Consider the following 115,343-nt stretch of genomic DNA (forward strand, 5'->3'; position numbering starts at 1 on the left):
TAAGTTGGCAGTCAGCAATGACTAATGACCCAGTGACGCAATGACTAATAAGCGACTCGAACAATAAAAAACGTATCATGCCGAGCAAAAGCGGCGTAGATATTAGAAGAAAGTAAGAAAGGGTACACGGGGGATGCCTTGGCTCTCAGAGGCGATGAAGGACGTGATAAGCTGCGATAAGCTCCGGGGATCAGCAAATATGAATCGATCCGGAGATTTCCGAATGGGGAAACCTAACTATTTGAAGAATAGTTGCAAAAAGCGCGAACCTGCTGAACTGAAACATCTAAGTAAGCAGAGGAAGAGAAAACAACAGTGATTTCCAGAGTAGTGGCGAGCGAAATGGAAGCAGCCCAAACCCATTATGTTACGGCATAATGGGGGTTATAGGACCACGATATGACTATTGAAATGAACCGGAATGGGGTGGGAAACCCAGCCATAGAGCATGAAAGCTGCGTACGGGTAAGTAACAGTAAGATAGTGGTATCCTGAGTACCGCGAGGTCGGAGACGCCTTGTGGGAATTTGCCGGCACCATCCGGTAAGGCTAAATACTCCTGAGAGACCGATAGTGAACCAGTACCGTGAGGGAAAGGTGAAAAGAACCCCGAACAGGGGAGTGAAATAGAACCTGAAACCGTGTACTTACAAGCGGTCGGAGCGGACATGTTCCGTGACGGCGTGCCTTTTGCATAATGAGCCTACGAGTTACTCCTCTCTGGCAAGGTTAAGTGGTTCAGCCACGCAGCCGAAGCGAAAGCGAGTCTGAAAAGGGCGTATAGTCAGAGGGGGTAGACGCGAAACCTTGTGATCTACCCATGGACAGGTTGAAGGTGCCGTAACAGGTACTGGAGGACCGAACCGATAAACGTTGAAAAGTTTCCGGATGATCTGTGGGTAGGGGTGAAAGGCTAATCAAACTGGGAAATAGCTCGTACTCCCCGAAATGTTTTTAGGAACAGCGTGGTGGTAAAGTTAACTAGAGGTAGAGCTACTGATTGGGTGCGGGGGAGTCAAATCCTACCAAATCCAGACAAACTCCGAATGCTAGTTAATATACACTGCAGTGAGGCTATGGGTGCTAAGGTCCATGGCCGAGAGGGAAAGAACCCAGACCATCAGCTAAGGTCCCCAAATTAACGCTAAGTTGAACTAACGAGGTCCGATTGCACAGACAGCTAGGATGTTGGCTTGGAAGCAGCCATTCATTTAAAGAGTGCGTAACAGCTCACTAGTCGAGCGATCGGGCATGGATAATAAACGGGCATTAAGCGTTATACCGAAGCTATGGATTACACTATTAGTGTACTGGTAGGGGAGCATTCTATATGCCGGCGAAGCAGGAAGGACGACTGACTGTGGAGGTTATAGAAAAGCAAATGTAGGCATAAGTAACGATAAGGCGGGAGAGAAACCCGCCCACCGAAAGACTAAGGTTTCCTGATCAACGCTAATCGGATCAGGGTTAGTCGGGGCCTAAGGTGAAGCCGAAGGGCGTAGCCGATGGACAACTGGTTAATATTCCAGTACTTTTTATAACTGCGATGCGGTGACGGAGTAGTGACACTGACGCGAACTGACGGAATAGTTCGTTAAAGGCTGTAGGTATAGGTTTGGTAGTTAAGTACGCCAGATTTGCTGAAAGCTGATAGTACCTCGAGCCTTCGGGTAAGGGGATAGTTCAGGTAATCAGACTTCCAAGAAAACCCGCTAAGCTTCAGGTTATAAAAACCCGTACCGTAAACCGACACAGGTAGTCGAGGAGAGAATCCTAAGGTGCTCGAGTGAATCATGGCTAAGGAACTCGGCAAAATGGCCCTGTAACTTCGGGAGAAGGGGCGCTGGCAGCAATGTCAGCCGCAGTGAAAAGGCCCAGGCGACTGTTTAACAAAAACACATGGCTTTGCAAAATCGAAAGATGACGTATAAGGCCTGACACCTGCCCGGTGCTGGAAGGTTAAGAGGGGATGTTAGTCGCAAGGCGAAGCATTGAATCGAAGCCCCAGTAAACGGCGGCCGTAACTATAACGGTCCTAAGGTAGCGAAATTCCTTGTCGGGTAAGTTCCGACCTGCACGAATGGTGTAACGATCTGGGCGCTGTCTCAGCCATGAGCTCGGTGAAATTGTGGTATCGGTGAAGACGCCGGTTACCCGCAACGGGACGGAAAGACCCCATGCACCTTCACTACAACTTAACATTGATATCGGATACAGGATGTGTAGGATAGGTGGGAGGCTGTGATCTGGCTTCGCTAGGAGTCAGTTAGCCAACGTTGAAATACCACCCTTTCTGTATTTGGTGTCTAACCCCTTAATGAGGGGGACATTGTTTGGCGGGTAGTTTGACTGGGGTGGTCGCCTCCAAAAAGGTAACGGAGGCTTTCAAAGGTAAGCTCAGTACGCTTGGTAACCGTACGCGGAGTGCAATAGCATAAGCTTGCTTGACAGTGAGACAGACAAGTCGAGCTGGGTCGAAAGACGGATATAGTGATCCGGTGGTTCTGCATGGAAGGGCCATCGCTCAAAGGATAAAAGGTACGCTGGGGATAACAGGCTGATCTCCCCCAAGAGCTCATATCGACGGGGAGGTTTGGCACCTCGATGTCGGCTCGTCACATCCTGGGGCTGGAGAAGGTCCCAAGGGTTGAGCTGTTCGCTCATTAAAGTGGCACGCGAGCTGGGTTCAGAACGTCGCGAGACAGTTCGGTCCCTATCTGTTGTGGGCGTTGGAAGTTTGAGTGGGGCTGACCTTAGTACGAGAGGACCGGGTTGGACTAACCTCTGGTGAATCTGTTATGCCGCCAGGTGTACTGCAGAGTAGCTACGTTGGGAATAGATAAGCGCTGAAAGCATCTAAGTGCGAAACTAGCCACGAGATGAGACTTCCTTACAGGATCGTAGCAGACGACTACGTTGATAGGTTACAGATATAAAGGTGGTGACATCAAAGTCGAGTAATACTAATCATCCGAAGCTTTCTCTAACAGAAGAAATTGCTGTTGTTTTCTCCGAAAATTACTTCTTTCAATAATTGTCTTAGATATGAGAGGTGAGATATGAGATGTGAGACGTGGTCTCCATCTAAAAAGATCTGCTTCTTAATATCAATAAAATATTGGTTTGTTATGTAAAAGATGATGAGTCTCAGCTCTCAAATCTAACATCTCAGATCTAAAAGCCTTCAGGTGCCTATATCGGCGGTGTCCACCTCTTCCCATTCCGAACAGAGAAGTTAAGCCCGCCAGAGCCGATGGTACTGCAGTAAAATGTGGGAGAGTAGGTCGGTGCCACCCTTTATCAGTAACCCTTCATCCAAAAGATGAGGGGTTTTCTGCGTTTAAAGCGGTTGCCTGTTACGGGTAGCGGGTTGCCTGTTGCCGGATTGCCGGATTGCCGGATTGCCCAATCCCCATAACCTGCACCCGACCCCCTGTTCACGAACACACAGGTGAACAACGTGAACACGCTTAATCTACTCTGCATCAGATCTATCAAAATATTGGTGACACAACCGCGTCAGCGCTGTCGAATGGTTCGACAGGCTCACCATGACAAAGGACTGCTTTAACCTATCGTCCTGCTTAAGAAAAAAGCAGGTGAACGCATCTCTTACAAACCCCATGAGACATGCACTACCTGTTATTGTTAGCGTAACAATCATTGTGCGCGTTTTCTTTCTTCCTCGCTCGCCGTTGTTCTGCTGCGTGAAGCAGTTACATTCCTGCCCAAACGCCAGGTTATACTAAGCGTAGCATTACGGCTTTCTACATGATGAATGAACCTGCTTTGCTGATCCTGAAAATTAATATTTACCTTGTCAACATTAGTATTAAAAATGTCGTTTACCGCAAGGCGCAAAGTTCCCTTCCCACCAAAAATATTGGTTTTTATACCCGCGTCAATTTCCGAATTATGACCACTCCTGTAAATGGCCTGCAAACCCGGGCCGTTATAAACGCTGTTAATTTCTGCTTTTAAACCATTTTTCGAGTTAATAGTAAACGCCTGGTTGAGCACCCCTGCAAAAGAGAATAAGTGGTAATCATAACTGCCCGACAGGTAAGCCGATTTTTCGTGCTGCCTGAATGCATCTGCAACTACATTAACTTCCCACCATGTAGTTGGATGGAAAGGTGCCGATATACGCAAACCCGCTATAACACTCAGCCCCAGGTTGGCATGTGTGCCATAGTAAACCTTTGTTTGGTTATCCTGTATGTTGATGTTGGTAAACAGATCATGCGTTGCCGTATAATAAGCCGTTACGTTATATAGTTGTTTATAAGTGTAACCAAATTCTATATTATGCACAAAGGCGGGCTGCAAAGCCGGGTTGCCAACGTAAATATTATATGGAGATGAATAACGCTTTGCCGGATTCAGTCGGTTATACTCAGGGCGATCTATCCGGTACGCGTAATTGAGTTGCAGTTCATGGTCGTCACTAAGCTTGTATTGGGCAAACAGCGTTGGAAACAACTTCAGGTAATTTCGCCGGTTAAGCGAATCTAACGTTACTGAATATCCTCGTGTGCGGGTGTATTCGCCTCGTAAACCTGCTTGTAGCGTCCATTGGCCAATAACTCCCGAAAAACTGGTATAGGCTGCCGCGGTATTTTCATTATAAGTAAAATGGTTACTGTTTTGAGGGATGGCCGTTAAAGTACTGCCATCCCGGTTATAGTAATCAAAATCATTATAGCTCTGCGTGCTGCTGTACTTAAGGCCCGATGTAACCTCCCAGCGTCCGGCTAATTTATAATTATAATCTATCTTACCTGAATAGATGTCGATGTGTTGACGGCTGGGCGTATAAATATGGAACATGTTAGGTGTACGGCTGCCATCCGGAAGGAAAGACAGATTATCTGCATATGCATCAGAACTTGTTTGATAGGGCGAGTAGTCAGCATCAATATTCAAACTTCGCTTGCCCGAGTCAAGCTTTAAGTTATAATTCAAGTTGTAAGTATACTGGTTGCCACTATTCTCCGAAAAGTTATCTGTTTGTAATGTTGAATCTAAAACCAGTTGCTTATTAGTGATACGTGTCAGCGTATGTCCCTCCGTGTTACCCTTGCGGTTACTGCCGGTCACCAGTAAACCTAATACTTGATTATCTTTTAGCTGATAATCTAAACCAACCCTGTAGTTATGATTATCGGACTGATAAATATTCCTGTTCGGGCTGCCCCAAAGTGAATTGCCAAAATCGATGTAGGTATCATGATCCTGAAAGTTATGGCGATGTGCAAATCCATACGAGCCGTAAACATTAAGCTTATCTTTCCTGTAATTGAACGATGTACTTGCGTTATACCCGCTGTAAGTGGCTTGGGTGAACCCGCCATTCAACGTTACGTTAAAGCCTTGTTTCTTTGCTTTTTTAGTAACGATGTTGATTACTGAGGCTCCTTCGGCTTCAAATTGTGCTGGCGGATTGGAAAACACTTCTATGCGGGCTACCTGGTCTGATGGCAGGCCTTGTAAATAAGCGGGCAGGTCATCTCCCGAAAGCTGTAATGGTTTTCCGTCAAGGTAGATCTTTACAGTTTTACGGTTAGCTGTTATATCGTTACTGGTATTTACCTGTAATCCAGGGGTTTTAATTAGCGCTTCCCAGGCGCTGCTACCCGAAGCCAGTATGCTGTTCTCTACGTTAAAGCTAACGCGGTCTATCTTACGTTCAATAAGCGGGCGGCGGTAAGCTATGGTAACTTCGTTCAGGTGCTTGCTATCAGGCTGCATTACCAGCAAAATACTGTCTTTTGGCAATTGCAACTGCATTTGCACGGGTTGATAACCAACTAAAGTTGCTGATAAAATATAAATTCCGTTAGCCGGGTAAACCACATTAAAGTTTCCGAGGTCCGCAAAGGCAGATGCTATGTGCTTATGATCTTTGGTTAAGGTAATGGTTGCCGCATCTAACGGATGGCCTGCGGCATCAGTTACTTTGCCTTTTAACCTCAACTGTGAAAAGGCAAGGCCTGGCAATATCATCAGGAAGAACAATAAAATCTTTTTCATGATGCAAACCTACCCTAAGCCTATGTTATGGCTTGTTAAGCAATGTTAAACAAGGTTAAATCTTATAAGGCCCTTATCATCATCAGCTAATTATTAGCAAATTCGTATTATGAAATGGTTTTCAAACCGGTATGCTTATCCGCTTGTTGGCCTGGCCATGCTGGCCAGTATAGTATTGCAGGTGGCCTGGCTCACTCAGTTATTCCGGGCGCAGCAAGTACAGGTTGCGCGCGATCTGGAACACGCCATAAGCGATGCTACACGTATGAGTGATTATTTGAGCGTTGCCCCGGGACACGAAAAGAGCGAGAATTTCCGCACGTTCTTTTTATCAGCAGAATGGCTGCAGTTAAAGCAAGCTTTCACAAGCATGCGTAAACGAAAAGTAAGCAGCCGGTTCAGTTCTGAAATTGAAAATGACAGCACCATTATAGATATCAGTTTACGATTTCCTAATAACAAACTGCGGCAAAAAAAAAATCATGTTGTGCGCAGCTTTAATAAAGGTGAAACTTTGGAATCCGTTATGGCGGCAGACCACAGGGACCTGATCAGGATGGATAGCCTTGTGAAGAAGGAACTTCTGAAAAACGGGCTTGATGTAAATGGCTACCATTTACTCCATAACTATGATACCGGTAAGCCGGAAGATCCGCAGATGTGGAAGCGGGCGCAGCAGGCCGACTACCGCAGTCAGTTGTACGCTTACAATATCAACTTTTTTTTTCATAGTTATCAGTATGTGGTGCCCTCGCTTAATAATGTGGTCATCTACCGGATGCGCTATTACCTTATTTCCTCTTTCCTTATGTTGCTGCTTACTGGTTTGGCTTTCTACTTCCTGTTCAGGGTAATGCGGAGTCAGCGCCTTTACACCCAGGCCAGACTGGCTTTCACAGGCAACATGACACATGAGCTAAAGACACCGGTAGCCATAATTGATGCCGCATTGGATGCTATTACCCGCTATCAACTAACGCATGATCCGGTTAAGCTGGAGAATTATATAGATATCAGCAAGACCGAATTACAGCGCCTGAACCAGATGATAGACAAAGTGTTAAACCTTGAGCAGCTGGATAACGGAGGTATAAGGCTCCAACCGGAGTTGTATGATGTGCAACAGGGATTGGAAAGCGTTGTCAACGCTATGCGCCTGCGTAATGAAAAGCAAGGGGCTATTATTAACTATCTGCCATCAGCGGAGCCTTGTTTTGTAGATGGCGACCCGGTACACCTGACCAATGTGTTTTATAATATCATAGATAATGCGTTAAAGTATAGTGGAGATAACGCAATTATCACTATAACCTGTAACTGCAGCCACCAGGATGTAAGGATCTCTATAGCTGATAACGGACCTGGTATTCAAAAGATACATCAGGAGCGTATATTCGAGCGCTTTTTTAGGGTAACTGATAATCCGGATATTCATAATGTCAAAGGTTCGGGCCTTGGGCTTTACTATGTCCGCCAGATTGTTAACCTGCATAAAGGTACGATAAGCGTACATAGCAGCGGCCAGGGCAGCACATTTATTATTGATTTACCAGCCTATAATGAAGTATAAAGTTCTATACGCCGAAGATGAACAAACACTGGCGCAAATTATTAGTGATGGACTTAAGAACAGTGGTTATGATGTTGAACTGGCGGCTGACGGAGAGGAAGCACTTCGGAAGTTTGAAATGGCTCCGCCTGATATCTGCGTGCTGGATATCATGATGCCGCTGAAAGACGGTTATTCGCTGGCAGAAGATATCCGCAAGCAGGATAGTGGCATCCCGATTATTTTTTTAAGCGCTAAATCCCTTGCCGAAGATGTAATTAAGGGTTTTAAAAGCGGCGGTAACGATTATTTACGTAAGCCGTTTAATATGGGTGAGTTGCTGGTGCGAATGGAAGCCTTGCTCCATCGTTCACAGACAAGTGATACAAAGAACAACTCAGATGCAGGGCATCTGTCATTCGGTGCATCTGTACTTGATCCGGTAAGTCAACAGCTTACTACGCCTGTTAGTACTTACAAACTTTCTTTTAAGGAAACAGCCCTGCTGAATCTATTGCTTAAACACCGTAATGTATTGCTGGCCAGGCAAGTGCCTTTATTGGAGATATGGGGGGATGATAATTTTTACAACGCGCGCAGTATGGATGTTTTTATGTCGCATTTGCGAAAGATGCTCAAAGACGATGACAGTGTGGAACTGATGAGCATCAGAGGCGCGGGGTATAAACTGATCTATTAAATTAAACTCCATAACTGACATTTGAAGCGAAAACGTTCTGTTGATTATCGGCCGCCTGCAGTAAACGTATGCTGTAACTAATCTTACAGATCCCTCTGTTTCTGATGGCGTTAATATGGATTTAACGGAGTTTATAATAAAAATAACCTGTAACCTTAATATTTAAAAACTATGATGAAGCTGCTACTCTATGCGAGCAGCGGTTAATGCTACAACAATACCTGCGCGCATGATTATTTTAAGTACTGATAAATATATACAATGTGTATTTTGCATTGCATTTACAAAAGAGTTTTATCTATGCTTATGAAATTTTATATGTGCGTAATATTCGCGCTGCTTGCATCATCCGTATCCGCACAGTCGCCTGTAGTGATAACGCCACGTGCACCTTTGAAACAGGATGTTTACCAGGAATTGCCATTGGGAGCAATTACACCAAAAGGTTGGTTACGCGAAATGCTTATAAAGCAAAAGAACGGTGCTACCGGCCGTTTAGATGAGTTATATCCTTTAGTAATGGGAAAGCGTAACGGTTGGCTTGGCGGTGATGGCGACCAGTGGGAGCGAGGCCCATACTGGATAGATGGCTTACTACCACTTGCTTACATCTTGAAAGATAAAGAGCTAATAGCCAAAGTTAAACCATGGATAGAATGGACCATAAACAGCCAGCAGTCAGACGGATATTTTGGCCCCTCAAGAGATTACGGGCCTGAACCTGGCGTTCAGCGCGACAACAGCCGCGATTGGTGGCCCAAAATGGTGATGCTGAAGGTGCTTAAACAATATTATATGGCCACCGGCGATAAGCGCGTGGTTAATTTGCTCACTAACTACTTTCATTACCAATTAAAAGAGCTGCCATCAAAACCGCTAAACCACTGGACGTTTTGGGCACAACAGCGTGGCGCCGACAATTTAATGGTTGTATACTGGCTGTACAACATAACCGGCGACAAATCATTACTGCAACTTGCCGAATTATTGCACCGGCAGACATACGATTTTACAAACGCCTTTTTACATACCAATGTGTTAAGTACTATGGGCAGCTTGCATGGTGTAAACCTTGCGCAGGGCATGAAAGAGCCTATTATTTACTACCAGCAACATACTGAGCCACAATATGCCGACGCATTTAAAAGAGGCTTGGCTGACCTTACCCGTTTTGATGGGATGGCTCATGGGCTTTTTGGCGGCGACGAAATGCTGCATGGTAATAACCCCACTCAAGGCTCGGAGTTGTGTACAGCAGTTGAAATGATGTTTACGCTGGAAAGTGCACTGGCAATAACCGGAGACGTAAATTACGCCGACAGGCTGGAAAAAATAGCGTTCAATGCATTGCCATCACAAACCACTGAGGATTACATGGCAAGGCAATATTTTCAGCAGGCTAACCAGGTGATGTTAACCAGGAACAATGGACATAATTTTGACGTTAACCACAACGGTACCGACCTGTGCTACGGCCTGCTTACCGGTTACCCGTGCTGTACATCAAATATGCATCAGGGCTGGCCCAAATTTACCCAAAACCTTTGGTATGCCACCGCCGATAAGGGTTTGGCAGCATTACTTTACTCGGCCAGTGAAGTGAATGCTATGGTTGCTGATGGTAAGAAAATAACGATCAAAGAAGAAACAAATTATCCTTTCGAAGAAGCTGTAAGGTTTACAATTTCGTTTGAGCAAAAGAATGCCCAGGCGATATTTCCGTTTCATTTAAGGGTACCCAACTGGTGTAATATGGCAACTATAAAAGTAAACGGTGAACCGTTGCAGCAAGGTAAAGGTGGTGAGATTGTAAAATTGAACAGAAAATGGAAGAACGGTGATAAGGTAGAGCTGATTTTGCCAATGCACATCTTTAAAAACACCTGGTACGAAAATTCTGTATCGGTGGAGCGAGGCCCAATTGTGTACGCTTTGAAGATAGGTGAGCGGGAAAAGCAAGTGCAAAATACTAAAGACCCGATAGCTTATGGCAGTAATTATATAGAAGTACTGCCTACTACACCATGGAATTACGGGCTGCCAGAATTGCCTTCAAAAAACCTTGACGAGCGTTTTGTTATAGCGAAAACCGCAAACTTAGCTACATATCCCTGGAATCAGGAAAATGCCCCGGTTAGATTAAAAACCCAGGCGGTGCGCATTGCAAGCTGGCAGTTATACAATGACATGGCCGGGCCGCTACCGTATAGTGTAATTTATAACGAAGGGGTGGCAAAGCAGAAAGAAGAAGAAATTTTATTGATACCTTATGGTTGTACTAAGTTAAGGATTTCTCAGTTCCCGGTTGTCGGCAGATAAATGGAATTATGCATCCTGAACAAGGATGGATTCTGTCTTTAACTGTTGCAATATATAATAGACAGGAATTTTTTTATCTAAAACAGGTAGCTAATGTCTTGCCCGTATAACGCTATACTGATCTATTGTGGTTATAGAGGGGTTGGTTATTTCTGTAAAGTTTTCGTTAGAGTATCCGCATTTACTAATAATTGGGGCAGTCCAAAATTCATGGCAGTTATGCAAAATAACATTTCGCAATCGATCGCGTTCTTTTAAAAGATGTTAATTTAGCGATATATAAATCTAAAAATTCAATCATGTTATTGCTGGGTATTGATATAGGCACATCATCAACAAAAGTGTCGGTGATTGATGCGCTGACACAAAACATTTTGTCAAGCGCACAATTTCCTGAAACCGAAGCGCCTATAAAGGTTTTAAAACCCGGCTGGGCAGAGCAGTCACCGGATATGTGGTGGGATCAGGCCGTAAACGCCATCAAAATATGCAATGGTAGTAAAACATACAATCCGCAGGATATTACTGCAATTGGTATTGCCTATCAGATGCACGGTTTGGTAATGGTTGATAAAGATGGAAATGCACTGCGCGATAGTATCATCTGGTGCGATAGCCGGGCCGTTGATATCGGCAATGAGGCTTTTTTAGCCATTGGCGAGGAGCGTTCCTTATCACACCTGCTTAATTCTCCCGGGAATTTTACGGCATCAAAATTAGCTTGGGTCAAGCAAAATGAACCTCTCTTGTTTGAGAGGATTTACAAAATAATGCTGCCCGGTGATTACATCGCCATGAAACTTACTGGTGATGTTACCTGCTCGGTATCTTCTTTATCCGAGGGGATATTTTACGATTTTATAGCGGATACATTCTCTGAAAATGTCATTAATTACTACGGCTTTGATAAAGGGATGTTCCCGCAGGTTAAACCAGTATTTTCCGAACATGGGTTACTATCAACGGCCATTGCGGCCGAACTTGGCCTTAAACCAGGCATACCCATAACTTATAAAGCGGGCGACCAGCCTAATAACGCATTATCCCTGAATGTTTTGCAGCCGGGTGAAGTAGCGGCTACTGCAGGTACTTCTGGCGTTATATATGGGGTAAGCGATGAATTGACCTTTGACAGCCAATCAAGGGTAAACACGTTTGCACACGTTAACTACCAGAATAATCAAAAGCGCCTTGGTGTATTGCTTTGCATAAATGGCACAGGCAGCCTTTACCGTTGGATAAAAAGCACCTACGGTTCTGGCTTGAGCTATAACCAAATGAATCTTGAGGCTGCAACCGCACCTGCTGGTAGTGAAGGCTTGCAGATATTACCGTTTGGGAACGGCGCGGAGCGGATGTTAAATAACAAACAGCCCGGCGCCCATATTTTGGGCATCGATTTGAATTTGCATACCCGCGCTCATATTTTAAGAGCGGCGCAAGAGGGTATTGCCTGTGCGTTCAGATATGGGTTGGATATTATGCGGGAAAACGGCATGTCGCCGTCTGTTATACGTGCCGGGCAGGCAAATCTCTTTTTAAGCGACCTTTTTACCCAAAGCTTTGCCGACTATACCGGCGTACCTGTAGAACTTTACCAGAATGACGGGAGTGTGGGTGCTGCCATAGGTGCAGGTATTGGCGCTGGTGTGTATGCAAACAGTGCCGATGCATTCCTGAATATTAAACCTTTAAGATACGTTGAACCCTCGGGCAGCGGTATCGAACCATTTTATCAGCGTTGGAAACAGTTGCTGGAAAGCATATTGCAAGAAACCACTAAATAAACTTAAAAAATACTAATCAAAAAATCATGGCAAACATTTGTATAGGCGAGCAAGAGTTTTTTAAAGGTATAGGCCAGGTCAAATATGAAGGTACTGAAACAGACAATCGTTTTGCATACCGCTGGTATGATGCCGACAAAGTAGTAGCGGGGAAGGCTATGAAAGATCATCTGCGCTTTGCGGTTGCTTATTGGCACTCGTTCTGCGGCAACGGTGCAGATCCGTTTGGTGCGCCAACGCATGTTTTTCCTTGGGATAAAAGGGCTGATGCGGTTGAGCGTGCTAAAGATAAAATGGATGCCGCTTTTGAATTTATTACAAAAATGGATTTGCCATTTTATTGTTTCCACGATGTGGATGTGGTAGATTATACCAATGACGTTACAGAAAATGACCGCCGTTTACAAATAATGGTTGATTATGCAAAGCAAAAGCAGCAAGCCAGCGGTGTTAAACTGCTGTGGGGCACTGCAAACCTGTTCAGTAATCCGCGTTACATGAATGGTGCCGCAACCAATCCGGATTTTCATGTTTTGGCACATGCCGGTGCACAGGTCAAAGCGGCCTTAGATGCTACTATTGCCCTTGGAGGCGAAAACTATGTGTTTTGGGGCGGCCGTGAAGGTTATATGAGCTTGCTTAACACTAACATGAAACGTGAGCAGGAACACCTGGCCAAATTTTTACATACAGCGAAAGATTACGCGCGCCGCAATGGCTTTAAAGGGACATTTTTTATCGAACCAAAACCTTGCGAACCAACCAAGCATCAATATGATTATGATGCTGCAACGGTGCTTGGTTTTCTGCAGAAATATGATCTTATTAACGATTTTAAATTAAACCTGGAAGTGAATCACGCTACATTGGCCGGACACACTTTTCAGCATGAGTTGCAGGTAGCTGCTGATGCAGGTTTATTAGGTTCCATAGATGCCAACCGGGGGGACTTGCAAAACGGCTGGGACACAGACCAGTTCCCGAATGATATAAATGAAGTTACCGAGTATATGCTGATCATCTTAAAAGCAGGTGGTTTTCAGGGTGGGGGTATTAACTTTGATGCCAAGATACGCCGTAACTCAACCGACCGCGAAGACCTGTTTGATGCGCACATCGGCGGAGTTGATGTATTTGCGCGTGCACTAATCACTGCTGACAATATCCTCCAAAAATCCGACTACAACAAGGTGCGCCAGGACCGTTATGCTTCATTTGATAGTGGTAGCGGTAAAGACTTTGAACAAGGTAAATTATCATTGGAGGACCTTCGCCAATATGCCATAGACAATGGTGAACCGGCAACTACAAGTGGCAGGCAGGAATATCTGGAAAACGTTATTAACAGATACATATAATAAAAACCAGGCTCTGCCAATTGGTTAGTTTTGTTGCATGGCGTGTAACGCTTTACAGATATTTTATTACTGGTATTTTTAAACGTGCGTTTGCGCAAGGCGATACTCCGGTCATATTCGTGATCAGATACAATGATATGTACAGCATCAGGTTAAAGTAAAGTGGGTATTGGAGGCAGTGATAAGTGCAGATGGAAAATTTGTTGCCTGATAAAAACCATGATAAGGTGAAAAATTTGTAAAAACTTACCAATCGCAGGAAGTTGACGATGCCGCGCCTAAAATCTTTGATGGTGGCGCAATAAAGGGCTGGTAAATAATATATACTAACCATTAAAAATACAAAGAGCCGCTTAATTGTATGATCAGCGGCTCTTTTAACGTTGGTTGATAACATTGTATTATTGGACATCAGTATCACCTTTAACGGTTTTGGATAAACGGAATGCGGTAAGCAGGTAATAAAACGCGCCAAAGGCTGCATAACCTGCCAGGCTTGTAATCCCTTTAGTAGGATCGTGCGCCAGGATGATAAAAGAAGTACCACCGATCATGGATTGCCCTCCACTAATAATCATTGGCCATTGTCCGCCTAATGATTTTCTACGGCGCAGGCCAAGGATCAGCTGGATCAATCCTGTACCTATTGCCCAGACCCCGAAAACGATTAATGTTTCCGGTACACCACGTTGCAGTGCAACGCCTACAGCTATAGTAGTGAGCGAACTGATAACCAAGTTAACATACTGTGGCGTTTTAGAGATGGGGCCACTGTTAGCGCGGATATCAAGTAAGGTACCTACTACATCCCAGGCTGGGTAAATAATCAACAATATGCCGGCAACTGAGGGTGATGCCTTAGCAAAAACAGAAACGAGTATAACCCATAATATAGAAAAGCCTGCGCGTGTAAAATATAAATTGCGTAAAGCTTTTGCAGTTTCAACGGCCTTGCCGTTTACTGTAGCATCCCGGGAAGAATTTGTTGTCATGATAAATTTTTAAGTGCTTTCTGTGACAAATTTGTAGTGAATAGTTTTTAGAAATTTTCACTTAAGTGAAAACAAGCCAGAAGGTTACAGTATAATTACAATTAGGTTTCAGCCGTATTTTCACTTAGGTGAAAAAAAGAGCTTGACTTTAACTATATATTTGATTAATAAAACTTGAGGCTTGATCAAATGACTGATAGAAGCGATCTGCTTTTCCGGCACCTGCGGGATTTTGCCCCGCTTAATGATAAAGATATTAACGATAGCAGACTGTTGTGGAAAGCGCGAAAAATTAACAAAGGCGACTTTTTTAATATGCAGAGCATGGTATGCAATGACCTTGGATTGGTTGTTAAAGGAATATTCAGGATATATTATCGTCACCCCAATAATGAGGGAGATAAAAACGTGTTTTTCTTTTCAGAAAACCAGTTTGTTGTTTCCTTCAGAAGCTTTGTGTCACGCAACCCCTGCTGGTATTATATCGAGGCGATGGAAGATTCAGAGATCTACTTTATCTCTCATAAGGATCTTAACATGCTTTATGAAAGTCATTCAAACTGGGCAACCTTTGGCAGGCTCCTGGCCGAATCGTTTTTTACTATTGCACAAACCCGTACAGAGGAGTTTATCTTTTTTTCGCACGAGCAGCGGTATCTCAGACTGCTCGAACAACATCCGGATATCATCAATCGTATTCCAGCTTATCATATATCATCTTATCTTGGTATCACTAACCCTTCGCTTAGCCGTATCAGGAAAAGAATTGAAAGTAAGAATGGCTAAACCTGCTACTTTCAAAAAAAACATGCACAATTCTTTTTTAAAGCTAATTTCAACGAAATTTATGTGAATGGAAACTTTAGCTGAATTTAAAACATCGTTAAGTTTAGAGCAACCGGATAGCCAACTCCCGGTTCAATTGAAAAGCCTTTGGTATGATGGTAAGGGCGATTGGCATAAAGCACATGCACAGGTTGATCATTTAACAGATCAGGCATCGGCCTGGGTACATGCTTACTTACACCGCAAAGAGGGCGACATTTGGAATGCCGATTACTGGTACAGCCGTGCGCGCCAAACCCGCCCAAACATACCTTTAGAAGAAGAGTGGGAACAATTGGTATCCTATTTTATTTAATGACATAACCCATCATGAATGGCCCTTAATCATCTATCACAACAAAATGCATCACAGGCTGTTCATTAAAGATATGAGGATAGTTGCTATTGAAGAACACGTTTCTTTTCCTGAATTGTCTTATTTATTGCCTGATAAAGTTAGAGCAGGCAAAGCGCCATCTGGCCCGGCCATGCAAATGATGCCTAAGCTTGAAGACATCAGCGGCGAAAGATTGCGATCCATGAACGAGTCGGGAATAAGTATGCAGGTATTATCGGTTGAGAATACTGATGTCAACCTGCTCGACGCCGGCTCGGCACCGGCGTTTGCGACAGCATACAATAACCTGCTGGCAGCTAAGATAAAAGACCACCCGGAACGCTTTACAGCTTTTGCACATCTGCCAATGACCGCACCTGATGCGGCAGCAGATGAACTGGAACGTGTGGTTAAAACTTACGGCTTTCGCGGCGCCATGATTCGCGGGCATACCAATGGCGAGTTTCTCGACGCGCCGAAATTTGCCCCAATATTTGAAAGGGCCGAGCGACTGGGCGTACCCATATACATTCATCCGGGCTTGCCACCAAAAGCGGTGATGGATGCCTATTACTCAAATGTAGGTGATATGCAAGGCCCATATGATGCTATAGCGTGCTGGGGGTGGGGGTGGCATTCAGAAACGGCCATACATGTATTACGGCTTTTGGCAGCAGGTATATTTGACCGCTATCCTAAACTTAAAATTATTATTGGGCACATGGGCGAAATGTTGCCAATGATGTGGGCAAGGGCTGAGAGAGCCTTTCAGCCGGGCAGCGGCGGCAAAAACCAGCGAGCCCTGAGCGAAACATTCCGAGAGCAGCTTTTTATAACAACGAGCGGTTTTTTTACGCAACCGCCTTTGCAGATAGCGTTAGATACCATAGGTATCGATAATATACTGTTCTCGGTAGATTATCCGTTCAGCGCTAATCAAATGGGTGTGGACTTCCTGAACAACATTCACCTGCCTGCCGAACAATTTGAAAAGATTGCGCATGGTAATGCCGATAGGATACTTCAATTGGATAATTTTCAGGTAGATAAAATTGATTAGTTTGATGCAATAAATGGCGCAACGAAATCAAAACAATAGCACTGTTACTCTAAAAGACAGGTTGCGAGCGCTGCGCAACCTGCCGGCTTTTTTTAAGCTGGTATGGCAGGCAGGCCCCGGCATGATGCTTACAAACATTTTGCTGCGCTTTGCCAAAGCGTCTATCCCTTTCTTATTGCTTTATATCGGCAAACTCATTATTGATAGGGTGGTTCAGCTAAGTACCGGGAATGCATTATTTGCCGCAACCGAAGTATGGAAATTAGTAGGCGTGGAGTTTGCCCTTGCTATTCTTTCCGACGGTCTTACACGCGCTATTACACTTATCGACAGCCTGCTTGGCGACTTGTTTGCCAACCACACATCGGTGCGTATTATGCAGCACGCAGCACAGCTTGATCTTGACCAATTTGAAGATGCTGTATTTTATGATAAACTTGAACGCGCCCGGCAACAAACCGTAGGCAGAACAATTTTGCTTTCGCAGGTAATGAGCCAGGTGCAGGACCTGATAACTATTGCCTTCCTGGCGGCGGGTTTGATCGTGTTTAACCCATGGCTTATCCTCTTACTTATTGTTACCATATTGCCGGCGTTTTTGGGCGAATCTTACTTTAACGATCAAACCTATGCGTTAAGCCGCAGGCAAACCCCGCAGCGCCGCGAACTGGATTACCTGCGTTACATTGGCGCAAGTGATGAGACGGCCAAAGAAATTAAAATGTTTAGCCTGGCCGGGTTTATTACCGATCGTTTCAAAGTGCTTTCAGATAAATTTTACGTTGATAATAAACGGATATCTATTAATCGCTCTTTGTGGGGCACTTTTTTTGCCTTGCTGGGAAGCATAGGATATTATGGTGCTTACATATTCATCATCCGGCAAACCGTAGCAGGAGCGCTGAGCATTGGCGAACTAACTTTTCTGGCCGGATCATTCCGGCAGTTGCGTACCTTGCTGGAGAGTATTTTAAGCCGTTTTACGGCCGTGTCTCAAGGCGCTATATACCTCACAGACTTTTTTGATTTTTTTGAGATAAAGCCTAAAATACACAATGCGGATAAACCCCGTCCTTTTCCAGATCCAATAATTACAGGATTTACGTTTGATAATGTCGGATTTAAGTACCTGCATACCGAGCGTTGGGCGAACCGAAACTTAAACTTTACCCTGCACCCAAATGAAAAGCTGGCATTGGTTGGTGAAAATGGCGCTGGAAAAAGTACACTTGTAAAACTATTGGCACGGTTGTATGACCCCACCGAAGGCCGCATCCTTCTTGATGGATATGACTTGCGTGAATATGACCTGAACGACCTGCGGAAACATATTGGTATTATCTTTCAGGACTTTTTGCGCTACCAGATGACGTTTTCTCAGAATATCGCAGCCGGTAATATTGATGAGCAGACAAACGAAGAGTTGATAAAACGTTCGGCCACCCAGAGCCTGGCGGATGAGCTGGCTAAAAAGCTGCCAGGCGGCTACGAGCAAATGCTGGGCAGGCGTTTTGCTGAAGGTGTAGAGTTATCCGGCGGCGAATGGCAGAAGGTTGCTATTGCCAGGGCTTATATGCGCGATGCACAGCTGATTATACTGGATGAGCCAACTTCAGCGCTTGATGCCCGCGCAGAGTTTCAAGTATTTGAAAGATTTACTGAACTGACCCGTGGTAAAATGGCTGTACTCATCTCACACCGTTTCTCCACCGTGCGCATGGCCGACCGTATTATTGTACTGGATAAAGGAGAAATTGTTGAGATTGGTTCGCATCAGGAGTTACTGAAAAAGGCTGGCCGTTATGCGGAGTTATTCGAGCTGCAGGCCATTGGCTATCAGTAAATATTTTACTTGCTGCCTGGTAACTCAAAACTAAATGTGCTGCCCTCACCAATGGCGCTTTGCACCCAAATATGGCCGCTTTGCGCTTCTATGAAATCTTTGGATATAGCAAGGCCGAGCCCCGATCCGGTTTTGTTCTGTCCGTCTGTAGGTACTTGAAAATAGCGGTCAAATAAACGTTTTTGATATTGCTCATCAATTCCCTTACCTGTATCCCTTACAGAAAATATTACCTTATTATCCTGAGCAACTATACTGATCACAATTTTTGATTTCTCGGCGCTGTATCGTAAAGCGTTTGATAAGAGGTTGACCAGCACCCAGGCGGTTTTTTCTACATCTACCATTATCATTGGCAGGTTTTCATCCTTAATTACCTGCAGGGTCACTTCTTTTTGTTGTGCCTGAAAACTTACCGATGATAGGGCATAATCTACTATCTGCTCGGGTTTAACGCTTAAAAAATTTAACTGAAGGTTGCCGGTTTCTATTTGTGAAAGTTCTAAAAGTTCGCTCGTGATTTTCAGTAAGCGGTCGCTGTCATCTTTAATATGTTCCAGCAGTTGTTGCTGCTCTGTATTGATGTGACCTATCCGTTTATCCTTCATTAGTTTTAAACTCATTTTGATAGATGAGATCGGCGTTTTTAGTTCGTGTGATATGGTAGCTATAAAATTGGTCTTTGCTTCATCCCGCTCTTTAAACTCTGTTATATTTTTAAGTATATACACATTGCCTGCACGTGTTTTTGCAATATTCAGGGTCTGTATACCATTAGCTGATAGGTTAGGCACCCAAATTTCTCTGACTTGTAGCTGAAAATGAGCGTCTTTGCCATCTATAACCACTTTGAATGGTTTGCCCTCTTTATCCTGACCGATGATTGATTTAAACAGGTCGTTCCTTTGTGCAACATCAGTAACAGATCGTTCTATCGTCTGCTCTGCACCTAAATTGAGGATTTTTTTTGCTGCCGTATTAATAAATAGTATCTCCTGGTTTTCATTAACTCCGATAATTGCATCTTCCATTTGCTCGATAATAGTTTCGATGCGTAGTTTCTCAGACATTAATTTAGACAGATTGCTGTTCTCCCACTCATTCAGCCTGATCACCATATCATTGAATGCATTAGCTACTTCAGCAAACTCATCATTTTTTGCAAAGTGTATACGCTGGCTATAGTTTTTTTGACCGATAGCCCTTATACCTGTAAGCAAAGTATTTAAAGGGTTAAGTATTATACCTGGAAAATTAAAGCTGAAGCTAAATAATATAAGGAATGTAAACGTAACAGCCAGGCCTAAAAACATGGCCCCCTGATCAATTGACGTATGCGCGGCCTCATTTTTATTCACAATGGCCTTCATGTTTATCGTTTCTATCTGCCTTATATATCTGCGGGCAGCTTTTTGTGCCTGTAAAATGTCAGTTATAGAAGTTTGCTTACTTTTATCCTGCAATTGCCTGAAGGATTTCATCAAGCCCTTCACGTTTTCTTTTTCACCGGGTTCGGTCAGGTTGCGCGCCTCTTTGGTTAGCTGGGTATTAAAATTTTTTATCGCAACACTATTCAGCGGGAGCGTGTTCTCATCTAATATATTCCGCATCTCGCGGCAATAGCTCAGGCTCTCATAGTTATCCTTTAAAATAATTTTAGCGCTGTTTGATATCCGGTTGATATAATACATGCATACAGCCCCAAAAAGCAGCACAACAATAAATAAAAAGCCAAAACCTAACCGGAGTTTATTTTTTACTTTCATGATAGTATCACTAAATCAGTTTCAGTAGCTGCTATTTTTTTCAGCAACTGATTAAATACGGTTGTTCTTAAAATTATCTGAAATAAGCTTAAATGCGGCTTGCCAATACAAATAGTAGTAATATCCCGTTCTTCTGCAATTTTCATAATGGAAGCTGTAGCCTCGTTACTTTTTAGCTTAATAACTTCTGCGCCCAATTCGGTAGCAAGTTTAAAGTTATTAATTAAATGCCGTTGCTTATCAAGCTTAATTCTATCTACACTTTCGCTGCTGCTTTGTACATACAGCACTATCCACGGCGAGCGGTAGTAGGAGGCAAGCCTTGCCGTTTTACGTATCACTATTCTGGCAGTTTCCGCGTTAGATGATATACAGGCTAAAAATCTTTCGGGCCTTAATTTTATTTGTTTAGGGACCTCAATATCAATTTTCCTTTCCAGGTGATGGGCTACCTCTTTCAGCGCTATCTCGCGCAATTGAAGTATTTTTTCATTCTGGAAAAAATTGTTCAACGCACGCTCTATCTTGCTTTTATCGTAAATCTTGCCTTCTTTTAAACGGTCTATCAGCTCATCTGCGGTAAGGTCGATATTTACTATTTCGTCGGCCATCTCCAAAACCTTATCAGGGATACGCTCGGTTATAGGCACGCCGGTAATCTCTTCAATCTCCTGGTTTAAGCTTTCCAGGTGCTGTATATTTACTGCTGTAATAACACTTATCCCTGCTTCAACTATGTCCAGCACATCCTGCCAGCGCTTATTATTTTTACTGCCCTCAATATTGCTATGGGCAAGTTCGTCCACAATTACTACTTCAGGGTGGCGGTTAAGGATAGTTTGCAGGTCCATCTCCTCCAGCTCTTTCCCTTTGTAAAATATTTTGCGCCTCTCAATGATGTGTAAACCATTTAGTAATGCCTCGGTTTCGGTACGCTTATGTGTTTCTATGTAACCTATTTGAATATCGATTCCATTACGTTGCAATGCATGTGCCTCTTGCAGCATCCGGTAACTTTTGCCAACACCGGCACTCATGCCGATATATATTTTTAGCTTACCCCGCCTTGATTTTTTAATCAGGTCGATAAACTCTTTAACCGAATTAGCGTTGTTTACATCCTGCGGCATTGTAGCTTATGCTTAATACTGTTTAAAATTTAAAACGGATGGCGCAGCCACCCGTTTATTGATAAATCATTATCAAAAGGAAACTGCAAAACTTGCAGTAACCAATGAGTTATGATTAGTTAGATTTTGCTGTTTTACAAATAGCTCATCCTTGCTATCATAAATTTTCCCTTCAAGGCGTATGAGGGCGTTTGCAACTGGCGCATAATCAATGTTTACGGAGTAACCTTTTGTATCAAAGCCGTGTGTTGTCCCCGTAGCGATCAACATTCCGTCCTTGTCCTGATAGTACTCAAAGCGTCCGGCCAGGGCCCATTTGTTTGCAAACTGGTACCGCGCAATGGCTACCGGCGAAATAATATGATGATGATCATTACTTCCTTTTGACTTTTGCTGCGTTCCGTAATCAAATCCTGCTGTCAGGCCCAAACTGCTTGTAACCTGAAAGATAGCATAAAAGTTGTTATAGAAACGACGCACCCTAACCGAGTCAGCGCCTTCAGTGCCTAAATAATTGCTATAATTAAGCGTAAGCATATTGGTAGGTTTATAATTTAACTGTATACCACCCGCCGGTTTGCTATTGCCATCCTGCCTGTTGATGCGCTGCCATCCGTTAAGATACAAACCTGTAAGTGTTAACTTGCCATTGTTTGTTATATAAGTGAGTTTAGCACCCGATTCATAGTAAGGTGTATTCTCTGAAGCAATATTTCTGGTAAGCACCCAGCAATCTTTAGATGTAGCGCTTTCAAAGCCGATGTGTGATGCAAAGATACCGCCATCCAGCCAAAGATTTGCTGTTTTTGAAAGTCTGATACCGGCGTTAGCCTCAAACACATTTTTTAAAACACCCTGCTCGGCAGCGAGATTGGCATTGGCATAGGTGCCTGCCATTAATGCCAGATTAGCACGAATATTCCCGTTATCATAATTTGCCTTGATAAAGCCAAGATTAAGGTTGACCTCGTTATGACGGTTATGCGAGTACACAAAACCAGGTCGTGTGTTATTTGCAGGGCGATTAAAATCGAACCCGTAATACAACTCGGCATAACCGCTGATAGTTAAGTTGCTTGCTTTCTTTACAGTATCCTGTGCAGTTGCAGTAATGGTGCAGCCTAAGATGGCAGCAGCCAATAAAATTTTTTTCATTTGATAAGTTATTTAATGCGGCAGCGAAGCTGCGAATAAGGCATATAGCGCACACGGCGCCTGATGATTTTATTTCTTTAGCGCATCTAACGCTATATTGAGTTTAAGTACATTTACAGTTTGTGGCCCAAATAGCGGTTTTTCTGTATGCTGCTTTACTAATCTGGCAACTTGCTCTTCAGCAAGCCCTCGATTTTGAGCTACCCGACGTACCTGAATAGTTGCTCCGGCAGGTGATATATCGGGGTCCAGGCCACTGCCTGATGCCGTTACCATGTCGGCAGGTATATCCTTCCGTTTAAGATATGGGTGATATTTTAATAAGGTATCCACCCTGTTACTTACCTGTTTCAGATAATCGGGATTTGTTGGCCCTTTATTTGAACCGGCTGAGCCTGCCGCATTATAATCAACCGCCGATGGTCTTCCCCAAAAATATTGTGGTTGATCAAATTTCTGACCTATGTTGGCATAACCAACCATTTTGCCGTTTATGATAATAGTTTCTCCGTCGCCTTTTCCGGGTGACAATTTACCGGCAAGGGCGATGAATACAGGGTATAATACACATAGTAAAACGGTTAATACCAGTGTAAGGCGTAAAGATTTTATGATATTTGATTTCATGATTTCAGAACATTAAAGAGATCAACAGGTCAATTAATTTGATACCGATAAAAGGCGCTATTACACCACCCAACCCATAAATAAGCAAGTTGCGGCGCAACAAAGCGCTTGCCCCGATAGGTTTATATTCCACACCTTTTAATGCCAATGGTATTAACATGGGGATGATAATGGCGTTAAATATCACTGCCGATAATATGGCGCTTTCCGGGCTATGCAGCCGCATAATATTGATGCTTTGCAATGCCGGTATGGATGCGATGAACAATGCCGGTACTATGGCAAAGTATTTGGCCACGTCATTAGCAATAGAGAATGTAGTGAGCGTACCACGGGTTATGAGCAATTGTTTGCCAATTTCAACCACCTCGATCAGTTTAGTCGGGTCGTTGTCCAGATCAACCATGTTACCGGCCTCTTTAGCGGCCTGTGTGCCGCTGTTCATGGCCACACCTACATCTGCCTGTGCCAGTGCCGGGGCATCATTGGTACCGTCGCCCATCATGGCTACAAGGCGGCCGTTTTGCTGCTCATGTTTAATATAGTTCATTTTATCCTCAGGCTTGGCTTCGGCAATAAAATCGTCCACACCGGCTTTCTCGGCAATAAACTTTGCGGTGAGCGGGTTGTCCCCGGTAACCATCACGGTTTTGATACCCATTTTGCGCAGCCGTTCAAAACGCTCGGCAATACCTGGTTTAATGATGTCCTGTAATTCAATTGTGCCCAATACCCGGCCATTTTGTGCAACTACCAGCGGCGTGCCACCGTTTGATGAAATAGCCTTTACCCGTTCTTCCACTTCAGCGGAAACTGTATTACCTGCTTTTAAAGTTAGGTTACGTATAGAGTCGAATGCACCTTTGCGGATCTCTGTACCGTCGGGCGTATTGATGCCGCTCGAACGGGTTTCTGCAGTGAATTTAATGAACTCAGAGCCCTCTGGCGCTTTAAGGCTAAACCGGGCCTGTTTATCCTGGGCAAGCTCAATAATTGATTTACCCTCGGGGGTTTCATCAGCCAGTGATGATAAAACCGCCGCTTTTACCAGGTCATTATCTGAAATGCCAGGCGCTGGCCAAAATTGTGTTGCTTTACGGTTGCCGATAGTAATAGTTCCTGTTTTATCCAGTAACAGTACGTCAATATCCCCGGCAGTTTCAACCGCGCGGCCAGATTTGGTTATAACATTTGCGCGCAACGCCCGGTCCATACCCGCTATACCTATGGCCGATAGCAAACCCCCGATGGTTGTAGGAATCAAGCAAACAAAAAGTGATATCAACGCGGCTATAGTGATGGGCGTATTGGCATAGTCGGCAAAGGGTTTAAGGGTTACACAAACTATAACAAATATGAGTGTAAAGCTGGCTAACAGGATAGTCAGAGCTATTTCATTAGGTGTTTTCTGCCTCGACGCGCCCTCAACCAGGGCGATCATTTTATCCAGAAAGCTTTCGCCGGGCTGAGTGGTTACTTCAACCTTGATACGGTCGCTCAATACTTTTGTGCCGCCGGTTACGGATGATTTATCACCCCCGGCTTCACGGATAACAGGGGCAGATTCACCTGTAATTGCCGATTCATCTATCGTGGCCAATCCTTCAATAATTTCACCGTCTGTGGGGATAGTATCCCCCGCTTCGCAAATAAATATTTCGCCTTTACGAAGCTCGTTAGATGATTTTTTTGCCACACTACCATCAGGCATTAAAACATTTGCGGGTGTTTCTTCACGCGTTTTGCGCAGGCTATCTGCCTGGGCTTTACCACGGGCTTCGGCAATTGCCTCTGCAAAATTGGCAAACAGCAATGTAAGCAGCAGGATAATGAATATGACAAGGTTATAAGTAAATGACCCCTGACCCGTATGGGTAAAGCTGTAAAACGTCATATACAGCATTATCAGTGTGCCTATCTCTACCGTGAACATTACCGGGTTGCGCAGCATTATTTTGGGGTTAAGCTTCACAATGCTTTCCCTTAATGCACTTTGCACAAGCGCCGGTTCAAATAATTTATTCTGGGTTTTCATTTCGTCAGGATTATTTTGTCATTGAAAAAAACTCTGCAATGGGGCCTAAAGCCAGTGCAGGGAAATAAGATAATGCGTTAAGCACCAGTATTACAGCCAGTGTCATGATACCAAAGGTGGTTGTATCAACTTTTAAAGTACCGGCAGATTCAGGCACATATTTCTTTTGTGCCAGCAAACCCGCAATGGCTACCGGCCCAATTATTGGCAGGAACCTGCCCAAGATAAGTACAAAGCCTGTAGTTACATTCCAGAAAATATTATTATCACCTAAACCTTCAAAACCTGATCCGTTGTTGGCGTTTGCTGAAGTAAACTCATATAACATTTCTGAAAACCCATGATAGCCCGGATTATTTAACCATGCCGACGGTTTAACCGCCCAATTGGCATTACCGTTATGCATAAACACATAACTTGAAAGCGCTGTGCCAGCCATTATCAGCAATGGGCTTAACAGCGTTATCAATGCCGCGATCTTTACTTCACGCGCCTCAACTTTGTGTCCTAAAAACTCTGGTGTACGGCCAACCATCAAGCCTGAAATAAATACCGCTATTATCAGATACACAAAGTAGTTAAGTATACCAACGCCGCAACCACCAAAAAAGCCGTTGATCATCATGCCCAGCAACTGCCAAACTCCTGTTAGCGGCATTGTACTATCGTGCATGCCGTTTACCGAGCCGGTTGATACAATGGTGGTAAGCGTGCTCCAAAAACCGGTAGCCATTGGGCCAATGCGTACCTCTTTACCTTCCATTGCCCCGGTTGCCTGGCTAATGCCCATTTTGGCAATATTAGGGTTGCCGCCAAGCTCACTGCTTATAGTAGGTATAATTAACATTAATGCACCAACCAGCATTACGCTAAATATTACCCACCCTAATTTTTTTCGGCGAATGAAATAGCCAAATGCCAGTATCATAGCCATAGGGATAATCATCTGCGACACTATCTCAACCATATTGGTTATGTAGTTAGGGTTTTCTAAGGGATGTGCCGAGTTGGCGCCAAACCATCCGCCGCCATTAGTACCTAAATGTTTTATAGCAATCATTTGTGCGGCTGGTCCGCGCGATACATTCACCGTATCACCCTGCATAGATATAAACCGGTCTTTACCCGAATAACTGCTTGGGGTGCCGTTAAATGCCAGTATTGTTGCTACTATTATTGATAGCGGAAGCAATAAACGGGTTATTGAGCGTACAAAAAATTTCCAGAAATTTCCCAGGTCGGTAGTTGTCTTATCACGAAAAGCTTTAAATAACGCAACTGCGCACGCGATGCCCGTTGCTGCACTTACAAAGTGTAAAAACATTATTATAAAGTGTTGTGTAAGATAGGTTAAGCCACTTTCACCACTGTAATGCTGAAGGTTACAGTTTACAACAAAGCTAATGATAGTGTTAAAGGCAAGGTCGGCACTCATGCCTGGGTTGCCATCAGGGTTGAGAGGCAGCTTATCCTGATACATCAAAACAAAAAAACCATACACCAGCCAAAGCAGATTAATGGTCATCATGGCTTTCAGAAACTGTTTCCAGTTCATGGGTTCGTCGGGGTTTATGCCAGATAATTTATAGATAGCCTTTTCTACAGGCTTCAAAAAATCTGTCCATACTTTTTCTCCGGCAAACATTTTGGCCAGATATTTTCCAAGCGGAATAGCAATAACCAGCATCAGTATAAACGAGGCTATTATTCCATATAGTTCTGTGTTCATTTTAAGAGCGGTTAAAATTTTTCGGGTTTAAGCAGTACATACACCATGTATATAAAAACTGCTACTGAGATGATAAATAATATAAGCATGGTAATCAGATTTTTTCGAACCAGTCGATAGATTTGAAGATGAACCACCAGCTGATAAGGATGGCGATAAATAGAAGTATTGTGATCATTTTTTAAATGTTTTTGACCACTATAGGCAAAGGAGGTACCAGTAAGATGTTATTTTTATAACCTGCTGATAATAAGTGGTTTTAAATGAATTTTATTAAGAGGGATTTATACATAAACAAAAAACCCTACCAAAATGGAAGGGTTCTTTTTCATTATAGAATAGATTAACCGAGTTTATACTCGTCTATTTTGCGATAAAGTGTCGTAACTCCAATACCCAGTAAACGGGCTGTTTCAGCTTTATTGCCGTAGGTATGCGCAAGCACTTTCTGAATATGCTGCTTTTCTATATTGGCCAGGTCAAGTGAGTTGCTGCTGGCATTGTCATAGTTAAAGTCGGGGGGTAATAGGGTGGGTGTTAAGGTGTCTTCATCTGCTAATATTACAACACGTTCTATTACATTTTTAAGCTCCCGTATATTGCCCTTCCAATGATGCTTGTTAAGCAGGCTCAAGAAGTCTTCGTTCATTTTTAACGGTCTTTTCCCTGTTTTAGCAGCAAATTGCTTTAAATAATACGCTGCCAATAATTCAATATCGCCTTTACGGTCATTTAGGGATGGTAGCCAAATAGTGAATACGGATAGACGATAATAAAGGTCTAACCGGAAACGTCCTTCATCAGCCTCCTTTTTAAGATCGCGATTAGTGGCTGCAAGTATGCGGACATTAACACGGGTAGTTTGCGTATCGCCAACTTTTATAAAAGTTTTGCTTTCGAGCACCCGCAACAATTTAGCTTGTAATTCGGGGCTCATTTCGCCTATTTCGTCTAAAAATATGGTGCCGTGCTGGGCTTCTTCAAATAAGCCCTTTTTATCTTTAAGGGCGCCGGTAAATGCGCCGGCTTTGTGGCCAAATAATTCGCTTTCCAGCAACTCTGCCGTAAAGCTGCTGCAATTAATAGCTACAAAAGGCATTAACCTGCGTTCGCTTTCATGATGTATAGCCGATGCAAATACCTCTTTGCCGGTCCCTGTTTCTCCTAAAAGTAATACGGTAGTGTCGGTAGCTGCTACTTTACGTGCCAGCGAAACAGCCTCAGAAACGGCCTTGGAGTTGCCGATGATACTATTGAAGTTTTGTCTTGCAGTTGCCTTTACCTCTTCTTTAAATTTTTCTGATTGCCGTAAGGCTTTTTCAATCGCCTGGTTAACCAAGGGTATTATCCTGTCGTTATCATCGCCTTTTGTTATGTAATTAAAGGCGCCATTTTGCATAGCTTTTACACCATCAGCAATAGTTCCGTACGCGGTGAGGTTGATTACTTCTACGTAAGGTTTCTTTTCTTTAATTGTTTTTACCAGTTCAATGCCGTTTACATCAGGCAGCTTTACATCACTTATCACCAGCAAAACGTCCTCCTGCTGTAATAGCTTTATGCCGTCTTTACCGTTGAATGCCTGTAACACCCTAAAGCCTTCCAGACTTATAATTCGGGAAAGGAGATCGTTCAGCTTTTTTTCGTCGTCTATGATCAGGATGGTGTTTTGCATACTTACAGTATCTGCCACAAAGCAATAATATTATACAATAGTATAGCTTTATTCTTACACCAGGCAACTGCTTCAAATTTTTATTTCCTTAAGTTTATGGCTGGCGTATATTTGCGCGTGCCTGCCGCTAAAAAGAAAACAACAAGTGCCCCCCGAAAGAGAGCCGTCAAGAAAAAGAAGAAAAATAATTACCCTTACATAAAGTGGTACTTAATTATACTTGCCTTTGCTATTCTGCTATCGCCCTTTTATTATGGTTATATATTTAAAACCTTCTCTGCCTCGTGGCGATGGATAAAAGATATTGGCACACCGCCATCAGGGCGTGTATACAAAAGCTTCGGGATTAGTATCCCTGAGGGTTACAGCATACACGGTATTGATGTATCGTACGCGCAAGGTAAAATAAACTGGCAAAAGGTGAGCAGAATGCATGAAGATAGCGTAGCGATTAAATTTGCCTTTATAAAAGCTACTGAAGGGTTGCTGACTGTTGACCCTTATTTTAAACGTAACTGGCGCGAAGCCGCTAAAACGGGAATTTACTGCGGGGCATATCATTTTTTCAGGGCTAATAAAAATGGTTTGTGGCAGGCGAGATTCTTTTTGCAAAATGTACAGATTGAAAATGGCGACCTGCCCCCGGTTGTTGATGTTGAACGGTTAGACGGCAAGTCTGCTTCCGCTATGCGAAAAGAACTGAAAGATTTTTTAAGGTATGTAGAGTCAAGAACAAACGTACAACCTGTTATTTATACAGGCCTTAGTTTTTATAATGATTATCTGCGTGGCTTTTTCGATGATTATCCGCTATGGATAGCACATTATAACAAGCCAAAACTTAAGGTGCGCTCAAATACCAACTGGAAGTTTTGGCAGCATTCAGAAACCGGGCACATCAACGGTATTGGCCACACTGTTGATTTTGATGTTTTTAAAGGCGATAGCCTTGCACTTAAAAAGATGCTTATCAATAGTAAATGATCAAAGTTGCAGGCCGATAATTATATCGCACCCACAACCTTAGCTGCCGGGAAGTTTTTGCTGGCGAGCTTGGCAATTATCTCGTTGCGAGTTTTACCTTCAATAGCCATCATAAATTCTATTGGCCCGCCTTCGGCGCCGCAACCAAAGCATTTAAAAACGTTACTTGCCGGTATCACCATCAGCGATGTGGTTTCATCCTTGTGGAAGGGGCAGCGGCCTTTAAGTGCTTTACGGCTCTGTTGTAAAAGCACATGTCTGGAGACTATTTCAACCAGGTTTAACTGTTCTGTCATTAGTGAAAATTCGGGCTGCAAACATAATAAAGGCCGTTTTTACTTGCAACGTAAATATGGAAAAGTTGCAAAATTTACAAACCGGTTAAAGTCTTAAAATCAATCAGACATCGTAGAAATATTTATATAATATAATTTTCAATCAATTATGGTAGCGTTTGGCTTTTCAGCAGCACTCGGCCTGCTGTTGATTGCAAGAATTAGTAGACCGCTCAAAGAAGCAGTACATTAGGCTTAAAGTGATGTGTATTTGAAATATCAAAGTTTAACTTACAGAAGTTGGGTGAATATAGCATCTTACAACATAAAGTTTTAAGATCAATTAAATTTATTTTTTGGTACGATACTGGCTTTTAATAGGTATGCTGCACGAAAAGAATATTGACCATCTGTTAACCATCCACGAAATCTATCATGAACCCAACATACATGAGTATGCCCGCGGCAGGGAAATTTTGGCAAGGTATCCGGATGCTAAACTGATTGAGGTGAAAACTCACAACCAGATACCCGAGTTGTTTGGTTTTGCCGGTGCGGTTGAAGACTGGCTATGGAATAAAAAAAATGTACTGATCCTCGGCGCTAAGCACAGCCTTAGTGCCCGGCCAAATACACGCAGTTCGCATTGGGTGGCGCCATCTCAATCTAACGGGTGCGCTATGTCCTGCTCGTATTGTTATGTTCCGCGCCGAAAGGGTTATGCAAACCCCATAACCATTTTTGTAAATATTGAAAAGATAATGGGCTATCTTGAGCGCCACGCCGGCAGGCAGGGAAAGAAGCTTATTCCGGACCATATAGACCCTGAGTACTGGGTATATGAAATAGGAGAGAACGGAGATTGTTCTGCAGATGTCGCGATATGCGATAACGTAAAGGATCTTATACATTTGTTCAGTGGGTTACCTAATGCAAAACTCACTTTTGCTACTAAATTTGTCAACCGCGACTTATTAACTTACGACCCTCAGCACAAAACCCGTATCCGCTTTAGCCTGATGCCGCATCAAATGTCAAAGCTTGTAGATGTCCGTACTACGCCGATAAGCGACCGCATAGCTGTGATGAACGAGTTCCGGCAGGCTGGTTATGAGGTAAATGCTTCATTTGCGCCGGTTATTTTTTATGAGGGATGGCTGGAAGACTGGCGTAAGCTTTTTGATGAAATGAACAATGTTTTGGATGAGGAGACAAAACGCCAGTTGGCCACCGAAATTATTTTCCTGACTCACAATCAGCAATTGCACGAAGTGAATATGGACTGGCACCCTAAAGCAGAAGAAGTACTCTGGCGGCCGGATATACAGCAGGTAAAATATAGCCAAACAGGGCAGCGTAACGTTCGGTATAAGAACAATTTAAAACGGGAACTGGTTAACGAATTACTGAACCTGTGTACCGAAATGATCCCTTACTGCTCAATACGTTATGCTTTTTAACCACAGGTGCAGGCATTGGCTGTAATTTAGTAACTTATTACGCAAACCTTAGTTCTGATTAAAGGATGCGTTTTTTTTAGCACATACAAGACAGTTGGGCACAGCTGTATGGTCTTGATTGGTTATTTTAGCAATCCATTATATACTTAATTATAGATGTTTCTTTCTACCAATCGCATTTTTTTTAATTTAAGTTTAGCCATAAGTTTATTGTTCGCAGGTTTTCATGTCAATGCTGCATCCGGTGGGGCGGTCAATTTGAAGTGCGAGCACCTTGTTTCTCCCATAGGTGTGGATGAAAAGCACCCAAGGCTTTCATGGCAAATAAACGATAGCAGGCAAGGTGCGCTTCAAAGCGCTTATACAGTGTTGTTGTCAACAGATTCAGTACAACTTGCTTCGGGCAAAAACCTGGCATGGAACTCCGGTAAAGTTAAATCTTCAGCTATTTTAATAGCTTACCATGGGTCCGCACTACAACCATTTACACGTTACTATTGGAAAGTGCGTACCTGGGACAAAAACGGTGCTTTGCAGAATGATAGTAAGATCACTTTTTTTGAGACGGGTATGATGGGAATAAACAACTGGACAGGCAGTTGGATAAGCGATGGTGGCAGTATTAATACACTTAAAGCGCCATATTTCCGTAAAACGTTTAACGCAATAAAAAAAGTACATTCGGCACGGGCATATATAGCTGTTGGCGGTTTGTATGAGCTTTACATTAATGGCGAAAAAATTGGCAATCATCGCCTTGACCCAATGTATACCCGTTTTGACAGGAGGAACCTTTACGTAACTTACGATGTTACCAAACAGCTTCAGGATGGTAAAAACGCGATTGGGGTAATACTTGGTAATGGTTGGTATAATCATCAGTCGCTTGCGGTTTGGAATTTCGACCGAGCACCCTGGCGTCAACGGCCAACCTTTTGCCTCGACTTAAAAATAACTTATGAGGATGGCACTACACAAACCATATTTACCGATGAAAGCTGGAAAACGCACAGTGGCCCTATCGTGTTCAATAGCATTTATACCGGCGAACATTATGACAGCCGCCAGGAAATACCCGGATGGAACACCGTAAATTTTGACGATAGCAAGTGGCTTGAAACTTCTTATCGCGCAGCACCTTCTAAAAATATCGTAAGCCAGGTAATGGTCCCAATCAGGAATGTAGAGGAGATAGTGACAAAGTCAATAATGAAATTCAGCGATACTAATTATGTAGTTGATTTTGGCCGTAATTTTTCAGGCGTTAGCCGTTTAAAACTGCGGGGAGACAGTGGTACTGTAGTGCGTATTGCCCATGGCGAAAGGCTTTACAAAGATGCCGTAAAGAAAGGGCATGTAGATCTTTCAAACATTGATGTTTACTACCGCCCTAAAGATAATACCGACCCATATCAAACAGATATAGTAACGCTTAATGGCAAAGGCACCGTTGATTTTATGCCTCGATTTAATTATAAAGGTTTTCAATACGTTGAGGTGCATAGCAATAAGCCGATACAACTACAAAAAGAAGATGTGACCGCCTACTTTATGCATAGTGATGTGGAGCCGGCCGGGCGCTTAAGTTCGTCTAACCCGCTTATTGATAAGCTTTGGGCGGCTACTAATGCCTCGTACCTCTCAAACTTGTTTGGTTACCCAACAGATTGCCCGCAACGCGAAAAGAATGGCTGGACAGGTGACGGACATTTTGCTGTGGAAACCGGCTTGTTTAACTTTGATGGCATTTCGGTTTATGAAAAATGGCTCGGCGATCATCGTGATGAGCAGCAGCCCAACGGTGTGCTGCCTGATATTATCCCCACAGGCGGCTGGGGATATGGTACTGCCAACGGTACCGACTGGACCAGCACCATTGCCATCATTCCATGGAACCTGTACCTGTTTTACGGTGACAGCAAACCGCTGGCTGATAATTACAACAACATCAAAGCTTATGTTAATTATGTAAACAAAATCAGCCCGACCGGCTTAACCACTTTTGGCAGGGGCGACTGGGTGCCAGTAAAATCATCTTCATCTTTAGAGTATACGTCATCTATCTATTTTTATGTAGATGCAACCATATTATCAAAAGCTGCAGCCCTGTTAGGCAATATCAAAGATCAACAATATTATAGTCAGCTTGCGGCCAGGATCAGGAAAGCTATTAACGATAAGTATTTCGATAAAACCAGTTGTACTTATGGAAGTGGCGTACAAACTGAGCTGAGCATGGCCCTGCAATGGAATGTAGTGCCTGATGAGTATCGCACTAAACTGGCCGAAAATCTTGCGAAAAGAGTAGCAAAAGATCGCATGCATATAGATGTTGGTGTATTGGGCGCAAAAGCCATTCTTAATGCCTTAAGTGCTAATGGACAAGCGGAAACCGCTTACAAATTAGCCTCGCAGGATACTTACCCGTCATGGGGGTGGTGGATAGTGAACGGTGCTACCACATTGTACGAAAACTGGGATATCAATGCTTCAAGAGACATCTCCTTAAACCACATGATGTTTGGCGAAATAGGAGGATGGTTCTTTAAAGGCCTGGGCGGTATCAATGTAGATGAAAAGCATCCGGGCTTTAAAAATATATTGCTAAAACCAAATTTTGTAGCAGGCTTAAATTACTTTACAGTTAGCCATAACGGGCCATACGGTAATATTATATCATCATGGAAAAGAGAAGGGAAAAATGTTGTGTACGATGTGACAGTACCGGCTAATTCATCAGCGGATATCACATTTCCTGACGCTGATAATTCAAAGGTAAATTTAAATGGGGCAACTATTAATAGTAAACTGCCTTATCACGTTGTTGCGGGTGTATACCGCTTTAATGTGCAGTACTAATTCTGTTATATAATATATAGTAGTGTTTTATAAGCCACATAAGTTAGTATTGATGTGGCTTATAAGACAGTTAAATAGACTGTATATACCCGCTGATTGCGGCACCTATTTTTTCAACCAGCTCATCTTCCAGGCTGCCATCCTGCTGCTCCCAGCATTCCGGCGCATCACATGTTTTTGTCAATGTGCATAAATGTTCGTTGCCGCTTACTATAATGTAATTGTCGTTACAGGGTACAACCAGCAAATTACTGTAATCGCCTGTCTCGTAAAGGTCTAATTCTATATGAAAGGCCTCTTGCAGTGTTGTATGTTCTGAAAATTCAAAGTCGTCTTCTTCAGTCATTTCTCAGGTTTTAACTTATAAAGTTTGCTATGGTAGCGAAAATTATTAAGCTAACAATGCAATGTTTTATATAGTTTTTCTTAAAAGTTAAATTTATTAAACATTGGTGGCATTTATTTGTTGAAAAATAATACTGCCGATATTTTACAATTACCTACCGGTACAGAACGCAAACTGATTGTTTAACCATAAGTATTGAATCACTGTTATGTTAGCTATGGATTATAGGGGCCCTTACAGGGTCAGAACGGTACAAAAACCAATGCCCGAAATATTGCACCCCGAGGATGCAATCGTGCGGGTGATACGTACCTGCATTTGTGGATCAGATCTTCATTTATACCACGGAATGGTACCTGACACGCGGGTAGGATCAACCTTCGGTCATGAATTTACTGGCATTGTTGAAGAAGTTGGCCCAATGGTAAGAAACCTCAAGGTAGGGGATCAAGTACTGGTACCTTTTAATATTGCCTGCGGAAAATGTAATTTCTGCAAACAGGGTTTGTATGGCAACTGCCATGAATCTAATCCAATGGCAACTGCAGTAGGCGGTATTTTCGGATACTCGCATACGGCGGGCGGGTTTGACGGAGGGCAAGCCGAATATGTCCGTGTGCCTTATGCCGATGTTGGCCCTACAGTTATCCCTGCGGATATGGACCCTGATGATGCTGTTTTACTGACCGACGTTGTGCCAACCGGCTATCAGGCAGCAGAAATGGGCGGCATAAAACAAGGCGATACTGTGGTTGTTTTTGGTGCCGGGCCTATAGGGATAATGGCAGCGCGTTGCGCCTGGTTTTTCGGTCCGTCACGCGTAATCGTTATCGACCATATTGATTACCGGTTGGAGTTTGCGAAGAACTATGCAAAATGCGAAGTATATAATTTTAAATCTCTGGAAGACCCGGTAGTATTTCTTAAAAAAACAACCGACTGGTATGGCGCCGATGTTTGTATAGATTGTGTAGGTTGCGAGGCTGAGGGAAACACGCTGCAAACCTTTAGCGGCAGGGTAGCCTTAGCCCAGGCCGGTGCAGCTACCGCCCTGCAATGGGCCATAAATTCGGTGAAAAAGGGCGGTATTGTATCTGTTGTAGGCGTTTACGGGCCTCCATTCAATTTAGTACCTATCGGTAATATTTTAAATAAGGGCATTACACTACGGGCCAACCAGGCGTCAGTTAAACGTTTGCTGCCTAAGCTGATAGATCATGTACAAGCAGGAAGGCTTAAGCCAAGCGAACTGATAACACACCGTATACCGTTAGAAGAGATCTCTGATGCTTATAATATTTTTTCATCAAAGCTTGATAATTGTATAAAAACGGTATTAATTCCATCACAAAAATCTTAAGTCATGACAACTGCAGAAGAACAATATAAAAGTATACCAGGGTGGGGCATGGATGCCGACCCTGAAAATGAACCAACGTACCCTATGAAAAACTACACCGGCGACGACCATAAGCGCCTACGGTACGATCGTTCTGCGCAACAACCGGCTGAAGTAGAGATTTTAAAATCCAACGAACGGCCAACTTTATCTGCCGTATTTGGTACCTCAGTGCCGCCAAGCGGGTTGAGCGGCGCTATACGCCGTTATGCTTTTAAGCATAGCGAAGACCGGTACCGTCATTGGATACCATTGATACTGGCCGACAGGATAAATGTTTATGAAGGTATTATTGATGATATCAAGAAAGGGCATTTCCCCAACATATTAGCCGAGCGCGGCATAAAGGCGGAATGGAAGTACAATAAAGCAGGCTTACTGAAGAAAGTGCTGATAGGTACTTTTGTTACAGCTGCCGTTTTTGCTTCCTTAAGCCGGAAGCGGAAATAATATTTGATAGTTAAGCATAAAATCAATTTAGCTCGCTTTTAAAGCGGGCTTTTTTACTTTACAGACCTTGATTTTAAGGTCGCGGAAAGTTATCTTGCCTGCGTCTATTGCTTATGATGTCCGATATCAATTATTACCTATGAAAATTGTTACACTTATACTGATCATTACATGTTTTCATACTTCTTTCGCACAAACATCTGGTATCAATCAGGCTATTGATAAAAATGGCACGCAAATATGGATGCTTACTTACTTCAGGCAACGATATCCAACTCGTATCGAGATAGACCCACAAGGTAAAACAGTTGAAGTACCATTACCAAACCCAATGCTGAATGCCAGATTACACATAGCCCTGTCTACTGATGGAAGGCACTGGACTTCTTTAAATAATAACAAGCCGATATGGGATCAGCAAATGCGCGATCAGTTTATACACCGGGGCACAGACGGTCTGTGGCGTTTAATAGCTACCGGCGGCGGTGGCTCAAAAGAGGACAGGCAAAAATATGGGCCAACTTGTTTATACGCAACTTCTACAGATCTGGTACATTGGAAAGCGGAAAGCTATCTGCACCTGATGAAAGACATACGTGATGAAAATAGTAATATGGTGCGTAATATATGGGCACCCGAGTTTTACTATGATGAAGCTACCAAGGAATATACGCTTTTCTGGTCATCAACCTTTGAAGATGCTGGATGGAAAAAAAGCAGGTTGTGGTATTGTAAAACCCGCGATTGGAAAACTTTTACACCAGCTAAAGTTCTTTTTGCTCCGCCTTACTCGGTTATCGATGGTACGCTTCTTAAGCATGAAGGAACCTATTACCTGTTTCACAAAGAAGAAATGTTTGGCGCCCAGACAGGTGAGCGCAGAGCTATAAGATTAGCTACCTCCAAGAACCTGGAAGGCCCGTATAAGGTTTATGAAGGGCCACTGAACAATGGACAGATAGTGCCTGCTATTACTGAAGGCCCGAGTATTATGCCTGATCCTGTGAACCCTAAAGGGTGGTTATTGTTGTATGATTACCCTATGGCGGATAAATATGGTATCTCATCATCGCCCGACTTGATGCATTGGACTATCGAAAATAACATATCGCTGCCGCCGGATGCAAGGCATGGTAGTGTTTCGCAAATAACCAAACAAGAAGCCCAAAGCTTGTTAAAAGCTTTTCCAAATTCAATTAAATAATCATCTATCCCAAATAATCATTATCCATGTTAAAAATTAAAAGGCGCTTTTATATCTGCATAGTTGTATTAAGTTACTGTACAGCTTTATTTGGGCAGAGTAAACAGGTAACAGAACTTGCACCGGGAGTCAAAAAGATCACTGTCGGTTCAATTGATAAGTTTACCCCTTACAGCTTTTGTGATGAAAAACCGCAAACAGCGGCTATGGAAAAGTTAAAAGCTGGCAAGCTGCCATTTGATATCAACAACATAGCTGTCCAGATTACAGATAGGGGCGTTTTAGTTGATGTGCCTTTGGATGCAGATGAGCAATTGTATGGCTTTGGTTTGCAGATAGGATCTTTTAACCAGCGTGGCTTGCGCAAAAAGCCTATTGTAAATGATAATCCGTCAAATGATTTAGGTTACACTCATGGCCCCACTACATTTTACATTTCAAATAAAGGGTACGGTATATTAATAAACACAACGCGTTATACTACTTTTTACTGCGGCACCACAGAAAAAAATTTGGCAACGAACAACATTGCTAAGGCTACGGGTGGAGGTAATTCTGTAGAGGAGCTTTACAGTAATAAAAATAACGCCGAGGGCTACGTGGAAGCAGATATACCCGGTGCAAAAGGTATTGAGGTATTTGTATTTGAAGGGCCTGATATGATAAGCGTTATGCAGCGTTATAATCTTTTTTCGGGTGGTGGCGCCATGCCAGCTATATGGGGCTTAGGTGTTAAATACCGGGTTAAGGCTGATTTTAAGCAGGACCAGGTAAAGAATATCGCTAATTATTTTCGTAATAATCACATCCCGTGCGATGTGTTGGGTTTGGAGCCTAAGTGGCAAACAACTGCCTACTCCTGCTCTTATGTTTGGAATCCTGCTTACTTCCCGGCGCCAAAACGGTTGATTGACAGCATGAAGTTGCAGGGTTTTAAGTTAAACTTATGGGAGCATGCTTTTGTTAATCCGGCTTCTCCGTTGTATACACCACTCAAAAAGCGTTCTGGCGACTACCTGGTATGGGGTGGCCTGGTTCCTGATTTTGCTGATACTTCTTCCGCAAACATATTTGCCGCATATCATGATAAAACGTTTGTTAAAGAGGGCATCTCAGGCTTTAAAATGGACGAGTGTGATAATTCAAATATTTCTTTCGGCAATGCAACCTGGAGCTTTCCGGAGCATAGCCGCTTTCCGTCTGGTATTGATGGTGAGCAAATGCACCAGGTTTTCGGTTTGCTATATCAAAAAAGCATTTACAATATATATAAACATGCAAATATCAGGACTTATCTCGACGTAAGGGCCTCAAACGCATTCGCATCATCTTATCCGGCTGTTTTATATAGTGATACTTACGATCATGATGAATACATCAGGATGGTAGTTAACTCTGGTTTTTCGGGTATGTTATGGTCGCCGGAAGTGCGTGAGTCAAGCACTATTGCTGATCTTATGCGACGCAGCCAAACGGCGGTTTTGTCGGCCCAAACGCTTTATAACTCCTGGTACCTTAAAAATCCACCATGGCTGCAGATCAAAATAGACGAAAATAATAAAAATCAGCTGATGGATAACTCAAAGCAAATTGAAGCTGATGTTCGTAAACTGCTGGAGTTTAGGATGAGCCTGATACCTTACCTGTACGACGCATTTGCAGATTACCATTACAAGGGCATTCCGCCTTTCAGGGCCTTAGTAGTAGATTATCCTAATGATAAAAGAACATACAATGTGTCCAATGAGTACATGATAGGGCAAAGCATATTAGCGGCGCCACTTACCGAAAAGCAAAACGAACGCAAAGTATACCTGCCTGCCGGTAACTGGTATAATTTTAATACAGGTGAAAAGCTGGCCGGCGACAGTACTTATACCATAGCTACATCATTTACCGAGTTACCCATATTTATTAAAGAAGGTACGATATTACCACTTGCCAAACCGGTTGAACACGTGTCTGCTGATACAAAGTTTGAAATAACCTGCCGTGTTTATGGGAATGAGGCAACCGGCAGCTTATTTGAGGATGATGGCGTTACGTTTGACTATAATAAAGGCGGCTATAACACTATATCACTAAATTACAAGAGCCGGAAAGGCACTGCAAACCGTAAAGGAAAGTATAAGTTTAACAGATACTTTATAAAAAGCTGGCAAGTGATCCGTTAAAAGTTAAAGGGAATTATATATACACATCTTTTAAAGTATGTATTATTCCCTTCTGCTTTCAATGGTATAAACAAAGCTGTCTGCCTTATAGTAACCCAGGTTAAACTCTATCGGCCGGTCGCCCTGGTCGTAAACAAACCTTTTGCGAAAAAGTATAGGAGTGTTCAGGTCAACTTCAAGCTTGCCTGCAATGAATTTATCGGCCGCTTTGGCACTTATTTCTTCTTTGGAGAGGTTTGCAATAACCGAATGATCGGTTTCTAAAATCTCGTAAAGTGGGCGTTTGAAGTCCTCATCTCCGGTTAACCCAACACGCGGATGAAAGTAAGATACAAAGTATACAAAAGGGCCTTCTGCCCGGCCGCGCAGCCTTTCTAATTTTAATATTTTCTTTGATGCGCTTATTTCAAAAAAGTTGGCTATTTGTTCATCAGGGTTAACCCAACTTATATGAAGCTCAAAGTTACGGATAGGTATGCCTCGGGCATTCATTTCCTGCGAAAAACTTAGCCAGTTGTTTGATTTTGAGCTAACCTGCGCACCCGCTACTTTGGTGCCTATTCCTTTTTTCCTAATGAGTAAACCTTCATATACCAATTTGTTAAGCGCCTGCCGCAATGTAGTACGGGATATGGCCAGTTGCTTTGCGAGGTCTACTTCATTAGGCAATAGCTTGCCATTGGCATATTGGGGGTCGGTAATGATTTTACGTAAAAGCTCTTCTGCCTGTACATGTAACGGCACAGGGCTTTTATGATTGATGTATAATTTCATTGTGATAAAAATTCATACCGTTAGGGGCTCAAATATAACTGATAAAAGCTACTATGCTATAATGCCTTGCAGCCATTCATATAACCTGAACAAAAATAAAAAAATGTTTGGCTAATCATAACCATGTTTATATGTTTGAACATATTGTGATTTTTTATCTTTAAAATTAATCTGATAAACATCACTTTTATAAAAATTACTTTTTTATATAATTAATAAATAACATAAGCCCGATGAATGATATTGCAGATACAAACTGGAGAATGAGTAAACAACCTTTAATGCCCCAGAGGTTGGCTGGAAAAACGCTTAATACTTATGACTTGTATCCAACTCATAAAATCGGCTCAGGTAAAATTTATAGTGGGTACAGTACTTTGGCGTCATGGATTCATAAGCAAGGTTTTGTTGCCATTGATGGTTATGCAGGTGTATTTTGGAATGATGTTAAAAACCAACTCGCACAAGAGTTTAACAATGCAAATCTTTCTGTTAGATGGATCAGTACTGACGATTTTATCAAGTCACAAGTAGAGATTGAAAAAATTGTAGCGCCATATATTGGCACTCCTAACTCGGTATGGGGCACACGTGCTCAACTTACTTTAAGTGATTTTTACAATTTTGAAAGCATAATCTACCCTGATGACAATTATGATTTGACCATTATATTGGGTGTAGGCGCAGCCGAACTTGCACCTAAAGCACATCTCGTTTATCTTGATCTGCCTAAAAATGAATTGCAGTTAAGGATGCGCGCTGGCGTGATTAATAATTTAGGAGCCGTGTCAGCAAACAATAGTAGTGAAATGTATAAGCGCTTTTATTTCGTTGACTGGGTAGTGCTTAATAATCACAAAAAGCAAATACTTAATAATATCGAAATAATTGGTGACGCGCAATGGAAGGATACGCTTAACTGGATGCAAGGCAGTGATCTGAAAAACGCGTTACATCATATTGGAACAACCGTTTTTAGGGTAAGGCCATGGTTTGAACCAGGAGCGTGGGGCGGACAATGGATGAAACAACACATTGCAGGGCTTAACCCCGATGAAGTGAATTACGCATGGTCTTTTGAGCTGATAGTGCCTGAAAACGGAGTGGTTTTTGAAAGTGACAGTAACCTGCTTGAAGTTTCGTTCGATTTTTTGATGTTCCAGGAACGGGATGCCGTTTTGGGCGATTTTGCTGAGCGATTTGGAGATGAGTTCCCGATAAGGTTCGACTTTTTAGATACCTGGGACGGGGGGAACCTGTCTATTCAATGCCATCCTACCTTAAAATATATTCAGGAGCATTTTGGCGAAACAATAACACAGGATGAAACCTATTACATTCTTGATTGCCAGCCTGAGGCTAATGTGTACCTGGGCTTTCAGGAAAATATTGATGCTGCGGATTTTAAAAAAGTACTGGAAGATAGCCGCGATAACGGTAAGGAAATACAAATTACCGAATACGTACAATTACACCAGGCAAACAAGCATGATCTGTTCCTGATACCTAATGGCACTGTACATAGTGCCGGTGCGGGTAACCTGGTACTTGAAATAAGCGCTACGCCTTATATTTTTACCTTTAAAATGTACGATTGGCTAAGGCTTGATCTTAATGGTAAACCCCGGGCGATTAACATTGACCATGCTTTTAATAACCTCAATTTTGAGCGCAAAGGAGGCAGGGTAAACCAGGAGCTGATCTCCAAACAACAATCCATACAAAAAGGGGAGGATTGGGAGATTGTCCATGTACCTACGCATGCCGATCATTTTTATGATGTACACCGCCTGGAGTTTGATTCAGAAGTAAAGGTTGAAACAGCGGGCTCATGCCATGTATTGATGCTGGTTGAGGGCACTTCTGTAATCATACAAACTGCAAATGGCACCGAAAATACGTATCATTATGCTGAAACATTTGTAGTGCCGGCTGCAGCGCAATCATATACACTGATTAACAAGGGGGCCGGTAAAGCTAAAGTGGTTAAGGCCTTCTTGAAACCATAAAACCTGATAGAGATGATGTCATGTATTAAAAAGCTAACCTTACCTATGCTGTTGTGCTTTACGTTAGTAACAAAGGCGCAGGAGAAGCAACCGGTTGACTACGCCGACCCGCTTATAGGCAGTTCAGAGTCGCGCTGGATGTTAGGGCCCTATGCTACTATGCCATTCGGTATGGTGCAACTGGGGCCAGACAACCAGGGGAGTGTCTGGAAGTCTGGCTATGAATATACATTGAACAATGTAGGTGGCTTTAGCCATATACACTCCTGGACTATGGCCGGCTTATCCATAATGCCAACTGTAGGCGTTTTAAATACCCGCCGTGGCCCGGCTGATGGCCCTACCACGGGATGGACAACCGGATACCGTTCACGTGTCTACAAGGAAACTGAAAAGGCCAGCCCGGGTTATTATGCCGTCAAGCTGATGAATGGCGATATCACTACTGAAATTACTACAAGCACCCGCGCCGGTTTTTTCAAGTTTACATATCCACAAGAAGAGAAAGCCCATATCCTGTTAGACCTTGACGTACCATTCGAAAATACAGCCGAAGTTTTAGATGGGAAGTTTAAATGGGTAAATGATCATGAGATTGAGGGATACTCCAAACAAAAGTGGAGCTGGCAGGAATATACAGTTCATTTTGTGGTAAGGTTTGACAAACCCATTGAAGCTTTTGGTGGCTGGATAGGAGCTAAGGCTATAAAAGATGTAAAACAGATTGCCGGAAAAGGCAAAATGGGCGCTTACGCCGACTTTAAAACAAAAAAAGGTGAAGTAATTCAAATGCAGTCGGCAATATCTTTGGTAAGTATTGATCAGGCCAGGCTCAACCTGCAAACGGAGATGGACCCATACAACTGGAATTTTGAAGCAGTGCATCAAAATGCCCGTAATACATGGAATACATTACTGAGCAAAATAAAAGTGGAGGGTAGCAGTGAGGAAAACAAAAAGAAATTTTACACTAATTTATATCGTTCCTATGTAGCTCGTACTACCTGGAGTGATGTAAATGGTAAGTATATCGATCCTAACGAAAAAGAGCGGCAGGTAGATCCTAACTCGCCTGTATTAGGCTCAGATGCGTTCTGGAACACATTCTGGAACCTCAATCAGCTTTGGACGCTGGTTAATCCGGATATTGCAAGCAAATGGAGTCGTTCATTTCTTGAAATGTATAAAACCGGCGGATGGTTGCCAAAAGGCCCCGCAGGTATCGAGTACTCTGGTATAATGGAGGCCTCGCATGAAATATCACTGATTGTAAGTGCGTACCAAAAGGGCATTCGTGATTTTGATTCAAACCTGGCATTTGAAGCAATGATACATCAGCAAACCACCCCTGGCGTAAAAACACCTGAAAATGGTTTTGCAGGAAATAAATATTATCAATCTTACTTAAAGCTGGGCTATGTTCCTAACGAGGAGGGCCAGGTTTCAAATACTTTGGAATACGCTTATGATGACTGGTGCGTTGCTCAGTTTTGCAAGGCTTTGGGTAAGGCAAAGGAGTATCAAATATTTATAAAACGTGCCGACAACTATAAAAATGTATTTGATCCTGCCGTTAAATATGTCCACATGAAAAACCGTGATGGTAGCTGGGTGAAAGATTGGTCGCCTTATTGCTGTACCGCCTTTGATGGGCCGGGCTATCTGGAAGGAAACGCGTGGCAATATACTTTCTTTAACCCGCATGATGTGCAGGGTGTCATCAACAGGGTTGGTAAGGATGAATTCAACAACCGCTTAAATGAGGGGTTCGAAAAATCTGCCAGGTTCAATTTTAATGCCGATGGCGACTTGTATGATCTGGTACCTATTAACCACGGCAATCAGCCAAATATGCAGGCAGCATGGTTGTTCAATTATTCGGGTAAACCATGGTTGACACAAAAATGGACACGGGAGATCATGAGCAGGTACTATGGCTCCACACCCTATCACGGCTGGTTAGGCGACGAAGACGAAGGTCAGATGGGCGCCTGGTATGTTATGTCGGCAATGGGCCTGTTCGAAACCGATGGCGGCGCTTCTATCAAACCCTTCTATGAAATTGGCAGCCCGTTGTTTGAGAAAGTAACAATAAACCTCGACCCCCAATATTACAAGGGCAAAACGTTTACTATAGAAGCCAAAAACACGTCCGACGAGAACCAATACATCCAATCGGCAACGTTTAATGACAAGCCGCTTACAAAGCCATGGATATATCACCAGGATGTGGTAAATGGCGGTAAACTGGTGTTGCTGATGGGGCCAAAACCTAACGAAAGCTGGGGCAGCAAACAAGGAGACGCACCGCCATCCATGTCGAAACCTAAATAATTGTAAAGTTAAATTATGAGAGAAACAAAAGGTTTAAAATTAAGCACCATCACCCTTGTGGCATCCCTTGGTGGTTTCCTTTTCGGGTTTGATATTGCTGTGATATCAGGCGTACTGCCGTTGATTGAAAAGCAATTTCATCTTACCGCAGCCCAGGAAGGGTGGTTTGTAACATCAGGTCTGGTTGGCTGTATTATAGGCGTAGCCTTTTCCGGCGAATTGAGTGATAGAATGGGCAGGAAAGTACCACTGCTATTATCGGCTGTCTTATTTCTGCTCTCTGCCTTGGGTTGTGCGTTTATGCCGTCATTATTCTGGGTAATAGCAGCCCGTTTGTTAGGTGGCGTAGGCATAGGGGTCGCATCCAACGTAGTTCCCCTGTACATCTCTGAAATAGCCCCTGCAAATATCAGGGGAAGGTTGGTGACATACTATCAACTGGCAGTCACACTGGGCATATTGGTAGCCTATCTTTCCAATGCAACATTGGTGAGTTACGTAGAAACTTCAGGCGGTTCGGGTTATTTTCAAAAAGAAATATGGCGCGCTATGCTCGGACTGGGCGCAATACCTGCATTTTTGTTTTTGCTTGGTTTGTTCGCGGTGCCCGAAAGCCCCCGATGGCTTATGCAAAAAGGACGCAAATCCCAGGCGGCAAATATCAGGTCACAATTATATGGTAATGAAGAAAATCAGGGGATGGTTGAAAAAGTTGCCGATGCACCTCAAGGGTCATACAAAGAACTTTTTGCCCCCGGAATGCGCAAAGCTTTGCTCATAGGTATTTTACTACCTCTCTTTTCACAGTTTAGCGGAATTAACGCGATTATTTATTATGGTCCAAGTATCTTAAGCAATGCCGGCATATCGTTAAGTAACTCGCTGATGAGCCAGATTATATTCGGATTGGCCAATATGCTGTTTACACTGATTGCCATCTGGAAGGTGGATAGTTGGGGGCGCAGGCCTTTGTATCTTTACGGGACTGCCGGAGCGGCAATAACGTTAATAGCTACGGGCGTTTGTTTTTATACAGGCGCAACTACAAGTATATGGTTATTGATCTGCGTACTGGCTTTTTTAGCTTGTTTCGCCTTTTCAATAGGCCCGTTAAAGTTTGTTGTCGCTTCAGAAATATTTCCGAATGCAATTCGTGGGCGAGCATTAGCCATAAGCATTATGGTAATGTGGATAGCGGACGCCATAGTGGGCCAGTTAACGCCTATATTATTACACAGTATAGGCAGTTCGGGTACATTCTGGTTTTTCTCCTTTTTCTGTATCATAGCCTATTTTGTAGTTTACAAGCTACTCCCGGAAACCAAGGGCAAATCACTTGAACATATTGAAAACTACTGGAAAGAAAAAGGCATTGATGCCGGTCAGCAACAAAATGACGATCATATAATTATTCACTGATGTGTGGTAAAGCTGCCCGCTTATGTGCTTGTACACTCAAAAAAGCATTGACTTTACATGATTGTGTACTCAATTGCAACAATAGTGGATTAGCCGCTTTGAACCGTATACTTAATATTGTCCTCATAAACCAATTAAAAATTTATGAGGACAATTTTTTACGCAACTTTTCTTTGTGTAATTTTCTTTTGCTTTGGCGCACCTGATGCGTTTGCACAGCAGAGGCAGGTTACAGGCGTTGTGGCCGATCAGGCTGGTATCACCCTGCCCGGGGTAACCGTAGCCGTAAAAGGTGGCACAACCCGTGCGGTTACTGATGCAAAGGGCAATTATTCTATAGCGGTGAGCGCCCCGCAAGCTACCTTGGTTTTTACATACATAGGTATGCAAACCCGCGAGATAGCGTTAAGCGCATCGCAAACCAAATTGGATGTAACGCTTGATAACGCTACACGCGATTTGAACGACGTAGTGGTCGTAGGTTACGGTATCACAAAAAAACGTGATGTTACAGGCTCGGTAGGGCAGATAAAGGGCAGCGACCTTAACCGTACGCCTGCCGGTAACGTTGATCAGCTTTTACAGGGTAAAATTGCCGGCGTGCAGGTGATAGCACCTTCAGGCCAGCCTGGTGCCAGCGCAACTATACGTGTGCGTGGCTATGGCTCGCGCAGTGATGCCAACGCTTTAGTTGTTATTGATGGTATACCTTTAGGTGATGCGGGAGATATCAAACAGGTAAACCCGGATGATATCGAATCTATCGAAGTTTTAAAAGATGCATCTTCGGCAGCCATTTATGGTTCCAGAGGTGCTAACGGTGTCTTGCTGATCACAACACGCAAAGGTAAAAGCGGGCAGGCACGCATCTCGCTAAGTACGCTTACCACTTTATCTACCCTTGGCAATAAACTTGATCTTTTCCATGATCCGGTTGATGTAGCCATCTTAAGTAACGAATCGCGGATCAATGGGGGCGAAGCGCCGCAGTACGTAGGGCAAACAATTGGCGGTACTTACTACCCTTCTGTTGCAGAATTGCGTGGTATTGACACTAATAAACAGCCATGGCCATACAATACCGACTGGGCTAAGCTGGTTTACCGCAACCCAATTTCGCAAAGCTATACTTTAAGCGCTGATGGGGGTAACGATAAAACTATCTATTCTATATCAGGTAACTATTACAACGAGCAGGGCCTTGCCATTAAAAACGGTTATGAGAAATACATTGGCCGCGTTAACATCGAGCAAAAACTAAAGTCAAACTTAACTGCAGGAGTAAATGTAATCACAACCTGGACAAAAAATTACGGACAGGGATTATCCGTCGACCGCAATATCATATTCCCGGCTTATAATGAAGATGGCAGTTACTTTCATATTGGCAGTAATGATTATAGTAACCCATTACAGATCGCTAACGAGGTTACTAATAAAAGCAAAACGCTCGACCTGCTGACCTCGGCCTTCGTAAGCTGGGATATTATAAAGGGTTTAAACCTGCGCAGCCGCATTAGCAATGCCTATGGTGAATCTATCAGTGATAATTACCAACCCCGCGATGCGACAGGTACAGGCTACCAGTTCCAGGGTTTCGGCCAGGTAAGCAATTACAACTCAAACCACCTCATAGTTGAAAACTTTTTGACCTATGACCGCGATCTGGCCCGGGGCCATCACATCAACTTTGTGGCCGGTACAAGTTATGAGAATACAACTGTTCGTACCTCATTTATTCAAGGGCAGGGTTTTGTTAATGATATTTTAGCCAACGAAAACCTGGCAGGCGCTACTACTTACGTGGTAGGTAATAACCTTACCCGTACGGTGCTTGAGTCGTACTATGGCCGTTTTAACTACTCGTTACTCAACCGCTACCTGTTTACTTTCACCGCACGTACCGATGGTTCATCCAAATTTGGTGAAAATAACAAATACGCTTTCTTCCCAACCGGCGCGGTTGCCTGGAAGGTAAATGAGGAAGCATTTATGAAGAACATACCACAAATATCTGAACTGAAGCTGCGCGGTAGCTATGGTTTGGTAGGTAACCAGGGGATATCTCCGTACCAGTCATTATCGTTGTTAGGTAGTTATAAGTATTTTACCGATGGAGGTTTTCAAACAGGTTATGGCCCACCGTTCTTTAATGATGGTTCTAACGTAAATGGTAAAGTTTTTAACGGATTAGGTAACAAGAGCTTAAAGTGGGAAACTACCCGACAGCTGGATATAGGTTTGGATCTGGGCTTGTTTGATCAACGCTTTACAGTATCCGCAGACTATTACTTTAAGCATACAACAGATCTGCTTCGTTTGAACCAGATTGCATTATCTTCCGGATACAGTGTCATACAAATAAACGATGGTGTTATTGATAATAAAGGTTTTGAGTTAGGTGTAAACGCGCAGATTTTACAAGGCAAACTTAGTTGGAATGTTGGTGGTAACTTAAGCATTAACCGCAACAAAGTGCTAAAGATTGGCGGTGGCAACAGCATCGAGGCAGCACAAGGAGATATTGAAGCTATACGTGCACCTTTAAATTACTACATTAACGGCCAGCCGGCGCAGGTTTTTGTTGGCTACTTGTTTGATGGCATTGTTCAGGAAAACGGCGGTGTTTCGCCGGTGGATGGTACCACCCAAAAAGCAGGTGATATCAGGTACATTGCAGGCGGTCCGCTGCCGGTAGGGCAAAATGGCAAATACATTATTGGTAACCCTAATCCTAAATTTACCTATAGCTTCAATACTTCGGTTAAGTATGCCCGGTTTGATCTTTCGGCACAGTTTTATGGAGTGCAGGGTAATGATATCTTCAATTTTTCAAAGTTCACGCCAAGTGCCCAATTAAAACGCTGGACACCTGACAACCCAACTAACGAGTACCCAAGTGTAAACTCAACAAGGGTAAATTATGCCTCTGACTGGTACGTGCAGGATGGTTCGTTCCTGCGTATCCAAAACGTGAATATCGGTTACAATTTCAAGCCAAATTTTGTGAAAGGTATATCAAACTTAAGGATTTACTTTTCTGGTAACAACCTGTACACTTTTACCAAGTTCAATCCAAGTTTCGATCCGGAAGTTGGAGAGAACGGGCAGTTTGGGGGTAACTACCGCAAACCGCGCGCGTATTCACTTGGTGTAAATGTGAGTTTCTGATCTATAAAAAGACTATAACATGAAAAAGATAAAATATATAGCGCTTATTGTTGCTGCAACCTCTTTTACAGCATGTCGTAAGCAACTGGAGGAAAAGCCATACGGCTTTCTTTCAACAGCCAATTTCTATAAAACCGAAGCAGATGCAAACTCGGCTTTAATATACGCTTATTCCATTTTGCCCGACCTTGATTATTATTCACGTAACTTCATTACACTAACTGAAGCACCTACTGAGGATATTGAAATTGCTGCGGGTAAAAGTGCCGATAACGTATTGCTTGACAAACTTTCTGCAACACCTGTCAATGCAACTTTACGCCCGGGTTTTCAGTTACCTTATGTAGGGGCAAACCGTGCCAATCTTGTTATTACTTACGTGCCTCAGATCACATCAATGCCGGAAGCGGCACGCAATGAAATAGTAGGCGAGGCGTATACTTTGCGGGCATTACATTATTTTAACCTTGTACGGTTATTCGGCGCGGTACCTATGCACCTGGAACCCGTGGACGACCCGAGTAAAACCAATTTGCCAAAATCATCCATACAGGCTATTTATAACCAGATTATTGATGACCTGACAAAGGCCTCTGGTATGATGGACCAGGTACGCAGGCTTGGCCGTGTAAACCAGGTTGGCGCATGGGGTTTACTTTCAAAAGTATATTTAACGCTTGCATCAGCTAAGGCGAGCAACTCTCCAGGATATGATTTTGTGACCAATGCCGACGAGATGTATGCCAGGGCAAAAGAGTATGCAGGCAAAGTAGTGAACGAACAGACCGTTTATGGCCTTGATCCGGTTTTGGTTGATATTTATGACGTTAATAAAAAGAACGGTCCCGAGCATATCTTAGATGCTTCTGCCGACCGCACAGGCACAAACGAAGGGCTTTATTCAAAGCTGCCAAAAATGTTTATGCCCAATCTTAACTTCAAATTACCAAATGGTGTTTTTGTGCCAGGAGGCTTTAACGAGTTTTTAACCGAGCCCGCTTTATACAATAGCTTTGATAATAACGATAAGCGCAAAACAGAGCTCATTATATCGACTATTTACGACGTTGGCAGCGGAAACTCTGGTACGGGCCCTACCCAAAACCTGAGTATTACCGATTCTTATACAAGACCATTCAGCAATAAGTTTAATGATAGTGGATGGCAGGCGGGTGACCAGACAAGTTGTAGTACACCTATAATTCGCTACTCGGATATATTGCTGGTATATGCAGAAGCTTGCGGCCCAACAACAGAAGGCTATAATGCGGTAAATGCTATCAGGAAAAGAGCGGGACTTGGCAACCTGCCGCCGTCGCTATCGGTACAGCAATTCAGAGACGCTGTTTTGCAGGAACGCTCATGGGAGCTTTGTTTTGAAGGACAGCGACTGTTTGACCTTAGGCGTACGCACAATATGGAAAATATATTGGTTGATAAGTACGGTAAAACCATCACCGGCGATGCCTATTTCTTTTCTATACCACAATCTGAGGTGGATAGAAATCCCAATTTAAACGATAATAACTAAGATTTAACAATATGAAACGCATAATATATATATTCATATTTGCCGTCATTTTTCTATCGGCATGTAAAAAAGATCCCTCAGGAGGTATTAAGAGCCATGAACGTGCTATTGAAGCGGTTACTTTAGGCGAAGGCCTTGTACAGGTAGGGCCTGCTGTCGTAGACAGGGCAAACGCTAAAGTTACCGTAAGGGTTTTAATGCAGGATGGCACCAGCTTTGAAAACGTAAAACCAAACATCCAGACATCTTATAAATCAACCGTTTCACCTGCATCCGGCGAAGCCGTAAATTTTGTTGCAGGTAATAACCAGGCAACTTATACGGTAAAATCTGAAACTGGTGAAACCCGCGAGTGGACGGTTGAACTTGTACCGTTTACTGAGCCTCTGTTAGGAACGTTCTCTGTAAATGCCCTTATCGTATATGGTGGTACCGGCCCCGAATATGGTGGTGGTGGTGTAGTAAATATGGTGGATAAGCCTTGGGTATGGCCGGCTACAGGTGGCCCTGCTGCCGAGCTGGATAATACCTTAACTTTTACCTACACAGGCGTTACAGCCGAAGGTAATACAACCGGTACGGTAATGAACAATTCGGGTGCAGATGGTTTATATGCTGACTTTCAGTATATACTTAATCCGGCTACTGATGTAAATAATTTCTATCGTAAAATACCTAAAGGCCAGGGTACATGGGTGCATGATTACAATGCCAACAAGATCATCTTTACGTTTGCTGATGGCAAAACTTCCACCGCATCGTTTTTAAGTGCCGGTACGGTTGATCTGGGTAACGGTAAATCTAAAACTATTACTGATAACTCTTTTTCCTTTCAGCTGAACGGTACCGACGATTGGAATAATATCTATTCAGACTACGATAAGTTTGTTAAACGCCCAAGGGTGTACTTTATAGATGTAAAAAAACAATAAATAATTACCGCGGCCATATTGTGCCGCGGTACTAACCTTTAAAGTAAAGTATACCAAGTGTTGAAGTTAACAATTGAACAAATGAAGAAAAAATATTTTCCGCTGATAAGCTTCGCGGCGGGCTTAGTGCTATTGCTTATGGTACGATGCGGAAAGGATGGAGGCAATTCAATACCTGACAGGCCTGCTAAACCCGATGAGCAGGAAGAAGAGGTAGTAATACCTAATACGCCTTTTAAAACGCTTAGGTATTTATACGGCATAAGCGGCAAACAAACCCTGTCTGGCATACACAATCGCGAGCCAAATGCTACTCCGGCAGCATGGACTAATAAAGTGTTCAGCGTAACCGGAAAGTATCCCGCATTATGGAGTGGTGATTTTCTATTCCAGGCTGATAATATCAATAACCGCCAATTAATGATTGATGAGGCGGTTAATCAATACAAAAAAGGTGCATTAGTTAATATTATGTGGCACTCCTGCAACCCGGCTTTGGCTGAACCTTGCGGCTTTGATGAAAATGGTGTAAAAAGCAAGCTTTCTGATGCTCAATGGACAGACTTGTTGACCGACGGGACGGAAATCAATACCAAGTGGAAAAATCTTGTAGATGAAGTTTGCGTGTACCTGCAACAGTTAAAGGATAAGAATGTTGAGGTGCTGTGGCGCCCTTACCATGAGATGAACCAGGGTGCATTTTGGTGGGGTGGCAGGCCGGGAGCAAACGGCACGCGCAAGCTATATCAGCAACTGCATGATTATATGGTAAAGACAAAAGGGCTTACCAACCTGGTATGGATTTGGGATATCCAGGATTTTGGAAGCCTTGAAAGCGATGCAACAACTTATAACCCCGGTGGTGATTATTGGGATATAGCCGCGTTGGATGTATACGATGGCAGCGGCTATACAACAGCTAAATACAACACTATGCTTGCCGCGGCTAAAGGCAAACCTATTGCCATAGGAGAATGCGATAAGCTGCCAACAGCCTCGCAATTATCTGCACAACCAAAATGGACTTTCTTTATGAGCTGGTCAGAGCTTACTTTTTCGGCCAATACAGATGCGCAGGTAAAAGCGCTTTACAGTGCCTCAAACGTATTGAATTTAGATAAAATGCCTGGTTGGTAATTTGTAAAAATTAATGAAGAGCGTGTTTAATAAAATTGGTTTCCTGGTTGTATTATCGCTGTTGTGTGCAGGTATAGCCTGCGCACAACAAGGCGATATTAAATTTAAGCTGCGCAATAGCAAAGTAATGGAATTTGAAAAGGCCGAGTGGGATATCAATCTTTCGGTACCTTTTGATAACCCTTATGATCAGCAGGAGATCAGCCTGGATATGATATTAACCAGTCCGTCAGGTAAGCCGCTGGTGCTGCCTTGTTTCTTTGAAAGCGGTAATAATAACAATTCTGTATGGAAAGCACGTTTTGCTGCACAGGAAACGGGCGAGTATACTTATCATTTTTTGCTGAAGCAAAAAGGAAAGGAAACAGAAAGCAACGGTTCCGCATTTATGGCTCATCCATCTTCTAAAAGCGGCTTCCTGCATAAAAATGATCTTTGGACCTTTAAATTCGATAATGGTCAACTTTTCAGGGGTATAGGAGAAAACGTCGCATGGGAATCACGCTCATTTGAAAATGATAAATGGACGTATGATTATCTGCTGCCAACCTTATCAAAAAATGGAGCGAATTTTTTCCGTACGTGGATGTGTTACTGGAACCTGCCATTAGAGTGGAAAAACGTACGCTCTACCAAGCGTTATCAAAACACAAATGATTATTTTAATCCGGGAGCTGTTAAGCGTATGGATGAACTGGTAAAACTTACAGATTCGCTCGGCCTGTATTTTATGTTAACTTTAGACTGGCATGGCCATCTGATGAAGGACGGTGGCTGGAAAAACAGCCCCTATAATAAAGTAAATGGCGGGCCCGCAAATACACCTACTGAATTTTTTAGTTTGCCAGCATCTAAGTTAAAATGCAAGAACAAACTTAGATATGTGATAGCGCGGTGGGGATATAGCACTAATATTGCCGCCATTGAGTTTTTTAACGAGGTAGATAACGCTGTTTTTACCCAGCAGGACAGCATACTCATCCCACATAAGGATGTTACCCAATGGCACGATGATATGAGCCGTTACCTGAAAGATATCGACCCCTATCATCATTTGGTTACCACCAGTATATCGCACCGTGACATTGCCGGTATGAATTCAATAGCATATATTGATTTTAACCAGAAGCATATTTACAAGCATACGGAAAAAATCCCGGCTATTTATCCGGATTATATCCAGACTTACGGTAAGCCCTATGTAGTTGGCGAATTTGGTTACAGGTGGGAAGACGCAGACCCTAAGTATGCCAAAGAAGCTGATTTTGATTATAAACGCGGTTTGTGGTACGGTATGTTCAGCCCTACGCCTATATTGCCTATGAGCTGGTGGTGGGAGTTATTTGACGATGAGCAAATGGCCCCATATTTTAAAGGTGTAAGATATATCAGTGATATGATGCTTGATGCAGGAAAGGGGAAATTTGAACATGTAAGTATAAATGCAGGTAATTTGCATGCACAGGCTGTAAAATGTGGTGATATATACTTTGTTTATTTGCTTAATAACACTTTGAGGCCGCAGGCGGGCAATGTGGTCCTGCCAGTAGCATATAAAAGGGGTATACTTGTTAGCTCATTTGATCCGGCAACTCGTTCAACGGTTCCCGTATCTACAGTCAAAACCACAAATAGCGCGATAAATATTACAACAATCACGCTTAACCCGAAGCAGGAAAAGATATTGATTATAAAGTTACAGAAGTAATTACTTTTTACTTTGCTTATTTTATATTTGAGTAACCAGTTATAACGCTTTTCTGCATTCATCACTACCCGGCAACTGCTGTTCGGTGCAGGTTTATACTGTAAATATTTGCTTATGAAATATTTATACACATTTTTATTTTGTTTAACAATGGCTTTGCAGATTACGCCCTGTAAGGCACAGTACACCCTTCAGCAAATAGATAACAGTACGGGTTTATCTAATAGTTGCATAAATACAATTTACCAGGATTCTGATAATATCATCTGGTTTGGTAGTTGGGACGGTTTGAATTACTTTGACGGTAATACCATTCATGTATTTAATTATGAAAAGGGAAACAACAAAAACACCATAGCCAGCAATGTTATTTATCAGATAACTGGCGATAAAAGCCGTAACATCTGGATTGGCACTGTTGAAGGGCTGTCAAAATTTGATAAAAATACGGGTGATTTTATGAATTACTTTTATAACCCATCAAAAGCAAACTCCAGCGGGTTTACAGTATCAATAAATAATGAAGGCAAAGTTTATGCTGCTTGTAAAAACAGTTCAGATCTTTACAGCTATAATGCTGACGCAGATAATTTTACAAAAGTTAAGATCAAGGGGTTAAGCAATTTTATGCTTCTCAGGATGTTGTTTGACGATAAGGGAGTATTATGGCTGCTAAAAGATGAAGGTACTTTAGAAGCATTCAGATCTACTGATTATGGTTTTGAATCTGTTAAGCAGTTTCAAGCCGCTACTGATGTTGACAACGTGTTTACGGCTAATCATCAAATATTTTATACAACAAAAAACGGCCAGTTATATCGCATAGACCAGGGTTATAAAGCCCGTTTCGTAGCGCAATTACCACATGAAGTGCGTTCTATGAGTTTTTTTAAACAGCATTATGTATTTGCATGGGCATCAAAAGGTATAGGCGAGTATGACGAGCAGTTTAAGCCCGTTACCAATGTAGCTACTCAGATACCGGTTTTGCAAAATGTAAGGGTAACCTCCATTTTAAACGACGCGACAGGTTTGTTATGGGCAGGGACAGATGGGAACGGTGTTTTAAAGATCGCAAAAAAAGAAAACTATTTTGGCATTGTACAAAAGCAGCCCAACGGACAATCTTTCCATATACCTGTAAGGGCCTTTGCCCAAATTGATGGCGAATTATGGATAGGTACAAAGGGTAATGGCATAACCACCATAAAAAATTGGGGTAGTAAAAATCCTACCTTCTCCGCTATACGGTCATTTCATACCAATGTAGATCTGCTGGATAACTGCGTTTACGCTATAGAAAAGGGCAAGGATGGATTGGTTTACATCGGCTCGGACGCGCCGGGAATAACGTTATATGATCTGTATACAAAAAACTTTGTCAAATGGCAAAGTATCGGCAATAGCAACAAATATCCTGCATTTGGTTCTGTGCATTGTGTTTTATATGATACTGATGGGTCTGTTTGGCTTGGTCTTAATGAGAGCGGGCTGGTACATCTAAAGCTGCAAAGAAATGCAAACAGCGGCGTAGAGATAGCCTATTTACAACAATATCGTGCAACCGGCAATTCTAATGGGCCCGGTAATGATGTAATTTATACGCTTGCACAAGGAAGCAATAAACACCTTTGGATAGGATGCAGATATGGTGGCCTGAGCTTATTTAACAAAAGCACTGGAAAATTCAGTACCCTGAAAGCTTTTTCCTACAATGGCAGCATTTCAAACAATGATGTATTGTCGTTATATGTTGATAAGGCCAAACGGTTATGGGTTGGTACGAGTTTCGGCCTTAACTGGATAAACGAGGCAGATGCTATTAAAAGCGAAAAACCGGTTTTTAATAAGTTACATGCCGATAATGGTTTACCCAATAATACCATACATGCTATCAGCGAGGATAATGCCGGTAACATCTGGATAAGTACTAATAAAGGTTTAGCGAAGATCAATCCTAAAAGTTCAAAAATAGTTCATTATAAAGAGTCGGACGGGTTACAAAGCGATGAATTTAGCGACAATGCTGTTTGGAAGGATGATGCCGGCCTTATGTATTTTGGCGGTATTTACGGCTTTAACTACTTCCTGCCAGAAGATATCCATGTAAGTAATGAACAACCTCATCTGCTGATATCTGATATGCAATTCGCAGGTAAGGATCAGCCCGAACGCGGCCTGAAGGTTTTAACCCGTAATGGGGCAGTTTTAAGCCGTCATTACGTTTTACAGCCCCAGGAAAACTATTTTGAGCTTAATCTGCAGCCTATAACCTATACTAATTCGCAAAAATGCAGGTATGCCTATTTCTTGGAAGGCAGCGACAAAGACTGGCACTATATTGCCCGTAACGAGAAAATAATTTACAATAACCTGCCGCCGGGAAATTATACACTAAAAATAAAATGGTCTAACGGAGAGGGTGTCTGGACCCCGGGCGTAACTGCTTTTACAGTAAAAGTTAAACAGTACTGGTGGTTAACTCCATTTGCCTTCATAGTGTATGCAGCTATAGCTATAATTTGCACTTACTTGCTCATCAGGTATCGCAAGAACAAATTTTTGATGGAGCATGAGTTAAAAATGGAACACATGCTGCGCGAAAAGGATGAACACCTTCATCAGGAACAGATAAATTTTTTCACGAACATTGCTCATGAACTGCAAACACCATTAACCCTGATATTAGGGTCGCTCGAGCGTTATTTTTTCAAATCTAAAGGTAACCGGCAACAGGATAACGGTGTTGATTTTTTGTCGATTGTGAGCCAGGAAGCATCCCGGCTTCATTATCTTGTTCACCAGCTTTTAGAGTTCAGGAAAGCAGAATCGGGTCAGCTAAATAATCATTACAGTTACTTTAATGTTTCTGAGCTTTTGGCAAAGCGTGCGGATCTGTTTAATGTACTCAGAGATCAGAAAGAGCTTGATTTTTCATTGCATATCGAGCCCGGTATACAAATGTGGATGGATAAAGATAAGCTTGAAAAAATAGTATATAATTTACTGTCTAACGCTTTTAAGCATTGCGGTAAAAATGAGTACATTATTTTTTCGGCAGATACCTGTAAAGAAACCGGCCAGCTTAAAATTATAGTAGCCAACTCGGGCTGCAATTTAAGCGAGACGGAAGTGAGCCGGCTGTTCGACAGATTTTTTGTTGCCGATGGCACTCAGCAAACTAAAATAAGCTCGGGTATTGGCCTGGCCTTTACCAGGCAGTTAATGCAGCTACTTGGTGGAAGTATCACTGCAAATTGCGAAAATAACTGGATAGCCTTTAAGGTAATGCTGCCTTTAAACTATGTTCCGGCCCCTCATGAGCAAATTACGGATGTTGACAGGACTGAAGGCGCCTCATACATATTCAGTTCGCTTATTAAGGGTGCTAAAGTGGTAGCAGGCAGCTCTGTGGCTGATAACAATAAAAAATCCCTGGTAAAAAGCTTTGAACAAGATGAAAAGAAAGCTATACTGATTGTTGATGATGAGCAGTTGATAAGGTATTTACTTAAAGATATCCTGGGAGAAAATTACATTATCTATGAAGCTTCTACAGGTAAGCAAGCGCTGGAAGTGATACACCGATCCACCCCGGATCTGATCATAAGTGATATCATGATGCCGGATATGAATGGCCTTCAGCTTTGTGATCTGATAAAAAATACATCAGAAACCTGCCATATTCCATTTATACTGCTATCTGCCCGTACGGCTATACAGCAAATGACAGAAGGATACAGTTGCGGGGCTGATGCCTACATACCTAAGCCATTTCAAACAGAGTACCTGCTGGTAAGGGTGCAAAAGCTGCTTGAATATCGTGACAGGCTGCATAGAATGTTTATCAGCGGTAGCCTTGCCGCACAGCTGGATAATCGCGATATAAGCGATACCGACAAACGTTTTATTGAAAAGGTTACAAGGGTGATTGAAGACAACATAGATGCCGATCTGGATGGCGCTTTCCTGGAAGATGCCCTTAACCTTAGCAAAATTCAGCTTTATCGAAAGATAAAGACACTATCTGATATGACACCTACAGAGCTGATACGCAGCATTCGCATACAAAAGGCAGCAGGGTTATTAACCGGATCAGACCTTACCGTTTCAGAGATATTTTACCGGACAGGGTTTAACAATAAAACCTATTTTTTCAGAGAGTTTAAAAGGATATACAACTGCTCGCCCAATGAGTACAGGGCACAAAACAGGTTACCAGGTGTAAAGGTTTCATAGCGCTACTGATTGTAGATGAAAAAGCTTTTTACCATCTGTTTTTTGCTGCTGAGATATACAGGACTTGTATATGCGCAAACAGATTCTTCCAGGCTGCAAATAACTGCTTCAGGTGGTTATGAGCAGTTAAACCTAAAATGGTCAATAGCTGGAAACATCAATGGTGAAAAGCCCAATATATTATCTGAATTGCGGTGGAAAAATGTGGCCGGATCTGTGATCAACGGTTCATTGAATTGGCGGCTCTGGAAACGCGTGTATGCCATTGCAGGCTATTCGCGTGTTTTTATAAAAGCAGGTACGGTTACAGATGATGATTACAATGGCGACAACCGTACCAACCAGATTTATCATGATTTATTTAACGGAAACTTGGGGTTTGCCCGGCATTGGTTGGCCGGCGCGGGCTATTGTCTGGTTAATAAAGGCCCTTTAACCTTATGCCCTTATATAGGTTATTCCGAAAACACACAATCGCTGCATATACTTGACAGAACCGGAAATTCCCCTGATCTGAACAGCACTTATGAAACCCGCTGGAAGGGGCCTTTTATTAAAGTTTTAGCTACCTATGCTTTGTATGATAAAATACAATTCAACGGCATTATTAATTATCAGCAGTCGGTATATTCAGCCAAAGCCAACTGGAATTTTATACAAACGTTTCAACATCCGGTAAGCTACCGGCATACTGCCAATGGTTATTGGTTAACGGCAGGTTTATCATGCAGCTATATATTTAACCATCAATTGTCTTTTATGATAGGGGCAGAGCAATATTATGCGAAAACAGGCAATGGCACTGATGAACTTTTTCTGATAACGGGGCCTTCACAAAAAACACAGCTAAACAATGTTAGCCTTAACGGTTACCGTATTTTTGGAGGGTTGATTTTAAAATACTGACAGGCCCCTACGGCCCGTCAGTACTTATTCATGCAGATTTATTTAAAAAGTAGTCATGTTATACATTTCTATTTGCTGGCCGGTTGGGGTTGAACCTCCATACCAGTGATTGGTACCAACAAAGTAGTAGTATTTATTAAAGTAACTGCCGCTGTTATTGGTAAGGGTACATTTGTAAGCGCCATCAACATAAAAATCTACCATGTGTGTATTATCAGAGCGGGCCTGGCATTTAAAGGTATGATACCCATTGTCATTGTGTGAGATAAGCGCCGTGATGTACTGGCCGCCGCCTTGCAAATAGGCTTTTAAATCATTGTTTTCAAGAGTTTTAACGAATCCCATTTCGTTACCGTTCCATTGGCTTACGTTATCGCAAACAAATACCGCTTCCTCACTTGCTCCGCTGTTTGCATTACTGCCGCCCTTAAAACAACCATTAAACTGCATACCTGTTGCATTCTGCCCTGTTTTTTGTTGGGCTGCATCAATGTCAGTACTGCAATTACCTACCGGTATACATATCCCGTTTGTACCCGAGATATTGTATGGGCTTCCATTACATGTTTTCCATAAGTTAAAAGCACTTTGTGGTAAAGCGGCACGTGCTGTTGTTTTGCTGTCAACGGCATCAGTCTTTTCCACTTTGTTTGTGTCTTTAGCACAGCCAAAGCCTAAAGCCAACAGCATAATGCCGCCGGCAATCAGTTGATAAGTTTTTTTCATTATGAGATATAATTTGGTTTATAATTGGCCAAAACTATCTGCAACATACTTACCATCAGTCCACTAAAATTGCTTTTTAGTACACTTTTGCTATTCAGGGTTTATTTTGTATTGAACCATTGCTTATTTGTTAAATGCAGGGTTGTTCTAAAACCTGTAGTTTAATGAAAAGTAATGAATAGAACCCTCTGTAGAAAAGCCTTGAGAAAATTGGATAGAGATGAGCTCGGCCGGGTTGATATAAATACCACCACCATAACCATCGTGCCATTTGGATGACGACTCATCTGGCACCCATACACGGCCAACATCATTAAAGCCCGTTATGCCTATCGATCCAGGAAATAAGTAAGAGTTAAAGTCCAGTACTTTTAAACGAAATTCAAGCCCATTATAAAGCATGGTTTTACCGGTAAAGCGCCAGGTATGATAACCCCGTAGGGTTTGTATACCCCCAAGTTTTAATTGCTGGTAATAATCTGCATTGCCTATGGTAGTGCCAAGGCCTGTACGGTTGGCAATAATAAGCGTAGAGTCGCCTCCGGGATTCAAGTAAAAGTTAAATTCGGTAAAAAACTGTCCAAAGCGCCTGTGGCCTTCATTAAGGTTTTGCAAGCCAATGAAATTAGTTGTCCAGTAAATGCCCCTGGTAGGCCGTTCGCTGTTGCGTGTATCGAATTCGGTACCCGCTACAATACCGGTCGAAAACTGATTTGAAAACACCTTTTGAGAGGGGTTTTGCACGTTGTAAGTACCTAAAAACTTAAATTTATTATTATCTGCAGAACTGGTATAAAACTGCCCCGTTAAACCACCGTTTACAGTAAACTTACCATACCTGTGTGATAACCTGATATCGGCGTTTATCAGATCATACCTATTACGATAATATTCCATTGATTTTACGTTGTCATCATCATCGTCTTCTTCATCAGGGTCTCGGTACTGGTTTCTAAGGAAAGGAGTTTCATTGCCAACACCAAAAAAATTGTTTACACTATTTGGCCCGCGCGATTTAGCGTTGATAATTAAGTTATTATTGCCAATAGCTTTTGTAAAAACACCCTTATAACTTATTTCGAATGAATGGCGTGCCAATGAATAATCAACTAAAAATTCATTACGAGAGGCATACGGCTCTTTTCTGAAACCATGTTTTGTTATGGCAAAACCGCCAACAATCGAAATACCATAATCATTGTTGTACTGAGCAAGTATTATTGGTTCAAAACGATCAAACTGATAGCTGTCTTTTTCGTACTTATTTACGCTTGTATCTTTAGATAACCTCAGGGTTGCACTTGACCTGGAAGGCAGAATGTTTTTTTTGTCCGATCGGTCGTAAATGAATAATTTGCCCTTGTTATTTACGCTGTCACTTACAATAAATGTATCCGTATCCGAGCCGCCTATCATGCGTACTTTTATTGGCGAATGGCCCGCGCCCGTGACTTTAAATACATCCTTGCCATCAAAGCCATAAAGCCTGACTTCTTTGGTAACCTGCGGATCAAATACACGCTGATAGATAACCTTTGCTAACTCGTTGTCTCTGTTTATCTTATATACAGTTAACTCAAGTGTACCGCCGGATGCTTCATTGATAGAAAAATGCTCTTTTTTATCAGACATGGGTATCTCAACTATCTGCGAAAGAAACCTGTAATACTCAATACCCTGTTGCATCATGTTGTCCCGACGGGCTTTCATGGTGCTGATGAGTTGCGGGGCTGATAGTTTATAAATTTCAGGAGGCAGCCTTTCAAAAGCGTTTTCTATAACAGCATCAGTAAGGTGCGCCTTAACATAGCTTAGTTGTTCTTTCCAGTCGTTCTCACCTAATGGAACTAAAAAGTAGCGGTCAAAGTACTGCCCGTTCAGGTTCCATGATTTGATGTCCCTTATCTTATCATGATAAGGCTGAAATTTTGATTTTAACCACTGGTGTGATACTATCCACGGGAATACGCCTGATGTTTTATAATAAACCTGGTCACGATCCCTCGGTATGGGTGTATACAATTTGCCCTTTCCTGCTGTGTCCTTGTCCCATCGCCATTGGTCGTCGTGCCTGTCCCAGTCGCCCAATATCATATCCAGCAAACGAGCTCTTAAAACAAGTTTTGCGTTGTACCTGGTATCGTTGTCGTCTTTTAATTCCTTTTGCACTTTTTTGGTGTTATCAGTATCCTCAGATTCAAGCGGTTCACGCTCCTCAAAAAGAAATACTTTATTGGCAAAATCTTTACGATATTTTCCAAGCGCCGGGTCATCAGGCACATATACAATCTGCGGGTTGGCATGTTTAATGTCTAACGCATCAGCTAAAGGCGGTACAGTTAAAGCAGCAAAAGGATTAGCCGTAGAAACCTGGTCCTGTAAAATATCTCTTGCAACTGAATGCCGCAAATTGGGAGGTAATACTCTTTCAGCAAATTTTTGTACGGTTCTCAGCACCCATTCATGCCCTTGTTTATCTTTAAGCCTTAACGACTTTGTTTGCATACCACCGCCTTGCTGTTCTATGGTTAAGCCGCCTTTCTCCTTACTTAAGTGAAACACCTTTAGCTTTACCGGTACAGCCCAAAGCTTACGATAATTTTCACCAAGCAGTATACGATGTAATTTGCTTACTTTATCATACTCGGGTGCAACTGCAACAGTTACGCTATCATTAATACTTTTTTGTGCAAAACTTTGCTGACCGGTAAATAACAGATATATACATAGGGTAAGGGTTATATATTTCATCAAAAAAAGCCAGGTTATGTTTTGCAAAAATATAGCAATGTTTTGTTAATGTTTGCAATTAAAAATCTGTAGAATAAGTTATGATGCGTTCAAACCCTAATTTATTGTTGAAATTAAATTTCTTATAAATTAAGAATAATAGCTTAGCAATAAGTTATCAGCTTTTACGTTTATTCCAGGTAAAAAAAGTAGTTATTACCCTTTGCTATTTCTTTAATGAAATTTAAACTGTTTTTAACGGTGCTGATCTTTTCAGTATCGCAAACCATTGCCCAAAATTTTGATACTAAATTATTAGCTAAGATCAATCCGAACTCGGGCGAGAGTAAAACATGGGGATTCATTACAAACAATGCCATACCGGTTTCTGTAGCCACGCCTTTTGTAATGCTGGGCGTTAGTTTGATAAATAAGGATGAGCAACTTAAACGTAATGCTATTAATACCGGGGTGGCGTTATTAGCCAATGGTTTAATAACCAGTGGCATAAAAAATACTATACAACGCCAGCGACCATTTTTAGCAAATAAGGATATTATATTTTTACAAGGCCATACCTCAGGTTACTCATTTCCTTCAGGTCATACTTCTACCGCTTTTGCAACCGCTACTTCACTTAGTTTATCTTTTCCTAAATGGTATGTAATAGCACCCAGTTACACATTTGCCGCCGCTACAGCTTATTCAAGAATGTATAGGGGCGCGCACTATCCTGGTGATGTATTAGGAGGGATAATTGTGGGAACCGGCAGCGCCTTTCTTACCTGGAAATTACAAAAGCTGATGTACCGCCATAACAAGGTATATGACAAGGCTTTTGTAACCAATGATTAAGAGTCACAATTAACGCCTACTCTGATTGCTTTAAGGCCTTTTAATCCCTGCAGGTCTTCAAGTTCAAGATATTCAAGATCATTATTCAAAAGATTTTGCTGCTGCAACTGTTTAATATAACTCTCGTACTCTTGTACATCCTCAGACGAAAAATAAACCATGGCTATTTTACCGGGTTGTGTTAAACGATGGTTAGTGTTTTTTACCAAAACCTTGTCAATCCGTTTTTTTATTACCTCATACCTGATGTTGTAAGCCCCTTCTACGTCAAAACGCCGTTCATCATTCCGAAATGTGATATCAATGGTGTTGTTATTGATAAATATAAGCTGAGTTGTTTGCAAGTCTATCGGTAATTTTGCCCTTAAACGCTGGTTAAGGCGGGCTATATCTGCCATAGTTTTAAGCTGCCATAATTTCACTTTGCCAAGCATACCTGTATTGAATGGCAATTTCGGTGCAATAGATTGACCTATGTAAATGTTGTATTCTATACCATCCGAACGGAATTTATCAAAATAGGCAGGATAAATTTTTTGCAACTGGTGTTTTGAGTTCTCAAGATAATTGCTGATGGCGATGTTAATGGTTTGCATTGATGTTTCCAGCTTTTGTCTGTTACGATAGCCGGGGCCATCACAATCGGCATTTATTAAAGCGATGCTCTTTTTAACCTGTTTACTTGAAGTACGTACGGCCCTGAGAAAGGGAAGCATATTTTTTTTCAGAAAACGTGTGATTTTAATCTCATCGGTTGTACTTAATGTTTGGCTGGTTTGCTTTAAAAAAACACTTAATTTTGATTGAATTTGTTTAAAACGCACAGAGCTATAATTAACATTAAGGGTTTCAAGTGTAGTTTTTAAGTATTTGAGGATAAACTGGAAATCCTGTTGCACAGCAATATTACGGGCAACGGTGGAGTTTCTGATATCAATTGCCCCAAACAAAGGGTAAACATCTTTAAAACACACCGTTTCCATACGGCGGTGATTGTTAGCCTTTTCAGCGATTAAATAATTAAATCCGGCCTCGTAAAACTTCCATGATACTGGTGCCTGCAATGCTGTAAAATTTTCAAGTACTATCTGGTCAATCGAAATGTTGTAGTTGTCAATACTATTTTTTACCATTTGGGCCAACAACGGCAACGCATTCTCTAATTTTAATAGCAAATTTTTAGTTAACACATTTCTCTTATAAGAGAAAACCTCTAATACACCAACTATTTGTGAGTTATAAAATAAAGGAATTGCAGCAAATGATTTAGTGTTGCTGAGTGATAAAGCATTTAAAAAGGCCTCGTTATCCTCAGAAACATCAACTGGTGCATAAAAAGTTTTTTTCAGGTGGCTGATACGAGTCAGAATAGAATTATAAACGCTTTCAGGATCCGGATTATTTTTAGCTGTTTGCATAACAATGCTTTGGCTATACAGGCCTAAATCAAATGCTTTGGGATTATTATTGATCCTGAAAAATGGAAGTACGCCAAATTCAATATCATTAGTGCCAACAATTTCTTTCAGGAGTTTGAAGGACTCCGTAAACGCAATTACCTCATCCGCATTTTCTTCTATCAGGATGTTCTTTAATCCGTCAATGGCGTAACGCATCGTGGCATCTGTTAATGTAATTACCGAAAAGCCTTTTAATTTGAATTTATTTAGAGGTAGGATAGAGGCAAGGGTATCAATTCCGTTATGTTCTTGCAGGTAAACGTCTATAAAGTCCGAACTGAGTTTTGGCAGATCGCCCTCAACTTCTACATCTATAAAGGTTGTATCAACATTGATCTGGTAATAACGGGTTATTTGATGCTGAGGATCAGTATGAGCATGAAATATCTCATTATCTAACACGCCGGGTAAATTATAAAGCTTTTTAAGTATTAGCCTATATGCATAACCGTAGTATTTTCTGAGCAATTGTTCTTTTTCATTTTCAGTATCTTCAGCGTTGGTCGATTTTTTTTGCTGTACAAACTCATAAAACGGATCTGTGCTGTATATTACATCATAGGGTATGGGCGTACTTAGCGCCCAGAAAAAAGGCCTGTTATCTAAAATTGCAGGAGAGAGGGTAGCATAAATAACCTCTAATAATTCTGCATATTGTTCAGCATCAGTAACTTTTATTGTATCTTGAGTTTTTTTATCTCCCCAAAATTTATCCAGGATATGTTGATAAAGTTTAGCTTTTATACCAACTTCTGCATGTTGTTTTTTGAGTATCATTTTAAAGAACGGCCCGAAAGACAACTCTTGCTTTATGAACGATGGCGAAAAATTACTTGTGTTGAGCTGGAATAAACTTGTTTGCATTTAAGAATTATTTGCAATTTATCTGCCATTATTTACCGATGCTTTGTTATAAACAAACTTCAAAATATTTGCGTTGCTTAATTCATCCCCTTCGTTAGAAATGTACATGTTTCCATCCTTGTCAAAAGCTATTCCCTCAGGTTGCAAAAATCTGGCACCTTTAAGTTTATAAGTATCTTTAACATTCCATTTTTCATCGGTTATAACCAACATATTATTACTTGCCGAAATAATATACCATTGTTTATCAACCGGGTTCTTGGCCAATCCGGATGGCCGGAAAGTATCTGACTTTTTATCTGTACCAGTAAGCGGGGTTTTAGCGTTGATAGTAAAGCTGCCGGTTTGTTTAAGGCTGTCTGCAACGGTTTGTAAAATATAGCCACCAATCAGTTCTTGTTTGTTTTTGCCACCACAGTTTTTACAAAGCACATAAATTTTACCCGATTGATTGTCGGCGTACATGCCTTCATATTCTGCTTTAGGTAAAATGTGCTTACTCTCTGTAACATTATCAGGTTTGTCCCGGTTTACTTCATTTAAACTAAAGCTAAATATTGTACCGTTACTTTTCAAAGCATATATACGATTATTTAACAATGTAATATCTTCATAATCGCCTTGCTTGGCAAAATGCGTGTATTTTACTTCGTTGTCTCCAAGGCGCGAATAATATACCCTTCCGTCTTCATCCTCAATACCATACACCGTATCGGGTTGACCATTGTTAAATGCAATTCCGGATATTTCGAGCAAGTCCTCATGCATTCTAAAGCGCTGTGGCTTGGTAAGGTCATATCCCGCAGGGCTTTTGAAAGGCGTGTTTTTTTGTGATTGTGTGCAAGCCGTAATTAATAAGAACAGAAATAAAGTAAATACGTTTAATTTTAACAAAGCAGACATCGGTTTGATTAAGTGAACAATTATATAACCTGCTTATAATTGTTAATGTTTGATGTTGAGTATGGATGTGATCAAAAAAGCGAAAACAGATATAATCAAACCAAACATGAAAATATTGTAAGAGTAACGCAGTAAACGGTATTTTTTCCCTAAAACAACACCTTGCGAATAAATATCGGTTATTAAACTACCGTATAAAAATTCACGGTCTTCCATCACTTTCATCATACCTGCTTTGTAATTATCAAGGCTCATGCTGTAAAAGTTACCAAAAAACAACAGATTCACCTTCTTTTCGTCAACATCTCTTTGCGTATATGTACCGTCTGGGATAGATGGACGGGTAGCTAAAATTGCAAATACCATGGCGGCCAGGCTTATTATAATAATGATCAGGGTAGGTATAACAAAGTAAGGATAATCCTCCAGCCTTCTTAATAATAAACTAATGATGGCTGACAGAATAATTGAGTTTACAGTTATCATGATATTGGCTTTATTATCTGCCAGATCACTTAAACGCTGATGGTTGGTTGAGCTAACCCTGAACATGGTTTCTATGCCTTTGTCCGGCCGTTCTTTCTTTTTCATGCCTGAAGCTTCGGTACCTTTACTATTCAGCAATGGTGCTTCTTTAGCCTCTTCCTTTGCCTTTTTGGGGTTTTTTAATTGCCAGTCGGTTTCTTTTTTTATAAGGTAGAGCAGGTTTTTTTGCTTTTCGTTATCCAGTAGTAAACGGCAATAATCGGTATAATAGTGATGCTGCTCCATTAACTGAATGGTTTTTACCCTCCACTGATGATTGCTGATATCTTTACCTGTAATGCCTTCAACCTCTTTATGCATAGCTTTGGTTTTCTTAATAAAATCAGGTATTCCCAAATGAAAAAGGTCGGCATCGCATATGATCTGTTCTAACAATCCTGATGGATTTTGAGGCATTTGTGTAGCCATTATACACTTAGTAACCTGATCAATAATATTTATATCTATTTGTATGGATTTCAGATATTCCTGAGCCAGCTCGGCGCTATGCTGCTCATGTGCTGAAAGGCTTTTCAAATAGCCGGTATCATGAAACCAGGCAGCAGCCATTACAGTAAAATAATCAGTATTATTGAGCTGATAATGGTTGGCAATTTGAGCACAACAGTTTACAACATCTTCTGTATGCTGCTGATTATGATAAACAAATCTTTGATCAGAGTGCGTTTTAAAATAAATCAAAACATGCTGCTTTACCTGCTCTAATTGGCTTTGATAATTCATTTGTGTGATATTGATTAGTTTGATAAACGTTATAGCGTATAAATGTTTTATCAAAACATGAAGCGCGAGCTTTATTAATTGTCAGATCTTATCAAGCTTAAAATAACCTAAATGAATTTCGTCCTGAAGCTTATCTGCACCCGGGATCACTTGTATATGGTATTTAGCCTTATGATGCCTGGCAAGTATTTCTTCTACCCGATAAATTTCATCTACATCTATACCATATTTTTCATCAATATGTGAGTTGGCGCCTTTTACAGTTTTGATGGTGCTGTTTTTAAAAAAGATTGTCTTTTTTGCATCTTGTACTGCCGAGATACGGTCGGGTTGAACAGTTAGCATGATATAATGTTGTTCTTCCAGCTTATCAGGCTGATAGCCACCTAAGTTAATGAAAAAAAGCTTTGGACCAGCTTCATCTGTCTTTTCATCTTTCGGTACCACCTTTATACTGTATCCGTCTACATTATTGATCTCCCGCCATCCGTCGATATGAAGGCTTGTGCCCGCTTCAGGCCAAAAGGCTTTTATTTCCGGGACAAGTTCTTTTAATGATCCGGCAATACCAAAAAAGTAATCATGCTGTTCTACATTTCGGTTAGGTGCTTTTGAGCCTAAAAGCAACATATATAATTTAGGTTCAGTTGCTGATTGCTGGTTCATCTTTAATAATACTTTCAATGATCTTTTTTGACGCCGCTTCACAAAAATCCAATCCAGAATAATCAGGATTATAACCACCAATATACGGTACAGCCATTATATAAACCCTTTCGTTATATGCGCCATATTCATCAACAGTTTGAAAATTATCGTTTATAACAACACCCGGTACGTTAAGATAATAGTTTCCTTTGCCATCGGTTTCCACTTTGTTGTTTCCGCTGTTCATGGCCGCTAAACCCGTATCAGCATTTCTAAATTTTAAACGGGCGGGTGTAATAGTATGTTTGTTTATAAGCCCTTCATAGGGGAAATCTTCATAATTTAAATGCGGTTGCCCAACGCAATCTACATATGTATTATAATAGATCGTTTGCTGTTTTTTGTTTTCATCTATATAGTGATAAATAGCGCCGCCGGTGTTTACTGGTTCTACATAACTATCATCATCTACAGTAATCAATTCAAGCAAACCGGCTTTATGCAGTGCAAGCATTTCTTCGACAGAACTTTGAGGTACGAATGCTATAACTACTGATATGAGCGGCATAAGTGTTTTTTGCAGTCGCATCATATCTTCGGCAGAAAGATATTTAGCAGGATAATTCATAGCAAAACTTAATATGGCCAACATTTCCTTCCAGTAAACAGATCTGCGCTGTTCGATAGATTGTGCCGCCTCGTCATACTCCATTTTCAGAAGATCAAAGGGGTCAATACTTTCCCTAAGCTGCATCATACTGTCTACAAACTGTTCTATACTTAGTAGTTTTATTTTTTCATAAAACTCAGGGCGTTTGAGTTTAAAGGCCGCTTTAAAATCTCGGTCAAATACATAATCCAGTGATAAAAAACCATCGTTCTGTTCCCGATGCTGTTGTATTTCATCTGGTGTAAGAGTTTCGTTCTTGGATAGATGTGGGTCTTCAAGATGAAACCTTACTGCAGGTAATAGTCCGTTACGCGAGTGCATGATCAGCTTAAAACCGGTACTTGTATCCTTTAGATGATAAGTTAAAATACCGTTCTCGTCTTTAGTATAATCTCCGTTATAGCGTGATAAGGTACGTAAAGCATCAATGGCCGTAAGCGACGATCCTTTGATGGCTACAGGTGTGTTACATTCAAATGCCAGCTTAGAAGGAGGGTAGGGCGAATCAAAAAATCCTTTTATTTTGCCCTCATTGGCTTTAGGCCAGTTATGCCCGCTACAAATAATTATTGCATCAAAATTATATCTTTCTGTACCGTTTACCTCAACAGTCACCAACTGCTGATCCTGTACATCAATAATGTCTGTTACTTCGCTGTTGTAATTCACATTAAATTGCATGCCGGCGGCCGAAGCTTGCGCTTGCAGCAGTTTGAATTGATGTGACAGGTACTGGCCGAAAAGCAGCCTTGGCAGTACCTTGTATTCATTAAAATCATTCTTATCGATGTGATACTTATCAAGGGTATCTTTATGTACCGTTTTAATCCAATCTACTATTGTGGTAACAAGCAAAGGTATCTCATTGCTTGATACGTTAGTAACATGCTCGTCATTTGCACCATCCGTAGAATAGGGCATGCCGGCACCAACCTGGTTGTTCTTTTCGAAAATTTGTATTGAAACGTTCTTGTTGCCGGTATCTACAAAACGTTTAAACATAAAAAGAGCACTTGGCCCTCCGCCTATGATAGCGATACGGGAAATATTTTTCAAGTTACTTTAAGTATAAATTCTCCATAATAATTAAATTAGTTATAAATTGTTTTGACAGTTGCTATGGCAAAAATTAAAACCACCCAAACCGCTGAAAATGTAAGCGATTTCTTAAACAACATTGAAGACAAAAACAAACGCTCTGACGCGCTTGCACTTGTAGATTTAATGCAAGAAGAAACAGGGTTTAAACCCAGGATGTGGGGGCCTTCAATTATAGGGTTTGGCAGCTACCATTACAAATATGCAAGCGGACATGAAGGTGAGGCACCGTTAACAGGTTTCTCACCACGGGCGAAAGAATTTTCCTTATACCTTTCACGAAATTTTAAGGATAAAGAAGTATTACTTAAAAACCTTGGTAAATACAGGGCGGCAGTGGCTTGTATTTATATAAAGCACTTGAGCGATATAAATCAACAAGTGCTCAGACAAATGATAAGAGCATCTGTAGCCGATATTAAAGCTACATATCCCGAAAATTAAATCCTTATACTTTGTTGTTAAAGCACGCTTGTAATCTTTAAATATACATTCAATAAAAATTAATGCTTTGCAAATGAATTTGTTAGGCAATATTACCTTATTCTTTTAAAAAAAAGTTTGCAGGTGTATACAAAAACGCTACTTTTGCAATCCCAAACAAGACCAAACGGGATGTAGCGTAGCCCGGTATCGCGCCACATTTGGGATGTGGAGGCCGCAGGTTCGAATCCTGCCATCCCGACAAAAAGCGATACCAACAAGTATCAAAACCCTGTATATGTCTCATATACAGGGTTTTTTGTTTTATTCAAATCCTTCTCAGTACATACTATTCCATACTTTATGTGAGCTATGAGGTGAGTAAAAATCAATTTATAGATTTACTCACCAGAAAGGGTATAATAACTTGATGTACAGTTATTTGCATCATTTAAAATTAGACTAAAAAAGACACATTTAGACCACTCTTTTTTCCTTCGAGGTGAGCTTTTGGGCTTTATCAGTTCAAAACAATTTTTTATTAATCTAAAATTCTGGAAAAAAATGAGGACAAGTAACACGTTCGGTATTCATTTCGCACTACGCAAAAAACGCTTAAATAACTGACTATCAATATTTACATTCGAATAGTCGTAAACAAAAGTCGCTAAGAAGTTGCCTTGAAGAGACAGGTAGCAGCGTCAGACTGGAGTGAAGCCAAAGGCATGGCAAGACCAAAAATGACGAGTTGCGTAAATTAAATACGCACCTGGAGCAGCTGATCAATTATGCAACTGCATGGCAAAAGTAAAACAGGTCGCTTCATCATTAGATTGAACACTTATCGTACCTGCATGAGCTTTTGCAATCTCAGCGGCTATGTACAGGCCTAAACCAAGACCTTGCTGCTTTGGTTCAATTTCGCCCCTTGAAAAGGGTTGAAATAACCGTTCCCTGACAGCTTCCGGGATTTTTAACCCGGCATTGATAACGCATAATTCAAATGAACCGTTTCGCTCTGCCGTTTTTACAATAACAGGCGTACTTTTACTTCCATGAGTTAGTGCATTACTTAGTAAATTAGAAAGTAGTTGTGCAATTCGTTGTCCATCCGCTTTTAGTGCGGTATCAAATTGATTATGATATTCAATTAAATGATTTGGCCAGACCAAACGAAGTTCTTCTATCACATGGGCTATGATATTTGCTATCGGTTCGTCAGTCTTGATATTCAGCGTCAAACCTCCGCCTAACCGCCCGCTGGCAAAATCCATCAAATTACTCACCAGTATTTTCATACGATAAGAAGAATCCTTTAGTATGTTCGCAAGCCTTTTGGTTTTTTCGTCTAAGGGCATCCGTAGTAAAGCCTGTGCAACAGTCGATATTGCGCCAATTGGGTTCCTAAGATCGTGGCCCAGAATAGCAATAAATTGCTCCCGTAATTCTGCAATTCTCAACTCTTCGTTCAGTTTATCTTGCGTAAGTTTTAAGCGATCTGCAGCATCTAATTGCGTCGCAATAAGTTCTGCAAACAAACTAAACATCTGCCTGACCTCTGAAGTGTTTACAGGCGCAGGTTCAGGGTCAATTGCACATAAGGTACCGAAAAATGTACCATTTTTAAGTTTGACCGGAACGGAGATATAACTCTCAAAACCATATTTGGCAGGAGTGTGATGATTAGCGTAAACCTCGTCTGCACTAACGTACTCAATAATAACAGGTTGTTGATGCTGCCTAATCTCGTTACAAATAGTCGTTCGTATTTCCAGTTCACTACCCGGTACTAAACCAAAATTGATCTTGTCCAGTACAGCGCAAGTAATCCAGCGGTCTTCTGTTACACGTGCAACAGCTGCAAAACCCATTCCGGTCGTGCGGCAGATCATTTCTAAAATGGACGGTATTGCCTGTATTTGACTAATTGCTTTGATATCTGCATCAAAGTCCGTTAAATCACTATGCAGAAACATAAAATAAGATGGTTGATGTAACTATGTACAAAATAACTAAAAGATCTTATAATGTCAAACATGAGGTTGTCACATCTAAGTGACCCAACCCAGGCTACGTTTGCAGTGTTGTAACTTTACAAAAGTTGCTGTATTGATACAGCTGCAATTATGGCTATGTCTTTTATTGATCTAAATTTAGCTTTTACCGGGCGCAAAGCAATCTACCTGTGAAAAAAAGTTATTGTTACCCGTGTTCTGTATAAGTTGTGTGCGGAAAACAGCAGGATATTTGTACCATTGAATATCAAATAACATCATATACTATGCAAAAGAGAAAGTTAGGAACAAGTGGATTAAAGGTTTCAGCGCTGGGCCAGGGCTGTATGGGGCTTAGCTTTGGTTACGGACCAGCCACTGAAAGATCAGCAGCGATTAAATTGATCCGCAGGGCGGTTGAACTCGGCGTAAACTTTTTTGACAGTGCCGAGGCTTATGGACCTTATACCAACGAAGAACTGCTGGGCGAAGCTCTGGTCCCATTTCGTAATGAAGTGGTGATCGCCACGAAATTTGGTTTTAAAAATGCCACTACTGCGCAAGGTACAGACAGCCGCCCCGAAAATATCCGTGCCCACACGGAAGCGGCCTTGAAACGTTTAGCTACCGACCGTATCGATCTGCTTTACCAGCACCGTGTTGACCCTAATGTGCCGATGGAAGATGTGGCTGGTACGGTAAAAGACCTTATCGCTGAAGGTAAGGTCAAATATTTTGGCATGTCTGAAGCCGGTGCAGACAGCATTCGAAAGGCACATGCAGTGCAACCGGTAGCTGCGCTGCAAAGTGAGTACTCTTTATGGTGGCGCGAGCCCGAGAAAGAGATATTTCCGGTACTGGAAGAATTAGGCATCGGTTTCGTTCCGTTTAGCCCTTTGGGCAGAGGCTTTCTGACCGGCGCCATCAATTCAGAAACAACCTTCAGTGATAACGATGTACGCAAACTGGTACCGCGCTTCAGTGAAGAAAGCCGCAAAGCCAATCAAAAACTGATCGATGCATTGGCCGACATTGCCAATAGAAAAAATGTTACCAACGCACAGGTGGCCATTGCCTGGTTATTGGCACAAAAGCCATGGATCGTGCCCATACCCGGTACCACTAAGATCAGCCGTCTTGAAGAAAACGTAGGCGCTGTCAATCTCGCATTAACCGAACAGGACCTGCAAGACATTGAAAATGCTTTAAGTGCGATCAAAATTGTGGGTGACCGATACTCGCAGCAAATGCAAAGCATGGTGGGTAAATGATTATTGAGCGTTAGTTACAAATACATTTTATATATATGAACAGGTTACGCAGCGACAATCTGTGTAGCCTGTTCTTTTTCGCTTTATTACAGCTTGAAATACTATCACTATCCTTCCCATGTATTAACTCGCCAGGACGGTCAACATGATAGTTAATAAGACCACGATGAGCAGGTAGATACCACATAGCTAATGTTCGTTCTGACTGCGATGTCTGTTTCCTGTCCCGATAAAACTGACTGTAGGTGACGTTGTCACGTATCGGCTTTTGAAAAAAATGTTTTAGTTATTTAAACGATTAATTTTCCGAAATTTTCCATCGGCTTGTAATTGATAAGTTGCCGCTGAACTTTCCACCTGCGGATCATTTATATATCCTGTTATGTCACCCTGTTCGTTATAGGTGTAATGTTCAATCTGATTTGATTTAAGTTTGATAATTCCTGATTTTTCGATGCTAAAGTCGCGATAGTACTCTACTTCAAAAGTGAACCTACTGTCCAAAAGCAGTACATCTTGTAATTGGCCTTGCTTATTGTAACTGTTCAGTTGAATATTCAAAATAGGTCTATCGTTTTCGCCTGTTACATTGTAAACGATGATCTTACAATTCATTCCGGCAAGTTGGAACTGATCTGCTGTCAAATACCGGTCGCCCGGCTTTATCTCATACCCAAAAGGGCTTTCCTTAAAGGCAATGCCGGTATCAGCATAAGTTTTCAGGGTATATCCTTTAGGTATTACTAAAGTGTATTTGCCAGTTTCCTTATCTCTTTTATAGAATTTTTGAAGTTCCGTTGATATAATGGGCCACTTGATGCCTAATGACTTCGGTCTGTCATCGTCATTTCTTTTTTGTGCAATTACTGCAGTTACGGGTGAAAGAAAAACAGTATCCTGACCGTTTATGAAGCGTTCGGTCATAGTTTCACCCGAATGAATGATGATTGTTTCTGCGGTATCCGGTTTATATCCTTTTTTTGAAAATGTAATAGCATCAGAAACCTCATTACTGTTATTATTTTCAATAACAAAGTATCCGTTTTTGTCAGACTTAACTTGTTGGTAATTATATTTTACCGAAACATCTTTTAATGGAATATGCCTTTCCTTGTCATAAATGTAGCCTTTGTATTCACGCTTTCCACATGAAACAATTGAAAATAAGCACATTATTGAAATGAACGATAAAACGGCTAAGGGCTTTGAATGTCTGTTCATAAGGGCTTATTTTTTTCTGTAGAGCGGAGCCAGATAAGTTGATTGTTTTTACTTATGCGATAAACATCCTGCCACCAACGCGCACCTCCCCGGCAAGCGGTGTATAATAGCCTTTCTTTTGCGTTCAGCGTAACATCGCAAAGGCAGGAACATTTTGCACGGGCATCCTGGCTTTCCTTTAATTGCATAAAATGTTTGGTTGCCACATCATACAGCCAGATATTGAAGGTTTGATAAACACCCATTCCAGCATCCGGAACCGAAAAGGCTACGTCATCATAACCATCAAAATTAAAGTCTTTGATATAACATGATCTCCTTGCGTCCGGCGCATCCAGTGAAAGGAAGTTAGGAGTGATGATCTTGCCATCCGGATAGGTAAACATGAATTGATCATCTGTACTCGTCCAGGCAAAAGTAATGAGCACATTATGGAGAAGGTATTTTTGTATTTCGTCACGAGAGTCTTCTTTACTCGCACCTGCCAATTTGAACCGCATGCCGTCTTTGTGACGCATGTACCAGGCATCTGTTACCTTACCTGATTGTTCAACTACTCCGTAGCTGCCTGTAGCCTTTCCTTCCACCAATTCATCCCACTCATAATAATAACCTTCTGGCTGCTTTTTAGTGTTTTTGAGAACGCTGGTTGTGAACTTTTTTAGCCTTAAAGCCAAATACCCGGCCTTGCCTTTGTATTGAGCAAGGGCTGCTTTCCCTTCGTTAGTGCAGTAAATGCGTAAACTGAATGGTTTACTCTGATCAACCGATATTAATTCAAATGATTTGGCATCGGCCATAGCTGTAATCATAACAAAATATACTATAACACTAAAAATTCTACTCATCATAAAGTCATTAGTTAAATAGTAATTGTTTTAACACGGAAACCACCAATGTATAAAATACAGCTTTCCGTTTTTGATGAAAAGGTTAACGTGACCGTCAGATACGTTGTCATCATCTTCTCTTAATTTTAAAACCTGAAGCGTGCCTTCATCAGCAACATTCATTGTGCCGATATTTTTAACAGCATTAGGAAATATTCTGCGCAGATCCGCCAGCGTTGTGTTTTTATTGAGTTTGTATCGATGAAAAACAAGAAAATCTCCGTTTGTAAATCTTATCTCGTCGATAGCTATTTTATCTTGTGAACATTCAAACCTTGAACCGTTTTTATATAAATACTTTGCCTCAGGATCAACAGACCCATCGGCCCCCTGGAAAATATTTGTGCAAGGTTCAATGTCGCTTAGTAACTTAGAACTATCCGGCTCACCCAGTACCGACTTAAACTCATTCAAAGTGAAATAACGTTTCAATCTGCCGTTCAAGAGTATATCTTTCTCAGCCATTACTTCTATAGCATTATTAGTACCGTGTATGCTTTTGTCACCTTGCCGGGAATATGTTATGCTATTTTGAAAGTCTTTTAAGCTATCTGTTCTTTGTTCCGGTTTTTTTGATGTTTCAGATGTATTTCCTCCACAGGAGGCCATGGTTAAACAAAAAATAAGGTACACTATTGATGAATGGCGCAAAGGGCATAAGAGCTTTGAGGCTGATCTGCTTTGGCCAAAGGTTTTTTCGTTAAAAAGAATGGTAAAGTTGTGCATTCCGTAAGGCTATTAATATTTAATAATTATATCACTATATTGTGATATAATATAAACATTACGCGCTTTAAAAAGTTTATCGTGGTAGATTTATTACGATAGTTGGATTTATTGTTTTTCCGGCATGGATTTATAACAAATGTCGGGCAGGATAAGATAGAGGGAGCACCAGGAACTTATCTATCTGTAATTTATTAATGTTCGATCGTAGACGAAAGGTTTATGAAGATGTTATATGGATTTTGCACAGTCGCCATTATTGGCCTGTTAATATTTCTTGGTTTTCAATTTTTTGTAAAACAGCAAATCGTGGCAGATGATCTTCCAAAGGAATTTGAGAGTTACAGCTCACTTGACAGTTTGAATGTGATCAAAGCCAAAAATGCATCTATGACACTATTGTTGGAAAGTACAGAAGATATACAATCCTTTTTGACCCCGGATAACGAGGTAATCGTCTATACTATTCCACAGAAAACGGCAAACTCTTTTTACAAGATCAGCAAGAGTGGTGTTGTTATCGACTCGTTGACGATCAACTGCAGACCGACAGATATTGCCTTTGTCAAAGGTTATATTATCGATAAGAAGAACCATCAGTATTATAAATGGAGTTTTGACGGGAATAAGCAGGCCAACAGTATCACCCTGCAAAACGAACACCTTGATTGGGATTTGCAAAAGCAAAAGCAGCAATTTGCAGATATTGTAAAAAAATCTAAGGCTGTATTTGTAGACTATCGAACTGATAGCCCTGAACCTCAAAAACCATCAAACGATGGTGAAATTCAGGCCGTACCATCTATGCAAACTTATACCACCCTAACTTATTTTATAAATGATAAATGTTTCCGGTTTTCTACCAAATTGGATATAGGTAAGGATTTTCCGTATTCCTATACAGAACAACTGCTTTTAAATAATCTGTTTAAACGCATTAATACCAAAGTTAGCGGTAATAAAGAGATCATTAGAACCCCCAATATACGATATCGCTATTTCCAAAAGCTTAAGCTCGAGAAAGTTCGCTTTTCAGGAGGCGGAGGAAATGCAGCTCCTTTTGACGAGATGCTTTTCCATGGGTATCTTTTCACGGACGTTATATATAAAGCCGATACTTTAAAATTAAAAGAGTTCATGTATCTTGAAAAGAAATGGCACCAGTCGAGCATTGAAATAGACGGGGAAAATATTGGCACGCTTACTAAGAATAAAAGGCAGCCTCCGCATAATATTGATGCCTACATGTATTATACCAATCCGCAATTAGCCTATGCATTATTTACTAATGATGACAAGAGGCTTTATCTGATCAAATAAGTTACTAAGTGATGAATAGATAATAATTAAGCTGCTCATTCTGAACTTGTGCGCACTCTCAGCATTCGATTTAAAACAAACCATCATAAAACATCAGCTAAGTCAGGCACTATATTGAAATAACCTGATATACGCTGCAGCACAATAGCGAGCAGCGCAAGTAAGTTTATGAAATGACGTTTTTAAAATATCTGGATGACAGCGATTATCTTTCAGATACTGGCAAGAAAGGGAGACGAATTTGGTCTTTTCTAAGATTCGGAAAGGCTTTATTTTAAAAAATCAACGCTCAGGCAAATGACAAGAAAGATCACTAACGGCCCTGTTAGAAACAAGGAACGTACTAAGGCGACATTGATAAATGCGCTCGGAAAAATATTGAATAAGAAGGGTTTTGCAGGCTTAAGCGCGAGCAGCGTGGCCAAGGAAGCAAAATTAGACCGGCGGCTGATTTACGATTACTTTGGGGACCTTGAGGGACTGGTTAAGGAATACCTTAACAACAAAGATTATTGGAAAATGGAACCTGAAGATGTTGAAGATATTGTCCTGGAAGCCAGGAAAGATGCCGGAAAAACGCTTGCATTTAACGTATTGGAAGATCAGTTTGATAGCCTGATCGGCAATGAAGAAATGCGTCGCATCATCGCATGGGGGCTAAGCGAAAAGTCGGCGATGTTAAAGGAACTTGATCTGAAGCGCGAAAATGTTGGGGAGATTGTACTATGTGAAGTATTCGACAAGCATTTTTCAGATAGCGAAGTTAATTTTCGGGCAATATACGCTTTACTGATGGGAGGGGTTTATTATCTCACCTTACATGCCAAAATGCAGGAAAATACTTTTTGCGGCATTGATATTCAGCAACCGGCCGGACAAAGCGAAATTAAAAAGGCAATTAGGCAGATGCTTGACCTGATATATAAATGATGCGTCGGTTAGATTAGTAACGGTATGAATGGTATATGAAAAAGCAATACCATTGTCGCGCTATTTTGTTTGTTTGCATTAACGCGTTGATATGTGATAGCGGGCATCAAAAAAGGCGACTCAAACGACCATAAAACGCAGTAGCACCACATCCATATTAAAAAATAGGCAGTTGAAAGTGCAAATTGTATCACTTAAAATTAAAATCTTTGTTTTTACCGTAAAAAGCCGGATTTCGATGAAACAAAGCGCCTCCCGAATGTAATAAAGTGAGTCGAATGTATTACTTTCTATAAAGTGCTGTAATACAAACATTATAGCGTTTGGTTATTGTCCTGACGGCCCTTAAGCCTAAGTCGCCTTATGTCTTAATATTTTCACAATTCTGTTGTATATAATTCCTGACAGGTTCCAGGTGTATCCTCCGCTTGTATTTACAAACTGAATGACAACCGTATCTATATCACTAAGGAAGCATAGGTCATGCCGAAGCCTTTATTGTAATGATCTGACTACAGATAAACACCATCCATATACAAAATGTTGACTTTTCCCTGATGCATAATTAGACTGACTATTCCTTAGTTTTGTAGTAATGAAAAAAGTTGGATTTTTATCATTCGGGCATTGGGCAAACCATTCTGCCTATAAAACCCGTACGGCAGCTGATACTTTGCTGCAATCTATTGACATGGCTGTCGCTGCCGAAGAGATTGGCATAAATGGCGCTTATTTTCGAGTGCATCATTTCGCAGCCCAATTGGCATCGCCATTTCCTTTATTATCGGCAATTGGCGCTAAAACAAACAAAATAGAAATTGGCACCGGTGTAATAGATATGCGGTATGAGAATCCGTTATATATGGTAGAAGATGCCGGCGCTGCCGATCTGATATCTGGTGGACGATTACAATTGGGAATAAGCAGAGGTTCGCCGGAGCAGGTTATAGATGGCTGGCGGCATTTTGGTTATGAACCTGCTGAAGGTAAAACCGATGCGGATATGGGACGCGAAAAGGCTCTGGAATTTTTAGATAAGCTAAAAGGTGTTGGATTTGCAGAGCCTAATCCATACCCAATGTTTCCAAATCCACCTGGATTGTTAAGGCTCGAACCCTATTCAGAAGGACTGCGGGAGCGTATTTGGTGGGGAGCCGCATCTAATGCTACCGCTGTTTGGGCGGCAGAAAACGGTATGCACCTGCAAAGCTCTACATTAAAGTATGATGAAAGCGGCAAGCCTTTTCATATACAGCAGGCCGAACAGATCAGATTATATAAAGAAGCATGGAAAAATGCTGGCCACCAACGTGAACCACGGGTTTCTGTGAGCCGCTCTATCTTTGCACTGGTAACTGACCAGGACCGGTATTATTTTGGGCAGGAAGCAGACCGCAAAGACAAATTTGGTTATATTGAAAGTGATAAACGTGCGGTTTTTGGAAAAAGTTATGCCGCCGAACCGGATAAACTGATTGAGGAGCTGTCCAAAGATGAAGCTATTCAGGAAGCCGATACGATTCTTTTGACCATCCCTAATACTTTAGGCGTTGATTATAATGTTCATGTTTTATCTTCTATAATAGAGCATGTGGCCCCCGGTTTAGGGTGGCGCTAAATTAAAGCTTTATTCAACTTAGTAAACACAAAGGCATTGCTAACCCAATGCCTTTGTGTTTACACTTTAATTGTAATAAATTTTAAAAATTTATATTAAATGTTGTATATGAATCGAGGAGCTAACTAACATATAATTAAACTGAGATATATTTTGTAAAAAGCCAAATATTGCAGATACAGGTTGCTCCAATCGCGATACACGGATACTTGATACTGATATTACGGTTTAAAAAGCTATTTTTGCTTCGTACATTTATCGCTCATGACAAAACTTTTTATAGGTGGCTTCCCCTTAAAAATGCAGGAAATTGAAATTGTGCAATTGATTGCACCTTATGCTGATGTAATAACCATCAAATTGGTGTGTGATCGTGCAACAAAAAAATGTAAGGGGTATGGTTTTGTAGAAGTCAGCACTGAAGAACAGGCCAATGCAGCCATAGAAGGTTTAAGTGGTACACCCATGGGCGATCGTGTGCTGACCTTAAATATTGTACCTGAGCAGGGTAACGCCCCGGTTAAGCCTGTTCGAAATTATACCAGGGCACCACAACAAAGGCCAAATCCAAACTATAATAAACGCCCCCGCAGGCCAAGGGTTTAATACAAGCCATGGCATTGTTTGCCATAGCTTATATATAAAAAGCCTGCACGCAGCGCTGTTATAAATTCAAATCACAAATTTATTAAGCCCTGGCTTAAGCTTGTATTGTTTTGCTTTCCATATCAGTATACCTGTGATTTTTTGAGGAAGGCTAACATTGACTTTCCATCTGCCATCAGCAAAAGTATAATCAACAGCGATCCGTCCATTTGGATGCGGCATTTCTCCGCTTATTTGTTTTAACTGCCCCAGGTGTGGCTCGATCCTTACTTTTTCAAAACCAGGAGAGTAGCTGTCAATACCTAAAATCGTTCTGAAAAACTCAATATTCGGGCTTGCACCCCAGGCATGGCAATCCGAACGGGATGTATTGACATCTGAATACTCGGCCCAGGTGCTAAGCCCCATAGCTATGTTCTGGCGGTAAATATCCAGCCAGTTCATATAGTCGTTTCCAAGTCCGGCTTTTACAAGCGCCTGGTTCAGATAATATTTAAAATAAATAGAACATTGGGTTAATCTGGTATCGCTAAGTAATTTTTGTGCTATTAATGGCATATCTTTTTTGTTTACCATGCCAGATAGTATTGCGAGTGAATTGACGTGCTGCGAAAAACCGTTTTTTTCTTTAGTATCTGCATATAACCCTTTAAATGGGGCCCAATACTTTTGTTGAATAGTGCTTTTGAGCTGGGCGGCTTTCCGGTTGTATATTACGGCGTAGTCATGCAGGCCTACCTGGCCTTCCATTTCGGCCGCCCATTGGTAGGCCAAAAGCAGTTGGAGGTCATAAATTGCGGCGCTGCCATCTTTGCCTTTTACCTCGCCCCAAAGGTTCCCCGCCCAATCTACAAAGGCCCAGTATGGTGTGTCCTTTATTGAACCATCAGGTTGCTGATATTTGCTGAAAAAGTTGAGCACTGCACGCTCACCAATCAACTTGTCTTTTATGAAGTTTTTGTCATTCCGGTACATCCAGTAATCGTGCAGCATGCCAATGTACCACAATGAGAATAGAGATATGATTTGAGTGCCATTTGTTGGGTAGCAGCTTCGGGTAATCCCTTCTGCTAAGCGCGAGTGGTCAATTTGTGTGATAGCATTGCGAGCCAACCGGTCGTCGTTGGTATTGTAATAGGATACCATGGCCTGTATTCGGGTATCGCCAATATACTGTAGCTGTTCATAATAGGGGCAATCCATATAGGTTTCCCATGCGTTTAACCGGGCTGTGCGCCATCCTATATCCAGCATCTGATTGATTTCTTTGTTGGCTGTATTAATTGAAGAAGCCCTTTTGAAAGGATAGCCTGTAAAGGTACCGTACAGATCATCAATGATGAGTGGGTCATTTTTAGTATGTACAAGCAACTTTAAATACCTGTAAGTACGAAAGTTTAGCGTAGTGAAAGATTGCCCTTTGCTGCCATCCGCGATCAGGCTGTCTATCCTGCCAACAAATTCTTTTCCTTGTACCTCATTACGGTTGCCTTTTATTACCCCTTTACTTCCTTTTTCATATAACGATTCCGCGTAGCCAAGGGAAATGCCTGCATCTTTGCCACCACTAAAATTGAGTGTTACGTAAGCGTTAGTTTCAAAAGTTTGGTCGAGCAGTAAAACAGTGGTAGTATTTGCCGGTACCACTACCGGTGCTTTTTGAGAAGGAAAAGCCGGGGGCACATTTACACCTTCAATACTGCGTAACTTAAGGATCCGTTGGTAAGTCATTTCCCTTGCTGGAAGTGTGGATGGTACCAGCGCCCAGTCGATACCCCAGGCGGCGCCTTTAAGTTTGCCATCCATCACTTTAAGAGCAGATGGCCAGTTATTGTCATCAAAGCTTGCAGCCGTCCAATCTCCTTTAACTGCCTGGTTCATGTCTACTAACTCACCTTTACTGGCTGCAAAAAAGTAACCCGGAATAGGTTGATGGCCGTTATCGCGTATGCTTTTCCAGCTTTCGTTGGTGTTTAATATTTCTTCCTGCTTGGTATCGCCTTGAAGTATAAATGCTGTACGGACACTTATTTGTGCGGCGGGGCTGTAATTAGCCTCGTTCCAAACAAGCGCAGCAACCGTGTTCTTTCCTGGGGTGAGATAACGAGCAAGATCAACAGTTTCATAATTCCAGTAATAAGTATCACCACGCGCAGGGCCAAGTGATACCAGGTTACCATTTACATATAGTTTATAACGGTTATCTGCCGATACATGTACAATAAACGATGCGGGTTTATTATTTAACTCAACAAATTTTCGGAAATAAAATACGCCATAACTTTTTCCGTCATCGCCCATTGTGGCAATCCATTGAGCGTTCCATGGTTTGGAAGTTATTGTAGCATTTGTGGCACGGGCACTTGTGTGTTTGCTTAAAAATGAAACTAACAGAAGCGTCCAAAAGATATACTTCATACGTTTATAAAAGGTAGCGCAATATAATAACTAAATCAATTTAGCAAAGCATTTTTTATACATTTGCTGTTATTTGTTTTTTAGTTATTGGTCGGTTCAATCAAATTACTATCTTCATAATTATACACCTGCTAATCATGAAGTTTAAATTATTTGCAATCCAGCTATTGACATGCTGCTTAATTTGTGGACAAGGAAAAACCGTCATCGCCCAAAACAAGGAAATCTTTAAGGTTGGGGACGTTACTACCGACCCGGGTGTACGCGACCCATGTATGGCTAAAGAAGGCGATACCTATTACGTTTATTTTACAGGCGGTGGTATACAGGTTTGGGCATCAAAGGATATGAAAACCTGGAAAAAGTTGCCATCGGTATTTAGCAAGGCACCTGCCTGGGTAGCTCAAAGGCTGCCAAGCTTTAAAGGCCTGGGCTTTTGGGCTCCAGATCTCAGTTATCATAACGGGAAGTGGTATTTGTACTATGCCACATCCATATTCGGCAAAAATACTTCTGTTATTGGTATGGCTACCAATAAAACGATTGATCCTGCTTCTAAAGACTACAAGTGGGTTGATGGCGGTATGGTGCTACAATCTGTAACAGGGCGGGACGACTGGAATGCCATTGACCCTAATTTGACAGTTGACGAAAATGGTACGCCCTGGCTTAGCTTTGGCTCGCATTGGAATGGGTTAAAGCTGGTTAAGCTGCAAAGCGATTTCAAAACACCCGCCGAACCACAAACATGGTATACAATTGCCGCCCGACCACGCGACTTTAAGTATACCGACGAAGAAGCAGGTAATGGTGCTATTGAAGCGCCATTTATATTTAAAAAGGATAGATATTATTACTTGTTCGTATCATGGGACAGATGTTGCTCGGGAGTAAACAGTACCTATAACATCAGAGTAGGGCGATCCGAAAAAATAACCGGCCCTTACCTGGATAAGGATGGTGTTGATTTAGCCAAAAATGGCGGAACACTGGTGCTTGGTGGAGATACAACAGCCGTAAAAAAAGTTTATGCACGCGGGCATAACTCGGCGCATACATTTAATGGGATTGATTATTTAATTTTTCATGCTTATACAGATACGTATGAGCGGCTTGGAATTGAAAAGCTGAAATGGGAGGATGGCTGGCCGGTGGTTGTTAAGTAACAGGTTAATTTATTATAGGTTTGATAATGAATGTGATTTTTTGAAATAATGAGAATGTTACATTGAAATCTTTATCAAATCTGAAAAAAACAGGCTATATTCAGCCCATTAACTGTTACTAACTGATCTTATTTTGAAAACAATTACCCGAAGAGATTTTTTGGGAAGAGGTGCTATGCTTGCAGGTGCCACTTACCCAGCTATGATGGCTTTAGGGCTTCTTCGCCCGGCGCCTGCGCATGCTTTTGACCTGGAAGGCAGCGCCAACGGAAAACACATTGTAATTTTAGGAGCCGGCTTAGCGGGTATGACTTGTGCTTATGAGTTGAATAAATTGGGTTATAAATGTACAGTGCTGGAGGCAAGGGAACGCACGGGGGGGCGCTGCTGGAGCATACGAAATGGAAGTACTCAAACTGAAATTGATAAACCGGTTGCTACAGCTAAGTTTGACCTGGGGCAGTATTTTAATGCAGGGCCATCGCGCATACCACATAACCATGAGCTAACCCTGCATTATTGCAAAGAGCTGGGCGTACCTATACAAGTTTATAACAACGTTAATGAAGGTGCTTATTACTTTGCCGAAGGCAAAGGGCCGTTATCCAACAAAAAGATCCGCGTTCGTGAGATACATAACGATATAAGGGGTTACATGGCCGAAACGCTTGCCAAAAGCGTTGATCATGGTGCGCTTGATAGTACATTGAGTAAAGAAGATGTTCAAAAAGTTTTGGAATATCTGATGGCCGAAGGGGGGCTGGATATAGACAAACTTTATAAAGCATCAGCAAGGCGGGGATTTACAGAACCAGCGGGTGCCGGAAACAAACCAGGAAAAATAGCTGACCCCTACAAATTAGCTGATATAATTAATTCCGGGCTAATTGACCCTGATTTTTACAACGTCGCCGAATATACTTATGAGTTACAAATGACTATGTTTCAGGCTGTGGGTGGGATGGATAAGATTGCTGCTGCCCTTGAAGCTAAAGTAAAGCCATCCATTATAACAGGCGCCGAGGTGACAGATATTACTAACCTGGCAGAAGGCGTAAGTATTAAATATAAAGCCGGTGGTGTGCCAAAAGAAGTTAAAGCCGACCTGTGCATCTGCACAATACCATTACCTGTATTAAGCAATATCAATAACAATTTTTCTGGTGATGTTAGCCGTGCAATTGATTATATTAGCTATATCCAAACCGGTAAGATCGGTTTGCAATTTAAAAGGCGTTTTTGGGAAGAGGATGAGCATTTGTATGGTGGTATAACGCATACTAATAACGATCTGACACAGATATTTTATCCGTCATACGATTATCTTGGTAAAAAAGGGATACTGATTGGCTACTATAACTTTAACGAAAAGGCACAAAGAACTGGCGAGTTAAGCTACGCCGACCGTGAAAAGTTCGCGCTTGAAAAAGGCAGGCTGATACATCCGCAGTACGATAAAGAATTTGAAAACTCCTTTTCTGTCAGTTGGCATAAAACTAAATATAATTTGGGCGGATGGGCGGTTTACAGCAACGAAACCCGTAAAACGCAATATCCGGCATTGATTAAACCGGATAAGCAGGTTTACTTTGCCGGTGAACACGTCACTTACCTGAATGCCTGGATGGCCGGTGCATTCGAGTCGGCACGAAGTACGGTTGCCGCTATACATGCAAGGGTGAAAGAACAGCGTGTGCAGTACCCTGCTCAAAAAGGATAAAAGAGAACTAACTAAACTATACTAAACTAACTAAAAATGTCAAATTCAATTAACCGCAGGAAATGGATAAAATCCAGCGCCTTAGTAGCCGGGGGACTGGCTTTTTGTTCGGGCGCAATAAATAAACTTTATGCTATGCCGGCAAAAGTACTAAAAGCCTCTGCACGTGCTGTAAGTGATAAACAAGCGGTATTAAGCAGCCCGCCGGGACTGAAAGCAAGGTTGCTGGCTAACGAAAACCCTTTCGGTCCTTCAGCGGCGGCAAAAAAAGCAATGGCCGAAGCTATGGATACCAGTTATCAATACCCTTTTATGCAAATGGGGCAATTGGCCGGAAAAATTGCAACTTACGAAGGCGTTGGCCAAAAAAGCCTGATTATGGACTCGGGTTCTACACCTTTACTTCATGCTGCGGCTTTGTTTTATACCAAAGGCGGTAAGTCTGTTATTACCGGTGACCCCTCTTATGATGACCTGCCAACCTATGCAGAAGAGTTTGATGCCAAATGGATAAAGGTGCCTTTAACAGCCGATTATAAGCTTGACCTTGATGCTATGGAAGCAAAGGTAGATGCCAACACCGGTTTAGTTTATATATGCAATCCTAATAACCCAACTGCTACCGTTGTAGATACTGCCAAGCTTAAAGCTTTTTGCGAGCGTGTATCAAAAAAAACAATGGTATTTGTAGATGAGGCCTACATCGACTATTTGCCTGATCCGCAAGCAGCCTCTATGATCGGCCTGATTAAAAGTGGAAGCAATATTATTGTTGCCCGCACTTTTTCCAAGCTTTATGGTTTTGCCGGTTTACGTTTAGGTTATGCCATTGCCCAGCCCGATGTTATTAAAGCTTTAAGAAGCTACTCAAGTGCCGGCTTCAATGTAAGTGCCGTTACACTTGCAGGTGCATTGGCAGCGTACCAGGAAAAAGAGTTTTTAACTGATGCACTCAAAAAAACCAATGCCTCTAAAGAATACTTGTATTCAGTACTTAAAAAGGAAGGTTATGAATATATTCCATCATCAGCCAATTTTGTTATGTTCCCTCTTAAAATGAATGGAGGTAAATTTGTTGGCGAAATGATGAAGCGTGGCGTGGGCGTTCGTAGCTGGGCATTTGGCGGTAAAGAATGGTGCCGTGTAAGTATTGGCCGTATGGATGAAATGGAAGCCTTTGCAGAAGCATTTAAACAATTATCATAAATAATAAGAACCCAATTTATCAGCTTTATACTATACTATGCGTAAACTAACATTAACATTATTTTTTGCAGGATCAGTTTACTTTTGTAATGCCCAGGCGCCGGTTAATCCGCGACCGCTTACTATGGCTGAGTACACCAAAGCACAAACGTTTTCAATTGCCGACCTGGATAAAGACACTTACGTAAAATTTGAGAATGCCTACGTGCTTGACCGTTATGAAGGCCGCAAACCTTATTTTATAACCGGTAGCGATGGTTTAAAAAAGCGCATTGATCTGTACAAGCTGATTGCCAAAGATGGTATGCAGGAAATTGGTACCATGGTTTTTTATACTAACGAAAAAGGTAAGCTGTATAAGGCCGTAGTACCTGATTTTACAGCTGATGGAAAGGTGTGGGAACAATACTTTCAGGATATAGATAATATCAACAAGGTTGAAACTAACTTTATTCTGAAGTTGTCTTATGTGCTTTCAAAGGAATTCAGCTTCCAGCAATATAAACTGCTTAATGGTGGTAAGGATATGAAAGAGGAGGGTGCTACTTACGGCAATGATATCTGCTTTCCGGGTGATGAACTGGTTACTATGGCTAACGGGACTAAAAAGATGCTGAAAGATGTAAAAAGCGGTGAACAGGTAATTACCATCGACCCATCAACCAAACAACCTGCCGCTGTTAAAGTAAAAGAGCTTACCACACATGCAGCCAAAAATTATGCGTTAACCAAACTGATACTTATATCAGAGCAGGTAAAAAACACTGATGCCGGAAGCTTTGTGCAGCTTAATAGCAAAGTATTACAGGCCACTCCCAATCACCCGATGCTTACTAAACAAGGTAACCAAAAAATCGGTGAGATAGCAGTAGGGCAGGATGTGCTTTGCCTTAACGAGCAAACCGGTAAATATGAGCCTTATAAAGTGCTGCTTAAATCTGAGAATGCTGGTGGCGTACAAAAGGTTTACAACATTGTTGCTGATAGTGGCAGCACATTGCTTATGAATGGCGTAATGGTATTGCAAAAATAAACATAAAAAATCCCAAAAGGGCATAAACCCCTTTTGGGATTATAAGCTTATTGCTAAGACGCGATAGTTAACTCATTATCTTTTCAGTGTTATAAACGTCTAAAAATTTTTTAGCTTAAACATATCATAGCCTGATTAATATCTTGCTTTTAACTTAATTCAGGCGGTATTTTCAAAAAGCATCCAAGCAATAGTAAAACCACATCAGGGGATGAACAATTTTTAATAGCCTTTATTTCCCTTTATAATATCTATCTTACTGCCAGTAATTTTAAAGTGGCAAACACATATCCATCAATATTTTCCTGGTTGATTAATCTGTTATTTATAGCAGCCCTTATTATCATCCTTTTTTTCCCTCCGGCTAAGGCATTGCTGATACGTGGTGGAATGCATATCGGATTATTTCAGCCTGAGGTGACTGAACAAAAAGTGCCAGATGGCCCGGTAGCCGAAGATATTATACTTGAGGTCCAGGACGGTAAGGCATTCCATTTATCTGATTTAAAGGGGAAAATAGTCTTTATGAACTTTTGGGCAACATGGTGTCCACCATGTATAGCAGAAATGCCTTCAATAAATAGTCTTAGAAAAGAGTTTAAGGGCAAGGTTGTATTTATTATGGTTGATATTGATAATGATCTTGGTAAATCAGTCGAATTTATGCGCGACAGAAATTATGATTTACAGGTATATCGCACAACTTCATCAGTAAAAGGTAATCTTGCTTCGAAGGTTATACCATCATCTTTTATAATTAATCAACATGGGCAAATAGTATTTCATCATAAAGGCGCTGCAGATTACTCAAACACAAAACTAACCACCTTCCTTAATAAATTACTCTTGAGCAATTAAAGTATTGTTATCACGTATGTTAACAATTGCCAATGTTTAACATAATGATAATATTGATTTAATGTTGGTATGTCATAGCTTTGTGGCACATTATCAAACAGATACATAATTTATGAAAGATAAGCTTAAACCCCTGATCAAAGAAGCGAAAAAAGCAGCTCATAAAGCTATGCAACAAGCTATAGCAACACAGTTGAAAGATATTACTACAAAATATACTGCGCCATCAAAACGGTTAGATAAAAAAGTTGCTAAGGAAGCAAAAAAGCTTGCTAAAAAATTTACAAAAGACATTAAGATCGATCGCGAAAACCTGTTAAAAAACAACACGGTTGAAAAAGCGCAGGGACTTGTTAAGCCTGCAGCTGCAAAATCTCCGGAAAAAGTCACTGCATAAGCTCAGATCAAAAGCCTCAACTCTCGCTTTCGATAAGTATCGGGCGGGATTTTTTTTGTTTTCTGTTATACTGAAGGCTCATAAATATTAGAGCTAAAATAGTGATTCCGGCAGTGCTGTACATTATCACCGGAACAGTAGTTAATACATCCTGGTAATACCATCCAGAAAATAATGCGCCCAACCCAATACCTGCCTCCAGTGCAATATACATAGTCGCCATTGCTTTGCCCCGGTGCCCTGGTTCGCTCAAATCTACAGTCCATGCGTTTAAGGCAGGGGACAATATACCTGTAGCAATCCCGTAAATTATGCCTCCGGTTATTAAACCTATTATTGACCGTGCATAACCAACAACAACCAGTGCAAATACAAGTAATATCAACCCGGTTTTGATAACACTTACTCGGCCATATTTATCCGAGGCCTTGCCTGCAACAAACCTTATCAGGAGTGAGGCTACGGTAAAAACCATGAAAAACAGTCCCTTGTTTACTATACCAAGATGCTGGCTCCAATCGGGTATTACAGTTAATATGGCGCCATAAGCTATGTATGAAAGCAGTGTAGTTATAGCTGCGGGTAATACCTCTATGGCTATAATATCTTTACGTGATATTTTAAAGGCATTGATGTTAAGCGGCAGCTTGTGTTGTAAAGTCTCTTTCATGTTCATCAAAATGATGATGGACATGAGTGCAAAAAACGATGAAGTATAAAACAGGGCATCAAGCGAAAATGCGAGCCGTATTGTACTCCCTATTGCTGGCCCGACAGCAAGGCCGGTACTAAAACATAAGCCATGGAAACCCAGCGCTTCGCCCCAGCGTTCGCGTGGAATTATATCTGCTACATAAGCGGCTGTGGCTGTGGGTTTAAAACCGGTAGAAAACCCATGTAAAAGGCGTAAAAATAAAAACCCTGATACAGTTCCCAATACCGGATATAAAAAACCGCATACAAAACAAACTATTGACCCTACTGCCATAACAGGTACCCGGCCAATTGTATCTGTCAGCCGGCCGCTAAATGGACGTGATATGCCTGCTGTCAGGGTGAACAATGCTATGATTAGCCCCTTATGCTCTGCGCCGCCTAAACTCGTGAGGTAGGCTGGAAGCTCTGGTATCAGCATGTTAAAACTGCACGAAAACAGGAATGAACTGAGACAAACCAATGCAAAATGAAGGCTGTAAATAGATTGTACAGGTTTAGTCATTATCATTTTTTTTGCAAGTGTAACAAAAGCCGCTTAATAGTTAGCAGCATAAATAAACTAAGTAATTTTTGAGTTACTGTTGATGCAATATCCACGCAAAATGTTATCTTACATTACCTTTAATTTAATACTATGACACCCGAATTTGGCTTTTACAGCAACGATGGTGCGCTTGTGCCATTAACTCAACTTAATACCGCCAGTTTAGCTTATGTTAGTTATACCACACAGCAACTACAACAGCTATTACAGGAAAAAATAAAATCAGAACTTTACGAACAGTGCGCGCAGATACGTGATGAGTTACAGCGACGTATAGCCATAAACTGATATGATGCTTACGACCAATCATTAATTGCTTTATTGAGTAACTTTTATAGGCTCACTACGGTTTTTTGATGTCGAAGACATATATTTGGAATACCAGTTATCTGTCTAAATCACACTTATATGCTTCTGTCAAAAAAACATTTTCTTTTCGTTGCTTTTATTGCTATTAGCAGTAAGCAGTTAGCGGCTCAGTCAATTTCTAAGATGCAGCCGGTTAGCTTCTCTAAAGTTATTATAACCGATAACTTTTGGGCGCCACGTATTAAAACAGTAAGCAATGTTACAATACCGGTATGTGTTGAACAAACTGAAGTGAAAACACCGCGTATCCGTAATTTTGAAAAGGTTGCGCGTAAGCAAGGCGAAAAGCATGAAGGTATTTACTATGATGACTCTGATGTTTATAAAGCGCTCGAAGCTATTGCATATTCGTTGAAAAATCATCCGGATGACAAACTGGAAGCCAAGGCTGATGAGTGGATAGATAAAATTGCAGCAGCCCAGCAACCTGACGGATACCTTAATACTTACTATACCCTCAGAAAATTTGAAGGTAAGTGGACGGACATGGAAAAGCATGAGGACTATAATGCCGGCCATTTAATTGAGGCGGCTGTAGCCTATTACAATACAACGGGCAAACGTAAACTGCTTGATGTTGCCATCCGTGTTGCAGATAATATTGATAGCACTTTCCGTTTGCAGAACAGGCATTGGGTATCTGGTCATGAAGAGATTGAACTGGCTTTAGTGAAACTTTATCATGCTACCGGCCAAAGCAAATACCTTAATCTGGCCGACTGGTATTTACAACAGCGCGGGCACGGTTACGGTAAAGGCATGATTTGGGATAGAAAAGATATGGGTGTTAAATATGCACAGGATGATGTACCGGTTAAAGATCAGAAACAGATAGAGGGCCATGCGGTTCGCGCTATGTATTTATACACCGGCGCTGCAGATGTAGGGGCTGCAAAAAGCGATGCCGGTTATATGACGGCCATGAACAATGTTTGGGAGGATGTGGTGTACCGTAATATGTATATCACAGGTGGTATTGGTTCCTCTGGCAGTAACGAGGGGTTTAGTGTAGATTATGACCTGCCAAATGCCGATGCTTACTGTGAAACCTGCGCATCAGTAGGGATGGTTTTGTGGAACGAACGCATGAACCTGCTTACAGGCAATGCCAAATATATTGATGTGCTTGAGCGCAGCCTTTATAATGGCGCCTTAGACGGCCTCTCGCTTAGCGGCGATCGCTTCTTTTACGGTAACCCCTTGGCCTCATCAGGAAATAACAGCCGAAGCGAGTGGTTCGGCACCGCCTGTTGTCCATCTAACATAGCAAGGCTGGTAGAATCGCTGGGTAATTACATTTATGCTTCTGCAGACAATGCGGTTTGGGTAAACTTGTTTATTGGCAGTAATACTAATATTAAGTTAAAGCAAGGAAACGTAAAAATAAGCCAGCAAACTAATTACCCGTGGGATGGGAAGATAGAGATCATGGTTTCGCCTGATACTAAAAGTAAATTCCCGCTATATGTACGTATTCCGGGCTGGGCAGTAAATAAGCCTGTACCGGGCAATACTTATAAATATATTGATGCTGATAACAGTGAATTTACAATTAAACTAAATGGCAAACCGGTAAAGTACGAATTGAATAACGGTTATGCAGTAGTTAATAATTACTGGACAAGCAACGATAAGATAACCGTTGATCTGCCTATGCCAGTGCGTAAAATACAGGCTATAGATAGTGTAAAGGCTAATCAAGGTAAAGTGGCACTGCAACGCGGGCCGTTAGTGTATTGTGTAGAACAATCAGCTGAGATAAATAACCCGACCGATATCGTTGTTTCGAAAAACTCAGTTTTTACATCAGCGTATAGAAAAGATGTACTTGGAGGTATAGTTGAACTTAAAACAAATATGCGGGATAACTCGGTGTTAACTGCTATCCCATATTACTCGTGGGCCAACCGGGGTAAATCAAACATGCAGGTTTGGTTGCCATTAAGTAAATAAACTTATTGTCTGATATAACGGTCAGTTACTAAAATTTAAAGTTTTTGCATGACGAGTTGAATAATTAATCAAATTGTTTTGATTTTATTACAACCCTTGTGTTTAAGCACATACGCCCCATTTATTGCTGTTACAGGTAGCTGATAAAATGAAAATAATTCCTTTGGTATGGTGTTTGACATTGCAAGGTCATTTGAAATTAAACACTACTTGTCTTATGAAAATTTTTAATTCACTGAAAAACCTTACCTTATCAGCCGGTCTTATTTTAATCACTGCAGCATCATTAAGCTCATGCAGTAAAGATGATGATAACAATGGTGTTTTTGGCGATGCCCATGTGAGGGTTGTTAATACAGTTGAGGGATCTGCTTCGCAAGACCTGTATGTTGATGATACCAAAGTGACAAGCTCTGCCGTTGCGTATGCAGAAAACTCAGATTTTACTGAGGTTCGCACGGGCGACAGAAAAGCAACTTTCCATAATTCAGGATCAACCGATGTAAACACCTCATTTGATTTATCTTTAGACATTGGTAAATACTACACTGTATACTACACTGCCGATGGAAGCTCAAAAACATCTTTTGTTACCGAAGAAGATATGTCGGCACCTGCATCTGGCAAAGCCAAAGTACGCTTTGTACATTTAAGTTCAGCAGCTGCGTCTAAAATAGACCTGGCTATAGCTAACGGCGAAAAGATATTTACCGATCTTGCCTACAGAACAGCGTCTGCGTATAAAGAGGTTGATGCTAATGCATCTTTTAAACTGTATACATCAGGTTCATCAACCATTGGTTTGAATATCCCAACTTCGCTTGAAGCAGGTAAAATATATGTTATATATTTTACAGGTAATACTGCTGCCAACTTTAGCTTTCATGTTGTTAAAGAAAACTAAATAGCTTTTACTTGAATTACAAAAGCCTTTCTTTACGGAAAGGCTTTTGTTTTTTTATATCATTTGCAAAAAAGTAACGGCTTAAGGCATAGGCGCTGCAGATGGTGGTGGCGAATTTACTCCCCAGCTTTTATTTGCAAAAGGCCCCATCACCAATTCAAGTACACCGCCATTTATGATATCACTATGGTTGAACCAGGGCTTATTCCATACTTTTCCGTTCAGCTTTGCCGATTGTATATACTTATTGTTGAATGAAGCGTTTACTGCTTTAATCTCAAAAAACTTACCGTTCCCTAAATTCATTTTCATGTATGGAAAGCAAGGGCTGCCGATGTTGTAGGTAGGGGATCCAGGTGTAACCGGGTAAAAGCCCATCTGGCTGAATACAACAAACGCAGTCATCCCACCGCCATCTTCGTCGCCAGGTACACCCATCAGATCATTACGGTACCATTGGTCCAGCAACGATCTTATGCGTTTTTGTGTGCGCCACGGTGCGCCGGCATAGTTGTACAAATAAGGGATGTGAAAGCTTGGCTCATTAGCCATTGAAAACATGCCCACGTTTCCCGTATGATCCGGTAAAATATTATAAAAGCTCCATCTTGCCATTGGATAAGGCTCGTTAAACATGTCCTCAAGCGCAGCTACAAATTTTTCTTTTCCACCAATCAACGACACCAGGTCGCCTATGTTATGCTGTACGTCCCATCGGTAAATATAGCCATTGTTTTCATCGTAATAATCACGGGCACCCGGGCCGCCTGATGTACGGTAATCCAGCGGTTCAATAAAATTTCCGTCTTTATCTTTTGGATGAAAAAAGCCTGTTTTAGGATTAAATACATTACGATAGTTATACGAAGCGCGCAGATAGTGTTTGGCTTCATCTGTTTTACCTAAATCAAAAGCAATTTGCGACAGGCACCATTCGTCAAACGATGTCCCGAGAGTTACCGCAATGGGCTGACGTTTTTCCCAGCGGCTTACATGTGCCACAGTTTCTGTATCACCAGGTTTCAATGCCGGAAAATATCCATATTCTTTATAAAACTTGTCCAGCTCGCCAGCAGGAACAGCATGCGACCAGGGGATAAGCGACTTATCTTCTATCGCACCTTTACTTACCTCGTAAGCTTTGGCCAAGTCAAAACCTCTCAGCCCTTTGTTCCATGCATCGGCAATGCTGGCTATACCGTGGTTGGAGTTCATGCCCCTCTCATCACCGCTAACGCCCGGAAATGTCGGCATCCAGTTTTGGCCGGTTTGCTGGGCCATTAATATGTAAGAACGAAGAATATTATTTTCAACATTTCTGTTGATCAAAATGCGTAGGGGATGAGCGGCACGGTAGGTGTCCCAAAGCCAGTCGTCTGTAAAGAACGGATGGCCCCCGTCATTATGTACTTTACCATCTGACGCGCTAAAATATCGCCCGTCCTCACTAATGCAAACAGGCCGTTCATAAGTGCGGTAAAGCGAAGTATAGAACACCGTAGTCTCCTTATCAGAGGCACCCGATACAGCGATCTTGCCTAACGCATCATTCCATATTTTACGGCCAGCTGTAGCTACTGCATTTACACCATAGTTTTTAATCTCCCGTTCAAGGTTGTTTTTTGCCTGATCGATGCTTATAAATGATACGCCGTAACGCATGCCTATATTTTTTGTTCCGTCCGGATATTTCAGGGCGATAGCCGTACCAGATTCGATACTCCAATCAACGCCTGTGCTGCCGGGCACACCAGCCTTAGCGGGAGCAACATCTGTCACCGCATAAATATAAACCCTTGTTTTATTGCCTAATTCTTTATAGCCGCTAATGATGTTTCCGTGTGCTTGTATCTGGCCACGTTCACAGTTGAATACCAGGTATGGTGAACCCTTTTTTTCGAAAGATATCTGGTAAACCGCACTTTGGTGCGATGGCGCGAAATCAATAGCTACATTCAATTCGTCCAAATAAACCTGGTAGCGGTAAGGTGTAACCTTTTCCTGATCGTAGCTTAAATTTTGTTGCGGTGTGATCTTGCTTTCATTTCCCTGTGACGGATAAAAATTGAATCCTGATTCGGAACGATGATGGGTAACGATCAGTGGCAAGCCACCCAGGTAGTTAGTTGTGTAATTATCCCGTACCGGAAAAACGCGCATCATGCTGTTTGGCAAATGCGTTGTGGGGTAGGTAGGTACAAGCATGTGGCTTATATTACCAATATAAGGATTTACATAATCCACCGGGTCTTTCGAAACCACCTTTTTAGGTTTTGGTGTATCAGTAGCATTTGTAATAGTAAACATTCCGATAAACCCGCATAAGGTTATCAAGAGTTTAGTTTTTATCATATAAGAATTGTTAAATTTCTTGTAAATGAGGATGGATTGCTGATGGTTTCTTTAACCAAACACCTATTTTCTTAGGATCTTATCCATTGCCTTTCCTTTAGCCAGTTCATCAACCAATTTATCTAAATACCTTACTTTTTGCATAAGTTTATCTTCAATCTGTTCAACACGATAGCCGCAAATTACACCTGTTATCTTAGTGACATTAGGGTTCAATTGTGGCGCCTGTTCAAAAAAATCTTCAAAATTGGTCTTATTGTCAATATGTTGTTGCAAGGTTTGTGCGTCATATCCTGTTAACCAAAATATCACCTCGTCCAGTTCTTGTTTTGTACGCCCTTTCTTCTCTACTTTATTGATATAATGCGGATAAACGCTTGCAAAGGACATTTTATAAACTCTTGAATTATCCATCTTGACTTATACTAAAGCTTTTCAGTTGGGTGACTAAGGTAATTAATGCGGCATCACCAGCAACATGGCACCATCTTCAAACATAGCAATAATCAATAAAATATATTTGTTTTTAAATGACCCAGATAAGATAAAGACTCCTGGATTGACTTAAATAACGATTTGGTGCCAATAGCATTAATGATCGTTAAGCCGGCAAAAGAATACAAGGATCATGAGTTTTGAAAATAGATTAACTATAATCTCTTGAGTAAACAAAAAAGCTCCTTAGAAAATATCCAAGGAGCTTTTGTTTGTGACCCCGCTGAGGCTCGAACTCAGGACCCACAGATTAAGAGTCTGTTGCTCTACCAACTGAGCTACGGAGTCGGGACAATTACGTAACAGGGTTGCAAATATACAATCAATAGGCAAAAAAGTGAATTTTGTTCAATTTAATTTACCCGTTGCTAAAAGGGCATAACTATGGCTAAGAAAGATTTTTTATCAGTATGCAAATCAGCACTTAATGTTTTCTGATGCTTTTAAGTAAGCCCGAAAAAACTACAGTTAAAATAGAAATGACAGCCGCAGCCATTAAAACTGTGCTTACAATTGCTAATGCATTCATGGTGATAATTGGTTGGTGTATAACTAAGTTACTTATTTATAGTTAATTAGCAATACATGTTGATAACTATATTATCGCCTTAATGAATGTATTATATGATGAGAAAACTTTAATACTCTGCCAGGACATTGAAACCGAGGCCTGCTATACCTTCTTTTTCCCACTTTGCCTGGCTGGTTTCTCTCGCTATGATGGCACCGCTAAATAAACTTGCAGAAAACATAATACCCTGACTGCGGCTTTGCTTTATCCATTCAAGGCTTACAAAAAACTTGTCTTCAACAATTATATTATAGGGTTCCAGGTCAATGCTTATCAAGTCCTGACCTTTTTTTACAGTGACAAAAATATTCTGGTTCTGTAACAGTTGATCCGGGAGGCCGCCTTTAACGGTATAAAAATTAAGCCGCATCATTATAGAGTCTACTACTATTTCAGAAGCCAGCGAGGCATTAAAGCGTTTAAGATAGGTGGGCGACTTTTTTATTTTTATAACCGCCCCAATTTCGTTACCCAACCGTCCGGATGTGAAGCCGGCATTAGTACCTTTAGAACGGGTGGTATTTCCCAGAATTACTTGTTTCCACTTATGGTTACTTACCCTTACTTCTTTTAACTGAGTAAGCGATGGCTGCAATGAAATAGTTTTTGCAGCATTTACATCAATATCAGCTATTTTAAATGCCTGGCTGATATAACCAACCATTGATATACGCAAACTATCTGCCGGATGATTACTCAGATCTAATTTATACGTGCCGTTTTCGGCAGTAACCGTACCAACGCTTTTGCCTATTATACCAATATTAACATAGGGTAGGGGTTTGGCAGTCTTTGCATCAATAACAACTCCTGTTAGTGTTTGTGCCTTTGTACAAAAAGCTGTAATAACAAAATATCCTATCAGAAATAAGCTTTTCATACCGGCAAGACGTTTAATTAGTATAAAAGGTTACGCAAGCGCGTACATTTCTTCCCGTTGTTTTTGTACTGCTTCGCTGTTAATGTATTCATCATAGCTCATGAGTTTGTCGATAACACCACCTGGTGTAATTTCAATAATACGGTTGGCAACTGTTTGCACCAACTCATGGTCGCGTGAGGTAAAAATAATATTACCCCTGAAATCCCTCATCCCATTATTCAGCGCAGTGATCGACTCAAGGTCAAGGTGGTTGGTAGGTTCGTCAAACAATAGCATATTGGCAGATTGCAGCATCATACGGCTAAACATGCAACGCATTTTTTCGCCACCAGATAATACATTGCATTTTTTTAGAACTTCTTCGCCACTGAACAACATACGGCCAAGAAATCCCCGGATAAACTGATCATCTTTCTCGCCCGGTGAAAACTCACGCAGCCAATCGATCAGGTTATCATCCTTGCCTTCAAAGTAAGCAGCACTGTCAATAGGTATATCGCCCAGGTTAACAGTTACGCCCCATTTAAAGCTTCCTGTATAATCACTATCACGACCTGTTAGTACATCATAAAAAGCAGATGTTGCAAGGCTGTTTTGCGATAATACAGCTATTTTATCCCCTTTGTTAACCATAAGGCTAACATTAGCAAAAAGCACTTCACCATTAAGCGTTTTCCCAAGGTTTTCTGTTTGTAATACCTGGTCGCCGATGTCGCGGCCCTGATTATTAAATATTATACCCGGATATTTACGGTTTGAAGGCTGTATCTCGTCCAGATTAATTTTATCAAGCGCTTTTTTACGGCTTGTTGCCTGTTTGGATTTGGATGCATTGGCGCTAAAGCGGCGAATGAATTCCTGCAGCTCCTTAACTTTATCCTCGGCCTTTTTATTTTGTTCGGCACGTTGTTTAAGGGCAAGCTGGCTCGATTCATACCAGAATGTATAGTTACCGGTATAGATAGTCATCTTACCAAAATCGATATCCACGATATGCGTACAAACAATGTCTAAAAAGTGCCTGTCGTGCGATACAACCAATACAATCGCTTCGTAAGAAGCTAAGAAGTCTTCCAGCCAGCTAATGGTGTGTATATCCAGGTCGTTGGTAGGCTCATCCAGTATCAGTATGTCCGGTTTGCCAAATAAAGCCTGTGCCAATAATACGCGTACTTTTTGAGTATTATCAAGCTCTTTTAGTAATTTATAATGAAAATCTTCTTTAATACCCAGGTTGCTTAACAAGGTAGCAGCGTTGCTTTCTGCATTCCAGCCATCCATTTCAGCAAACAGGTTTTCAAGTTCACCTGCACGTTCGCCGTCAACATCTGTAAAATCTTCCTTAAGGTAGATGGCATCTTTTTCTTTCATAACAGCATACATTTCTTTATGCCCCATCATTACGGTCTCTATAACTGTGTAGTCGTCAAAAGCATAGTGGTTTTGACTTAAAACAGCCATTCGTTCGCCTGGTGTAAAGCTTACCGAGCCACTGGTTGCATCAACCTCGCCAGACAATATTTTCAGAAAGGTTGACTTACCAGCACCATTCGCGCCGATTATACCATAACAGTTGCCCTGGGTAAATTTTAAGTTTACATCCTCAAAAAGAGTACGCTTGCCGTAACGAAGAGATAAATTTGATACCGTAATCATGCTGAAATTATTTGCGGCAAAGGTAAGCTAAATAGTTAATTTAATGAAGCCAGGTACCGCGTTTCCACAGCTTTGAGGAAAATGTGGTGATATTGCGTATGTTTTTCCCAGTCATTGTGGAGCCGCCACCTCAAGAAATAAAAATATTATAAAAAAAAGGTAGCAAAAGGTTTGTTTTTTACGATTAATGTATATTTTTAGCGTTATGGAACAACATTTGACCAATTTGTTCCGTATAAGAGAAGAGAACTAATTATAAACCCCGTAAAACCCCCTTTAATTAATCATGGCTATTGCTGTAACTATTATCGTTCTGTTAATTGTAAACACTATGATGGTTTATAACAGAGTAGAAGACGGTCGGAGACACGACGCGTAATGAAGTAAACGGCTAACTTAATGCTTTAATTAAGTTAGCCGTTTCGTCGTTAACAAGCTTTTGTAAAGGCGTGCTTGACATCATTTTCATAAACATGTTCAGATTGGCAGTAACTGAAAATGATATTGTTGTAAATTCATTGTTATAGCTTAATTGCCAATTCAACTCCATCTCGAAAGGTGGCTTTTCTTCCGGTATAATTCTGATAAGCGTGTTAGTCACCCGCTCGTTGATTCTTAGAGAAAGTGTTGTAATGTTTGGTATAGTAAAGGTTGCAGTATCGGTAGTTGATGCCCAGTTTGTGATATTATCAGGCATCAGTATCCGATGATTATTCATATCTGCCAGAAAATTGTAAATCTTATCAGGCGCTGCGTTTATAGTTACTGTACTTTCAAAAGTGCTCACAAAATTATTATTGTCCCCAGGTAGAGGGTTGTAAACGCCATTTTCTTAAAATCTCCGTATCGGCAGAGGTTATATACTGTTTTTCTTCAGCATATTTAATCAGCGCATCATAGTTTGAAAGTGTAAAGTAAGGACATTTCGCATTTTTAAAATTTTCTTCAGCCACATCAAAACCGTAACTGAATATGGCAGCCAAGCCGGCAACAGTATATCCTGCCTCACGAAGGGCATCTACTGCCTGCAAGCTGCTTTTACCTGTTGATATCAGATCTTCAATAACCACAACACGCTGCCCGGGTGCTATTTCTCCTTCAATTAAATTCCCTCTTCCATGTTCTTTAGCTTTGGCCCGTACGTAAATAAATGGCAAGCCCAGTTCCTGCGCTACCAAGGCACCTTGCGGAATGCCCGCTGTTGCAACGCCGGCAATGCAACCAACTGAACCAAAGGCTTCCTGTATGGCTGATGATAACTTTTGCCTGATATAAGTGCGGATTGGTGGGTAGGATAGTGTTACCCGATTATCACAATAGATTGGTGATTTCCAACCCGAAGCCCATGTAAATGGATTATTAGGTTGTAATTTTATTGCTTTAATTTGCAGCAGAAATTCGGCAACTTGCTGCTCGGTTTCACTATTAGTATACATGGCTCAAAAATACAGAATTTATATTAACGAAAAAGTGATTTTGGTAACAGGGAAATCACCTGACACATCAGTAAGCTATCAACAAATTGATGCTGAGCACTTTGATCTTAAAGTTATTTATCATTGGGCACAAACACAGAAAAACAATTTTTTTTATGTGCTTTGTGATGATGCCAAAGCCTTTATGAAAAGGCTTATAAAAAAAAATGTGCTGATTGAGGCTGCCGGTGGTTTAGTTATTAATCAGGACGGCGACTATCTTTTTATATATCGCAATGATAAGTGGGACCTGCCAAAAGGTAAAATTGAAAAAAAGGAGAAAAAAAAGGTAGCAGCAGTGCGTGAGGTAGAGGAAGAATGCGGCATCAAAGTAAACAAACTGGAAGAAAAAATTTGTAAAACCTATCACACTTATATTTACAAGGGTGAAGTTGTGCTTAAGAAAACGCATTGGTATAAAATGCGCTTTAAAGGTAAGTGTAAACTTATCCCGCAGTTAGAAGAAGGTATAACAGATGTACGCTGGTTTAAAAAACAAGATATACCTGCTATAACGCAAAATACTTTTCCGTCAATATTAGATGTGCTGGATAAGCAGGGATTAATTAAAGGAACGGAATCGCCTCTTTCGGAATAAACTGGGCAACATCTCCATTATACCTGATAATTTCGCGAACGATGCTTGAACTGATTGATGAGTAGCCTGGCTTACTTACAATGAATATGCTCTCGATGTTAGGTTCAAGGGCGTGGTTCATCTGTGCTATTGCTTTCTCATATTCAAAATCGCTTACGGTACGTATACCCCTTATCATGTAATCGGCGCCAATACTGCGGCAAAAATCAACGGTTAACCCTTCATAAGCAATTACATGTATACGCTCATCATACGCAAATACAGCCCTGAGCATTTCTTCGCGTTTACTTACAGGCAAAAGCCCCTGTTTAGTACTGTTTACCCCTATACCTATATAAAATTTATCAAAAAGGTTTACCGAGCGTTTTACAATATCTACGTGGGCCTTTGTAACAGGATCAAACGAACCGGGGAACAGGGCTATTTTCATGTGTTACGAGTTATTGGCTTATCAAAATTAGTTATTATTCAACCGCAAGCAAATTATTAATTTGTGCATACTGCAACAGCATGATAGTCTTGGCATCTTTTATTTCCCCTGTTCTGATCATTGTTAGTGCCTCGGCAAACGGTAATTCCAGCACTTCAATATTTTCTGTTTCTTCTTCCAATCCACCACCGTTGCCAACCTTCATATCATTAGTGTATGGGGCAACAAAAAAATAAAGTATCTCGGTAACAGACCCCGGCGACATATAAGCTTCAAAAACCTTTTGCACAGTTCCTATCCTGTAACCGGTTTCTTCTTCAGTTTCCTTACGTATACAATCTTCAGGGCTGTCTTTATCCAGTAAGCCTGCACAGGCTTCAATTAAGTAGCTGTCGGCATTTCCGTTTAAATATGTAGGCAGCCTGAACTGCCTGGTAAGCACCACATTTTTTGCTTCAGCGTTATAAAGTAATATTACCGAACCATTACCCCGGTCATAAGCTTCGCGTTGCTGTGCAAGCCATTCGCCGTTTTTGCCCAAAAGCTCGTAGCTGGCTTTCTTAAGCACATACCAGTTATCAGAAAGCACCGTGGTTTGCAGGTTACGAATGTGGTGGCTCATTATGATATTGAAAAAATGAAAATGAAGAATGCCCGTATTTGCGTTGCTCTGTAAATGCCGGGTGATTGCTAAGGTTTTGCATGCTCTGGTGCTCAACTATAAGTACTCCTCCGGGTTTAAGCAGTTGGCGGTCAAATATTATTTTAGGTATTTCGGGTATACGGTTAAGGTCATACGGCGGGTCGGCGAAGATCAGATCGTATTGCAACGTTTCTATTGCAAGGTATTTGAACACATCACTTTTAAATGCTTCTATCTGTGTTAACCCGTGCTGCCTGGACGCATCTTTAAGGTAATGCACACAATGTACACTGCGGTCAACACCGGTTACCTTTTCGGCGCCCCTGGATGCAAATTCCATGGCGATATTGCCTGTGCCGCTAAACAGATCGAGCACGGTAAGGCTTTCAAATTCTATCTGGTTTTGCAGAATGTTGAATAAAGCCTCTTTAGCAAGGTCTGTTGTAGGGCGTACGGGTAAATTTTTTGGCGGATTGAGCCGCAAACCTTTTAGTTTTCCTCCGATGATACGCATAACGACAAAGCAGAAAGATTGAGAATTTGATGAGGCTTTACGTCTGATGGTAAATCAAGTACAGTAACGCCATTGAGTGTTACCTCCCCAAAAAAATCTTTCAGGTAATTAAAAGAAACATCGGTTGAGTTGATTTTGCCGCTGATAAGCAGCTTTACATTTTGAGGTTTCAACTCTAATTCTGTGGCGACAAGGGCGCAAAAATAGGCCAGTTCCTCGTGATTCTTAAACGAGAAAGTATTATAGAACCGCAGTTTACTGAATTTGTAATTCACTATCGAAACAGTTTCATTACTGATATTAAGATACAATGTGTTATTACTGGGATAGTTTAACCCGATGGCTTTAATCCAGCCTGCATCAGCATTGCATAATACAGGGTTATGAAAATCATTAATGATTTGAGTTACAACCCTATCTGCTTTATAAGCAATTATATTATTATCATCTATTACCTGGAAGCCTACTTTCTCATGCTCCTGTACGTCAAGTAAACGTGCGGCATCAGTAAGCCGGCTATTATCGTACAGGCTACGGGGTAATAGAGTAAATATGTCAGATTTTAATCCCGCAATCACCAGTTTAAAATTGGCGGTTAAAATGTTGCTTAACTTTTCAGGATTTTTTAATTCGTCAGTATTGAAATTTTCACCCCAGGCCAAAAGTTGTTTATCATTAATAACCGCATAGCTAAAAGCTGTAGCATTTAGCTGTAGCAGTAAAGTATAACTATCCGCCTGGTTAAAGCTAAAATCGTGGCTGGTGTAAAGGTTTGTATTTTCGATCATGCAGTTAAGCAAAATTAATATTTTTTCTGTATTACATACATTAAGATACTTATGAGCATTTTTGTAATGTGTACGGTACAGAATATATAAGTAAGGTATTTCCGCACGAGGCAACGCCCCAGCAGCAGGAACTTTTTTTAAAGTTGCACAAATTTCTGATAAGCGAAGATGGTGATGAGTGCTTTATTTTAAAGGGCTATGCTGGTACTGGTAAAACTACAATTGTAGGCGCCCTGGTAAAAGCTTTGCCAAAATATAATTTCAGATCGGTATTGCTGGCCCCAACCGGTAGGGCGGCCAAGGTTATCACTAATTATTCGGGACGCAAGGCATTTACTATTCATAAACGCATTTACCGTAAAAAGTCAGCATTGAATGTTGATGAATCATTTATGCTGGCAGATAACATGAGCGCCAATACTTTATTTATTGTGGATGAAGCTTCAATGATATCTGATGAGTTAAGCGGAAATAACAGGGAAACCTTATTGCATGACCTGGTTAATTATGTTTATAATACCCGTAATTGCAAACTTATGCTGGTGGGCGATACAGCACAGCTACCTCCTGTTGGTGCCGAAGATAGCCCCGCTTTAGATGCCAATTTGATGAAGGGTCAGTTTGGCCTTGATATACATAGTTATGAGTTAACCGATGTTTTGAGGCAGCAAAAAGAATCGGGTATATTACTTAATGTTACCAAGGTAAGGGATATGATCAGGATAGGTAAACAGTTGATGCCGCGCATAGTAACAAAGGGTTACAAAGATGTTTACCGTATGCGGAGCGATCTGCTTGAGGAGGGGCTGAATTATGCTTATAATAAGTATGGTAATGATGGCACGCTAATAATATGCCGCAGTAACAAAAATGCCAACCTGTATAACCGGCAGATAAGGGGCCGCATTTTAATGCGCGAAGAAGAACTTACCGGCGGCGACCAATTAATGGTAGTGCGTAACAACTATTTCTGGCTTAAAGACCAGGAGGATAACAGCACCGGTTTTATTGCTAACGGTGATATAGCGCGGGTAAGAAAAGTGCGCCGCTTTGAGGAAATGTATGGCTTCAGGTTTGCCGATGTACAGCTCGAATTTACAGACTATGCAGAAGATCCGATACTGGATTGTAAGATATTACTTGATACCCTTTACTCTGATGCCCCCGCACTACAGCCTACAGACCAGAAACGTTTCTATTTAGAAGCGATGAAAGATTATGACCATATTCCTAACAAACGCGATAAACATAATGAGTTAAAACTTAACCCTTATTATAACGCGTTGCAAGTGAAATTTGCTTATGCCATAACCTGCCACAAAGCGCAGGGAGGGCAATGGGAGGCGGTTTTTGTTGATCAGGGTTACCTGACTGAAGAAATGGTAAATACCGATTTTCTAAGATGGTTTTATACCGCCTGTACCCGGGCTACCAATGAATTATATCTGGTGAATTTCAATGAAAATTTTTTTGTCTGAACTTGAATTAAAAGAATTAAAAGAATTAAAAGAATTTATGCAAATGGAAAGATTTTACCTTAATACTTAAAAAATTATTTAAATAACTATAAATCAATAATAATACATTCTGTTTAATATATAAAATTCTTTCAATTCGAGTTCAGACAACTCACACTACTTCCGGCAGCAAAACTCTAAAAACACTCCCTTCACCTTCTTTGCTTTGTGCGCTTATTTTACCATTATGGCTGTTTACTATATCCCTAACAATACTTAAACCTATTCCGGTAGATTGCTCACCACGTAAACCCGTACGCCCCGCGCCAGAAAAACGTTCGAATATGCCAGGTAGCATGTTATTGGGAATACCCATGCCATAATCCTTTATTTGAATGATAACATGCCTTTTATCTCTGTTAAGAAGAACTTCAACCTTATCCGTATCTTTTGAAAACTTTAAAGCGTTGCTGATCAGGTTATCTACCACTCTTGTAAATTTCTCTGAGTTGATAAGCGCATAGGCAGACTGAATATTGCTGATCAGTATTACACTTTGTTTCCCGCCCTGTTGTATCTTCCAGGTATTAATTATTTCCTGTAAAAAACGACTGACTTCAGTGCGCTGCATTCCCAGCCCCGTATTATCTACGTTGCGGGCGGCATCAAGCAGATCATCAATAATGGTACGGGCCTTAACACATGATTCGCGCATCATGTTCAGATTTTCCTGCGTATCTTCGTCAATATCATCCATCGCCATCATCATCGTTAATGATTCTACCGCGGCTATTGGGTTACGCAGATCATGCGCTACTGTACCTAAAACCTGGTTTTTAAAGATGTTCGCCTTTTCAATCTCAACGTTTTTCTCACGTATTTCTATGATCTGGCCATAATAGCTGGCCTTAAAGCTGAAAAAATAACGGGATGTTAAATAAAATCCAGAAAGTAAAATCGCTGATATCATTTGGTTGTACGTCATTTCGGTCGGGCCGGTCTGCGCATGATAAAGCATTATAGTAAAAAGTAGTTCTGTCCCGATAATAAGTACCAGCGTTTCATAATACTCAAAAGTAAACATCATACTTACAACACTTAAAGCTATCAGGTAAAGGGTAAGGCTGTTGCTGGGGTCGGAGGTAGATATGAAGCTGGAGTACATGCCGCATACAATGATGTACAAAGAAAAAACAAAAACAAACAATGCCATTAATGCAGTGCTGCGCCTTGTTTTGCGCATATGTAAAACCAACAAGTGGCTAACCAGATAAAATACCGGAGTAACAGTTATGAATATCCAGTTAATGAAATTAAACTCCGGAAAATTTTGTGCCTTGGTTAAGCTTTCAGGAAATACATGGTAAAGTATCCTGATAATAATGTTGAGCGTAAGAAATATCAAACTCGCGGTACGTACACTTTGCAGGTTTTGATAAGTGTAATAATTGCGATAAGGTTCTACGTACTTAGGTGCAAGTTTGGTGAAAAAATGCGTATCCACTTTTGTTTACAATTAATAAGGGGACCCAAAAGTATAAATATTTATGTTAGTATTAAATGGCAAAATAGCTGAAATAGAATAGCTTGGTTGACAAAATGACTGATAACAATGGCTTTGCCTGTCAAATAATCACATAATAGCCTGTTTACTTGTTATGGCAAACGTTTTGAACAGTAGTTATTACTATGAATTTTAACAACTTTACCATAAAAGCCCAGGAAGCTGTACAAAAAGCTTCTGAAATTGCTACCGGCAATCAGCAGCAAGCTATAGAGCCGGCGCATTTATTAAAAGGTTTATTACTGGTTGATGAAAACGTTATAAGCTACCTTTTAAAAAAACTTAACGTTAACCTTAACCGGTTAAACACAATATTGGATGAGCAGATTGCATCATTCCCAAAAGTAAGCGGAAGTAACATCTACTTATCTGCAAACGCCAACTCGGCATTACAAAAGGCACAATCATATTTAAAAGAGTTTAAAGACGAATTTGTGTCTGTAGAGCACATACTGCTTGGCATACTATCGGGTAGCGACAAAGCCGCAGGCGCATTAAAAGATGCCGGCGTTAATGAGAAAGATCTTAAAAAAGCAATAATTGATCTGCGTGGCGATAACAAAGTCACCGACCAGAATGCCGAAGCTACTTACAACGCCCTTAACAAATATGCCCGTAACCTAAACGAGTATGCAGAAAGCGGCAAATTGGATCCGGTTATTGGTCGCGACGAAGAAATACGCCGTGTGATACAGATCTTATCGCGCCGTACAAAAAATAACCCTATACTGGTTGGCGAGCCTGGCGTAGGTAAAACAGCCATAGCCGAAGGTATTGCATTCCGTATCATAAAAGGTGATGTACCTGAAAGCCTAAAAAGTAAAACGGTTTACTCGCTTGATATGGGTGCGCTTATAGCGGGTGCTAAGTACAAAGGTGAGTTTGAGGAGCGCCTGAAAGCCGTTGTAAAAGAAGTTATTCAAAGCGATGGCGAGATAGTGCTGTTTATTGATGAGATACATACGCTTGTTGGCGCCGGTGGCGGCGAAGGAGCTATGGATGCTGCAAATATTCTTAAACCGGCACTTGCCCGTGGTGAGCTCCGTTCTATTGGCGCTACTACGCTTAATGAGTATCAGAAATATGTTGAGAAGGATAAAGCACTGGAGCGCCGGTTCCAAAAAGTAATGGTTGACGAGCCCGATGCTGCCGATGCTATTTCTATTCTGCGTGGCTTAAAAGAACGTTACGAAGCTCACCATAAGGTACGTATAAAAGACGAAGCTATTATTGCCGCGGTAGAGATGTCGCAACGTTACATATCTGACAGGTTTTTACCGGATAAAGCGATTGACCTGATGGACGAGGCCGCCTCTAAACTTCGCCTGGAAATGGACTCGGTACCGGAAGCTGTCGACGAACTGGAACGTCGTATAATGCAACTGGAGATTGAGCGCGAGGCTATTAAACGCGAAAAGGACGACCATAAAGTAGCTGAGTTGAGTGAAGAGATAGCGAACCTTTCATCACAGCGAGATTCATTACGTGCCAAATGGCAGGGCGAAAAAGACCTTGTAGATGGCATTAACCAAAAGGTTGAGCAGATTGAGAATTATAAACTTGAAGCGGAACAGGCCGAACGCGCAGGGGATTACGGTAAGGTAGCCGAACTACGCTATGGTACCATTGTGCAGACCCAAAAGGAAGTAGAACAACTTAAAGCCGCACTGCAGGAAAACCAGGAAGATAGCCGTATGCTGAAAGAAGAGGTTACTGCGGATGATATTGCTGGTGTTGTATCACGGTGGACCGGTATACCTGTCAGCAAAATGATACAAAGTGAACGCGAAAAACTGTTACACCTTGAAGAAGAGCTGCACAAACGGGTAGCCGGGCAGGATGAAGCAATAGAAGCGATAAGTGACGCCATCCGCCGGAGCAGGGCAGGGTTGCAGGATAAACGTAAACCTATCGGCTCATTTATCTTCCTGGGTACAACAGGAGTGGGTAAAACCGAATTGGCAAAAGCTTTAGCCGAATACCTTTTCAATGATGAAAACTCGATGGTGCGTATTGATATGAGCGAATATCAGGAGCGTCATGCAGTATCAAGGTTGATAGGCGCCCCTCCGGGATATGTGGGTTATGATGAAGGCGGCCAGCTTACCGAGGCCGTAAGGCGTAAACCTTACAGCGTAGTTTTGCTCGATGAAATTGAAAAAGCCCATCCGGATGTATTCAATATATTATTACAGGTACTGGACGATGGCCATTTGACAGATAATAAAGGCAGGGTGGTGAATTTTAAAAACACCATCATAATCATGACCTCAAATATTGGATCAAACATTATTCAGGAAAACTTCCAGAATTTTGATGAGCAGGATAAAGAGGCAGTGATAGCTAAGACAAAAAACGACTTGTTTAATTTATTAAGGCAAACTATCCGCCCTGAGTTTTTAAACAGGATCGACGAGATCATTATGTTTACACCGCTTAGCCGCGATGAGATAACTGATATTGTGAGGCTGCAATTTAAGCAGGTACAGCAAACACTTGCCGAAATGGGTGTAACTATAGAAGCATCGGAAGAAGCGCTGGATTGGCTGGCACAATTGGGTTACGACCCGCAGTTTGGTGCACGCCCTTTAAAACGTGTGATACAAAAGAAAATACTGAACGAGCTATCTAAACAGATCCTTGCCGGTAAAGTGGATAGGGATAGCAAAATTAAGCTGGATATGTTTGATAACAATTTTGTATTTATGAATGCAGGTGAGTGATAAGCGAGAACGGGCAGGCAGCTTATAGACATGGCTATATGATTGATTAAACGCTGCCTGCGCATTTTAAATACCTTAAAATAAGAGCTGCCCCACACAAGGCAGCTCTTTTAAGTAGTTATATTAATGATCAGAATAAGTATAACGTTTGTTGAAAACCATCGTTGTAACAAAATCAACAATTAAATTATTATAAGGCCACTACTCAATAAAGTTATGGCCTTTAATTTCTATAAATTATCTGATCAATATTGTGGTTACTTACAGCGGAATCTCAAATTTAACCTTCAACTGATATATTGAGCAAAACAAGGTGGCATAGTTTTGAGTTTACCCTGTATAATCTATCACACATATAAAAAAAGCTACTACCATGAAAAATTTTGAAACATTAGTGGATGCCACTAACGATCTGACGAAAAGGGGATATACTCAAAACCTTAGCCTTGAAGGAGAAACTATCGACGATAAATCAAACGATATACATATGACTGCTGATGACTTTGAAATAGATGAATTTTATCGTTTCGAGGGGCAAAGCAATCCAGATGATATGGCTATTGTATATGGCATCAGCTCGGCCAAATATGGCATCAAAGGCATTTTAGTTAATGCTTATGGTGTATATTCTAACGATAGCTCATCGGCCATCCAGGCTAAACTTCACCATCATCAGGTGAGTGATAACCTGCATGGGTCAGACAGGCCGACGAATAACTAAGGCTTTACTTAACAGTTGGCAGTTAGCAATTGGCACGAGTAAGCCGACTGCTAACTGCTTACTGTAACTCCCTATAGTTCTTTTCCTTTAGATTGTATTACATCTGTACCACTACGCATTAAAAAACTTAACCTGGTAAGCCTGTTCTTCTTTCATCAAGTATAATTCCCGCTTTAAAGTCATCATTACTTTTGCATACCTTTTCAGGAGTTTTGCAAATCCTTCCATAGATAACCAGCTGCTCTCAAGCCAATTTGTTTGTTAAAATGGAAAGTAGGGTATTTGCTTAGGTAGGCCTGGCGCAAGGGTTTGTATATTGGCTTTGCTGGCTTCAGTACTTAATTCAAGCCGAAGCTTGTCAAGAGTAAACATCAAAAATTAAATTATTAAAAACTTTATGGGGGTAGCAAAGATTAATAGTTTATAAACCAACGTACTATGCCGGTAAAAGGTAAACACAGGAGAAACAATCATAAGTGGTCTGCCAAGGTAAATGCCACAAGTGATGCGCTCGATCTGCAAAAGGATATATTCAAATCCAAAAACCCCGGGAAGATCGCCGAATCGTTAAAAGAGTCGGCCGAGGAAAGTCATCGACGTAAAGGTTCACCTTTTCAAAGCGCGATGTCTATGCTTAATTTTTATATTAATCGCGCCGGCAAAAACCTCACAAAAACACAAAAGAAGCCGCTTGAAAATGCCAAGAATAAGCTACGCAAACTGTATGGCCGGCCACAGAAATAACAGTTCTAAGTTTCTATTTAAATGCCTGTTTATATGAGTTGATCAGATCATCCTGCCAAAACTTTACATCATTTATACAGCGCAGCTTACTAAAAATTATACATTTGCTAACCGTTAATTTATATACATGGTTAAATTTAATCGCTTTACACTCGACAATGGCCTTAGGGTGCTTGTCCACGAAGATAGTACTACTCCAATGGCGGTGCTCAATATTTTATATGACGTTGGCGCCCGTGATGAAGATCCCGAACAAACCGGATTTGCGCATTTGTTTGAGCACCTGATGTTTGGCGGCTCAATCAACATCCCTAATTACGATGGCCCTTTACAACGCGTAGGCGGCGAGAATAACGCCTTTACCAGCAACGATATCACCAATTACTACATCACCCTGCCATCAGCTAATATAGAAACAGCTTTCTGGCTGGAAAGCGATCGCATGCTTAACCTGGCTTTCAGCGAAAAAAGCCTTGAGGTGCAGCGCAACGTAGTCGTTGAAGAATTCAAACAACGTTACCTCAACCAGCCATATGGCGATGTTTGGCTTAAATTACGCCCGCTGGTTTACAAAACGCATCCATACCGTTGGGCAACTATCGGTAAAACAATCAAACACATTGAGGATGCAAAGATCGAAGATGTAAAAGCGTTCTTCAAAAAACATTATAATCCTCAGAACGCCATAATGGTAGTTGGCGGCGACGTAAGTACTGAACAGGTTAAACAGCTTGCCGAAAAATGGTTTGGCAACATATCTGCAGGTGAAAAGTACAATCGGAATTTGCCACAGGAACCGGCTCAGCGCGAGGAGCGACGAGAAACTACCAGCGGCAAGGTGCCTTTGAACGATATTTACATTGCCTTCCAGATGGAGAGCAGGCAACACCCAAGCTATTACCCGGTTGAGTTATTGTCTGATATACTCTCACGCGGCAATTCTTCGCGTTTATATAAAAGCCTTATTAAAGAGAAACAGCTATTCAGCGAAGTGCATGCTTACATTACCGGCAGCATAGATAAAGGCATGTTTGTAGTACAGGGCAAACCCCTTGAAGGAGTGACCATAGAGGCAGCAGAACAAGCATTGTGGAACGAACTGGAAGAAATCAAAGCTAATGAGATAGCTATTGATGAACTGACCAAAGTGCAAAACAAAACAGAGTCGACCATGGTGTTTGCCGAAATGTCATTATTAGATAAAGCAATGAACCTGGCTTACTATGAATTACTTGGTGACGCCAATGATTTTAACTATGAGGTAGCAAAATTTTTAGCTGTTACTCCCGCACAGATAAAAGAACAGGCCAATATACTTTTTCAAAAAGAAAACTCTTCTACTCTGGTATATCTGGCCGAAAAAACAGCCGATGTAACCGAAACCGAATTGGCAGAAACACAAAACTAACGATGATTCTTGACAGAAAAACACCGCCGGCATTTAACGGCGTAGAAAATATACGACTGATTCATCCCGAAGAAACAATGCTTTCTAACGGATGTAAACTCTTTACCTTTAATTCAGGCAGCCAGGATTTAGTGCGAATAGAATGGATTTTTAGTAATCTTCGGTTTAACGCGGATAAGCCTTTATTGAACGTTGCGGTGAATAACATGCTAAATGATGGTACTTCTACATTATCTGCCGCCCAAATTGCCGACAAAATTGATTTTTACGGTGCTTTTTTACAGGTTGACTATAGTTTTGATCATTCGCAGTTAACACTTTATACATTAACCAAACATCTTGGTGCAATATTGCCGGTTGTAAAAGAAATCTTGACCGATTCTGTATTTCCTGAAAAGGAACTTGCTACTTATAAACGTAACCAACAACAAAAATTGCAGGTGAGCCTGCAAAAGAATGATTTTGTTGCCCGCCGGTTATTTAACAAAGCATTGTTTGGTGAAACTATTTATGGGGTAGCCGCAGAGCCTGCCGATTTTGAGTCGCTTGTTCAAGAAGATATGCTTTCACATTTCAGGCAAAT

At 41.4% G+C, this 115,343-nt stretch carries 88 protein-coding genes, 2 tRNA genes and 2 rRNA genes (1 of these 92 running past the window's edge); 52 read left to right on the forward strand and 40 right to left on the reverse strand.

All coding sequences use genetic code 11. The features are described 5' to 3' along the window. Window positions 1-106 precede the first annotated feature (106 nt). Window positions 107-2,986 (forward strand): 23S ribosomal RNA (locus tag ACFQZX_RS08165). A gap of 198 nt (window positions 2,987-3,184) precedes the next feature. Further along, window positions 3,185-3,296, forward strand: a 5S ribosomal RNA gene (rrf, locus tag ACFQZX_RS08170). Window positions 3,297-3,300: 4 nt separating this feature from the next. Here the strand turns inward: rrf and ACFQZX_RS08175 are convergent. Both ACFQZX_RS08175 and ACFQZX_RS08180 read right to left on the reverse strand, forming a co-directional pair. After that, window positions 3,301-3,486 (reverse strand): hypothetical protein, encoded by a 186-nt coding sequence (locus tag ACFQZX_RS08175; RefSeq protein WP_377113630.1) that lies wholly within the window; start codon window positions 3,484-3,486, stop codon window positions 3,301-3,303. 174 nt (window positions 3,487-3,660) lie between these two features. Then, window positions 3,661-6,033, reverse strand: coding sequence for a TonB-dependent receptor domain-containing protein (locus ACFQZX_RS08180; RefSeq protein WP_377113633.1), 2,373 nt, complete (start codon window positions 6,031-6,033; stop codon window positions 3,661-3,663). 109 nt (window positions 6,034-6,142) lie between these two features. On the opposite strand from ACFQZX_RS08180, the gene ACFQZX_RS08185 reads away from it, so the two are divergent. The 5 genes from ACFQZX_RS08185 to xylA all read left to right on the forward strand — a co-directional run bounded on the left by ACFQZX_RS08185 (window position 6,143) and on the right by xylA (window position 13,746). Next, complete coding sequence (locus tag ACFQZX_RS08185) at window positions 6,143-7,603, forward strand: sensor histidine kinase (RefSeq protein ID WP_377113636.1); 1,461 nt, start codon at window positions 6,143-6,145, stop codon at window positions 7,601-7,603. Continuing rightward, a complete protein-coding gene (locus ACFQZX_RS08190) occupies window positions 7,593-8,282 on the forward strand; it encodes a response regulator transcription factor (protein ID WP_377113638.1) in 690 nt (229 codons plus the stop codon). The genes ACFQZX_RS08185 and ACFQZX_RS08190 overlap by 11 nt, the downstream gene beginning before the upstream one ends. Window positions 8,283-8,588: 306 nt before the next feature. Next, window positions 8,589-10,601: a beta-L-arabinofuranosidase domain-containing protein gene (locus ACFQZX_RS08195; protein ID WP_377113640.1), complete on the forward strand. Its 2,013-nt coding sequence runs from the start codon at window positions 8,589-8,591 to the stop codon at window positions 10,599-10,601. A gap of 299 nt (window positions 10,602-10,900) precedes the next feature. After that, window positions 10,901-12,388: a xylulokinase gene (locus ACFQZX_RS08200; protein WP_377113643.1), complete on the forward strand. Its 1,488-nt coding sequence runs from the start codon at window positions 10,901-10,903 to the stop codon at window positions 12,386-12,388. 26 nt (window positions 12,389-12,414) lie between these two features. Beyond that, window positions 12,415-13,746: a xylose isomerase gene (xylA, locus tag ACFQZX_RS08205; RefSeq protein ID WP_377113646.1), complete on the forward strand. Its 1,332-nt coding sequence runs from the start codon at window positions 12,415-12,417 to the stop codon at window positions 13,744-13,746. Between the two features lie 401 nt (window positions 13,747-14,147). On the opposite strand, the gene ACFQZX_RS08210 is transcribed toward xylA, so the two are convergent. Next, window positions 14,148-14,738, reverse strand: coding sequence for a hypothetical protein (locus ACFQZX_RS08210; protein WP_377113648.1), 591 nt, complete (start codon window positions 14,736-14,738; stop codon window positions 14,148-14,150). Window positions 14,739-14,927: 189 nt separating this feature from the next. Between ACFQZX_RS08210 and ACFQZX_RS08215 the strand changes: the two genes are divergently transcribed. From ACFQZX_RS08215 to ACFQZX_RS08230, 4 genes are all read left to right on the forward strand, one after another. Continuing rightward, window positions 14,928-15,524 carry a Crp/Fnr family transcriptional regulator gene (locus ACFQZX_RS08215; protein WP_377113651.1) on the forward strand — a complete coding sequence of 199 codons (597 nt, stop codon included), beginning with the start codon at window positions 14,928-14,930 and terminating at the stop codon, window positions 15,522-15,524. Between the two features lie 67 nt (window positions 15,525-15,591). Beyond that, a complete protein-coding gene (locus tag ACFQZX_RS08220) occupies window positions 15,592-15,879 on the forward strand; it encodes a hypothetical protein (protein WP_377113654.1) in 288 nt (95 codons plus the stop codon). A 73-nt stretch (window positions 15,880-15,952) separates the two neighbouring features. Then, window positions 15,953-16,960, forward strand: coding sequence for an amidohydrolase family protein (locus ACFQZX_RS08225; protein ID WP_377113657.1), 1,008 nt, complete (start codon window positions 15,953-15,955; stop codon window positions 16,958-16,960). Window positions 16,961-16,973: 13 nt separating this feature from the next. Continuing rightward, window positions 16,974-18,803 (forward strand): ABC transporter ATP-binding protein, encoded by a 1,830-nt coding sequence (locus tag ACFQZX_RS08230; protein WP_377113660.1) that lies wholly within the window; start codon window positions 16,974-16,976, stop codon window positions 18,801-18,803. A 5-nt stretch (window positions 18,804-18,808) separates the two neighbouring features. Here ACFQZX_RS08230 and ACFQZX_RS08235 read toward each other — a convergent pair whose 3' ends face one another. From ACFQZX_RS08235 to ACFQZX_RS08270, 8 genes are all read right to left on the reverse strand, one after another. Beyond that, window positions 18,809-20,569, reverse strand: coding sequence for a HAMP domain-containing sensor histidine kinase (locus ACFQZX_RS08235; protein WP_377113662.1), 1,761 nt, complete (start codon window positions 20,567-20,569; stop codon window positions 18,809-18,811). Continuing rightward, the gene (locus tag ACFQZX_RS08240; RefSeq protein WP_377113664.1) at window positions 20,566-21,699 is read right to left on the reverse strand and encodes a sensor protein KdpD; all 1,134 of its coding nucleotides are present in this window, start codon (window positions 21,697-21,699) and stop codon (window positions 20,566-20,568) included. Before ACFQZX_RS08240 ends, ACFQZX_RS08235 begins: the two co-directional genes overlap by 4 nt. Window positions 21,700-21,771: 72 nt before the next feature. After that, window positions 21,772-22,854: a porin gene (locus ACFQZX_RS08245; protein WP_377113666.1), complete on the reverse strand. Its 1,083-nt coding sequence runs from the start codon at window positions 22,852-22,854 to the stop codon at window positions 21,772-21,774. 69 nt (window positions 22,855-22,923) lie between these two features. Further along, window positions 22,924-23,481 carry a K(+)-transporting ATPase subunit C gene (locus ACFQZX_RS08250; RefSeq protein ID WP_377113668.1) on the reverse strand — a complete coding sequence of 186 codons (558 nt, stop codon included), beginning with the start codon at window positions 23,479-23,481 and terminating at the stop codon, window positions 22,924-22,926. A gap of 4 nt (window positions 23,482-23,485) precedes the next feature. Then, complete coding sequence (kdpB, locus tag ACFQZX_RS08255) at window positions 23,486-25,516, reverse strand: potassium-transporting ATPase subunit KdpB (protein WP_377113670.1); 2,031 nt, start codon at window positions 25,514-25,516, stop codon at window positions 23,486-23,488. A gap of 10 nt (window positions 25,517-25,526) precedes the next feature. After that, window positions 25,527-27,245 (reverse strand): potassium-transporting ATPase subunit KdpA, encoded by a 1,719-nt coding sequence (gene kdpA, locus ACFQZX_RS08260; protein ID WP_377113672.1) that lies wholly within the window; start codon window positions 27,243-27,245, stop codon window positions 25,527-25,529. A gap of 11 nt (window positions 27,246-27,256) precedes the next feature. Then, window positions 27,257-27,334, reverse strand: a complete 78-nt coding sequence (gene kdpF, locus ACFQZX_RS08265; RefSeq protein ID WP_377115305.1) for a K(+)-transporting ATPase subunit F — start codon at window positions 27,332-27,334, stop codon at window positions 27,257-27,259. A 254-nt stretch (window positions 27,335-27,588) separates the two neighbouring features. Then, the gene (locus ACFQZX_RS08270; RefSeq protein WP_377115308.1) at window positions 27,589-28,920 is read right to left on the reverse strand and encodes a sigma-54-dependent transcriptional regulator; all 1,332 of its coding nucleotides are present in this window, start codon (window positions 28,918-28,920) and stop codon (window positions 27,589-27,591) included. Window positions 28,921-29,016: 96 nt separating this feature from the next. Between ACFQZX_RS08270 and ACFQZX_RS08275 the strand changes: the two genes are divergently transcribed. Beyond that, complete coding sequence (locus ACFQZX_RS08275) at window positions 29,017-29,904, forward strand: glycoside hydrolase family 25 protein (protein WP_377113674.1); 888 nt, start codon at window positions 29,017-29,019, stop codon at window positions 29,902-29,904. 20 nt (window positions 29,905-29,924) lie between these two features. On the opposite strand, the gene ACFQZX_RS08280 is transcribed toward ACFQZX_RS08275, so the two are convergent. Continuing rightward, a complete protein-coding gene (locus ACFQZX_RS08280) occupies window positions 29,925-30,200 on the reverse strand; it encodes a CHC2 zinc finger domain-containing protein (protein WP_377113676.1) in 276 nt (91 codons plus the stop codon). A gap of 335 nt (window positions 30,201-30,535) precedes the next feature. Here ACFQZX_RS08280 and ACFQZX_RS08285 point away from each other — a divergent pair, with 335 nt between their 5' ends. Together ACFQZX_RS08285 and ACFQZX_RS08290 are read left to right on the forward strand one after the other, a co-directional pair. After that, complete coding sequence (locus ACFQZX_RS08285; protein WP_377113679.1) at window positions 30,536-31,639, forward strand: spore photoproduct lyase family protein; 1,104 nt, start codon at window positions 30,536-30,538, stop codon at window positions 31,637-31,639. A gap of 210 nt (window positions 31,640-31,849) precedes the next feature. Continuing rightward, window positions 31,850-34,498: an alpha-L-rhamnosidase gene (locus ACFQZX_RS08290; RefSeq protein ID WP_377113682.1), complete on the forward strand. Its 2,649-nt coding sequence runs from the start codon at window positions 31,850-31,852 to the stop codon at window positions 34,496-34,498. A 70-nt stretch (window positions 34,499-34,568) separates the two neighbouring features. On the opposite strand, the gene ACFQZX_RS08295 is transcribed toward ACFQZX_RS08290, so the two are convergent. Continuing rightward, window positions 34,569-34,844, reverse strand: a complete 276-nt coding sequence (locus tag ACFQZX_RS08295; protein WP_377113684.1) for a hypothetical protein — start codon at window positions 34,842-34,844, stop codon at window positions 34,569-34,571. A 262-nt stretch (window positions 34,845-35,106) separates the two neighbouring features. On the opposite strand from ACFQZX_RS08295, the gene ACFQZX_RS08300 reads away from it, so the two are divergent. The 4 genes from ACFQZX_RS08300 (at window position 35,107) to ACFQZX_RS08315 (ending at window position 40,071) form a co-directional block, all read left to right on the forward strand. After that, window positions 35,107-36,204: a zinc-dependent alcohol dehydrogenase gene (locus ACFQZX_RS08300; RefSeq protein ID WP_377113687.1), complete on the forward strand. Its 1,098-nt coding sequence runs from the start codon at window positions 35,107-35,109 to the stop codon at window positions 36,202-36,204. Window positions 36,205-36,207: 3 nt separating this feature from the next. After that, the gene (locus ACFQZX_RS08305; protein WP_377113689.1) at window positions 36,208-36,693 is read left to right on the forward strand and encodes a hypothetical protein; all 486 of its coding nucleotides are present in this window, start codon (window positions 36,208-36,210) and stop codon (window positions 36,691-36,693) included. Between the two features lie 139 nt (window positions 36,694-36,832). Beyond that, window positions 36,833-37,897 carry a glycoside hydrolase family 43 protein gene (locus ACFQZX_RS08310; protein ID WP_377113691.1) on the forward strand — a complete coding sequence of 355 codons (1,065 nt, stop codon included), beginning with the start codon at window positions 36,833-36,835 and terminating at the stop codon, window positions 37,895-37,897. A 26-nt stretch (window positions 37,898-37,923) separates the two neighbouring features. Next, window positions 37,924-40,071, forward strand: a complete 2,148-nt coding sequence (locus ACFQZX_RS08315; RefSeq protein ID WP_377113693.1) for a glycoside hydrolase family 31 protein — start codon at window positions 37,924-37,926, stop codon at window positions 40,069-40,071. 42 nt (window positions 40,072-40,113) lie between these two features. Here ACFQZX_RS08315 and ACFQZX_RS08320 read toward each other — a convergent pair whose 3' ends face one another. Next, window positions 40,114-40,845: a GntR family transcriptional regulator gene (locus ACFQZX_RS08320; RefSeq protein WP_377113695.1), complete on the reverse strand. Its 732-nt coding sequence runs from the start codon at window positions 40,843-40,845 to the stop codon at window positions 40,114-40,116. Between the two features lie 233 nt (window positions 40,846-41,078). Here ACFQZX_RS08320 and ACFQZX_RS08325 point away from each other — a divergent pair, with 233 nt between their 5' ends. The 10 genes from ACFQZX_RS08325 (at window position 41,079) to ACFQZX_RS08370 (ending at window position 60,231) form a co-directional block, all read left to right on the forward strand. Beyond that, complete coding sequence (locus ACFQZX_RS08325) at window positions 41,079-42,854, forward strand: class I mannose-6-phosphate isomerase (RefSeq protein WP_377113698.1); 1,776 nt, start codon at window positions 41,079-41,081, stop codon at window positions 42,852-42,854. 12 nt (window positions 42,855-42,866) lie between these two features. After that, complete coding sequence (locus ACFQZX_RS08330) at window positions 42,867-45,188, forward strand: GH92 family glycosyl hydrolase (protein ID WP_377113700.1); 2,322 nt, start codon at window positions 42,867-42,869, stop codon at window positions 45,186-45,188. Window positions 45,189-45,203: 15 nt separating this feature from the next. Beyond that, complete coding sequence (locus tag ACFQZX_RS08335; protein ID WP_377113702.1) at window positions 45,204-46,607, forward strand: sugar porter family MFS transporter; 1,404 nt, start codon at window positions 45,204-45,206, stop codon at window positions 46,605-46,607. Between the two features lie 144 nt (window positions 46,608-46,751). After that, a complete protein-coding gene (locus ACFQZX_RS08340; protein ID WP_377113704.1) occupies window positions 46,752-49,778 on the forward strand; it encodes a SusC/RagA family TonB-linked outer membrane protein in 3,027 nt (1,008 codons plus the stop codon). 19 nt (window positions 49,779-49,797) lie between these two features. Continuing rightward, window positions 49,798-51,309, forward strand: coding sequence for a RagB/SusD family nutrient uptake outer membrane protein (locus ACFQZX_RS08345; protein ID WP_377113706.1), 1,512 nt, complete (start codon window positions 49,798-49,800; stop codon window positions 51,307-51,309). A gap of 11 nt (window positions 51,310-51,320) precedes the next feature. Then, the gene (locus ACFQZX_RS08350) at window positions 51,321-52,241 is read left to right on the forward strand and encodes a hypothetical protein (RefSeq protein WP_377113708.1); all 921 of its coding nucleotides are present in this window, start codon (window positions 51,321-51,323) and stop codon (window positions 52,239-52,241) included. 81 nt (window positions 52,242-52,322) lie between these two features. Continuing rightward, on the forward strand, window positions 52,323-53,378 hold the full coding sequence (locus ACFQZX_RS08355; protein WP_377113711.1) for a glycoside hydrolase family 26 protein: 1,056 nt from the start codon (window positions 52,323-52,325) through the stop codon (window positions 53,376-53,378). 13 nt (window positions 53,379-53,391) lie between these two features. Then, window positions 53,392-55,086: a DUF5060 domain-containing protein gene (locus ACFQZX_RS08360; protein ID WP_377113713.1), complete on the forward strand. Its 1,695-nt coding sequence runs from the start codon at window positions 53,392-53,394 to the stop codon at window positions 55,084-55,086. A 150-nt stretch (window positions 55,087-55,236) separates the two neighbouring features. Next, a complete protein-coding gene (locus tag ACFQZX_RS08365; protein ID WP_377113716.1) occupies window positions 55,237-59,325 on the forward strand; it encodes a hybrid sensor histidine kinase/response regulator transcription factor in 4,089 nt (1,362 codons plus the stop codon). Window positions 59,326-59,340: 15 nt separating this feature from the next. Beyond that, window positions 59,341-60,231 (forward strand): hypothetical protein, encoded by an 891-nt coding sequence (locus ACFQZX_RS08370; RefSeq protein ID WP_377113718.1) that lies wholly within the window; start codon window positions 59,341-59,343, stop codon window positions 60,229-60,231. Between the two features lie 42 nt (window positions 60,232-60,273). On the opposite strand, the gene ACFQZX_RS08375 is transcribed toward ACFQZX_RS08370, so the two are convergent. Together ACFQZX_RS08375 and ACFQZX_RS08380 are read right to left on the reverse strand one after the other, a co-directional pair. Continuing rightward, the gene (locus tag ACFQZX_RS08375) at window positions 60,274-60,957 is read right to left on the reverse strand and encodes a hypothetical protein (protein WP_377113721.1); all 684 of its coding nucleotides are present in this window, start codon (window positions 60,955-60,957) and stop codon (window positions 60,274-60,276) included. Between the two features lie 147 nt (window positions 60,958-61,104). After that, entirely contained in the window at window positions 61,105-63,708 is a 2,604-nt protein-coding gene (locus tag ACFQZX_RS08380) for a hypothetical protein (protein WP_377113724.1), read from the reverse strand. 216 nt (window positions 63,709-63,924) lie between these two features. Between ACFQZX_RS08380 and ACFQZX_RS08385 the strand changes: the two genes are divergently transcribed. After that, on the forward strand, window positions 63,925-64,542 hold the full coding sequence (locus tag ACFQZX_RS08385) for a phosphatase PAP2 family protein (protein WP_377113726.1): 618 nt from the start codon (window positions 63,925-63,927) through the stop codon (window positions 64,540-64,542). Here ACFQZX_RS08385 and ACFQZX_RS08390 read toward each other — a convergent pair. The 5 genes from ACFQZX_RS08390 to ACFQZX_RS08410 form a co-directional block, all read right to left on the reverse strand. Further along, a complete protein-coding gene (locus ACFQZX_RS08390; protein WP_377113729.1) occupies window positions 64,539-66,779 on the reverse strand; it encodes a hypothetical protein in 2,241 nt (746 codons plus the stop codon). The two genes, ACFQZX_RS08385 and ACFQZX_RS08390, sit on opposite strands and share 4 nt — an antisense overlap. Before the next feature lie 105 nt (window positions 66,780-66,884). Beyond that, window positions 66,885-67,769 (reverse strand): SdiA-regulated domain-containing protein, encoded by an 885-nt coding sequence (locus tag ACFQZX_RS08395; RefSeq protein ID WP_377113731.1) that lies wholly within the window; start codon window positions 67,767-67,769, stop codon window positions 66,885-66,887. A gap of 42 nt (window positions 67,770-67,811) precedes the next feature. After that, window positions 67,812-69,038 carry a Pycsar system effector family protein gene (locus ACFQZX_RS08400; protein ID WP_377113734.1) on the reverse strand — a complete coding sequence of 409 codons (1,227 nt, stop codon included), beginning with the start codon at window positions 69,036-69,038 and terminating at the stop codon, window positions 67,812-67,814. Window positions 69,039-69,119: 81 nt separating this feature from the next. After that, window positions 69,120-69,704 (reverse strand): DUF1543 domain-containing protein, encoded by a 585-nt coding sequence (locus ACFQZX_RS08405; protein ID WP_377113736.1) that lies wholly within the window; start codon window positions 69,702-69,704, stop codon window positions 69,120-69,122. Beyond that, window positions 69,682-71,412 (reverse strand): FAD/NAD(P)-binding protein, encoded by a 1,731-nt coding sequence (locus ACFQZX_RS08410; protein ID WP_377113738.1) that lies wholly within the window; start codon window positions 71,410-71,412, stop codon window positions 69,682-69,684. Before ACFQZX_RS08410 ends, ACFQZX_RS08405 begins: the two co-directional genes overlap by 23 nt. Window positions 71,413-71,475: 63 nt before the next feature. On the opposite strand from ACFQZX_RS08410, the gene ACFQZX_RS08415 reads away from it, so the two are divergent. Both ACFQZX_RS08415 and ACFQZX_RS08420 read left to right on the forward strand, forming a co-directional pair. Then, on the forward strand, window positions 71,476-71,898 hold the full coding sequence (locus tag ACFQZX_RS08415) for a DUF1801 domain-containing protein (protein ID WP_377113740.1): 423 nt from the start codon (window positions 71,476-71,478) through the stop codon (window positions 71,896-71,898). Window positions 71,899-72,065: 167 nt separating this feature from the next. Further along, window positions 72,066-72,139, forward strand: a tRNA-Pro gene (locus ACFQZX_RS08420). Window positions 72,140-72,659: 520 nt separating this feature from the next. On the opposite strand, the gene ACFQZX_RS08425 is transcribed toward ACFQZX_RS08420, so the two are convergent. Then, window positions 72,660-73,853: a GAF domain-containing sensor histidine kinase gene (locus ACFQZX_RS08425; protein ID WP_377113742.1), complete on the reverse strand. Its 1,194-nt coding sequence runs from the start codon at window positions 73,851-73,853 to the stop codon at window positions 72,660-72,662. 305 nt (window positions 73,854-74,158) lie between these two features. Here ACFQZX_RS08425 and ACFQZX_RS08430 point away from each other — a divergent pair, with 305 nt between their 5' ends. Beyond that, window positions 74,159-75,142: an aldo/keto reductase gene (locus tag ACFQZX_RS08430; RefSeq protein WP_377113744.1), complete on the forward strand. Its 984-nt coding sequence runs from the start codon at window positions 74,159-74,161 to the stop codon at window positions 75,140-75,142. A 282-nt stretch (window positions 75,143-75,424) separates the two neighbouring features. Here the strand turns inward: ACFQZX_RS08430 and ACFQZX_RS08435 are convergent, their stop codons facing one another. From ACFQZX_RS08435 to ACFQZX_RS08445, 3 genes are read right to left on the reverse strand one after another with little or no spacing between them, the layout of a single operon-like run. Continuing rightward, on the reverse strand, window positions 75,425-76,363 hold the full coding sequence (locus tag ACFQZX_RS08435; RefSeq protein WP_377113746.1) for a hypothetical protein: 939 nt from the start codon (window positions 76,361-76,363) through the stop codon (window positions 75,425-75,427). Continuing rightward, a complete protein-coding gene (locus tag ACFQZX_RS08440) occupies window positions 76,360-77,214 on the reverse strand; it encodes an XAC2610-related protein (protein WP_377113748.1) in 855 nt (284 codons plus the stop codon). Before ACFQZX_RS08440 ends, ACFQZX_RS08435 begins: the two co-directional genes overlap by 4 nt. A gap of 27 nt (window positions 77,215-77,241) precedes the next feature. After that, the gene (locus ACFQZX_RS08445) at window positions 77,242-77,886 is read right to left on the reverse strand and encodes a hypothetical protein (protein WP_377113750.1); all 645 of its coding nucleotides are present in this window, start codon (window positions 77,884-77,886) and stop codon (window positions 77,242-77,244) included. A 402-nt stretch (window positions 77,887-78,288) separates the two neighbouring features. Between ACFQZX_RS08445 and ACFQZX_RS08450 the strand changes: the two genes are divergently transcribed. Both ACFQZX_RS08450 and ACFQZX_RS08455 read left to right on the forward strand, forming a co-directional pair. Further along, window positions 78,289-79,299: a hypothetical protein gene (locus tag ACFQZX_RS08450; protein ID WP_377113752.1), complete on the forward strand. Its 1,011-nt coding sequence runs from the start codon at window positions 78,289-78,291 to the stop codon at window positions 79,297-79,299. A gap of 297 nt (window positions 79,300-79,596) precedes the next feature. Beyond that, entirely contained in the window at window positions 79,597-80,229 is a 633-nt protein-coding gene (locus ACFQZX_RS08455; protein WP_377113755.1) for a TetR/AcrR family transcriptional regulator, read from the forward strand. 512 nt (window positions 80,230-80,741) lie between these two features. Here ACFQZX_RS08455 and ACFQZX_RS08460 read toward each other — a convergent pair. Then, entirely contained in the window at window positions 80,742-80,792 is a 51-nt protein-coding gene (locus ACFQZX_RS08460) for an H-X9-DG-CTERM domain-containing protein (protein WP_377115311.1), read from the reverse strand. 32 nt (window positions 80,793-80,824) lie between these two features. On the opposite strand from ACFQZX_RS08460, the gene ACFQZX_RS08465 reads away from it, so the two are divergent. After that, window positions 80,825-81,847 carry an LLM class flavin-dependent oxidoreductase gene (locus ACFQZX_RS08465; protein ID WP_377113758.1) on the forward strand — a complete coding sequence of 341 codons (1,023 nt, stop codon included), beginning with the start codon at window positions 80,825-80,827 and terminating at the stop codon, window positions 81,845-81,847. Window positions 81,848-82,111: 264 nt separating this feature from the next. Further along, window positions 82,112-82,453 carry an RNA recognition motif domain-containing protein gene (locus ACFQZX_RS08470; protein WP_377113761.1) on the forward strand — a complete coding sequence of 114 codons (342 nt, stop codon included), beginning with the start codon at window positions 82,112-82,114 and terminating at the stop codon, window positions 82,451-82,453. 66 nt (window positions 82,454-82,519) lie between these two features. Here the strand turns inward: ACFQZX_RS08470 and ACFQZX_RS08475 are convergent, their stop codons facing one another. Then, complete coding sequence (locus ACFQZX_RS08475) at window positions 82,520-84,871, reverse strand: alpha-L-rhamnosidase-related protein (RefSeq protein WP_377113763.1); 2,352 nt, start codon at window positions 84,869-84,871, stop codon at window positions 82,520-82,522. A 137-nt stretch (window positions 84,872-85,008) separates the two neighbouring features. Between ACFQZX_RS08475 and ACFQZX_RS08480 the strand changes: the two genes are divergently transcribed. The 6 genes from ACFQZX_RS08480 (at window position 85,009) to ACFQZX_RS08505 (ending at window position 91,251) form a co-directional block, all read left to right on the forward strand. Next, window positions 85,009-86,037 carry an arabinan endo-1,5-alpha-L-arabinosidase gene (locus tag ACFQZX_RS08480; RefSeq protein ID WP_377113766.1) on the forward strand — a complete coding sequence of 343 codons (1,029 nt, stop codon included), beginning with the start codon at window positions 85,009-85,011 and terminating at the stop codon, window positions 86,035-86,037. A 133-nt stretch (window positions 86,038-86,170) separates the two neighbouring features. Beyond that, on the forward strand, window positions 86,171-87,757 hold the full coding sequence (locus ACFQZX_RS08485; RefSeq protein ID WP_377113769.1) for a flavin monoamine oxidase family protein: 1,587 nt from the start codon (window positions 86,171-86,173) through the stop codon (window positions 87,755-87,757). A 36-nt stretch (window positions 87,758-87,793) separates the two neighbouring features. After that, complete coding sequence (locus ACFQZX_RS08490) at window positions 87,794-88,963, forward strand: pyridoxal phosphate-dependent aminotransferase (RefSeq protein ID WP_377113772.1); 1,170 nt, start codon at window positions 87,794-87,796, stop codon at window positions 88,961-88,963. 37 nt (window positions 88,964-89,000) lie between these two features. Beyond that, window positions 89,001-89,996 (forward strand): Hint domain-containing protein, encoded by a 996-nt coding sequence (locus ACFQZX_RS08495; RefSeq protein ID WP_377113775.1) that lies wholly within the window; start codon window positions 89,001-89,003, stop codon window positions 89,994-89,996. Between the two features lie 276 nt (window positions 89,997-90,272). Then, the gene (locus ACFQZX_RS08500; RefSeq protein WP_377113777.1) at window positions 90,273-90,854 is read left to right on the forward strand and encodes a TlpA family protein disulfide reductase; all 582 of its coding nucleotides are present in this window, start codon (window positions 90,273-90,275) and stop codon (window positions 90,852-90,854) included. A gap of 112 nt (window positions 90,855-90,966) precedes the next feature. Next, the gene (locus tag ACFQZX_RS08505) at window positions 90,967-91,251 is read left to right on the forward strand and encodes a hypothetical protein (RefSeq protein ID WP_377113779.1); all 285 of its coding nucleotides are present in this window, start codon (window positions 90,967-90,969) and stop codon (window positions 91,249-91,251) included. 16 nt (window positions 91,252-91,267) lie between these two features. Here the strand turns inward: ACFQZX_RS08505 and ACFQZX_RS08510 are convergent, their stop codons facing one another. Continuing rightward, a complete protein-coding gene (locus tag ACFQZX_RS08510; RefSeq protein ID WP_377113781.1) occupies window positions 91,268-92,470 on the reverse strand; it encodes an MFS transporter in 1,203 nt (400 codons plus the stop codon). 132 nt (window positions 92,471-92,602) lie between these two features. Between ACFQZX_RS08510 and ACFQZX_RS08515 the strand changes: the two genes are divergently transcribed. From ACFQZX_RS08515 to ACFQZX_RS08525, 3 genes are all read left to right on the forward strand, one after another. Next, entirely contained in the window at window positions 92,603-92,800 is a 198-nt protein-coding gene (locus ACFQZX_RS08515) for a hypothetical protein (RefSeq protein ID WP_377113783.1), read from the forward strand. A 120-nt stretch (window positions 92,801-92,920) separates the two neighbouring features. Next, window positions 92,921-94,834 (forward strand): glycoside hydrolase family 127 protein, encoded by a 1,914-nt coding sequence (locus ACFQZX_RS08520; RefSeq protein WP_377113785.1) that lies wholly within the window; start codon window positions 92,921-92,923, stop codon window positions 94,832-94,834. Window positions 94,835-95,051: 217 nt separating this feature from the next. Continuing rightward, a complete protein-coding gene (locus ACFQZX_RS08525; protein ID WP_377113787.1) occupies window positions 95,052-95,738 on the forward strand; it encodes a DUF4397 domain-containing protein in 687 nt (228 codons plus the stop codon). An 81-nt stretch (window positions 95,739-95,819) separates the two neighbouring features. Here ACFQZX_RS08525 and ACFQZX_RS08530 read toward each other — a convergent pair whose 3' ends face one another. The 7 genes from ACFQZX_RS08530 to pyrE all read right to left on the reverse strand — a co-directional run bounded on the left by ACFQZX_RS08530 (window position 95,820) and on the right by pyrE (window position 103,131). After that, a complete protein-coding gene (locus ACFQZX_RS08530) occupies window positions 95,820-98,090 on the reverse strand; it encodes a GH92 family glycosyl hydrolase (protein WP_377113790.1) in 2,271 nt (756 codons plus the stop codon). Window positions 98,091-98,153: 63 nt separating this feature from the next. Further along, window positions 98,154-98,504, reverse strand: a complete 351-nt coding sequence (locus ACFQZX_RS08535; protein ID WP_377113793.1) for a DUF2200 domain-containing protein — start codon at window positions 98,502-98,504, stop codon at window positions 98,154-98,156. A gap of 296 nt (window positions 98,505-98,800) precedes the next feature. Then, window positions 98,801-98,873: transfer RNA gene (locus ACFQZX_RS08540), tRNA-Lys, on the reverse strand. Between the two features lie 350 nt (window positions 98,874-99,223). Continuing rightward, window positions 99,224-100,036: a carboxypeptidase-like regulatory domain-containing protein gene (locus tag ACFQZX_RS08545; protein WP_377113795.1), complete on the reverse strand. Its 813-nt coding sequence runs from the start codon at window positions 100,034-100,036 to the stop codon at window positions 99,224-99,226. A gap of 30 nt (window positions 100,037-100,066) precedes the next feature. Beyond that, a complete protein-coding gene (locus ACFQZX_RS08550; RefSeq protein WP_377113797.1) occupies window positions 100,067-101,695 on the reverse strand; it encodes an ABC-F family ATP-binding cassette domain-containing protein in 1,629 nt (542 codons plus the stop codon). Between the two features lie 391 nt (window positions 101,696-102,086). Continuing rightward, window positions 102,087-102,482 carry an SRPBCC family protein gene (locus ACFQZX_RS08555; RefSeq protein WP_377113799.1) on the reverse strand — a complete coding sequence of 132 codons (396 nt, stop codon included), beginning with the start codon at window positions 102,480-102,482 and terminating at the stop codon, window positions 102,087-102,089. Between the two features lie 7 nt (window positions 102,483-102,489). Then, entirely contained in the window at window positions 102,490-103,131 is a 642-nt protein-coding gene (gene pyrE / locus ACFQZX_RS08560; RefSeq protein ID WP_377113801.1) for an orotate phosphoribosyltransferase, read from the reverse strand. On the opposite strand from pyrE, the gene ACFQZX_RS08565 reads away from it, so the two are divergent. Next, entirely contained in the window at window positions 103,130-103,768 is a 639-nt protein-coding gene (locus ACFQZX_RS08565) for an NUDIX hydrolase (RefSeq protein WP_377113803.1), read from the forward strand. The two genes, pyrE and ACFQZX_RS08565, sit on opposite strands and share 2 nt — an antisense overlap. Here ACFQZX_RS08565 and coaD read toward each other — a convergent pair. Genes coaD through ACFQZX_RS08585 form a run of 4 tightly spaced genes read right to left on the reverse strand, consistent with a single transcriptional unit; the run spans window position 103,737 to window position 106,143 of the window. Beyond that, window positions 103,737-104,198: a pantetheine-phosphate adenylyltransferase gene (coaD, locus tag ACFQZX_RS08570; protein ID WP_377113805.1), complete on the reverse strand. Its 462-nt coding sequence runs from the start codon at window positions 104,196-104,198 to the stop codon at window positions 103,737-103,739. The genes ACFQZX_RS08565 and coaD overlap by 32 nt on opposite strands. Before the next feature lie 34 nt (window positions 104,199-104,232). After that, complete coding sequence (gene nudK, locus ACFQZX_RS08575; protein WP_377113807.1) at window positions 104,233-104,820, reverse strand: GDP-mannose pyrophosphatase NudK; 588 nt, start codon at window positions 104,818-104,820, stop codon at window positions 104,233-104,235. Then, window positions 104,801-105,355, reverse strand: a complete 555-nt coding sequence (rsmD, locus tag ACFQZX_RS08580; protein WP_377113810.1) for a 16S rRNA (guanine(966)-N(2))-methyltransferase RsmD — start codon at window positions 105,353-105,355, stop codon at window positions 104,801-104,803. The genes nudK and rsmD overlap by 20 nt, the downstream gene beginning before the upstream one ends. Continuing rightward, window positions 105,331-106,143 (reverse strand): DUF3822 family protein, encoded by an 813-nt coding sequence (locus tag ACFQZX_RS08585; RefSeq protein WP_377113812.1) that lies wholly within the window; start codon window positions 106,141-106,143, stop codon window positions 105,331-105,333. Before ACFQZX_RS08585 ends, rsmD begins: the two co-directional genes overlap by 25 nt. 68 nt (window positions 106,144-106,211) lie before the next feature. Between ACFQZX_RS08585 and ACFQZX_RS08590 the strand changes: the two genes are divergently transcribed. Beyond that, on the forward strand, window positions 106,212-107,621 hold the full coding sequence (locus ACFQZX_RS08590) for an ATP-dependent DNA helicase (protein WP_377113815.1): 1,410 nt from the start codon (window positions 106,212-106,214) through the stop codon (window positions 107,619-107,621). A gap of 151 nt (window positions 107,622-107,772) precedes the next feature. On the opposite strand, the gene ACFQZX_RS08595 is transcribed toward ACFQZX_RS08590, so the two are convergent. Beyond that, complete coding sequence (locus ACFQZX_RS08595) at window positions 107,773-109,104, reverse strand: sensor histidine kinase (protein ID WP_377113817.1); 1,332 nt, start codon at window positions 109,102-109,104, stop codon at window positions 107,773-107,775. Between the two features lie 185 nt (window positions 109,105-109,289). Between ACFQZX_RS08595 and clpB the strand changes: the two genes are divergently transcribed. From clpB to ACFQZX_RS08620, 5 genes are all read left to right on the forward strand, one after another. After that, the gene (gene clpB, locus ACFQZX_RS08600) at window positions 109,290-111,887 is read left to right on the forward strand and encodes an ATP-dependent chaperone ClpB (RefSeq protein ID WP_377113819.1); all 2,598 of its coding nucleotides are present in this window, start codon (window positions 109,290-109,292) and stop codon (window positions 111,885-111,887) included. A gap of 373 nt (window positions 111,888-112,260) precedes the next feature. Further along, entirely contained in the window at window positions 112,261-112,608 is a 348-nt protein-coding gene (locus tag ACFQZX_RS08605) for a phosphoribosylpyrophosphate synthetase (protein WP_377113822.1), read from the forward strand. Window positions 112,609-113,046: 438 nt separating this feature from the next. Continuing rightward, window positions 113,047-113,352, forward strand: coding sequence for a DUF3175 domain-containing protein (locus ACFQZX_RS08610; protein WP_377113824.1), 306 nt, complete (start codon window positions 113,047-113,049; stop codon window positions 113,350-113,352). A 127-nt stretch (window positions 113,353-113,479) separates the two neighbouring features. Then, window positions 113,480-114,760, forward strand: a complete 1,281-nt coding sequence (locus ACFQZX_RS08615; RefSeq protein ID WP_377113827.1) for a M16 family metallopeptidase — start codon at window positions 113,480-113,482, stop codon at window positions 114,758-114,760. A 2-nt stretch (window positions 114,761-114,762) separates the two neighbouring features. Beyond that, window positions 114,763-115,343: the 5' portion of a M16 family metallopeptidase gene (locus tag ACFQZX_RS08620; RefSeq protein WP_377113830.1), read on the forward strand. 700 nt of this gene lie beyond the right edge of the window; 581 of the gene's 1,281 nt are visible here — the first part of the coding sequence; the start codon lies at window positions 114,763-114,765; its stop codon lies beyond the right edge, outside the window.

The organism is Mucilaginibacter litoreus (genome assembly GCF_042676805.1).
GTDB classification, from domain to species: domain Bacteria; phylum Bacteroidota; class Bacteroidia; order Sphingobacteriales; family Sphingobacteriaceae; genus Mucilaginibacter; species Mucilaginibacter litoreus.

What these genes read in the sequence shown, in the direction of transcription:
- ACFQZX_RS08235 (WP_377113662.1), bottom strand. Translation starts at nt 20,569, where the DNA reads ATGAAAGTAAAAAATAAACTCCGGTTAGGTTTTGGCTTTTTATTTATT.
- ACFQZX_RS08380 (WP_377113724.1), bottom strand. Translation starts at nt 63,708, where the DNA reads ATGAAATATATAACCCTTACCCTATGTATATATCTGTTATTTACCGGT.
- ACFQZX_RS08315 (WP_377113693.1), top strand. Translation starts at nt 37,924, where the DNA reads ATGTTAAAAATTAAAAGGCGCTTTTATATCTGCATAGTTGTATTAAGT.
- ACFQZX_RS08225 (WP_377113657.1), top strand. Translation starts at nt 15,953, where the DNA reads ATGAGGATAGTTGCTATTGAAGAACACGTTTCTTTTCCTGAATTGTCT.
- ACFQZX_RS08510 (WP_377113781.1), bottom strand. Translation starts at nt 92,470, where the DNA reads ATGACTAAACCTGTACAATCTATTTACAGCCTTCATTTTGCATTGGTT.
- ACFQZX_RS08515 (WP_377113783.1), top strand. Translation starts at nt 92,603, where the DNA reads ATGACACCCGAATTTGGCTTTTACAGCAACGATGGTGCGCTTGTGCCA.
- ACFQZX_RS08390 (WP_377113729.1), bottom strand. Translation starts at nt 66,779, where the DNA reads ATGATACTCAAAAAACAACATGCAGAAGTTGGTATAAAAGCTAAACTT.
- ACFQZX_RS08195 (WP_377113640.1), top strand. Translation starts at nt 8,589, where the DNA reads ATGAAATTTTATATGTGCGTAATATTCGCGCTGCTTGCATCATCCGTA.
- clpB (WP_377113819.1), top strand. Translation starts at nt 109,290, where the DNA reads ATGAATTTTAACAACTTTACCATAAAAGCCCAGGAAGCTGTACAAAAA.
- kdpA (WP_377113672.1), bottom strand. Translation starts at nt 27,245, where the DNA reads ATGAACACAGAACTATATGGAATAATAGCCTCGTTTATACTGATGCTG.
- ACFQZX_RS08495 (WP_377113775.1), top strand. Translation starts at nt 89,001, where the DNA reads ATGCGTAAACTAACATTAACATTATTTTTTGCAGGATCAGTTTACTTT.
- ACFQZX_RS08470 (WP_377113761.1), top strand. Translation starts at nt 82,112, where the DNA reads ATGACAAAACTTTTTATAGGTGGCTTCCCCTTAAAAATGCAGGAAATT.
- ACFQZX_RS08465 (WP_377113758.1), top strand. Translation starts at nt 80,825, where the DNA reads ATGAAAAAAGTTGGATTTTTATCATTCGGGCATTGGGCAAACCATTCT.
- ACFQZX_RS08375 (WP_377113721.1), bottom strand. Translation starts at nt 60,957, where the DNA reads ATGAAAAAAACTTATCAACTGATTGCCGGCGGCATTATGCTGTTGGCT.
- ACFQZX_RS08425 (WP_377113742.1), bottom strand. Translation starts at nt 73,853, where the DNA reads ATGTTTCTGCATAGTGATTTAACGGACTTTGATGCAGATATCAAAGCA.
- ACFQZX_RS08415 (WP_377113740.1), top strand. Translation starts at nt 71,476, where the DNA reads ATGGCAAAAATTAAAACCACCCAAACCGCTGAAAATGTAAGCGATTTC.
- coaD (WP_377113805.1), bottom strand. Translation starts at nt 104,198, where the DNA reads ATGAAAATAGCCCTGTTCCCCGGTTCGTTTGATCCTGTTACAAAGGCC.
- ACFQZX_RS08220 (WP_377113654.1), top strand. Translation starts at nt 15,592, where the DNA reads ATGGAAACTTTAGCTGAATTTAAAACATCGTTAAGTTTAGAGCAACCG.
- ACFQZX_RS08395 (WP_377113731.1), bottom strand. Translation starts at nt 67,769, where the DNA reads ATGTCTGCTTTGTTAAAATTAAACGTATTTACTTTATTTCTGTTCTTA.
- ACFQZX_RS08305 (WP_377113689.1), top strand. Translation starts at nt 36,208, where the DNA reads ATGACAACTGCAGAAGAACAATATAAAAGTATACCAGGGTGGGGCATG.
- ACFQZX_RS08585 (WP_377113812.1), bottom strand. Translation starts at nt 106,143, where the DNA reads ATGATCGAAAATACAAACCTTTACACCAGCCACGATTTTAGCTTTAAC.
- ACFQZX_RS08240 (WP_377113664.1), bottom strand. Translation starts at nt 21,699, where the DNA reads ATGCCGCAGGATGTAAACAACGCTAATTCGGTTAAAGAGTTTATCGAC.
- nudK (WP_377113807.1), bottom strand. Translation starts at nt 104,820, where the DNA reads ATGAGCCACCACATTCGTAACCTGCAAACCACGGTGCTTTCTGATAAC.
- ACFQZX_RS08310 (WP_377113691.1), top strand. Translation starts at nt 36,833, where the DNA reads ATGAAAATTGTTACACTTATACTGATCATTACATGTTTTCATACTTCT.
- xylA (WP_377113646.1), top strand. Translation starts at nt 12,415, where the DNA reads ATGGCAAACATTTGTATAGGCGAGCAAGAGTTTTTTAAAGGTATAGGC.
- ACFQZX_RS08295 (WP_377113684.1), bottom strand. Translation starts at nt 34,844, where the DNA reads ATGACTGAAGAAGACGACTTTGAATTTTCAGAACATACAACACTGCAA.
- ACFQZX_RS08345 (WP_377113706.1), top strand. Translation starts at nt 49,798, where the DNA reads ATGAAAAAGATAAAATATATAGCGCTTATTGTTGCTGCAACCTCTTTT.
- ACFQZX_RS08440 (WP_377113748.1), bottom strand. Translation starts at nt 77,214, where the DNA reads ATGATGAGTAGAATTTTTAGTGTTATAGTATATTTTGTTATGATTACA.
- ACFQZX_RS08400 (WP_377113734.1), bottom strand. Translation starts at nt 69,038, where the DNA reads ATGAATTATCAAAGCCAATTAGAGCAGGTAAAGCAGCATGTTTTGATT.
- ACFQZX_RS08275 (WP_377113674.1), top strand. Translation starts at nt 29,017, where the DNA reads ATGGCTGGCGTATATTTGCGCGTGCCTGCCGCTAAAAAGAAAACAACA.
- ACFQZX_RS08520 (WP_377113785.1), top strand. Translation starts at nt 92,921, where the DNA reads ATGCTTCTGTCAAAAAAACATTTTCTTTTCGTTGCTTTTATTGCTATT.
- ACFQZX_RS08355 (WP_377113711.1), top strand. Translation starts at nt 52,323, where the DNA reads ATGAAGAAAAAATATTTTCCGCTGATAAGCTTCGCGGCGGGCTTAGTG.
- ACFQZX_RS08525 (WP_377113787.1), top strand. Translation starts at nt 95,052, where the DNA reads ATGAAAATTTTTAATTCACTGAAAAACCTTACCTTATCAGCCGGTCTT.
- ACFQZX_RS08180 (WP_377113633.1), bottom strand. Translation starts at nt 6,033, where the DNA reads ATGAAAAAGATTTTATTGTTCTTCCTGATGATATTGCCAGGCCTTGCC.
- ACFQZX_RS08320 (WP_377113695.1), bottom strand. Translation starts at nt 40,845, where the DNA reads ATGAAATTATACATCAATCATAAAAGCCCTGTGCCGTTACATGTACAG.
- ACFQZX_RS08360 (WP_377113713.1), top strand. Translation starts at nt 53,392, where the DNA reads ATGAAGAGCGTGTTTAATAAAATTGGTTTCCTGGTTGTATTATCGCTG.
- ACFQZX_RS08215 (WP_377113651.1), top strand. Translation starts at nt 14,928, where the DNA reads ATGACTGATAGAAGCGATCTGCTTTTCCGGCACCTGCGGGATTTTGCC.
- ACFQZX_RS08530 (WP_377113790.1), bottom strand. Translation starts at nt 98,090, where the DNA reads ATGATAAAAACTAAACTCTTGATAACCTTATGCGGGTTTATCGGAATG.
- ACFQZX_RS08175 (WP_377113630.1), bottom strand. Translation starts at nt 3,486, where the DNA reads ATGCAGAGTAGATTAAGCGTGTTCACGTTGTTCACCTGTGTGTTCGTG.
- ACFQZX_RS08185 (WP_377113636.1), top strand. Translation starts at nt 6,143, where the DNA reads ATGAAATGGTTTTCAAACCGGTATGCTTATCCGCTTGTTGGCCTGGCC.
- ACFQZX_RS08250 (WP_377113668.1), bottom strand. Translation starts at nt 23,481, where the DNA reads ATGAAATCAAATATCATAAAATCTTTACGCCTTACACTGGTATTAACC.
- ACFQZX_RS08270 (WP_377115308.1), bottom strand. Translation starts at nt 28,920, where the DNA reads ATGCAAAACACCATCCTGATCATAGACGACGAAAAAAAGCTGAACGAT.
- ACFQZX_RS08490 (WP_377113772.1), top strand. Translation starts at nt 87,794, where the DNA reads ATGTCAAATTCAATTAACCGCAGGAAATGGATAAAATCCAGCGCCTTA.
- ACFQZX_RS08480 (WP_377113766.1), top strand. Translation starts at nt 85,009, where the DNA reads ATGAAGTTTAAATTATTTGCAATCCAGCTATTGACATGCTGCTTAATT.
- ACFQZX_RS08300 (WP_377113687.1), top strand. Translation starts at nt 35,107, where the DNA reads ATGCCCGAAATATTGCACCCCGAGGATGCAATCGTGCGGGTGATACGT.
- ACFQZX_RS08200 (WP_377113643.1), top strand. Translation starts at nt 10,901, where the DNA reads ATGTTATTGCTGGGTATTGATATAGGCACATCATCAACAAAAGTGTCG.
- ACFQZX_RS08405 (WP_377113736.1), bottom strand. Translation starts at nt 69,704, where the DNA reads ATGAACCAGCAATCAGCAACTGAACCTAAATTATATATGTTGCTTTTA.
- ACFQZX_RS08325 (WP_377113698.1), top strand. Translation starts at nt 41,079, where the DNA reads ATGAATGATATTGCAGATACAAACTGGAGAATGAGTAAACAACCTTTA.
- ACFQZX_RS08245 (WP_377113666.1), bottom strand. Translation starts at nt 22,854, where the DNA reads ATGAAAAAAATTTTATTGGCTGCTGCCATCTTAGGCTGCACCATTACT.
- ACFQZX_RS08340 (WP_377113704.1), top strand. Translation starts at nt 46,752, where the DNA reads ATGAGGACAATTTTTTACGCAACTTTTCTTTGTGTAATTTTCTTTTGC.
- ACFQZX_RS08545 (WP_377113795.1), bottom strand. Translation starts at nt 100,036, where the DNA reads ATGAAAAGCTTATTTCTGATAGGATATTTTGTTATTACAGCTTTTTGT.
- ACFQZX_RS08505 (WP_377113779.1), top strand. Translation starts at nt 90,967, where the DNA reads ATGAAAGATAAGCTTAAACCCCTGATCAAAGAAGCGAAAAAAGCAGCT.
- ACFQZX_RS08565 (WP_377113803.1), top strand. Translation starts at nt 103,130, where the DNA reads ATGGCTCAAAAATACAGAATTTATATTAACGAAAAAGTGATTTTGGTA.
- kdpF (WP_377115305.1), bottom strand. Translation starts at nt 27,334, where the DNA reads ATGCTTATATTATTTATCATCTCAGTAGCAGTTTTTATATACATGGTG.
- ACFQZX_RS08435 (WP_377113746.1), bottom strand. Translation starts at nt 76,363, where the DNA reads ATGAACAGACATTCAAAGCCCTTAGCCGTTTTATCGTTCATTTCAATA.
- ACFQZX_RS08385 (WP_377113726.1), top strand. Translation starts at nt 63,925, where the DNA reads ATGAAATTTAAACTGTTTTTAACGGTGCTGATCTTTTCAGTATCGCAA.
- ACFQZX_RS08350 (WP_377113708.1), top strand. Translation starts at nt 51,321, where the DNA reads ATGAAACGCATAATATATATATTCATATTTGCCGTCATTTTTCTATCG.
- kdpB (WP_377113670.1), bottom strand. Translation starts at nt 25,516, where the DNA reads ATGAAAACCCAGAATAAATTATTTGAACCGGCGCTTGTGCAAAGTGCA.
- ACFQZX_RS08190 (WP_377113638.1), top strand. Translation starts at nt 7,593, where the DNA reads ATGAAGTATAAAGTTCTATACGCCGAAGATGAACAAACACTGGCGCAA.
- ACFQZX_RS08610 (WP_377113824.1), top strand. Translation starts at nt 113,047, where the DNA reads ATGCCGGTAAAAGGTAAACACAGGAGAAACAATCATAAGTGGTCTGCC.
- ACFQZX_RS08335 (WP_377113702.1), top strand. Translation starts at nt 45,204, where the DNA reads ATGAGAGAAACAAAAGGTTTAAAATTAAGCACCATCACCCTTGTGGCA.
- ACFQZX_RS08365 (WP_377113716.1), top strand. Translation starts at nt 55,237, where the DNA reads ATGGCTTTGCAGATTACGCCCTGTAAGGCACAGTACACCCTTCAGCAA.
- rsmD (WP_377113810.1), bottom strand. Translation starts at nt 105,355, where the DNA reads ATGCGTATCATCGGAGGAAAACTAAAAGGTTTGCGGCTCAATCCGCCA.
- ACFQZX_RS08230 (WP_377113660.1), top strand. Translation starts at nt 16,974, where the DNA reads ATGGCGCAACGAAATCAAAACAATAGCACTGTTACTCTAAAAGACAGG.
- pyrE (WP_377113801.1), bottom strand. Translation starts at nt 103,131, where the DNA reads ATGTATACTAATAGTGAAACCGAGCAGCAAGTTGCCGAATTTCTGCTG.
- ACFQZX_RS08535 (WP_377113793.1), bottom strand. Translation starts at nt 98,504, where the DNA reads ATGGATAATTCAAGAGTTTATAAAATGTCCTTTGCAAGCGTTTATCCG.
- ACFQZX_RS08615 (WP_377113827.1), top strand. Translation starts at nt 113,480, where the DNA reads ATGGTTAAATTTAATCGCTTTACACTCGACAATGGCCTTAGGGTGCTT.
- ACFQZX_RS08210 (WP_377113648.1), bottom strand. Translation starts at nt 14,738, where the DNA reads ATGACAACAAATTCTTCCCGGGATGCTACAGTAAACGGCAAGGCCGTT.
- ACFQZX_RS08330 (WP_377113700.1), top strand. Translation starts at nt 42,867, where the DNA reads ATGATGTCATGTATTAAAAAGCTAACCTTACCTATGCTGTTGTGCTTT.
- ACFQZX_RS08280 (WP_377113676.1), bottom strand. Translation starts at nt 30,200, where the DNA reads ATGACAGAACAGTTAAACCTGGTTGAAATAGTCTCCAGACATGTGCTT.
- ACFQZX_RS08455 (WP_377113755.1), top strand. Translation starts at nt 79,597, where the DNA reads ATGACAAGAAAGATCACTAACGGCCCTGTTAGAAACAAGGAACGTACT.
- ACFQZX_RS08475 (WP_377113763.1), bottom strand. Translation starts at nt 84,871, where the DNA reads ATGAAGTATATCTTTTGGACGCTTCTGTTAGTTTCATTTTTAAGCAAA.
- ACFQZX_RS08370 (WP_377113718.1), top strand. Translation starts at nt 59,341, where the DNA reads ATGAAAAAGCTTTTTACCATCTGTTTTTTGCTGCTGAGATATACAGGA.
- ACFQZX_RS08605 (WP_377113822.1), top strand. Translation starts at nt 112,261, where the DNA reads ATGAAAAATTTTGAAACATTAGTGGATGCCACTAACGATCTGACGAAA.
- ACFQZX_RS08430 (WP_377113744.1), top strand. Translation starts at nt 74,159, where the DNA reads ATGCAAAAGAGAAAGTTAGGAACAAGTGGATTAAAGGTTTCAGCGCTG.
- ACFQZX_RS08550 (WP_377113797.1), bottom strand. Translation starts at nt 101,695, where the DNA reads ATGATTACGGTATCAAATTTATCTCTTCGTTACGGCAAGCGTACTCTT.